Origin of the sequence: Flavobacterium celericrescens, assembly GCF_011392075.1 — a bacterium.
Lineage (GTDB): Bacteria > Bacteroidota > Bacteroidia > Flavobacteriales > Flavobacteriaceae > Flavobacterium > Flavobacterium celericrescens.
Genome location: NZ_JAAJBV010000002.1, coordinates 230,687 through 346,029 on the forward strand (window position 1 = coordinate 230,687; position 115,343 = coordinate 346,029).

General features: G+C 31.5%; 106 protein-coding genes and 2 tRNA genes (2 of these 108 running past the window's edge). 55 read left to right on the forward strand and 53 right to left on the reverse strand.

What is annotated here, in order from left to right:
* From G4L40_RS03795 to G4L40_RS03840, 10 genes are all read right to left on the reverse strand, one after another.
* Positions 1 to 4,402, reverse strand: the 5' portion of a protein-coding gene (locus G4L40_RS03795; RefSeq protein ID WP_166235829.1) for a T9SS type A sorting domain-containing protein. The gene continues 362 nt to the left of window position 1, outside the view; 4,402 of the gene's 4,764 nt are visible here — the first part of the coding sequence; the start codon lies at positions 4,400 to 4,402; its stop codon lies off the left edge, out of view.
* A gap of 146 nt (positions 4,403 to 4,548) precedes the next feature.
* On the reverse strand, positions 4,549 to 8,358 hold the full coding sequence (locus G4L40_RS03800; RefSeq protein ID WP_166235830.1) for a T9SS-dependent choice-of-anchor J family protein: 3,810 nt from the start codon (positions 8,356 to 8,358) through the stop codon (positions 4,549 to 4,551).
* Between the two features lie 160 nt (positions 8,359 to 8,518).
* Positions 8,519 to 9,709 (reverse strand): enoyl-ACP reductase FabV, encoded by a 1,191-nt coding sequence (gene fabV, locus G4L40_RS03805; protein WP_166235831.1) that lies wholly within the window; start codon positions 9,707 to 9,709, stop codon positions 8,519 to 8,521.
* Between the two features lie 64 nt (positions 9,710 to 9,773).
* A complete protein-coding gene (gene recN, locus G4L40_RS03810) occupies positions 9,774 to 11,426 on the reverse strand; it encodes a DNA repair protein RecN (protein WP_166235832.1) in 1,653 nt (550 codons plus the stop codon).
* 23 nt (positions 11,427 to 11,449) lie between these two features.
* Positions 11,450 to 12,340 (reverse strand): type IX secretion system protein PorD, encoded by an 891-nt coding sequence (gene porD, locus G4L40_RS03815; RefSeq protein WP_166235833.1) that lies wholly within the window; start codon positions 12,338 to 12,340, stop codon positions 11,450 to 11,452.
* A complete protein-coding gene (gene coaBC / locus G4L40_RS03820; protein ID WP_166235834.1) occupies positions 12,330 to 13,541 on the reverse strand; it encodes a bifunctional phosphopantothenoylcysteine decarboxylase/phosphopantothenate--cysteine ligase CoaBC in 1,212 nt (403 codons plus the stop codon). Before coaBC ends, porD begins: the two co-directional genes overlap by 11 nt.
* A gap of 6 nt (positions 13,542 to 13,547) precedes the next feature.
* The gene (locus G4L40_RS03825; protein WP_166235835.1) at positions 13,548 to 13,862 is read right to left on the reverse strand and encodes a DNA-directed RNA polymerase subunit omega; all 315 of its coding nucleotides are present in this window, start codon (positions 13,860 to 13,862) and stop codon (positions 13,548 to 13,550) included.
* Positions 13,863 to 13,868: 6 nt separating this feature from the next.
* A complete protein-coding gene (locus tag G4L40_RS03830) occupies positions 13,869 to 14,663 on the reverse strand; it encodes an outer membrane protein assembly factor BamD (RefSeq protein WP_166235836.1) in 795 nt (264 codons plus the stop codon).
* A 97-nt stretch (positions 14,664 to 14,760) separates the two neighbouring features.
* Positions 14,761 to 15,639 carry a 4-hydroxy-tetrahydrodipicolinate synthase gene (dapA, locus tag G4L40_RS03835; RefSeq protein ID WP_166235837.1) on the reverse strand — a complete coding sequence of 293 codons (879 nt, stop codon included), beginning with the start codon at positions 15,637 to 15,639 and terminating at the stop codon, positions 14,761 to 14,763.
* A gap of 2 nt (positions 15,640 to 15,641) precedes the next feature.
* Complete coding sequence (locus tag G4L40_RS03840; protein ID WP_166235838.1) at positions 15,642 to 16,160, reverse strand: DUF6913 domain-containing protein; 519 nt, start codon at positions 16,158 to 16,160, stop codon at positions 15,642 to 15,644.
* Between the two features lie 45 nt (positions 16,161 to 16,205).
* Here G4L40_RS03840 and G4L40_RS03845 point away from each other — a divergent pair, with 45 nt between their 5' ends.
* Positions 16,206 to 16,991 (forward strand): 5'-nucleotidase, encoded by a 786-nt coding sequence (locus tag G4L40_RS03845; RefSeq protein ID WP_317163931.1) that lies wholly within the window; start codon positions 16,206 to 16,208, stop codon positions 16,989 to 16,991.
* A 13-nt stretch (positions 16,992 to 17,004) separates the two neighbouring features.
* Positions 17,005 to 17,919: a bifunctional metallophosphatase/5'-nucleotidase gene (locus tag G4L40_RS03850; protein WP_166235839.1), complete on the forward strand. Its 915-nt coding sequence runs from the start codon at positions 17,005 to 17,007 to the stop codon at positions 17,917 to 17,919.
* On the opposite strand, the gene G4L40_RS03855 is transcribed toward G4L40_RS03850, so the two are convergent.
* The 11 genes from G4L40_RS03855 to G4L40_RS03905 form a co-directional block, all read right to left on the reverse strand.
* Complete coding sequence (locus G4L40_RS03855) at positions 17,909 to 18,634, reverse strand: hypothetical protein (RefSeq protein WP_166235840.1); 726 nt, start codon at positions 18,632 to 18,634, stop codon at positions 17,909 to 17,911. The two genes, G4L40_RS03850 and G4L40_RS03855, sit on opposite strands and share 11 nt — an antisense overlap.
* Positions 18,603 to 19,319 carry a hypothetical protein gene (locus G4L40_RS03860; protein ID WP_166235841.1) on the reverse strand — a complete coding sequence of 239 codons (717 nt, stop codon included), beginning with the start codon at positions 19,317 to 19,319 and terminating at the stop codon, positions 18,603 to 18,605. The genes G4L40_RS03855 and G4L40_RS03860 overlap by 32 nt, the downstream gene beginning before the upstream one ends.
* Positions 19,312 to 21,303 carry an NAD-dependent DNA ligase LigA gene (ligA, locus tag G4L40_RS03865; RefSeq protein ID WP_166235842.1) on the reverse strand — a complete coding sequence of 664 codons (1,992 nt, stop codon included), beginning with the start codon at positions 21,301 to 21,303 and terminating at the stop codon, positions 19,312 to 19,314. Before ligA ends, G4L40_RS03860 begins: the two co-directional genes overlap by 8 nt.
* 3 nt (positions 21,304 to 21,306) lie before the next feature.
* Entirely contained in the window at positions 21,307 to 21,780 is a 474-nt protein-coding gene (locus G4L40_RS03870; RefSeq protein WP_166235843.1) for a DUF6495 family protein, read from the reverse strand.
* A gap of 73 nt (positions 21,781 to 21,853) precedes the next feature.
* Entirely contained in the window at positions 21,854 to 22,297 is a 444-nt protein-coding gene (gene rplI, locus G4L40_RS03875; protein ID WP_166235844.1) for a 50S ribosomal protein L9, read from the reverse strand.
* 63 nt (positions 22,298 to 22,360) lie between these two features.
* A complete protein-coding gene (rpsR, locus tag G4L40_RS03880) occupies positions 22,361 to 22,657 on the reverse strand; it encodes a 30S ribosomal protein S18 (protein WP_008253655.1) in 297 nt (98 codons plus the stop codon).
* Between the two features lie 2 nt (positions 22,658 to 22,659).
* Positions 22,660 to 23,001 carry a 30S ribosomal protein S6 gene (rpsF, locus tag G4L40_RS03885; RefSeq protein ID WP_166235845.1) on the reverse strand — a complete coding sequence of 114 codons (342 nt, stop codon included), beginning with the start codon at positions 22,999 to 23,001 and terminating at the stop codon, positions 22,660 to 22,662.
* A gap of 114 nt (positions 23,002 to 23,115) precedes the next feature.
* Positions 23,116 to 24,384, reverse strand: coding sequence for an O-antigen translocase (locus G4L40_RS03890; protein ID WP_166235846.1), 1,269 nt, complete (start codon positions 24,382 to 24,384; stop codon positions 23,116 to 23,118).
* Position 24,385: 1 nt separating this feature from the next.
* Entirely contained in the window at positions 24,386 to 24,955 is a 570-nt protein-coding gene (locus tag G4L40_RS13005; RefSeq protein WP_166235847.1) for an acyltransferase, read from the reverse strand.
* Positions 24,956 to 26,074 (reverse strand): DegT/DnrJ/EryC1/StrS family aminotransferase, encoded by a 1,119-nt coding sequence (locus tag G4L40_RS03900; protein WP_166235848.1) that lies wholly within the window; start codon positions 26,072 to 26,074, stop codon positions 24,956 to 24,958.
* A complete protein-coding gene (locus G4L40_RS03905) occupies positions 26,071 to 27,048 on the reverse strand; it encodes a GNAT family N-acetyltransferase (RefSeq protein ID WP_166235849.1) in 978 nt (325 codons plus the stop codon). The genes G4L40_RS03900 and G4L40_RS03905 overlap by 4 nt, the downstream gene beginning before the upstream one ends.
* 112 nt (positions 27,049 to 27,160) lie before the next feature.
* Between G4L40_RS03905 and G4L40_RS03910 the strand changes: the two genes are divergently transcribed.
* On the forward strand, positions 27,161 to 28,975 hold the full coding sequence (locus G4L40_RS03910; RefSeq protein ID WP_235922581.1) for a T9SS type B sorting domain-containing protein: 1,815 nt from the start codon (positions 27,161 to 27,163) through the stop codon (positions 28,973 to 28,975).
* Here G4L40_RS03910 and G4L40_RS03915 read toward each other — a convergent pair whose 3' ends face one another.
* Positions 28,976 to 29,716, reverse strand: coding sequence for an RDD family protein (locus G4L40_RS03915; RefSeq protein WP_166235850.1), 741 nt, complete (start codon positions 29,714 to 29,716; stop codon positions 28,976 to 28,978).
* Between the two features lie 20 nt (positions 29,717 to 29,736).
* On the opposite strand from G4L40_RS03915, the gene G4L40_RS03920 reads away from it, so the two are divergent.
* The 20 genes from G4L40_RS03920 to G4L40_RS04015 all read left to right on the forward strand — a co-directional run bounded on the left by G4L40_RS03920 (position 29,737) and on the right by G4L40_RS04015 (position 55,026).
* Positions 29,737 to 30,714: a stage II sporulation protein M gene (locus G4L40_RS03920; RefSeq protein ID WP_166235851.1), complete on the forward strand. Its 978-nt coding sequence runs from the start codon at positions 29,737 to 29,739 to the stop codon at positions 30,712 to 30,714.
* Entirely contained in the window at positions 30,698 to 31,636 is a 939-nt protein-coding gene (locus G4L40_RS03925) for a hypothetical protein (protein ID WP_166235852.1), read from the forward strand. The genes G4L40_RS03920 and G4L40_RS03925 overlap by 17 nt, the downstream gene beginning before the upstream one ends.
* A complete protein-coding gene (locus tag G4L40_RS03930; RefSeq protein ID WP_166235853.1) occupies positions 31,626 to 32,330 on the forward strand; it encodes a DUF4129 domain-containing protein in 705 nt (234 codons plus the stop codon). The genes G4L40_RS03925 and G4L40_RS03930 overlap by 11 nt, the downstream gene beginning before the upstream one ends.
* 52 nt (positions 32,331 to 32,382) lie before the next feature.
* Positions 32,383 to 33,528 (forward strand): DUF4350 domain-containing protein, encoded by a 1,146-nt coding sequence (locus tag G4L40_RS03935; protein WP_317163932.1) that lies wholly within the window; start codon positions 32,383 to 32,385, stop codon positions 33,526 to 33,528.
* Positions 33,528 to 34,538, forward strand: a complete 1,011-nt coding sequence (locus G4L40_RS03940) for an AAA family ATPase (RefSeq protein ID WP_166235855.1) — start codon at positions 33,528 to 33,530, stop codon at positions 34,536 to 34,538. The genes G4L40_RS03935 and G4L40_RS03940 overlap by 1 nt, the downstream gene beginning before the upstream one ends.
* A 24-nt stretch (positions 34,539 to 34,562) precedes the next feature.
* Complete coding sequence (locus tag G4L40_RS03945; protein WP_166235856.1) at positions 34,563 to 35,897, forward strand: DUF58 domain-containing protein; 1,335 nt, start codon at positions 34,563 to 34,565, stop codon at positions 35,895 to 35,897.
* An 81-nt stretch (positions 35,898 to 35,978) separates the two neighbouring features.
* Positions 35,979 to 38,999, forward strand: a complete 3,021-nt coding sequence (locus tag G4L40_RS03950; RefSeq protein ID WP_166235857.1) for an amidohydrolase family protein — start codon at positions 35,979 to 35,981, stop codon at positions 38,997 to 38,999.
* A gap of 2 nt (positions 39,000 to 39,001) precedes the next feature.
* Positions 39,002 to 40,294, forward strand: coding sequence for an amidohydrolase family protein (locus G4L40_RS03955; protein WP_166235858.1), 1,293 nt, complete (start codon positions 39,002 to 39,004; stop codon positions 40,292 to 40,294).
* Positions 40,295 to 40,356: 62 nt separating this feature from the next.
* Positions 40,357 to 41,145, forward strand: coding sequence for a TrmH family RNA methyltransferase (locus G4L40_RS03960; protein ID WP_166235859.1), 789 nt, complete (start codon positions 40,357 to 40,359; stop codon positions 41,143 to 41,145).
* Positions 41,146 to 41,229: 84 nt separating this feature from the next.
* On the forward strand, positions 41,230 to 43,449 hold the full coding sequence (locus tag G4L40_RS03965; protein ID WP_166235860.1) for a RelA/SpoT family protein: 2,220 nt from the start codon (positions 41,230 to 41,232) through the stop codon (positions 43,447 to 43,449).
* Positions 43,450 to 43,543: 94 nt separating this feature from the next.
* The gene (locus G4L40_RS03970; RefSeq protein ID WP_166235861.1) at positions 43,544 to 43,981 is read left to right on the forward strand and encodes a Fur family transcriptional regulator; all 438 of its coding nucleotides are present in this window, start codon (positions 43,544 to 43,546) and stop codon (positions 43,979 to 43,981) included.
* Between the two features lie 31 nt (positions 43,982 to 44,012).
* Positions 44,013 to 45,284 (forward strand): adenylosuccinate synthase, encoded by a 1,272-nt coding sequence (locus tag G4L40_RS03975; protein WP_166235862.1) that lies wholly within the window; start codon positions 44,013 to 44,015, stop codon positions 45,282 to 45,284.
* A 115-nt stretch (positions 45,285 to 45,399) separates the two neighbouring features.
* Positions 45,400 to 47,082: an OstA-like protein gene (locus tag G4L40_RS03980; protein ID WP_166235863.1), complete on the forward strand. Its 1,683-nt coding sequence runs from the start codon at positions 45,400 to 45,402 to the stop codon at positions 47,080 to 47,082.
* Positions 47,082 to 48,281 carry an aspartate aminotransferase family protein gene (locus G4L40_RS03985; protein WP_166235864.1) on the forward strand — a complete coding sequence of 400 codons (1,200 nt, stop codon included), beginning with the start codon at positions 47,082 to 47,084 and terminating at the stop codon, positions 48,279 to 48,281. Before G4L40_RS03980 ends, G4L40_RS03985 begins: the two co-directional genes overlap by 1 nt.
* Before the next feature lie 160 nt (positions 48,282 to 48,441).
* Positions 48,442 to 49,836 (forward strand): tetratricopeptide repeat protein, encoded by a 1,395-nt coding sequence (locus tag G4L40_RS03990; RefSeq protein ID WP_166235865.1) that lies wholly within the window; start codon positions 48,442 to 48,444, stop codon positions 49,834 to 49,836.
* 14 nt (positions 49,837 to 49,850) lie between these two features.
* Positions 49,851 to 50,501, forward strand: coding sequence for a VTT domain-containing protein (locus G4L40_RS03995; RefSeq protein ID WP_166235866.1), 651 nt, complete (start codon positions 49,851 to 49,853; stop codon positions 50,499 to 50,501).
* 75 nt (positions 50,502 to 50,576) lie between these two features.
* Entirely contained in the window at positions 50,577 to 51,332 is a 756-nt protein-coding gene (locus tag G4L40_RS04000; protein WP_166235867.1) for a shikimate dehydrogenase family protein, read from the forward strand.
* 176 nt (positions 51,333 to 51,508) lie between these two features.
* The gene (locus G4L40_RS04005; protein ID WP_166235868.1) at positions 51,509 to 53,404 is read left to right on the forward strand and encodes a DUF349 domain-containing protein; all 1,896 of its coding nucleotides are present in this window, start codon (positions 51,509 to 51,511) and stop codon (positions 53,402 to 53,404) included.
* A gap of 143 nt (positions 53,405 to 53,547) precedes the next feature.
* Complete coding sequence (locus tag G4L40_RS04010; RefSeq protein ID WP_166235869.1) at positions 53,548 to 54,399, forward strand: tetratricopeptide repeat protein; 852 nt, start codon at positions 53,548 to 53,550, stop codon at positions 54,397 to 54,399.
* A gap of 123 nt (positions 54,400 to 54,522) precedes the next feature.
* Positions 54,523 to 55,026 carry a hypothetical protein gene (locus G4L40_RS04015; RefSeq protein WP_166235870.1) on the forward strand — a complete coding sequence of 168 codons (504 nt, stop codon included), beginning with the start codon at positions 54,523 to 54,525 and terminating at the stop codon, positions 55,024 to 55,026.
* 60 nt (positions 55,027 to 55,086) lie between these two features.
* Here G4L40_RS04015 and G4L40_RS04020 read toward each other — a convergent pair whose 3' ends face one another.
* The 5 genes from G4L40_RS04020 to ruvX all read right to left on the reverse strand — a co-directional run bounded on the left by G4L40_RS04020 (position 55,087) and on the right by ruvX (position 58,000).
* Entirely contained in the window at positions 55,087 to 55,374 is a 288-nt protein-coding gene (locus G4L40_RS04020; protein ID WP_166235871.1) for an antibiotic biosynthesis monooxygenase family protein, read from the reverse strand.
* Positions 55,375 to 55,482: 108 nt separating this feature from the next.
* Entirely contained in the window at positions 55,483 to 56,256 is a 774-nt protein-coding gene (mazG, locus tag G4L40_RS04025; RefSeq protein WP_166235872.1) for a nucleoside triphosphate pyrophosphohydrolase, read from the reverse strand.
* A gap of 130 nt (positions 56,257 to 56,386) precedes the next feature.
* Positions 56,387 to 56,818: a DUF5606 family protein gene (locus tag G4L40_RS04030; protein WP_166235873.1), complete on the reverse strand. Its 432-nt coding sequence runs from the start codon at positions 56,816 to 56,818 to the stop codon at positions 56,387 to 56,389.
* A 115-nt stretch (positions 56,819 to 56,933) separates the two neighbouring features.
* Positions 56,934 to 57,521, reverse strand: a complete 588-nt coding sequence (def, locus tag G4L40_RS04035; protein WP_166235874.1) for a peptide deformylase — start codon at positions 57,519 to 57,521, stop codon at positions 56,934 to 56,936.
* A gap of 65 nt (positions 57,522 to 57,586) precedes the next feature.
* Positions 57,587 to 58,000 carry a Holliday junction resolvase RuvX gene (ruvX, locus tag G4L40_RS04040; RefSeq protein WP_166235875.1) on the reverse strand — a complete coding sequence of 138 codons (414 nt, stop codon included), beginning with the start codon at positions 57,998 to 58,000 and terminating at the stop codon, positions 57,587 to 57,589.
* Positions 58,001 to 58,116: 116 nt separating this feature from the next.
* Between ruvX and G4L40_RS04045 the strand changes: the two genes are divergently transcribed.
* The 4 genes from G4L40_RS04045 to G4L40_RS04060 are packed head-to-tail and all read left to right on the forward strand — an operon-like array spanning position 58,117 to position 60,980.
* Complete coding sequence (locus G4L40_RS04045) at positions 58,117 to 58,932, forward strand: 2,3,4,5-tetrahydropyridine-2,6-dicarboxylate N-succinyltransferase (RefSeq protein ID WP_133609979.1); 816 nt, start codon at positions 58,117 to 58,119, stop codon at positions 58,930 to 58,932.
* A gap of 15 nt (positions 58,933 to 58,947) precedes the next feature.
* Positions 58,948 to 60,015 carry a glycosyltransferase family 9 protein gene (locus tag G4L40_RS04050; protein WP_235922583.1) on the forward strand — a complete coding sequence of 356 codons (1,068 nt, stop codon included), beginning with the start codon at positions 58,948 to 58,950 and terminating at the stop codon, positions 60,013 to 60,015.
* Positions 60,012 to 60,389: a hypothetical protein gene (locus G4L40_RS04055; RefSeq protein WP_166235876.1), complete on the forward strand. Its 378-nt coding sequence runs from the start codon at positions 60,012 to 60,014 to the stop codon at positions 60,387 to 60,389. Before G4L40_RS04050 ends, G4L40_RS04055 begins: the two co-directional genes overlap by 4 nt.
* Before the next feature lie 9 nt (positions 60,390 to 60,398).
* Positions 60,399 to 60,980, forward strand: a complete 582-nt coding sequence (locus tag G4L40_RS04060) for a LicD family protein (protein ID WP_166235877.1) — start codon at positions 60,399 to 60,401, stop codon at positions 60,978 to 60,980.
* Here the strand turns inward: G4L40_RS04060 and G4L40_RS12965 are convergent.
* Positions 60,977 to 61,606 carry an adenylyltransferase/cytidyltransferase family protein gene (locus tag G4L40_RS12965; protein WP_207785318.1) on the reverse strand — a complete coding sequence of 210 codons (630 nt, stop codon included), beginning with the start codon at positions 61,604 to 61,606 and terminating at the stop codon, positions 60,977 to 60,979. The genes G4L40_RS04060 and G4L40_RS12965 overlap by 4 nt on opposite strands.
* A 135-nt stretch (positions 61,607 to 61,741) precedes the next feature.
* Here G4L40_RS12965 and G4L40_RS04070 point away from each other — a divergent pair, with 135 nt between their 5' ends.
* Positions 61,742 to 62,422: a phosphocholine cytidylyltransferase family protein gene (locus tag G4L40_RS04070; protein ID WP_166235878.1), complete on the forward strand. Its 681-nt coding sequence runs from the start codon at positions 61,742 to 61,744 to the stop codon at positions 62,420 to 62,422.
* 2 nt (positions 62,423 to 62,424) lie between these two features.
* A complete protein-coding gene (locus G4L40_RS04075; protein WP_166235879.1) occupies positions 62,425 to 63,462 on the forward strand; it encodes a CDP-glycerol glycerophosphotransferase family protein in 1,038 nt (345 codons plus the stop codon).
* On the opposite strand, the gene G4L40_RS04080 is transcribed toward G4L40_RS04075, so the two are convergent.
* Together G4L40_RS04080 and G4L40_RS04085 are read right to left on the reverse strand one after the other, a co-directional pair.
* Positions 63,457 to 64,269 (reverse strand): glycosyltransferase family 2 protein, encoded by an 813-nt coding sequence (locus tag G4L40_RS04080; RefSeq protein ID WP_166235880.1) that lies wholly within the window; start codon positions 64,267 to 64,269, stop codon positions 63,457 to 63,459. The genes G4L40_RS04075 and G4L40_RS04080 overlap by 6 nt on opposite strands.
* 24 nt (positions 64,270 to 64,293) lie before the next feature.
* The gene (locus G4L40_RS04085) at positions 64,294 to 65,058 is read right to left on the reverse strand and encodes a lipopolysaccharide kinase InaA family protein (protein WP_166235881.1); all 765 of its coding nucleotides are present in this window, start codon (positions 65,056 to 65,058) and stop codon (positions 64,294 to 64,296) included.
* Positions 65,059 to 65,141: 83 nt separating this feature from the next.
* Here G4L40_RS04085 and G4L40_RS04090 point away from each other — a divergent pair, with 83 nt between their 5' ends.
* From G4L40_RS04090 to G4L40_RS04110, 5 genes are all read left to right on the forward strand, one after another.
* Positions 65,142 to 66,035, forward strand: coding sequence for a polysaccharide pyruvyl transferase family protein (locus G4L40_RS04090; RefSeq protein WP_166235882.1), 894 nt, complete (start codon positions 65,142 to 65,144; stop codon positions 66,033 to 66,035).
* Position 66,036: 1 nt separating this feature from the next.
* Complete coding sequence (locus G4L40_RS04095; RefSeq protein WP_166235883.1) at positions 66,037 to 66,603, forward strand: L-threonylcarbamoyladenylate synthase; 567 nt, start codon at positions 66,037 to 66,039, stop codon at positions 66,601 to 66,603.
* A 74-nt stretch (positions 66,604 to 66,677) separates the two neighbouring features.
* Complete coding sequence (locus tag G4L40_RS04100; protein WP_166235884.1) at positions 66,678 to 68,093, forward strand: CCA tRNA nucleotidyltransferase; 1,416 nt, start codon at positions 66,678 to 66,680, stop codon at positions 68,091 to 68,093.
* A 74-nt stretch (positions 68,094 to 68,167) separates the two neighbouring features.
* Positions 68,168 to 69,187, forward strand: coding sequence for a COX15/CtaA family protein (locus G4L40_RS04105; RefSeq protein WP_166235885.1), 1,020 nt, complete (start codon positions 68,168 to 68,170; stop codon positions 69,185 to 69,187).
* Positions 69,188 to 69,247: 60 nt separating this feature from the next.
* Positions 69,248 to 70,534: a carcinine hydrolase/isopenicillin-N N-acyltransferase family protein gene (locus G4L40_RS04110; RefSeq protein WP_166235886.1), complete on the forward strand. Its 1,287-nt coding sequence runs from the start codon at positions 69,248 to 69,250 to the stop codon at positions 70,532 to 70,534.
* Here the strand turns inward: G4L40_RS04110 and G4L40_RS04115 are convergent, their stop codons facing one another.
* From G4L40_RS04115 to G4L40_RS04145, 7 genes are all read right to left on the reverse strand, one after another.
* Positions 70,535 to 71,287: a LytR/AlgR family response regulator transcription factor gene (locus G4L40_RS04115; RefSeq protein WP_166235887.1), complete on the reverse strand. Its 753-nt coding sequence runs from the start codon at positions 71,285 to 71,287 to the stop codon at positions 70,535 to 70,537. It lies immediately after the preceding gene.
* Between the two features lie 72 nt (positions 71,288 to 71,359).
* Complete coding sequence (locus G4L40_RS04120) at positions 71,360 to 71,668, reverse strand: 2TM domain-containing protein (RefSeq protein ID WP_166235888.1); 309 nt, start codon at positions 71,666 to 71,668, stop codon at positions 71,360 to 71,362.
* A 25-nt stretch (positions 71,669 to 71,693) separates the two neighbouring features.
* A complete protein-coding gene (locus tag G4L40_RS04125; RefSeq protein ID WP_166235889.1) occupies positions 71,694 to 71,993 on the reverse strand; it encodes a 2TM domain-containing protein in 300 nt (99 codons plus the stop codon).
* A gap of 2 nt (positions 71,994 to 71,995) precedes the next feature.
* Positions 71,996 to 73,336 carry a 2TM domain-containing protein gene (locus G4L40_RS04130; RefSeq protein ID WP_166235890.1) on the reverse strand — a complete coding sequence of 447 codons (1,341 nt, stop codon included), beginning with the start codon at positions 73,334 to 73,336 and terminating at the stop codon, positions 71,996 to 71,998.
* Positions 73,337 to 73,351: 15 nt separating this feature from the next.
* Positions 73,352 to 73,972: a hypothetical protein gene (locus G4L40_RS04135; RefSeq protein ID WP_166235891.1), complete on the reverse strand. Its 621-nt coding sequence runs from the start codon at positions 73,970 to 73,972 to the stop codon at positions 73,352 to 73,354.
* Between the two features lie 19 nt (positions 73,973 to 73,991).
* A complete protein-coding gene (locus tag G4L40_RS04140) occupies positions 73,992 to 74,156 on the reverse strand; it encodes a hypothetical protein (RefSeq protein WP_166235892.1) in 165 nt (54 codons plus the stop codon).
* A gap of 9 nt (positions 74,157 to 74,165) precedes the next feature.
* On the reverse strand, positions 74,166 to 76,319 hold the full coding sequence (locus tag G4L40_RS04145; RefSeq protein WP_166235893.1) for a TonB-dependent receptor: 2,154 nt from the start codon (positions 76,317 to 76,319) through the stop codon (positions 74,166 to 74,168).
* A gap of 131 nt (positions 76,320 to 76,450) precedes the next feature.
* On the opposite strand from G4L40_RS04145, the gene G4L40_RS04150 reads away from it, so the two are divergent.
* From G4L40_RS04150 to G4L40_RS04210, 13 genes are all read left to right on the forward strand, one after another.
* Entirely contained in the window at positions 76,451 to 77,365 is a 915-nt protein-coding gene (locus G4L40_RS04150) for a glutaminase (RefSeq protein WP_166235894.1), read from the forward strand.
* 10 nt (positions 77,366 to 77,375) lie between these two features.
* Complete coding sequence (locus tag G4L40_RS04155) at positions 77,376 to 77,831, forward strand: YciI family protein (RefSeq protein ID WP_166235895.1); 456 nt, start codon at positions 77,376 to 77,378, stop codon at positions 77,829 to 77,831.
* A gap of 81 nt (positions 77,832 to 77,912) precedes the next feature.
* Positions 77,913 to 78,464 (forward strand): plasmid pRiA4b ORF-3 family protein, encoded by a 552-nt coding sequence (locus G4L40_RS04160; RefSeq protein WP_166235896.1) that lies wholly within the window; start codon positions 77,913 to 77,915, stop codon positions 78,462 to 78,464.
* 100 nt (positions 78,465 to 78,564) lie between these two features.
* On the forward strand, positions 78,565 to 79,623 hold the full coding sequence (locus G4L40_RS04165; protein ID WP_166235897.1) for a nucleoid-associated protein: 1,059 nt from the start codon (positions 78,565 to 78,567) through the stop codon (positions 79,621 to 79,623).
* Positions 79,624 to 79,766: 143 nt separating this feature from the next.
* A complete protein-coding gene (locus tag G4L40_RS04170) occupies positions 79,767 to 80,426 on the forward strand; it encodes a TetR family transcriptional regulator C-terminal domain-containing protein (protein ID WP_166235898.1) in 660 nt (219 codons plus the stop codon).
* Positions 80,427 to 80,430: 4 nt separating this feature from the next.
* Positions 80,431 to 81,741: an ABC1 kinase family protein gene (locus tag G4L40_RS04175; RefSeq protein ID WP_166235899.1), complete on the forward strand. Its 1,311-nt coding sequence runs from the start codon at positions 80,431 to 80,433 to the stop codon at positions 81,739 to 81,741.
* Between the two features lie 126 nt (positions 81,742 to 81,867).
* Complete coding sequence (locus G4L40_RS04180) at positions 81,868 to 82,764, forward strand: ABC transporter ATP-binding protein (RefSeq protein WP_166235900.1); 897 nt, start codon at positions 81,868 to 81,870, stop codon at positions 82,762 to 82,764.
* 7 nt (positions 82,765 to 82,771) lie between these two features.
* A complete protein-coding gene (locus G4L40_RS04185) occupies positions 82,772 to 83,623 on the forward strand; it encodes an ABC transporter permease (RefSeq protein ID WP_166235901.1) in 852 nt (283 codons plus the stop codon).
* A 16-nt stretch (positions 83,624 to 83,639) separates the two neighbouring features.
* Complete coding sequence (locus tag G4L40_RS04190; protein WP_166235902.1) at positions 83,640 to 85,643, forward strand: T9SS type B sorting domain-containing protein; 2,004 nt, start codon at positions 83,640 to 83,642, stop codon at positions 85,641 to 85,643.
* 44 nt (positions 85,644 to 85,687) lie between these two features.
* Positions 85,688 to 86,704, forward strand: a complete 1,017-nt coding sequence (locus G4L40_RS04195) for a DHH family phosphoesterase (RefSeq protein ID WP_207785320.1) — start codon at positions 85,688 to 85,690, stop codon at positions 86,702 to 86,704.
* Positions 86,704 to 87,264 carry a gliding motility-associated peptidyl-prolyl isomerase GldI gene (gldI, locus tag G4L40_RS04200; RefSeq protein ID WP_166235903.1) on the forward strand — a complete coding sequence of 187 codons (561 nt, stop codon included), beginning with the start codon at positions 86,704 to 86,706 and terminating at the stop codon, positions 87,262 to 87,264. The genes G4L40_RS04195 and gldI overlap by 1 nt, the downstream gene beginning before the upstream one ends.
* Before the next feature lie 9 nt (positions 87,265 to 87,273).
* Positions 87,274 to 88,359, forward strand: coding sequence for a peptidylprolyl isomerase (locus G4L40_RS04205; RefSeq protein WP_166236021.1), 1,086 nt, complete (start codon positions 87,274 to 87,276; stop codon positions 88,357 to 88,359).
* A 13-nt stretch (positions 88,360 to 88,372) separates the two neighbouring features.
* Positions 88,373 to 89,554, forward strand: a complete 1,182-nt coding sequence (locus tag G4L40_RS04210) for a peptidylprolyl isomerase (protein ID WP_166235904.1) — start codon at positions 88,373 to 88,375, stop codon at positions 89,552 to 89,554.
* Between the two features lie 58 nt (positions 89,555 to 89,612).
* On the opposite strand, the gene G4L40_RS04215 is transcribed toward G4L40_RS04210, so the two are convergent.
* The 6 genes from G4L40_RS04215 to proS form a co-directional block, all read right to left on the reverse strand.
* Positions 89,613 to 90,044 carry a hypothetical protein gene (locus G4L40_RS04215; protein ID WP_166235905.1) on the reverse strand — a complete coding sequence of 144 codons (432 nt, stop codon included), beginning with the start codon at positions 90,042 to 90,044 and terminating at the stop codon, positions 89,613 to 89,615.
* A gap of 45 nt (positions 90,045 to 90,089) precedes the next feature.
* Positions 90,090 to 91,889 carry a translational GTPase TypA gene (gene typA, locus G4L40_RS04220; protein WP_166235906.1) on the reverse strand — a complete coding sequence of 600 codons (1,800 nt, stop codon included), beginning with the start codon at positions 91,887 to 91,889 and terminating at the stop codon, positions 90,090 to 90,092.
* Positions 91,890 to 92,033: 144 nt separating this feature from the next.
* A complete protein-coding gene (rpsT, locus tag G4L40_RS04225; protein ID WP_073583040.1) occupies positions 92,034 to 92,285 on the reverse strand; it encodes a 30S ribosomal protein S20 in 252 nt (83 codons plus the stop codon).
* A gap of 150 nt (positions 92,286 to 92,435) precedes the next feature.
* Positions 92,436 to 92,507 (reverse strand) — tRNA-Glu (locus G4L40_RS04230).
* A 29-nt stretch (positions 92,508 to 92,536) separates the two neighbouring features.
* A tRNA-Glu gene (locus tag G4L40_RS04235) sits at positions 92,537 to 92,608 on the reverse strand.
* An 84-nt stretch (positions 92,609 to 92,692) separates the two neighbouring features.
* Positions 92,693 to 94,171, reverse strand: a complete 1,479-nt coding sequence (gene proS / locus G4L40_RS04240; RefSeq protein ID WP_166235907.1) for a proline--tRNA ligase — start codon at positions 94,169 to 94,171, stop codon at positions 92,693 to 92,695.
* 99 nt (positions 94,172 to 94,270) lie between these two features.
* On the opposite strand from proS, the gene G4L40_RS04245 reads away from it, so the two are divergent.
* The 4 genes from G4L40_RS04245 to G4L40_RS04260 all read left to right on the forward strand — a co-directional run bounded on the left by G4L40_RS04245 (position 94,271) and on the right by G4L40_RS04260 (position 98,733).
* The gene (locus tag G4L40_RS04245; RefSeq protein ID WP_166235908.1) at positions 94,271 to 95,293 is read left to right on the forward strand and encodes a hypothetical protein; all 1,023 of its coding nucleotides are present in this window, start codon (positions 94,271 to 94,273) and stop codon (positions 95,291 to 95,293) included.
* 46 nt (positions 95,294 to 95,339) lie between these two features.
* Positions 95,340 to 96,872, forward strand: a complete 1,533-nt coding sequence (locus G4L40_RS04250; RefSeq protein ID WP_166235909.1) for an OmpP1/FadL family transporter — start codon at positions 95,340 to 95,342, stop codon at positions 96,870 to 96,872.
* A gap of 191 nt (positions 96,873 to 97,063) precedes the next feature.
* On the forward strand, positions 97,064 to 98,365 hold the full coding sequence (rimO, locus tag G4L40_RS04255) for a 30S ribosomal protein S12 methylthiotransferase RimO (RefSeq protein ID WP_166235910.1): 1,302 nt from the start codon (positions 97,064 to 97,066) through the stop codon (positions 98,363 to 98,365).
* A 131-nt stretch (positions 98,366 to 98,496) separates the two neighbouring features.
* Positions 98,497 to 98,733: a YdcH family protein gene (locus G4L40_RS04260; RefSeq protein WP_166235911.1), complete on the forward strand. Its 237-nt coding sequence runs from the start codon at positions 98,497 to 98,499 to the stop codon at positions 98,731 to 98,733.
* A 68-nt stretch (positions 98,734 to 98,801) separates the two neighbouring features.
* Here G4L40_RS04260 and G4L40_RS04265 read toward each other — a convergent pair whose 3' ends face one another.
* From G4L40_RS04265 to G4L40_RS04295, 7 genes are all read right to left on the reverse strand, one after another.
* Complete coding sequence (locus G4L40_RS04265; RefSeq protein WP_166235912.1) at positions 98,802 to 100,220, reverse strand: MBL fold metallo-hydrolase; 1,419 nt, start codon at positions 100,218 to 100,220, stop codon at positions 98,802 to 98,804.
* Between the two features lie 68 nt (positions 100,221 to 100,288).
* Positions 100,289 to 101,413: a peptidoglycan endopeptidase gene (locus G4L40_RS04270; protein WP_166235913.1), complete on the reverse strand. Its 1,125-nt coding sequence runs from the start codon at positions 101,411 to 101,413 to the stop codon at positions 100,289 to 100,291.
* Positions 101,414 to 101,505: 92 nt separating this feature from the next.
* Entirely contained in the window at positions 101,506 to 103,047 is a 1,542-nt protein-coding gene (locus G4L40_RS04275; protein WP_166235914.1) for an acyl-CoA carboxylase subunit beta, read from the reverse strand.
* A gap of 80 nt (positions 103,048 to 103,127) precedes the next feature.
* On the reverse strand, positions 103,128 to 104,567 hold the full coding sequence (locus tag G4L40_RS04280; RefSeq protein WP_166236022.1) for an acetyl-CoA carboxylase biotin carboxylase subunit: 1,440 nt from the start codon (positions 104,565 to 104,567) through the stop codon (positions 103,128 to 103,130).
* A gap of 95 nt (positions 104,568 to 104,662) precedes the next feature.
* The gene (locus G4L40_RS04285) at positions 104,663 to 105,148 is read right to left on the reverse strand and encodes an acetyl-CoA carboxylase biotin carboxyl carrier protein subunit (protein ID WP_166235915.1); all 486 of its coding nucleotides are present in this window, start codon (positions 105,146 to 105,148) and stop codon (positions 104,663 to 104,665) included.
* A gap of 91 nt (positions 105,149 to 105,239) precedes the next feature.
* On the reverse strand, positions 105,240 to 107,345 hold the full coding sequence (locus G4L40_RS04290) for a response regulator (RefSeq protein ID WP_166235916.1): 2,106 nt from the start codon (positions 107,343 to 107,345) through the stop codon (positions 105,240 to 105,242).
* An 88-nt stretch (positions 107,346 to 107,433) separates the two neighbouring features.
* The gene (locus G4L40_RS04295) at positions 107,434 to 109,623 is read right to left on the reverse strand and encodes a B12-binding domain-containing radical SAM protein (RefSeq protein ID WP_166235917.1); all 2,190 of its coding nucleotides are present in this window, start codon (positions 109,621 to 109,623) and stop codon (positions 107,434 to 107,436) included.
* 108 nt (positions 109,624 to 109,731) lie between these two features.
* Between G4L40_RS04295 and bshC the strand changes: the two genes are divergently transcribed.
* From bshC to G4L40_RS04310, 3 genes are all read left to right on the forward strand, one after another.
* Positions 109,732 to 111,327: a bacillithiol biosynthesis cysteine-adding enzyme BshC gene (gene bshC / locus G4L40_RS04300; RefSeq protein WP_166235918.1), complete on the forward strand. Its 1,596-nt coding sequence runs from the start codon at positions 109,732 to 109,734 to the stop codon at positions 111,325 to 111,327.
* A 151-nt stretch (positions 111,328 to 111,478) separates the two neighbouring features.
* Entirely contained in the window at positions 111,479 to 112,306 is an 828-nt protein-coding gene (locus G4L40_RS04305) for a formylglycine-generating enzyme family protein (RefSeq protein ID WP_166235919.1), read from the forward strand.
* Between the two features lie 57 nt (positions 112,307 to 112,363).
* Entirely contained in the window at positions 112,364 to 112,783 is a 420-nt protein-coding gene (locus G4L40_RS04310) for a nucleoside-diphosphate kinase (RefSeq protein ID WP_026724611.1), read from the forward strand.
* Between the two features lie 79 nt (positions 112,784 to 112,862).
* On the opposite strand, the gene G4L40_RS04315 is transcribed toward G4L40_RS04310, so the two are convergent.
* Positions 112,863 to 113,159, reverse strand: coding sequence for a DUF721 domain-containing protein (locus tag G4L40_RS04315; RefSeq protein ID WP_166235920.1), 297 nt, complete (start codon positions 113,157 to 113,159; stop codon positions 112,863 to 112,865).
* Between the two features lie 2 nt (positions 113,160 to 113,161).
* Positions 113,162 to 113,578 (reverse strand): lipocalin-like domain-containing protein, encoded by a 417-nt coding sequence (locus G4L40_RS04320; RefSeq protein ID WP_166235921.1) that lies wholly within the window; start codon positions 113,576 to 113,578, stop codon positions 113,162 to 113,164.
* Between the two features lie 104 nt (positions 113,579 to 113,682).
* Here G4L40_RS04320 and G4L40_RS04325 point away from each other — a divergent pair, with 104 nt between their 5' ends.
* Positions 113,683 to 114,750: a serine hydrolase domain-containing protein gene (locus G4L40_RS04325; RefSeq protein ID WP_166235922.1), complete on the forward strand. Its 1,068-nt coding sequence runs from the start codon at positions 113,683 to 113,685 to the stop codon at positions 114,748 to 114,750.
* Positions 114,751 to 114,948: 198 nt separating this feature from the next.
* Here the strand turns inward: G4L40_RS04325 and ftsY are convergent, their stop codons facing one another.
* A protein-coding gene (gene ftsY / locus G4L40_RS04330; RefSeq protein ID WP_166235923.1) for a signal recognition particle-docking protein FtsY crosses the window boundary here: on the reverse strand, positions 114,949 to 115,343 show its end. It continues 559 nt past the right edge of the window; only the last 395 of its 954 coding nucleotides appear in the window; its start codon lies off the right edge, out of view — the gene reads right to left on this strand; the stop codon is at positions 114,949 to 114,951.

The window sequence follows — 115,343 nt, forward strand, 5'->3', positions numbered from 1 at the left end:
AGTTATAAATAATAGTTGTTCCACCATCTTGATCACAACCTAAAGCTGCTCCAAGTGTAGTTAAATCTGAACAAGTAACCCCTGTAGCGGCATAAACAGCAATTTCTGTATCTGTTAATGTAGCTCCTGCAATATCAGTTGTAATATTTACTTCTCCAGATGCTGGCGCAACAAAAGTAAACCATACAGAGCCGTTGATATTATCACTAAAACATCCAGGAACAGGCTCACTAGTTTGTGAAGTAGCTCCAACATTTCCATAAGCTGTTCCTGTAGAAGTTGCATTAACTGTTACTGGAATTGCATTACATAAATCATCATTTGCTGCAGGACAAGTATAAGTTGATGAACCTAATGGCACATCACATGTTCCATCTACTCCATGTAATAAAGTCAACGTTACTGAAGAACCACTTGTAAATGGACCAACATTTACTACTCCAAGAGCAGTAACTGGCCATGTAGTAGTACCATCTGTAATTGATGGTGTACCATTTCCTAATGCTGTAACTGTTACATCAACTGAGAATTGACCAGAACCACATGCTGGAACTACTGCTGTAGTAGCAGCTGGTGGTGTACACGATGCTGCAACTATATTAATAGTAAAGTCTAAAGTAACACCATAAGCACCTGAATAACATGGATTTGAAGCTGTTAAGAAAGATGCGTCTCCAGTATTTATTCTCATTCTATGTTGCCCTAATGGAGCTGTTCCTGGCATCATAAATGAAGCATTTAATGTAGTTGGATTTGCACTAGCTGAAACACCTGAGTACACAAGCTCTCCCGCATCATTAAAATCAAAATCATCATTAAAATCTATACTTACAAAAGTATTATAAGCATAACCTGTAGCAAATGTAACTTGTAAATTGGAATTTATTCCTTGTGATAAATCTACCACAGTTGCTGTATGGTCAAAATATGTTACATCAGTAGTTGGAAAATTAGTTGTTGCAATTTGAACATTTGTAATTCCACTAGCATCATTTGAAGTTGGAACTGAAGTACAGTAACATCCTGTTGCTACAGAAGAAAATGACTGCTCAGCACATCCTGTTGCAGGACCTACCCCATTGTATGGCACAACTGTATAAAAATAAGTTGTATTAATTGTACTTGGAAAAGTATAAGAAAGAACTGAACCTATATTCACATTGTTTAAAATATCTGTACCACCAGATGTAGTTCCAACTGTTAAATAATAACCATTAGCACCAGCCGAAGCATCCCATGAAATTAAGTTATCAAAGTTACCACAAGTTGCATTTGGTGTATTCACAAAATTAGTAGCACATAATGGTGCTGAAGCTGGAGTTAATCTAACTTCAAAATTATCTACATAGAAATTCAAGTCAGTTGTACCATTTGCAGTACCTTCGAAAACTCTATATGCGAAACGAACACTTTGACCTGCATAAGCATCCAAGTCAATAATATTTGTTGTACCTGTTGTTGCAGGAACGTTTGTATTATTATACGTATATAAAACTGTCCAGTTATTCATACCTGTGGTAGAAACTAAAACTTCTACATAATCATCTGCTTCCCATGGGTTAGTTGAAGCTGCTGTAGTATTCCATTGTGTTGCTGCAGCATCAAATTTTAATTCATAACCTGTAGCTGGAATATTTACAACTGGTGAAATAATCCAATCATTCGCAGCAGCTAACCAAATTTCATATCTAATAGCTCCGGTTGTTCCAACGTTTCCAAAACCATCAGCTACCCATCCAGATGTACCAAAAGTAGCTGGACCAGCAACTAAATCTCCATTATCAGCAGCTACCCAACAAGAAGGTAAAAACGTTGTAAATGGTTCTAAAATGTCTGGAGTCAATGCCCCACAAGTTGTAAATGAAATTTCAGTACAGCCTGTTGCGGTACCAAAAGCATTGTATGGATAAACAGTAACATAATATGTAGTCCCTGGAGCAGAACTTAAATTATAAGTTAAAACGTTTCCAACATCAAAACTATTTAATACTTCTGTACCACCCGGAGTAGTACCTACACTAATGTTATAACCTGTAGCGTCAACACTATTTCCCCATGTAATTGTAGAACTCATAACACCTGTAGCTCCATTAGCAGGAGAAGTTATTGCTACACATGTAGGTGCAACAGCAGGAATTGGTTCCCAGTTAACATCATCAATTAAAATACTATTTGCAGGCACTCCAATATGTCTAAATGCTGGGTAATTAGAATATGTTCCCGCAACTGGAGCAATAGTATATTGTTGATAAGTTAATGAAGCAGCAGTAGTAGTTCCTAAAGCAACAAAAGTAGAAGCATCAGCTGGATTAGTTAAATATCCAAATTCAATAACTCCACCTACAGTGAAATTAGCTCTCATACTAAATCTAATTCTATGCGTACCAGCACCTAAATTAGAAACTGGTTGCATTTTAACAACAGCCATATTTGTTCCTGAAGTACCATAAATGTACATTGTGTTAGGAGCTGAATTAGGAGAAGTTGTTTGTGTATTAACAGTACCTGTTGTACCAACTTTAGCCCAACAAGCAGGCATTGCAGTTGCAGTAACTCCGTCAAAATTTTGAACAAAATCAGTAACTGTTGCACATTGAGTAGTAAAATTAACTGGACCTACCCATGGACTTTGTTCAGAAACACTACAAAAAGATCTAACATATACTTCATAAGCAGTATTAGGTGACAATGTTGAATCTGTTTCATTAGAAGAAGTTACATCAACAATTCCAGATTCAGAACCTGTAGGAGTACCTGTACCTTGAGGTTGAATTAAATATTGCCAATCTAATTCCGTACCACCAGCAACCCAAGATAAATCAATACTAGTGTCAGAAACATTCGAAGCTGTTAAATTTGTAGGTTCTAAACATGCTGGAGTTTCTCTAATTTCAAAATTATCAATTGAGAAATCAATAGCAGCAGCACCATTTGCTGTTCCTTCAAATGCTCTAAAAGCAAATCTAACATCTAATCCAGCATAAGTATCTAAATCAATAATAATAGGCTCTCCAATATTTGAAGGTACATTTGTATCATTGAAAGTGTGAAGCACTATCCAGTTAGTCGTTCCTGTAGAAACCAACACTTCAACAAAATCATCAGCTTCCCAAGCAGTTGTTGGAACACCAGTTCCTCCAGACTGAGTTGCAGCAGCATCAAATTTCAATTCATATCCAGTTGCAGGAATTGTATATAAAGGAGAAAGTACCCAATCATTATCAACAGCACCATCAATCAAAATTCTTGCAGCACCTGTAGTTCCTGAATTAGCAAACCCATCAACTACCCAAGCACCAGTTAAAAAAGCAGCTGGTCCAGCAGTTAAATCACCATTATCTGCTTCTTGCCAACAAGTTGGTAAAAATGTAGCAAGAGGCTCTAAAGTTGGCACGGCATTAGCACCACACGGATTTAATACCGTTGCAGATGAAACTGCAGATGAAGCAGATGCTGTACAAGTTACATTAACTCTATACATAATTTGCGCTCCAGCAAAAACTGGAGGTGTGTAGCTAATTGTTGTAGCTCCTGTCCCACCAACAGCATTTCCCCATGTTGTTCCTCCATCTAATGATTCTTCCCATTGGAATGTAAGACCAGAAACTAATGAAAAACCTGTAAGAGTTAGCGCACCTGAAGCTTGTCCAGGCAATAAAGAAAATGTAGCCGGAGTAACACTACCAGCAACCGGTATTCCTGTACAAGGCGGCGGAGGTGTCCAAGCAAAAGTTAACCCAGAAGCAGGAATAATTGCAGTTGTTAAAGCGCAGTTTGCTGCATTATTTGTACCGGCAGTTGTTGCATTCCAATCTGTTGTTGTAGTTCTGTTATTGTAATCAGCATTTGATGCACCTCTTAATCCAACTTGACGCGTTCTAGCTGTCGCATTTTGTAAGAAAGATCCATAAACAACTTCGATTACATTAGATGTTTCATATAATTTAATTTGAAAATTAACATCATCACCTGCTACGTTATAGTGTCGGTAACTTTTCCATTGTATTGTTAATACTTGATTAGGAGCAGTACCTGACAAAATATAACTTAATTCCCCAGTAGTTGTATTTCCTTGCAAGTCACCATTTAATGCAGCTATTACATTATTTGATGTTCCTGAAGAAATTGCAGTGTAAGAACTAACAACTGTACCTCCTAAAGCAATAAAACCATTTGCGTTTACACTAAATTGCGTGTAATCTGTTCCATTATAATTAAACGTAAATCCAATACTATTTGCATTGAAAACGTTATCATCATTAGTAGCCGTACCTAAAACAGTTCCGCCAGTTATTGGGGTATAAGTTCCCGAACTCTGACTGAATGAATACGTACTTACTAATTGTGCGTTTACTTGCCAACACATAAAGAGTGCAAGTAACCAAAAAGTAATTTTTTTCATAAATATTAATTAATTGTTAATCAACCGCTAATTTAACATTTATTTTAAAATAACAAATATGCAAACATTTGTTTCCAAACCAATTGTGATTAAAAACACAAAATCCCGAACAAGTCGGGATTTTATAACAATTTTTAAAAATGTAATTATTGCTTAACAACTTTAATTGTTTTGATTGTATCTCCTACTGTTACATTAACAATGTATGCTCCAGTACTCAATTGAGACATATCTATTTGTGTTGAAGTTGCATTTACATCTCTAGAAAGAACTTCTTGACCAAGTAAATTCATTACTCTTACTGAAGATATCTCTGATGTATAAGAAACATTAAACACATCTTTTACTGGATTTGGATAAGCTACAAAACTATTGTTATCAAATGAATCTGAAGCTAACACTTCTGCTACTTCTAATCCAAAAGTTCCATTTGCAGTTCCAAAACCATAATCATCAACTTGAATATAATAAGTTGCACCTGGTGTTAAACCAGCTAAGTTTAAGAATGAGTTATAAATAATAGTTGTTCCACTATCTTGATCACAACCTAAAGCTGCTCCAAGTGTAGTTAAATCTGAACAAGTAACCCCTGTAGCGGCATAAACAGCAATTTCAGTATCTGTTAATGTAGCTCCTGAGATATCTGTTGTAATATTTACTTCTCCAGATGCTGGCGCAACAAAAGTAAACCATACAGAGCCGTTGATATTATCACTAAAACATCCAGGAACTGGCTCATTAGTTTGTGCAGTAGCTCCAACGTTTCCATAAGCTGTTCCTGTAGAAGTTGCGTTAACTGTTACTGGAATTGCATTACATAAATCATCATTTGCTGCAGGACAAGTATATGTTGATGAACCTAATGGCACATTACATGTTCCATCTACTCCATGTAATAACGTTAATGTTACTGAAGAACCACTTGCAAATGGACCAACATTTACTACTCCAAGAGCTGTAACTGGCCATGTAGTAGTACCATCTGTAATTGATGGTGTACCATTTCCTAATGCAGTAACTGTTACATCAACTGAGAATTGACCAGAACCACATGCAGGAACTACTGCTGTAGTAGCAGCTGGTGGTGTACACGATGCTGCAACGATATTAACTGTAAAGTCTAAAGTAACACCCCAAGAACCCGAATAACATGGTGCTGGAGGGACTTGACCTACATCTGCAGTACCAATTCTCATTCTGTGTTGTCCTAATGGAGCTGTTCCTGGCATTACAAATGATGCATTCAATGTTGTAGGATTAGCATTTGTAGAAGCAATACCAGTTTGAACCAACTCTCCTGCATCATCAAAATCAAAATCATTATTGAAGTCAATCCAAATATTTGTATCATAAGTATAACCTGTTGCAAAAGTAATTTGAACATTGTTACTTACTCCCTGTGACATATTAACAGGTGTAGCTGTGTGGTCAGTATATGAAGCTGGTGTATTTGCAAAATTTGTAGCAACTAACTGAACATTTGTAATTCCACTTCCATCAACAGAAGTAGGAACTGAAGTACAATAACATCCTGTCGCTGCTGTTGTAAAAGACAACTCAGCACATCCAGTTGCAGAACCATTAGCATTAAACGGAACTACTGTATAATAATATGTTGTTGCAATTGCCCCTGTAAAGCTATAAGTAGTTACATTACCTAAATTAATATTATTTGCAACATCTGTTCCAGCAGGAGTTGTTCCTACAGATATATAATAACCATCAGCACCTACTGTAGCATCCCAAGTGATTAAATTTGAAAAATTACCACAAGTTGCATTTGGTGTTGCAACAATATTAGAAGCGCATGAAGGTGGAGTAACAGGTATGTTTTCAATAATTACATTATCAATGTACAATCTCCATCCATCTAATCCACCAGCAGGTACATGCCATGCAATATTCACATTTCCAGAATATGCTGATAGATCAACTATTTGCTCAACATAAGTTGTATTTGAATAACTAGCAGTAGGCAACAATACTGTAGTAAAACTAGCTGGTACTGCACCTGTTGTAGATAATAATAATTCAAAATCATTAGGCTCAAAATTAGACTGAACTCTGTAATGATATTTCAATCTTTGTCCACCTGTTAAAGTAATTGTTGGTGAAATTAACCAATCATCATTTGCACCTGCATTAAAATCAGTATACATAACTGCTGATTGATTTCCTTCGTATGGATTTGTAGTATAGTTCATATCCCAAGCTTCAGTATCCGAGTTAACATTTAATACCGTCCAACAAGCTTCTGTAGATGATGTTGAATTGAATCCTTCAGAAAAAGGAACTGTAAGAGCTGTACATGCTGTTCTAAAATTCACTGGACCTACCCAAGGGCTTTGCTCTGAAACACTACAAAATGCTCTAACATATACTTCATAAGCAGTATTAGGAGATAATGTAGAATCTGTTTCATTAGAAGAAGTTACATCAACAATTCCTGGCTCAGAACCCGTAGGAGTACCAGTACCTTGTGGTTGAATTAAATATTGCCAATCTAATTCAGTACCACCAGCAATCCAAGACAAATCAACACTAGAATCAGTAATTCCAGCAACTGCTAAACCTGTTGGCTCTAAACATGCTGGAGTTGCTCTAATTTCAAAATTATCAATTGAAAAATCTATATCAGCAGCACCATTTGCAGTACCTTCAACAACTCTAAATGCAAATCTTACACTTAAACCTGCATAAGCATCTAAATCGATAATATTTGTAGTTCCTGTATTTGAAGGAATATTTGTATTTGCAGCATTATAGGTATATAAAACCACCCAGTTAGTTGTACCTGTTGAAATTAACACCTCAACAAAATCGTCAGCTTCCCAAGCTGGAGCAGGAACTCCTGTTCCTGCATATTGAGTTGCTGCTGCATCATATTTTAATTCATAACCAGTAGCTGGTATTGAATAATAAGGAGAGATTACCCAATCATTTGCGACAGCTTGATAAACATTATAGTTAATTGCACCTGTTGTACCAACATTAGCAAAACCATCAGCTGCCCAACCTGAAGCACCAAAAGTTGCTGGACCAGCAACAAGATCACCATTGTCAGCTTCTACCCAACAACCTGGTAAAAATGTAGCAAATGGTTCTAATACTGGAACTGCATTTGTTCCACAAGTTGTAAAAGAAGATTCTGTACATCCTATTGCATCTCCATTTGCATTGTATGGAACAACTTTAACATAATAAGTAGTTCCTGCATTTAGAACACCTAAATTATATGTCAATACATTTAGAACATCTAAAGCATTAAAGACATCTGTACCTCCTGGAGTAGTTCCAACAGTTAATTTATATCCTGTAGGCACTCCACTAGCAGCAGGCCAAGACACAATACTTGAATCTATATTCACAGCACCATTGGCTGGTGAAGACAAAGCAGTACAATTTGGAGGCAAAGCAGTAACCTGAGTTGCAGAAATGTTATCAAAATAAATATCATAATCACCCGCTACCCATGTTGATAAAAATCTAAATCTTACATCAGATCCAGCTGGTAAGCTAGCTCCTGGTATAACATTTGAAAATGTAGCACAAGTATTAGCTACAACGTGATTTGAATCATCAACCGTGAAAAAAGTTGACCATGTTGCTCCATTATCTGTAGAATATTGAACTACAAAGTTTCCCCATCCTGCTGGAGTTGCAGTAGTTGAGTTCCAATTTTCGATTTTATAATCAAAACTGAAAGTTAAATTTGTACCATTTGAAGCCGCAACTTGATTTGGTGAGATTAAAGTTCCAGATGTACTAAAAGAATATCTATTAGTTCTGTGAGAATTTCCTGCACAAGCATCTGTTGCAGTTGGAGTTGAAAAATCAGAAACAGACCATCCTGCTGGTAAAGCAGTGCTAGCATCAAAATTTTCTGTTAATCCAACTTGACTGTAAGTTTGCCAACAAGTCAGCAAAGCAAAAAGCCATAGAGTAATTTTTTTCATAAATAATTAGATTAATTGTTAAGCAAAGGCTAATTTATAATTTTTTTTAAAATACCAATCAAATTTTATGAATAATATCGATAAAATGCATCAATCAAAGCTTTAAAACAAAAAATCTCGAATTAATTCGAGATTTTTAAAAATTTACTTTAAATAGAATTTACTTTATACTAGGTACCAAAACCATCTCATTGGCATCAGCTTGATAATCAACACCATCAAACCCGAATCCAAATAAATTTAAGAAATCTTGTTTATAACCCGCTAAATCTCCTAATTGAACTAATGATTCAGTAGTAGATTCAACCCATAATTTTGCAATTTTTTCTTGTACATCGGCACGCATTTCCCAATCATCAATTCTAATTCTTCCTTTATCATCAGTTGGAATTGCACTTCCAGTGTACAATCTCTCTGCATATAATCTTTGAATTTGCTCTATGCATCCTTCGTGAATTCCCTCTGCTTTCATAATCTTATATAATAAAGATATATATAATGGAATAACCGGAATTGCTGAACTCGCTTGAGTAACCAATGCTTTATTTACAGAAACATAACCTTTTCCATTTATCCCTTTTAATTTTTCTGTAATTTCAAATGCTGTAGCTTCTAAATGATCTTTTGCTCTTCCAATTGTACCTTTTCTATAAACTGCCTCTGTTACTTCTGGACCTATGTATGAATAAGCTATTGTAGTTGCTCCATTAGCTAAAACTCCAGCCTCCTTTAACGCACCCATCCACATTGACCAATCTTCACCTCCCATTACCACGACAGTATTATCAATATCTTCTTGATTTGCAGGCTCTATTGAAACTTGAGTCACATTTCCTGTATGAAAATCAACTGTTTTATTTGTAAAAGTAGATCCGATAGGTTTTAATGTTGAGCGATGTAAAACTCCTGTAACTGGATGAAGACGAACTGGCGAAGCCAAACTATAAATTACTAAATCTACTTGACCTAAATCAGATTTAATCATTTCTATTGCTTGTTGTTTTACTTCATTAGAAAAAGCATCTCCATTGATACTTTTAGCATATAATCCTGCTTTAGTTGCTTCTACTTCAAAAGCTGCAGAATTATACCATCCTGGAGAAGCTGTTTTTCCTTCTGCTGGTTCTTTTTCAAAAAACACACCAATTGTAGCAGCATCAGACCCAAAAGCACTAGTAATTCTTGAAGCTAAACCAAAACCTGTAGAAGCTCCAATGACCAAAACTTTTTTTGCACCGTCAATTTTTCCTTTTGACTTTACATATTCTATTTGATTTTTTACATTTTGTTCACAACCTTTTGGATGGGCTGTTAAACAAATGAATCCACGCATTCTAGGTTCTATAATCATCTTCTATATTTTTATATTTGATTTTGTATTATTTGTAAATTGAAAACAAAAGTAATTCAAAAAATTAATTCAACAAAGCTTTTGCATGTTGCAATGCAGATTCGGAAACTTCTTTACCCGATAACATTTCTGCAATTTGTTGAATTCGCTCTTCGGTAGAAAGTAAGATTAATTCCGATATTGTCGTTTCACCATAACTTCGTTTAGATACTTTATAATGTGAATCACCTTTTGCAGCAATTTGAGGCAAGTGAGTAATTGCAAAAACTTGCATTGTTTTACTCATATCTTTCATAATCTCCCCCATTTTTATTGCAATTTCACCAGAAACACCTGTGTCAATTTCGTCAAAAATAATGGTTGGTAATTTTGAATAATTAGCTAAAATAGATTTTATAGCCAACATAATTCGAGACATTTCTCCTCCAGAAGCTACTTTTTTCAAGGCTCCAAAACTAGTTCCTTTATTAGCAGAGAACAAAACATTTAATTCATCTTTTCCTGTAGCAAAATAATCTTCAGATACCGTAATTTCAAACTGAAAATTGGCTTCTGCCATTCCTAATTGTGAAAGAATCTCTTTAATTTTTTTTGTCAAATGAGGCACCGCATTAATTCTGTTTTTAGAAATATTTGTAGCTATTCCATCAATTTCTTCCTTTAAAACAAGCAATTCTTTTTCGGCGTTTTTGATTCCTATTTCTAAATCATCGACCTTTACTACTTTATTATCTAATTCAGTTTGAATCAATAAAAGTTCATGAATGGAACCTACTTGGTGTTTTTTCAGAAGATTATAAATAGATTGTAATTTAGTATTTACCAATTCTAATCGTTCAGGATCTGCAATAATTTTGTCATTATTTTGCTCACATTCATTAACAATATCTTCAATTTCTATAAAAGAACTTTGCAATCTTTCTTGAAGTTGCGCATAAATTGGAGAAAAAGCCATCACTTTTTGAAGTCCCAATTTCATTTCTTTTAAATTGACAATTACACCGATTTGTTCTTCGTTTGCAACTGCTAATATTCGAGCAAAATTTTCTTTAATAAATTCCACATTACTTAATTGCTCTAATTCTTGTTCAAGCAATTCTTGCTCTCCATCCACTAAATTTGCTGACAATAACTCATTCAAAAGAAACGAATTATATTCATATTCTTTTTCCAAAGCTACTTTTTCAGCAATCATTTGCTTTAACTCTTTTTGTTTCGCTTTAAAAGAAGTTAATATGCTTTTATACTTTAGTATTGCAACTCCATTTTCGGCTACAGCATCTATAATTTCTAATTGATATGATTCTTCTGTAAGTTCACGCGTTTGATGTTGCGAATGAATATCCAATAAATAAGAACCTAATTCTTGTAATTCTTGAAGATTAACTGGACTATCATTTATAAATGCACGCGATTTTCCTGAAGGTAAAATTTCTCTTCTGATGATTGTTTTATCTTCATAATCCAAATCATTTTCTTGAAAAAAAGGTTGCAAATTATAATTTGAAAGCAAAAAAACAGCTTCAATAATACATTTTTGCTCTTTATTTTTTAATGAAGTTAAATCGGCTCTATTTCCTAAAACCAAACCTAATGCACCTAATAATATAGATTTTCCCGCTCCAGTTTCACCAGTAATAACAGAAAACTGATTGGAAAAATCAGTTTCAAGCGATTCAATTAACGCGTAATTTTTTATGGAAAGTGAAAGCAACATAGTTTATAACTTCAATGTGATGATTATCTTATTTTACCCCACTTTTGAGAATTTAAAGGCGATATTTTGTTTAAAGTTTCAACTACTTGCGTAACATTAATCTTTGGTCCTCCTGAAAAAACAGAAACAATTTCATCTACTTTAGCATCAAAAAATGTTCTGACTAATAATGAATTGGGTCTTACTTTTTGAATTTCCGCAAGTGTTTCAATTGATTTTGCAATACCTTCTTTTCCTTTAGCAACATTTTCACTCATTAAATCCAATCCCATTCTGTGGTATTGATATAAAGCAACTCGAAACGGTGAAAAAGTGTTTGATAATAAATCTGAAATTAAAAAATTTCTATTGTTGTTATTTCCTTCTGATTGACTCCACCCTTTATAACCACTAGTTTGCGCAACATTTACAATGTTTGAGGCTACTTCTAAGTATTTTGTTCCTCCATTTTCAGAAAATGAATCAAGATCTAATCCAATGATTATATTTGAATAATAGGCCAAAACTGAAACCAAATTTGAATTAAAACTATTTGGGTCATAAGTCATGGTTTCAAATTCAATAAATCTAAATGAGAAATTTTTATCGTTAATGTTTAAAATTGGAGATGATAAAGTTGAGTTAAAAACTGGTCTTGATGATTGAATTTGTAATGTTGCTTCAAAATTATTTGAGCCATAAGCTGTAATGTTGATAAAAAAATTACATTCTATCTTTTCTTCATCTTTTATTTCTCTATCGGTCCATTTTGTGGTATTCAGAAACTCTTTAACTTGTTTTTCTAAGTTTTTAAATAATTGTGGGTTACCATTATTTACTTGCTGGTAGTTTATAGAAACAGTTGCTTGAAGTTCCTGAGAAACTCCAATTTGGGTAAAAAATAAAACTATAATTAATAATAAACTACGCTTCATAATGTTGAATTATTTTATTTATAATATCAAAAGCCACGGCTTCTTTCGATTTTAAATCCATTGGTTCAATAGTAAAATTACTATCTATAAATGTAACTTTATTTGTAGGTTGACCAAAACCAGCACCTTTATCGTTTAATGAATTTAAAACTATCAAATCTAGGTTTTTTTTCTGAATTTTCAACTTTGCGTGCTCAATTTCATTTTCAGTTTCTAAAGCGAAACCAATTAAAAACTGATTTTTCTTTTGCTCACCTAATGATGCTAAAATATCTTCTGTCTTTTCTAACTCAATAGTAAACGTAGCTTCTGTCTTTTTTATTTTTTGATCCGCTACATTTTTTGGTCGATAATCTGCAACTGCTGCGGCTGCAATGGCCACATCCATATCTTTATAATACAAATGACAAGCTTCATACATTTCTTGTGCTGAAGTAACTCTAATTAAATTCACTTGAGAATTTTCAGTTTTTAGATGTGTTGGACCCGAAATTAGAATTACTTCCGCTCCATTTTTAGCAGCTTCATTGGCAATATCAAAACCCATTTTTCCTGAAGAATGATTTCCAATGAAACGTACTGGATCTATAGCTTCATAGGTTGGACCTGCCGTAACCAATATTTTTCTACCTTTTAAAGGCAATTTTTCTAAAATATCATTTTCTAAAAAAGCAACGATATTTTCTGGCTCTGCCATTCTACCTTCACCTGATAAACCACTAGCAAGTTCTCCGTTTTCGGCAGGAATCATAACATTTCCAAAGGATTTTAATTTATGAAAACTATCCAATGTTGACGGATGTTTATACATATCCAAATCCATAGCTGGAGCAAAATAGACAGGGCATTTTGCTGACAAATAAGTAGCCATAAGTAAATTATCGCAATTACCATTAGCCATTTTTGAGAGCGTATTTGCTGTTGCTGGTGCAATAAGCATAATATCTGCCCAAAGACCTAACGCTACATGATTATTCCATTCTCCATTCCCATCTTCTTCATTATAGAAAGTAGAATAAACTGGATTTTTAGAAAGAGTGGCTAAAGTGAGTGGCGTCACAAAATGCAAAGAAGCAGGCGACATTACAACTTGTACTTGTGCACCTGCTTTTATGAATAGTCTAACCAAATTGGCTGTTTTATAAGCAGCTATACCACCAGATATACCTAGCAAGATTTTTTTACCGCTTAAAACAGACATAACAATTTATTTAGAATCTCTGTAGTAGATTTTTCCTTCTTCCCACTCTTGTACTGCTAATGCATGTGGTTTAGGTAATTTTTCATAGAATTTTGAAACTTCGATTTGCTCTTTGTTTTCAAAAACTTCTTCTAAACTATCGTTATATGTTGCAAATTCTTCTAATTTTTCAATTAATTCCTTCTTGATTTCGGTATTAATTTGATTAGCTCTTTTTGCCATGATAGTTATCGCTTCATAAATGTTTCCAGTAGGCTCTTCCAATTTACTTTTATTATAAGTAATTGTGTTTACAGGAGCATTCGTTTTCTTTAAATCCATGATTTTTTATTTAGAAAATTGTTGTAATTCTTGTTCAATAACAGCTAACATTTTATCAGCTTTTTCTTTATATTCAGTATCTGATTTGAATTTCATCAAATTAGCATACGTAGTTTTTGCATAATCTAAACGTTCTTGTTTTTTAGATTCGATACTATTAATTGCTAATTGATAAGCAGAATCTAATCTATAATACAAAGCTTGTTCTTTATAAGGTGTTCCTGGAAAATCAGCAATAAAATTATCAAATGCTTTTAATGCTGCTTTAAAATCTGAAATACTATTATATTGTTTTGCAATTTCAAATGCTTTCTTTTCTTGTTTTTCTCTTAATTCTTTTACATATACATTCGCTTTAGGCAAATATTCAGAATTTGGATATACATCAATAAATTTTTGTACTTTCTCTAATGCTTTCTCAGTATCTGTTTGATCTAAACTATATACTGGAGATAATTTATAAAAACACTCCGCTGCTAAGAAAGATGCTTCCTCTCTTTTCTCACTTTTTGGGTAACTTGCAGCAAAATTTTCAAATTGATAACCTGCTAAATAATATTGTTTCGTGTTATACAACGATTTTGAATACATGTAAAACAAACGTTCCGCTTGAGGTTTTCCTTTATAAGCAGGAGCTACTTGCTCATATAAACGGATTGCTTTTGTATATTTTCCATCTTCATACATCTTATTTGCTGCTTCAGTTTTTACAGCCACATCATCAGACTTTAATGCTTTTTGATACTGACTGCATGAAGCAAGAAGTATAATGGTAAGAAAGAAACTAAAAATTTTATTCATTTGGTTTTTATTTTAACTTTAAAAATATCAATACTACTGATACCTAAAAAAGCAACTGCAAATTTAGATATTATTTACTTACTATGAAAATCTTTTTTTAACTTAACTTTTTTGTGAAATTTTGAAGTCTAGAAGCTAAATCTTCGTTTACATTTACTAATGGTAATCGCAAAGTGTTTTCTGACAATCCTAGTGTTTTAAAGACTTCTTTAATTCCTCCAGGGTTTCCTTGTTCAAAAATCATATCAATACTATCTGCTAATAGATAATGCAATTTATATGCTTCGTCTACTTTTCTTTGTAAACCTAAACGCACCATTTCGGAAAATTCTTTAGGAAAACCTTCTCCAATTACAGAAATCACTCCTGCTCCACCAGCTAAAACCATTGGTAGAGTAATCATATCATCTCCAGAAATCACCAAAAATCCTTCAGGTTTGTTTTGAATTAATTTCATTGCCTGAACTATATCTCCCGCAGCTTCTTTAATTCCAATGATATTTTTAAAATCATTTGCTAATCGAATTACTGTTGAGGGCAACATATTACTCGCTGTTCTACCAGGAACATTGTAAACAATTACAGGAATTGGTGAAGCTTCAGCAACTGCTTTAAAATGTTGGTAAATTCCTTCTTGAGTTGGTTTATTATAATAAGGCGATACCGATAAAATTGCCGAAAAATTAGAAAAATCTCTTGTTTTTAATTCTTCTACAACTTTCATAGTATTATTTCCGCCAACACCTAACACTAATGGCAATCTTTTTGCATTTGCCTTAACAATTGTATCAATTACTAATTCTTTTTCTTCTTGAGAAAGTGTTGCGGTTTCGGCTGTTGTACCTAGAACTACTAAATATTCTACACCACCTTCAATTACATAATTTACAATTCTTGTTAATGCATCTACATCAACCGAAAAATCTTTTTTAAATGGTGTAACAAGTGCAACACCAGTTCCTATAAATGATTGCATTTTTATATTTTGTTTAAAATTTTTAAATATTTGAATAATTCATCTGTAAATTCATTGTAGTTTTCTACTAAAGAATTAATTATAAAGTGATTAACTCTTTTATCAATAGTAGTAAAACCAACCTTGAACTTCGCTTTTGATTTTTGAGAAATTAAAAGTAAGGAAAACTTATTTACATCATAATAATTAATCAACAAATCAAAAGGTGTTTCAATAAAAGTTACGGCTTCTGGATTTGAAATTTCTCCAGAAATTGAGATATTTTTTAATGAAACTGACGGGTAATCAAACGCTTCTTTCTTTTTGATTTTATCTTTATAAATCAAGACAGAAATTGCTTCTTTTTTAAATCCTTTCGCTTCAATTGCAGCTATTAATGCTTCTTTTTCACCAAAATAAGTTTCATCAACTAACAACCCTATTGTATTTATCTTTTCGTTAGAAGAAAATGAATTTTCTTTTAATAACTTTTTAGTTACAATTTTTTTTAGAAAAAAGTTCTTTATAATCGTATAAAACATAGTATTTTTACCTCTCGGACAAAATTATAAATTAAGTCTTTTATTATGATGGTAAATGTAAAAAAGAATACAATATCTTTTCGCTATTTTGTTATATTATTAACATTTAGTTTCTTATTTTCTTGTAAAACTAAAGAATATTATAATTATAAGATAGAAGGAAAAAAAATTGGTATAACTAATGAAAAAGGAGAGAACACTCAAATTGAAAACTATGTTGCTCCATATAGAGAACATATAAAGAAAGATTTAGATAGTGTTTTAGCATTTTCACCTGAAACTTTAGACAAAAGCAAAGGTAAATGGCAAACTACAATTGGGAATTTATTAGCGCAAGTGGTTTTTGAACTTGGCAATCCTATTTTTGAAAAAAGAGAAAGCAAAACGATTGACATTTGCCTATTGAATCATGGCGGAATTCGTTCTATAATTCCAAAAGGAGATGTTACAACCCGAACAGCTTATGAAGTGATGCCGTTTGAAAATGCGTTAATTATTGTTGGTTTAAAAGGAAGTAAAATCAAAGAACTAGCTACATATATTTTAACAGAAAGAAAACCACATCCTTTGTATGGAATCAAAATTTTTGCTGATAAAAACGCATTAACTGTAAAAAACATTGAAATTAATGGAAAAGCAGTTGAAGACGATAAAATATATTATGTTGCAACTTCTGACTATTTAGCAAATGGCGGTGATAACATGACTTTTTTTAAAGAAAGCACACTAAAATTTGATATGGATTATAAGTTACGAAATATGCTTATCGATTATTTCAAAAAGATGGATACACTTCCTGTGATTACTGATGAAAAAATTATTTTAGAATAAAACTTAAACAATTATGAAAAGAAGAGATTTTATCCAAAAAACAGCAGCTAGTTCTGCTTTGTTAGGATTAGCAAATATAGGTTTAAGTAGTTTTTCTACAATTGAAACAAAAAAAATTACTATTCTACATACTAATGACGTACATAGTCATATTGACCCATTTCCGGCAGATCATCCTAAGAATGCCAACATGGGAGGAGCTGCAAGAAGGGCAGCTTTAATTGAAAGTATAAGAAAAGAAGAATCTAATGTATTATTATTAGATGCTGGAGATATTTTTCAAGGAACACCTTACTTTAATTATTATGGTGGAGAACTTGAATTCAAATTAATGAGCATGATGCAATATGATTTAGCTACAATGGGAAATCATGATTTTGATAATGGAATTGATGGATTTTATGCACAATTACCTCATGCAAAATTTGAATTTGTTTCCGCGAATTATGATTTTAAAAATACCATCTTAAAGGATATTGTGAAGCCTTACAAAATTTTTGAAAAAGACGGAATTAAAATCGGAATTTTTGGATTAGGTGTTGAACTTGATGGTTTAGTTGATAAGAAATTATATAAAGAAACCGTTTATAATAACCCTATTGAAGTGGCACAAGACATGTCTAGAATCTTAAAACATGACAAGAAGTGTGATTTAGTTATTTGTCTTTCACATTTAGGTTTTTCATACAAAAATGAGCCCTACAAAGTGTCAGATTTAGAGTTAGCAAAAAAAACAAAAGATATTGATTTAATAATTGGCGGTCACACACACACTTTTTTAGACAAACCAGTCGTTGAAAAAAACAGTGATAATAAAGATGTTGTTATTAATCAAGTAGGTTGTTATGGAATAAATTTAGGCAGAATCGATTTTTATTTATCAAACGATAAAGTGTATCACAATCAAACAAAAAACATTATAGTGTAATACTTTGTTCTCTATGCAAAAGATATCTTAACAAAAAATAATAAATAGGAACATCAACCAAACAACTAAGGAATATTAATGTGTTATTATGCAAATAATAGTTATTCAATACTTCAAAAGTGTCTGATAAGAAAAGACATAAAAGCATAAATAACAAAAATCTAGAAGCTTTTGATTTGGCTTTAATTGCATTGTAGATACTAACAATTAAAACTGTTAAAAACATAACTACATACAACAATACAACTACCGTTTCTTTAAAAGGAATGTCGTAAATAAAATTAACAATTTTATAAACAACAACACTTGATGAAATTACTAATAAAAAATATGGGTAATTTCGTTCAATTATCGGAATCCTTTTAAACAATCTAGAATCAGAAACAACGTAATAAAAAAGAATTGAAATAGCGATAAAATACAAGTATGTTGAAAAAACATATAAACTTCTGTCTTCAAGCAAGATTAAATTATCTGCAAAATAAATCACCAAGTATAGCAACATATTAAAAAAATAATTTTTCTTTTTTGTCAAAAAGAAATGAGCAAATGCAATGGACGGAACAATAAGTGGTTTAAAATACAATGCTAAATCAACATCATTAAATATTTTATATATAATTATATATATGATATTAACAACAAAATACAAACCAATTGCGGCGTTTGCTAGTTTTTTGGAACTACTCTCCGATAGATATACTTCCTTTTCCATACATTAAAAATTTTGTCCTGTAAATAAAATAGCCTACATAAAAAAAGTATGACAATTGCTGAGTAATAATATTAATCAACTTCAAAGCAATTTCATCTTTCATTCTTAGTGTAAATACAAAAAATAAATCAGAAACTATGAAGGTTGTTACTGCTAAAACCATGTATAAAACAGTTCTATTATTAAAGTTAAACTGAATTAAAAAAGTCAATATTCCCATCACAAATAATTGAATTCCATACATAATATATATACTAAACTCTAATTGTGATGATTCGTTTATAAATGATAAAACATTATATAAAAGATAGAATAATAATAAAAGTACAATATAAAACGAAACATTACTAATATTATATTTCTTTTTTTTAGAATAGAATAAAAAATCCTGTCCAATAAAATAAATAATTATAAAATAAGGTATTCCGAAAAAAATTAATCCTGAAATCAAAAAATCTTCTCGGCTAATTAAATGTAATATTTCACCAATAAAAAAAGACAAAATAGATATTGTAAACAAAAAGTTAGCCTTTCCTTTTACAGAAATATAATAAAAATAATAAATCGACGGAATAATTATAGGCTTACAAAAGAGCTCCAAATTATCACTACCTATCATTACCGCTATCACATAAAATATAACAGCAGCAAAGTATAAAAGTAACGCCGAATTTATTTTAACCATCTATCATATTTTTAAAATCTGTTTCTGAAATTATGGCAATTTTTAATTGATTTGCTTTTTCCAACTTTGATGGTCCCATATTATCTCCTGCAATTACAAAATCTGTTTTTGAAGAAATTGAACTTCCAACTTTACCACCATTATCTTCAATAGCTTTTTTAAGCTCATCTCTGGAATAAATTTCAAAAACACCAGAAACTACAAAGGTTTTTCCTTTCAATTTTTCAGAAAGCAAAGCCTCATCCGCTCCAGATTCTAATTGAACACCAAATTGCTTTAATCTGTCAATGATAGTTATATTTTCTTGATTTTCAAAAAATTGAACCACACTTTGCGCAATTTTATCTCCAATCTCATCAACTAAAATCAAATCCATAATACTTGCTTGTGCAATTGCATCTATTGATTTGTAATGTTTAGCTAGTTTTTTCGCAACTGTTTCACCCACATATCGAATTCCTAAGGCATACAAAACACGTTCAAAAGGAATGGTTTTCGATTTTTCAATTCCGTTAATTAAATTTTCAGCTGATTTTTCTGCCATTCTTTCTAACGGAATGATTTGCTCCTTTTTCAATTCGTACAAATCGGCATAATTGGTAACCAAACCTGCATTAAACAACAAAGCAACTGTTTCTCCACCTAAACCATCAATATCCATGGCTTTTCGGGTAATAAAATGCTGAATTCTTCCAATAATCTGAGGTGGACAACCATAGAAATTTGGGCAAAAATGATTGGCTTCGCCTTCGCTTCTGACTAATTCCGTTTGGCATTCTGGACAGTGCGTGATGTATTTTGTTGGTTCTTCTTGATTTCCTCTTTTGGCAACCGCAATAATTTTCGGAATAATTTCGCCACCTTTTTCTACAAAAACTTCATCACCAATTCGAATATCTAATTTTTCAATTTGGTCAGCATTGTGTAACGAAGCGCGTTTTACAATTGTTCCAGCTAATTGTACTGGTTCTAAATTCGCAACTGGCGTAATCGCACCTGTACGTCCAACTTGATACGAAATCGAGTTTAATTTCGTAGTTACTTGTTCGGCTTTAAACTTATACGCCATCGCCCAACGAGGTGACTTTGCTGTATAGCCTAATTCCTCTTGATGTTGTAAATTATTGACTTTAATTACTACTCCATCAGTCTCATAAGGCAAATCATGACGGTGTTTGTCCCAATAGTTGATGTATTCAAAAACTTCGTTTAGATTTTTAGCTAATTTGGATTGTATTGGCACTTTAAATCCCCAATCTCTGGCTTTTTGCAAGCCATCAAATTGGGTTGTAAATGGTAAATTATTTCCAATTACGAAGTACAACAAACAATCTAATGGTCTCTTAGCTACTTCGGCACTATCTTGTAATTTTAAGCTTCCTGAAGCAGTATTTCTTGGGTTCGAATAGGGAGTTTCACCTATTTCAATTAACTCTTGATTCATTTTTTCAAAACCAGCAAACGGAAGGATGATTTCGCCTCGAATGTCAAATTTTTCAGGAAAATCTCCTTTTAAATGAATTGGAACTGCTTTTATAGTTTTGATATTATTGGTTACATCATCGCCTTGAAAACCATCTCCACGAGTTACTGCACGCACTAAACGACCATTTTCATAACTAATACTAATTGATGCACCATCGTATTTTAATTCACACGTATATTCTAACGGAACATCACCCAAAACTTTCTGAATTCGGACTTCCCAATCTTGTAAATCTTCGATTGAATACGAATTATCTAAGGAATACATACGATATTCATGCTTCACCGTTTCGAAGTTCTTTGTAATCATTCCTCCTACTCTTTGTGTAGGTGAATTTTCATCGAAAAACTCAGGATGTTGTGCTTCTAAATCTTGTAATTGTTTTAGTTTTTGATCAAATTCAAAGTCAGAAATTGTAGGTTTATCCAATACATAATAGTTGTAATTATGCTGATTTAATTCGTCTCTTAAATTTTTAATAGTATCTAAAACGCTCATATTTTACTGATTGATTAAGCTGTCTAATTTGGTAAATAATTCTCCTTTACTGATGATTCCACCTTGTTTGATGATTTCAAACAACGATTCATTTCTGTTTTCTGACAAATCTTTCTTTCCTCTTGTGATTTCTACATCATCGGAAAACAAATTTTCAGATAACCAATGAATTCCATCGGCAGAAACAAAGTCAATTTGCGGATTATTAGTTTTTATTACGAAAGAAAAAACCGCATTTTGCACACATTTAAAAAGAAAAATGTAGTTTTTAGAAAAATGATCAATGTGCGTTACATTCGTCAGTGCTTTTTCCCAAATCATATCAGAGAAAATATCGATTTCTTGTTCAGCAATTTGTGGTTTATTTTGTTTGATTTCATCCCATTCTTTTTTATCTATCGATTGTGTCGCTAAAAAAGTAATAAATTCGGGATGCAATTCTTCTAATTGCTCTTTAGTTAATCTTGCGTACTTCATGTAGTAATTTTATAAAGTAAAGATAAAAAAAAAGCCCCGATAAAATCGGAGCTAATTTATATTTTAAGAAAAATTATGCTTTTTCACCTACGATTTCGTATGGTAATTCAACGATAACATCTCTGTGTAATCTTACGCTTGCAGTATATTTACCTACACGTTTTACTACTCCACTTGTGATGAATTTTCTATCAATTGAATGACCGTTAGCTTCTAATGCCTCAACAATGTTAGCGTTAGTAACTGAACCAAACAATTTATCACCACCTGCTTTAGCAGTAATTTTAATTTCTAAAGCTTTTAAAGCTTCAGCTAAAGATTTTGCATCTGCAACGATTTTAGCTTCTTTGTGCGCTTTTTGCTTTAAGTTTTCAGCTAAAACTTTTTTAGCAGAAGGTGTAGCTAAAATAGCAAAACCTTGAGGAATTAAAAAGTTACGACCGTATCCGTTTTTCACAGTTACTACATCATCTTTAAATCCTAAATTTTGAACGTCTTGTTTTAAGATAAGTTCCATGTTGTTGTCCTTTTAATTAGAAGTTAGCTCACCTACGGCGAAGCAACAACTATTTGTTAAATATTATTTTAATAAATCGGCCACGTATGGCATTAAAGCTAAGTGACGAGCTCTTTTAACAGCTACAGAAACTTTTCTTTGGTATTTTAATGAAGTACCTGTTAAACGTCTTGGTAAAATTTTACCTTGCTCATTAACAAATTTCAATAAAAAGTCTGCGTCTTTATAATCGATATATTTGATACCTGATTTTTTGAAACGACAGTATTTTTTAGTTTTGTTTGTATCTATGTTTAAAGGCGTAAGATATCTGATATCTCCGTCTTTTTTTCCTTTTGCAGATTGCTCTAATGTAGACATGATTAGTTTGTTTTAGATTTTAATTTTGCTCTTCTTCTTTCTGCCCAAGAAATTGCATGTTTGTCTAAAGACACAGTTAAGAAACGCATAACACGCTCGTCACGACGGAATTCAGTTTCAAATGCAATAATGATTTCAGCTGGCGCTTTGAATTCGAATAAGTGATAAAATCCACTTTTCTTGTGTTGAATTTCGTAAGCTAATTTTTTTAAGCCCCAATCTTCTTTTGATACCATCTCAGACCCTTTAGAAGTAAGAAAATCTTCAAACTTGCTTACTGTTTCCTTTACCTGTTGCTCAGATAAAACGGGATTCAAGATGAAAACAGTTTCATAATGATTCATAATCTTTATATTTATTGTTATAAAATTGGGTGCAAAAATAGTAATTTTATTCTAATTATCAAGTATCAATTGAATTTTTTATTTTGACCTAGCTTTAACATAAAAAATGTTTATCTAATCTTCAATTATTCTTGTATTCAAAAATAATTTTCTAAACATAAATAAAACCATAAAAAAAGTAATCGCATTAGCAATAACATACGCTTGCATAATTCCTTTCACATGAAGTGAATCAAATAGAAAAAAACTTACTATTAAAAATAATACATTATAGATTACCTCTACCAAAACATATTTTATAACCATTGCTTTTACTAAAATTTGAAAACCAAATGCTAATGTCATAATACGAAATAAATCGCCCAAAAGTTGCCAAATTAACAATTCGCTCACCGGTTTAAATTCTGAAGTTAATGCAATTGAAATCATGACATCCTTTAGTAAAAAAACCAATAAAAGAACACCCGCAAAAACAGGAACCAATATTTTAAAATAATATTTTAATTCTGCCTTGAATTCAATATCTGTCTGCAATGCAGATAATTTTGGCAAATAATACAATGATAATCCTGCGCTAAAAAACATCATATAAAAACCTGAAATTCTTGTAATTGCTTCCCAAATTCCGGCATTATATAAATTTGAATGATCTATAATATAATTACGAACCAGAATTGCTGTAACAGGAATTACAATTGCACTAACTAAAGCCATAGCAATAAATTTAGAAATGGTGTATAAATAGCTAGACTGGAATTTTAAAGAGAAAATAAAACGCTCTCGGACAAAAATAATGGTTACAACAAAACTTATAAAATCAGCAATGGCAATAGCAAAAAAAGCACCATTTAAATTTTGATTGTAGATTAAATAAAAAGAACTGACAAACAAAAAAATATTGGTTACGATTTGAATTCCGACTATTTTTTTGAATTCTTGATTAGCATTAAAAAGGGTAACAAGTAATGTTTGTAAAACAAAAAAAGGTAACAATACAGCAAAGTATCGCAAATAAGTCGCAAATAATGTTTCTTTAAAAAGATATAAACTAAAATCTTCTGCAAAAAATAAAATTAAAAAAGCTAAAAAAAAGGAAAGCAATAAAAAGAAAACTAAAAATGATGAAGTAACATTATTTTTTTCTTCCTTGCTCTCAGAATTTTCTAAAAATAATTTAATCAATCCTTCTTTTAAACCTAGAATACTTATCGATTTGAAAAGGCTAGTAAAATTTCTAAAATTCCCAGTCAATGCCATTCCATTAGGTCCTAAAAACTCAGAAATAATTCGCACAGAGAAAATCCCCAATACAAATTGAACCAACACACTAAATGCGTTTAGTGATAAAACTTTAAGTAGTTTATGTCGTTCGAAAAAACTCAAATTAAATTTCTTTAACAATTTTTGCAGGATTTCCAACAGCAATTACGTTAGCTGGAATGTTTTTAGTTACAATAGATCCACTACCAATAACTGAATTCTCTCCAATTGTAACTCCTTTCAAAATAGTAACATTGTCTCCAATAAAAACATTATTTTCTATTATAATTTCTCCTGATTTTGGAATTCCGAATTGTCGCATATCTATAGCTAAATCATGACCATCATTATCCAAAATTGCACAATTAATTCCTATTAAAACATTATCACAAATTGTAATCTTCGTAAGTGCTTCAATAGAACAATTATTATTTATTGTTACATTATTTCCGATTAAAATTTCGCTTTCTAAATTTCTTGCTTCAAAATAAGAATAATGAGAATAATATTTTGGTGAATTAACAACTCCTATCTGTACATTTTCACCAAAAGAAATTTTTCCCTTACCATTCAAAAGCAACGGATGGTATAATTTGGGTTGTCCCAAAACTTGTTGACAGCTTGACAAACCCTTGTATTTTAAAATACGAAGGTTTACAAAAGCAAATTGTTTCAGTTGATACAAAATTCCCATTTAATAATTATTTAAAATTGAAATAATATGTTTTATCTCTTCTTCACTCAAAGTTGAATTCAGTGGAATACTCAACACTTCATCATGAATTTTCTCGGTAATTGGAAATGATAAATGATTCCAATTATACAACGCTTTTTGTTTGTGTGGTGGAATTGGATAGTGTATCATGGTTTCAACACCATTCTCTTTTAAATAATTTTGCAATTCTGATCGGTTTGATGTGCGAATTATAAACAAATGAAACACATGATTTTCTAATCCGTCCCAAAAAGGCAAAACTATTTTATCATTTTTAATTTCCGAAAGATAGCGTTTTGCAATTTGCTTTCTTGTTTGATTTTCTTTATTTAGATAAGGTAATTTTACATTTAAAAAAGTGGCTTGTAATTCATCTAAACGCGAATTTACACCTAAAAAATCGTTTTGATATTTTACTTTAGAACCATAATTTCGAAGCGAATATAAAACCGTCGCTAGTTCATCATCATTAGTTGTTATAGCACCTGCATCACCCAAAGCTCCTAAATTTTTCCCCGGATAAAAGCTAAAAGCCGCAGCGTGACTTAAATTTCCTGCTCTTGCTTCTTCCAACTTCCAACTTCCAGCTTCCAACTTACTACCATGTGCTTGGGCGGCATCTTCAACTACCAGCAAATTATATCTTTGAGCAATTGCATTTATTTGATTCATTTCGCACAATTGACCATATAAATGTACAGGTAAAATGGCTTTTGTTTTTGATGTAATTTTTGCTTCAATTTCTTCAGAATTAATATTGTAAGTATCTAATTTTGGCTCTACTAAAACCGGAACTAAATCAGCCTGTAAAATGGCTAAAATACTAGCAATATATGTATTTGCAGGAACAATAACTTCATCTCCTTTTTGCATTTTTCCTAATTGGATATAAGCTTTAAAAATTAAAACTAAAGCATCTAAACCGTTTCCTACACCTATACAATATTTTGCTCCGCAATAACTTGCAAAATTAACTTCAAATGTTTTAACTTCATTTCCTAAAATATACCAACCTCCTTCAAGAAATTGTTTCATTTTCTCTTGAAGCATCATTTCGAATGGTTCGTTTATTTTTTTTAAATTGAGAAATGGAATCATATCAATACATTTTCTATAAGTGAATAATTCTTCGTTTCTATTTCATAAAAATTTTGTACCATTGTTCTTGAACCAAAGCTTTCTTTCCAAAATAAAATTCCCTCTTTTATTTTTCTTCCATTTTCTTCATTTGATGGCCCAAAATCAAAATAAGATTTATGTTTAAACTCATTAACCAAAAAATCATATAAAAAATCTAAACTTCCCAGTTCATTTTTATCTGAGTTTCCAGAAATATATTGCGGTTTAGCAACTTTATCATAAACAAAAATAGTAGTTCCTGCAACAATTTCATCTTCTTTATAGACATTAAATTGCCTAATATTTTTTGGAAACTTTGATTTTAAAAAAGTTATTTCTTCTAATGTATGTACAGGTTTAGCATTGTGTTTTTGTTCTAAATTAGGAATTAAAATTTCATTCCAAAATACTTTAAAATCTGTTTCTTCTTTAATCACCAAATTGTTTTTAATTCCCCTATTTATAGCTTGCTTTCTATCTTTTGAAAAACTATAATCTGTTTTCAAATCCAAAACAGATAAACTATCTCTTCTAACTAATTTCGCATTCAAAATAAAGCTCAAATATTCCATTTCTTCGGAAGGAAATTGGGCATAAATCGAAGGCAATTGTTTCAGATTTAGGGTTGAAACTTTATTCTCGTTTAAAAAACGCAATATATTATACGTTATTTCAAGCACATCTTGTAATTTTGATTTTTGATTTAGAATCAATCCTCCATAGGTTAATCCTTGATGTGAATAAATAGTATCTCCTACTTTATTTGCAGGCAAAATGGCTTTAAGATTTTCTTTTTCGTCAAAAATTAACAATGAAAAATCTTGAAATCTATCGCTATGATATTCAATAAAATCCCTGTGAAATAAAAAAGTAGCATTTTTAGCAGTTGCTACAAATTCATTCCAAAGTGAATAACTTGTTGATTGATATTTTTTAACGACGTAATTCTTCAAAACTTATTTTAATTGCGGAAAATTACTAATTTTTTAGTTGACAAAGTTTCAATATTCTATTTTTTAAAAAAAATATAGTAAATTGGAACCAAAATTTCTCAAAAACAATACGTTGAAAAGAATTATTGGCTTTATTTTTTTGTTTCAATTACTGCTTCCTTCATTTGTAAAAGGTCAGGATATCTCTTTATTTAACCAACTTAATGGCAGATATGATTTCACTTTTATAGGAAATACTTTAAATCCTGATGAAAATGTATTTCAATATCCCACTTTTTTATACACACAATCTTCTGCTACCCTAAATTTACAAAGTAATGACAATGTTATAGCTGCATATTTGTATTGGGCAGGAAGTGGTAGTGGAGACCTAGATGTAAAACTTAACGGAGTAGATATGACTCCTGATATTTTAAGTAATGTGGTTGGCACATCAAGTAATCTTACCTATTTTAGTGCTTTTAAAAACATTACAAATTTTGTTCAAACTACTGGAAATGGCACATACACGCTTTCTGATTTTGACTTAAATAGCTTAGTAACTACATATTACAATAATGCAACACAATTTGCAGGTTGGGCAATCTTGGTTGTTTATGAAAACCCAAGTTTGACACTGAACCAAATCAATATTTATCAAGGTTTAGAAGCACTTTCACCAAATTACCCAACTATTGACTCTAAAACTATCAGCTTAAATAATTTATATTTGATTAGTAATACTGGTGCTAAAATTGGTTTCATTGCATGGGAAGGAGATCGATTCATTCAACAAAGTGAGCAACTTAGTTTTACTTCAAATGGAAATACTAACATTCTAAGTAATAGCATAAATCCTAGCAACAATGCGTTTAATGGTACAAATACCGAAACAAACTCAATAGTTTTGTACAACATGGATTTAGACGTTTACTCTATAGAGAACTATATTGTACCAGGAACTACTGCTGCAACTGTATCTTTACAATCAGCTCAAGATTATGTGATGTTGAATACTATTGTAACAAAACTCAACAGTCAATTACCCGATGCTACTGTTGTAACTAGTAACCCAATAACCAATTGTAATTCGAGAGAAGTTACTATCGATTTTACGGTTTCAAATACCAATAGTACTGAAATTTTACAATCAAACACACCTATTACTTTTTATGCAGACGGACAAGCTGTTGGCACAACTTTTACACAAAACAGCATTCCAATTGGTGGTAGCGAAAATGGGGTTTTTACAGTAACTATCCCAAGTTCGGTTCCTTTAATTTTCAACTTATTAGCTGTCGTGGACGATGCTGGAAACGGCATTGGAATTGTAACCGAACTGAACGAAACCAATAATACTTTCCAACTACCTATTGAACTAATTGTATCTCCTGAAGTCAATTCTCTAGAAAATTTAATTTCATGCAATTTGGGTTTAACCCGAGGTCATTTTGATTTTTCAAGCTATGAAAACATTGTAAAAACCAACCCTACTCATGTAGTAACATTCCATGAAAATTATAGTGATGCCAATACTGGAATAAATCCAATTTTTAATTCAAATAATTATGAAGCACTTACAACTCCAAAAGAAATATTTATTCGAATAGAAAATGAATTTTGCTACACCATAACTTCTTTTCAACTGCTTACAGAAAACTGTCCTCCGACGATTTACAATGCCGTTTCTCCAAATAATGATTACTCAAACGACACTTTTTATATTGAAGGATTACGCGATATTTTTGTAAATTTTAAACTAGAAATTTACAATCGATGGGGAAAACATTTATGGACAGGAGACAACAGTAAACCCGATTGGAATGGCTATGTAGCAGATGGAATTGGTGAAAAAATAGCTCCTTCTGGAACATACTTTTATATCTTGTATCTTAATGATGTTAATTATCCAGAACCTTTAACTGGTTATTTATATATCAACAGATAATTACATGTTTTGTGTGTAATAATTATAATCCTTTAAAAGAGTTCTGATAAAATCACTATCTGTGCCCGATTGATTTTTTATTCCAGTTACGTTCACAATTTTTTCTCTCAATTTCACAATAGTTACATAATCTCTCTGTATTATTGCTGCTTCAAACGTTTCTTTTACAATCCGAACATCATTATCTGAAAGCTTTATCACTAAAGGATATGTAGGCACATAATCAGCATTAATATCTTGAATAATAGTGTGATTAATATTAATATTATTTTTCAATGTAATTATTGCCGTTCCAGCTGCCATATCTCCCAAGCGTTGGTTTTTCTTACTCGAAATTATGGCAATTAATGCAATTACTCCATATCCAATAGAAACCTCAACCAATCTAAACAACCATCTGATTAAATAATCGCCAAAACCAGCTTGATAGCCATCTAATTTAATCACTTTTAATTTCATGATTTTCTTTCCAATTGTTTGTCCTTCCCAAAGACTTTCTTGCACTATTGAATAAAACATAACTGGTAATCCAATAATAGAAATTATGGCAATGATTGACCATTGATCTAAATTTTGAAATAAATTCTCTAATCCAAAAATTTGTACTACAAAAAAAACAAACACACCATAAGCTATTTTAACCAGTAAATCAAGTAGTTGCGCCAAAATTCTATCCCCAACCGAAGCCGCAATAAAATTAATATTTACATTTTGTGTCGTATTTATTGATAATTGTGTCATATTTTATATTTTAGCAATTCATGAGAGAAGTTGCATTCATTAAACAAAATAAAGAAAAATGGCTTGAATTTGAACAAGCTATTTTTGGTAAAGCTAAAAAAAATCCAGATGACTTGGCGCATCTGTATATACATTTGGTTAATGATTTGTCATACGCACAAACGTATTATCCAAAAAGTAAAACCGTTATTTATCTAAATCATTTAGCTGCACAAACCTATCAAAAAATTTATAAAACTAAAAGGACTGAGACAAATAGATTGTTTTATTTTTTCAGAACTGAAGTGCCTCTTTTAGTTTATGAATATCGCAGGTATATTTTATACGCATTCATTCTTTTTGGATTATTAACGGCAATCGGTGTTGTTTCCGCCCATAATGATGAAAACTTTGTTCGACTCATACTTGGCGACCAGTATGTAAACATGACACTAGAAAATATTGAGGATGGAAATCCTGTTGCGGTATATAAATCAGGGAGTAATTGGGGTAGTTTTATTGGCATTACCTTAAATAATTTGCGTGTTGGAGCGCTCTCTTATTTCTTTGGCATCTTTTTAGGAATTGGAACTTTTTATATTTTGATGCAAAATTCTATAATGCTTGGTTCATTTCAATATTTCTTTTACCAACGTGGTGTTTTTTGGGAAAGTGTTCGTGGCATTTGGATTCATGGATCAATGGAAATTTTTGCAATTGTAATTGAAGCCGGTGCAGGATTTATTCTAGGAGCCAGTATTTTATTCCCAAAAACATTCTCTAGAATGAACTCTTTTAAAATTGGATTCAAAAATAGTTTTAAAATATTTTTAAGCACTATGCCATTCACATTTGCGGCTGGTTTTTTAGAAGGATATATAACTCGATACTCAATGGAAATGCCTACTTTTTTAAGTATTGGAATAATCTTAGTTACACTATCGCTAATAAGTTTTTATTACTTAGTTTACCCATTTATTGTTCATAATAAAATTAAAAATAATGTTCCAACTATATAAAAAAAGAGACTTTAGTGCACTTGTTGGTGATACTTTTAATTTGTTTAAGTTAGAAGGAAAAAATTATTTCAAAAATTACTTCATCATCAATGGTGGTCTTCTGTTATTGCTTGTAGTAATTCTTTATTTTTTCATGAAAATTTTCCTTGATGGAGCATTTACAGCAGCAAGAACAAATAATGACGAAGCTTTTCTAAATACAATTTTATCAGATTTACCGCTATTTATTGGATTTGGTTTTGGAATGATTTTATTAATTATTTTAGCTTCACTTATTAATTACATTTATCCTGTTGCTTATCTGAAATTAATAGAAGAAAATCAAGACCGAAACACACAAAATCTTATACAATACATCAAAAGTAAAATTGGGAAAACCATACTTTTCTACATTTTATCAATTTTTGTAGCCATACCGATTCTTTTCATAATAATGGCATTGACTTTTTTATTAGTTTTTGTTATCATTGGTATTCCGTTATTGTTTATACTTATTCCTGCATATACAAGTTGGATTTCATTATCCTACTACCATTATATTTCTACAGATGCTGGCTATTTTGAAGCCTTAATTAAAGGATATGAATTATTAAGAAGTAAATTTTGGCCAGTAATAGGATCAAACTTTGTAATGCAAACCATTGTACAAATTACATTAGGAATTCTAATCATGGTTCCTTATTTTATTGGAATAGCTTCCATTTTGGTTAACCCTGAAGGTATGGAACAAAACCCAGAAAAAGCTTTTTCTTTTGTAACTATTATGTTAACCGTAATCATGATTATTTCAATTCTATTCAATTATACATTGCAAAATATAATCTTAATCAATCAAGGTATAATTTATTATAGTATTAGAGAAGAACAAGAAAATATTAGTGTAATTAGTAGTATCGATTCAATAGGAACAAATGAAGAATAAATTATTTTTTTATTCCATCCTTTTCTTGGGAAGCTGTTTTGCTTTTGCCCAAAGTACGCTTGATTCAATACCTTATCAATCAAGAAAATTTAGTAATTTAAAAGAAAAATACAACGATGAAGAATTTAATTATGAAGAAAAAATAACTTCAGTTGATTCTTCGGCTTGGGAACGTTTCTGGCGAGCTGTTGGCAACTTTTTTGAGCGTTTATTTAGTTTTGGTAGCTCAGAAAAAACACTGAGCGGACTTGAAATTTTAATGAAAATTTTGGCTATTTTAGTGATTCTTTTTGTGGTATATATGATTGTAAAAATCATTATAAACAAAGAAGGTGGATGGATTTTTAGTAAATCTGCAAAGAAAATCACTGTTTCTGAACACGAAGAAGAGAACATTCATACTTTAGATTTTAAAACCATAATTACAAATTCAATATCTTCTAAAAATTATCGATTAGCTGTTCGCTATTATTATTTATGGCTATTAAAATCGCTTACAGATAAAGGAAAAATTGAATGGGATATTGAAAAAACCAACGGAGATTATCTTAACGAAATTAAAGATGAAACTTTAAAAAAAGAGTTTCAATTTCTATCCTATGTATATGAATACAGCTGGTATGGAGAATTTGAAATAGACAATATTGATTTTTCAAAAATTGAAGCATCTTTTTTAAAACTAATAGCCAAATAATACAATGCCAAGAAGCTTAAAAATATATATTTTCCTTTTAGTTCTCATTTTGGTGGGAATCATCTTTGCTGATGCCAACAAAAAGAAGCCTATCGATTGGCGACCAAGTTATTCATTAAGAGAAAAAATTCCCTTTGGACTTTATGTTTTTGATAATGAAAGTAAAAACATTTTTAATCCACAAAAAATTACCAAATTTGGAGAAACACCTTATGAGTTTTTTGATAAAAATTATAACATTGAAGACTCCATTTATGATATTTCGGGGACATTTTTACACATTGACAATACGTTTAGCATAGATGATATTTCTGTAGATGAACTATTATATTTTGTAAGCCATGGCAATAATGCCTTTTTAAGCAATACCCAATTTCCGGAAAAATTAGCAGATTCATTACATTTCGAAATAATGCAAAGTGCTACTTTTATGGATTCTGTTCAGTTTAAAATAGCACACAATCCAAAAGCAGATGACTTTTATTTTAATAAAGAAGTAAATGATGTTTATTTTTCAAAAATTGATTCAACTCACACAACTGTTTTGGGAACTCAAATAGATGCACAAGGAAAAAGTCATGCAAATTTCATTAGAATCCCTTATAGAAATGGTGCTTTTTATTTGCATTTACAGCCTGTTGCGTTTACTAATTATTATTTATTAAAAGATAATGCAAAATACACTCAAGATGTTTTGGGCTACATTTCACCTAAAGATAAAATTTATTGGTATGTAAATCAATATGAAAATCAAAACTTAGCTGATTCGCCTTTGAGCTACATCTTAAGCCAACCTGCTTTACGATGGGCTTGGTATTTAGGATTAATCAGTATAATAATCTTCATGATTTTTAATGCTAAAAGAAGACAACGCGTTATTCCAATTAAAGAACCATTGAAAAATACTACCATAGATTTTACAAAAACCATAGGAAACTTATACTATCAAGAAAAAGATCATCAAAATATTGCCGAAAAGAAAATCGTTTTCTTACTCGAAAAAATTAGAAATGAATATTATATTGATACTTTTAATTTGGATGAAACATTTATCAATAGACTGCATCAAAAAACAGGAAAAGATAAAATAGCTATTGAAAATGTGGTAAGGATGATTAAAAAAATCAGAAATCAATCACAAACAACTGAAAAAGAATTAATTACTTTTAACGAACTACTAGAAAAAATCAATTTATAATGGAAAATAATTTTGAAACTAATAATGAACAAAACGAAAATGTAAATTTTGAAGCACGTATCAATTTACAACCGTTACAAGAAAATGTTCAAAAAGTAAAAGCAGAAATTGCTAAAGTAATTGTGGGTCAAAATAAAATGATTGATCAACTTTTGGTAGCAGTTTTATCAAACGGTCACGTTTTATTAGAAGGAGTTCCTGGTGTGGCAAAAACCATCAGTGCGAAACTTTTAGCAAAAACTTTGTCTTTAGATTTTAGTCGCATTCAATTCACTCCTGATTTAATGCCTTCAGACATTATTGGTACATCTGTTTTTGATTTATCAAAATCTACATTTGAGTTTAAAAAAGGTCCAATATTTTCCAATTTTGTATTAATTGACGAAATCAATCGTGCTCCGGCAAAAACGCAAGCTGCTCTTTTTGAAGTTATGGAAGAACGCCAAATTACTGCTGATGGTACAACTTATGTTTTGGACCGACCATTTTTAGTAATCGCAACTCAAAATCCAATCGAACAAGAAGGAACTTATCGTTTACCTGAAGCGCAATTAGACCGTTTTTTGTTTAAAATCAACATCGATTATCCAAACTTAGCTGAAGAAATTCATATCATTCAAAAAGAAAATGAATTACAAAGTCGTGATAAAATGAGCGCTATTGCAACCATTATCTCGCAAAGTCATATCCTTGATTTTCAAGAATTGGTAAAACAAATTCTAATTGAGCAAAATTTAATTGAATACATCGCAAAAATTGTTTTAAACACACGTGAAAATGCCTTTTTATATCTAGGAGCATCTCCAAGAGCCTCAATTGCAATTTTAAATGCAGCCAAAGGTTTTGCAGCCTTGAGAGGAAGAGATTTTGTAACACCTGATGACATTAAAGACGCGGCAATTCCTGTTTTACAACACAGAGTTGTAGTCACTCCAGAACGCGAAATGGAAGGAATTACAAGTACCGAAATCATCAAACAAATTGTAGATTCAGTAGAAATTCCAAGATAATTAATTACAATATAATTTCAACCAATGGTTCAATTTTTTAAGCAACTTTATCTCAATAACTTCCTTTTTTATTGTCTGATAGGAATCATTTTGCTATTTACTATAGCTTACTTTTTCCCTATGTTTTACAATGCAGCTTGGTATTTATTGTACATATTAATTGCTTTTTCTGTTATTGACATTTTATTACTTTTTGCATCCAACAAAAAAGTAATTGGTATAAGAAACATGGCAGAAAAACTGTCCAATGGAGATGAAAACGAAATTAGAATAGCATTAAACAATCAATACACATTTCCAGTTTATTTAAAAATTATTGACGAAATTCCTTTTCAATTTCAAAAACGAAATTTTGAAGTAAAAAGAAGAATAAAAGCACAGGAAAAAGACGATTACAAATACTTTTTAAGGCCTACTGAACGAGGCGAATATTCTTTTGGAAACCTGAATATTTATGTAGCTTCTCCCCTACGTTTAATCAGTCGTAGATTTACCTTTGATAATAATCAGATGGTACCAACATATCCATCCTACATGCAATTAAGAAAGTATGATTTGATGGCATTTTCTAATAATTTATTTCAATATGGATTAAAAAAGATTAGAAGAATTGGGCACACCATGGAATTTGAACAAATCAAAGAATATGTACAAGGAGACGACTTGAGAACTATCAATTGGAAAGCAACTGCAAAGAAAAACCAATTAATGGTAAATCAATTCCAAGATGAAAAATCGCAAAATGTATATATGATTATTGATAAAGGGCGTGTAATGAAAATGCCTTTTAATGGATTAAGTTTATTAGATTATGCCATAAACGCTACTTTAGTATTGTCAAACGTAATTCTTAAAAAACAAGACAAAGCAGGAATGTTTGCTTTCTCTAAAAAAGTAGAAAATCGTGTGGTTGCAGAAAAACGACAAAGTCAAATGCAACAAATCATGGAAAACTTATACAATATAAAAACAGATTTCTTTGAAAGTGATTTTAGCCGTTTGTATGTAGATGTAAAAAAGCATATTAATCAACGTAGCTTAATAATGCTTTACACAAATTTTGAAACTTTAGACGGATTATACAGACAATTACCCTATTTGAAAGGAATTGCAAAAAATCATTTACTTGTAGTAGTCTTTTTTAACAATACAGAACTAGATGAGCTTATACACCAAAAAGCAAGCAACGTTCAAGAAATTTATGATAAAGTAATTGCTGAAAAATTTGCTTTCGAAAAACGATTAATTGTTAACGAACTAAGAAAATATGGCATCTATTCGGTTTTAACACAACCTGAACATTTGACTTTAGATACCATAAATAAATATCTTGAAATTAAAGCAAGAGGAATTCTATAATTACAACAATTGTTAAATTCCAATTCTATTTATTTTATACTGAGATAATTTTTATCTTTAGCCTTTACTAAACAAAAAAACATGAGATACTTATCTTTACTGTTAGTATTCTTGCTTTCCTTTTCAGTGAATGCCCAAGAGTATTTTCCTAAAAATGATGGTGTAAAACAAAGTTTCAAAAACTATTTTGCACTAACCAATGCAACTATTTATGTTTCGGCTACTCAAAAAATAGAGAAAGCTACATTACTCATCAAAGAAAACAAAATTGTTGATGTAGGAACTATAATAGTTATACCAAAAGAAGCTACTATTATTGATGCAACCGGAAAAACAATTTATCCATCATTCATTGAATTGTATAGCGAATTTGGCATCAATAAACCTACAGCTAGGCCAAATGGTAACTTTACACCACAATACGACACTAATCGTGAAGGCTATTATTGGAACGATCACATCAAACCTGAATATAATGCTTATGAAAACTTAAGTTACGACGAAAAAGCTGCCGAAAATTTAAGAGAAGTTGGTTTTGGTTCAATATTAAGTCATCATAATGATGGTGTAATCGCTGGAACTGGCCTTTTTTGGACCTTAAATGATAAAGCTACAAATGCTGATAGAATTATAAAAGAGAAAGTTTCTCAGCATTTTACGTTTAGTAGAAGTAAATTCACAAAACAAAGCTATCCATCTTCAATGATGGGAAGTATGGCTTTAATTCGTCAAGTTTTTCATGATGCAAAATGGTATGCACAAGGAAATACTGCTAATAAAGATTTATCATTAGAAGCATTTAACGCGAATAAATCTTTATTACAAATCTTCAACGCTGGGGATAAATTAAATGCATTAAGAGCAGATAAATTAGGCGATGAATTCGGAGTAAAATACGTAATCAAAGGAAGCGGGAACGAATTTGAACGCATCGACGAAATCAAAAAAACAGGTGCAACTTATATAATTCCTTTGAATTTTCCTGATGCTTATGATGTTTCTGACCCCTATTTAGCACAACAAGTAAGCTTGAGTGATTTGAAATTTTGGAATCAAGCGCCTTTTAATTTGAAAATATTAGCAGAAAACAATGTTTCTTTCATCATAACGTCTGCTGATTTAAAAGATACAAAATCATTTCTTTCTAATTTAAGAAAAGCTGTTTTGTATGGTCTACCAAAAGACAAAGCATTACAAGCTTTAACCGAAAATCCAGCGAAATTGGTCAATCAATTTGATAAAGTAGGATCTATTTCTAAGGGAAAATTAGCTAATTTTATTATTGTTTCAGGAGATTTATTTGACGAAAAAAATACTATTCTTGAAAACTGGGTTCAAGGTAACAGAAATATCATTGATAAAATAAATCCAACAGATATCAAAGGAACTTATGATTTAAGTTTTGAAAATCAGAAATTTGAATTAAAAATTGAAGGTGAAAATTCAAAATTTGAAGCTAAAATTAGTAGAGATAGTATCAATTATGGAACAAAAATTCAGTTTAATGATCCTTGGGTTAATTTAGTTATCAAAAACCAAGATACTACAAAGGCAAATTTTGTGAGACTTTCTGGGACTTTTATAAAAGGTCAAATACAAGGAAAAGCAGTTTTAGAAAATGGAAACGAAACCACTTGGACTGCCATTAAAAAAGAAATTGTAAATACTGAAGAGAAAAAAGAAGCCAAAAAAGAAGAACTAAAAGTTCCTTCAATGTATGCAGTTACTTATCCAAATATTGCCTTTGGAACTAAGGAAAAACCAAAACAAGAAACAATTTTATTCAAAAACACAACCGTTTGGACTGGAGAAAAAGAAGGAATCTTAAAAGAAACAGATGTTTTAATTCAAAATGGAAAAATTGCCAAAATTGGTAAAAACTTACCTGCTTCAGGAGCAAAAGTAGTCGATGGAACTGGAAAGCATTTAACTGCTGGAATCATTGATGAACATTCACACATTGCTATTTCAAATGGTGTAAACGAAGGAGGACAAAATTCTTCGGCAGAAGTAACTATAGAAGATGTTGTTAATTCAGATGATATTAATATTTATAGAAATTTAGCAGGTGGTGTTACTTCGGCTAACTTGTTACATGGTTCTGCTAATCCCATAGGAGGCCGTGCAGCATTCATTAAACTAAAATGGGGCTATTCACCAGATGAAATGTTAGTAAAAGATGCACCAAAGTATATCAAATTCGCTTTAGGTGAAAATGTAAAACAATCGAATTGGGGTGATAATGCTCGTAATCGTTTTCCTCAATCGCGTATGGGTGTGGAACAAGTTTATGAAGATTATTTCACTAGAGCAATCGAATATAAAAATGAATGGGATGCTTACAAATCAGGTAAAAATAAAAAAATGCCAAGATTTGATATCGAAATGGAAATTTTAGGCGAAATTTTAGCTAAAAAACGTTTTATCACTTGTCACTCATATGTGCAATCGGAAATCAATATGTTGATGAAATTAGCAGAACGTTATGGATTCAAAATTCAAACCTTTACACACATTTTAGAAGGTTATAAAGTAGCTGATAAAATGAGTGCACATGGTGTAGCGGGTTCTACATTTGCTGATTGGTGGGCATATAAATTTGAAGTAAATGATGCTATTCCATATAATGCAGCCATTATGCAAAGCCAAGGCGTTAGCGTTTCAATTAATTCTGATGATGCAGAAATGTCACGTCGCTTGAATCAAGAAGCTGCAAAAACTGTAAAATATGGAAATGTAACTGAAGAACAAGCTTGGAATTTTGTAACCTTAAATCCTGCAAAAATTCTTCAAATAGATAACAAAGTAGGAAGTATTAAAATTGGTAAAGATGCTGATGTTGTACTTTGGTCTGAAAGTCCACTTTCAATCTATACAAAAGCTGAAAAAACAATAATAGACGGAATTATTTTCTATGATTTAGAAAAAGAAAATCAAACTTTAAGTCAAATTCAAAAAGAAAGAGCCGACTTAATTAATGCAATGCTTGACGCAAAAAACAAAGGAATGAAAACACAAGCTCCAAAGAAAAAAGAAACAGGTCATTACCATTGTGATACATTAGGCGAATATTGTAAAGAGTCTCACTACAAATACAACTAGTTATGAAAAAATATATAGTTCTTTTATTTATTTCTTTGTTAGGATTTGCCCAACAAACGCCTGCTCCAAAGCAAAATAAATCGATTTTAATCATTGGAGCCAAAGCACATTTAGGTAATGGAGAAGTTATTGAAAATAGTTTAATTTCTATTATCGATGGAAAAATAGCAACTATCGGAGATGCAACTTTAATGAAACCTGCCAAACATGATATTATCATTGAAGCTGCTGGAAAACATGTGTATCCTGGCTTTATTGCACCAAACTCAACGTTAGGATTGGTTGAAATTGATGCAGTAAGAGCTTCCGATGATGAAAGTGAAATCGGTGAATTCAATCCTCATGTAAGAAGTATTATTGCCTATAATACCGAATCTGTAGTTACTGAAACCACAAGACCAAATGGCGTTTTATTAGCTCAAATTACACCAAGAGGAGGAAGAATTTCTGGTACTTCATCAATTGTTCAGTTGGATGCTTGGAATTGGGAAGATGCCATCATCAAAGAAAATGATGGAATTCATCTAAACTGGCCAAGAAGCTATTCAAGAACTGGCTGGTGGGCAGAACCAGGAGGAATTGAAGCTAATAAAAATTATGAGCCACAAATAAAAACAATACAAGACTATTTTGATAATGCTTTTGCTTATTTAAATACAAAAAACAGCAAAAAAGATATCCCTTTTGAAGCAATGAAAGGTATACAAAATGGAGAAAAAAAATTATACATTCACGTAAATGGGGAAAAAGAAATCATTGATGCGGTATTGTTTAAAAAGAAAAACAATATAAAAAACATGGTCATTGTAGGCGGATATTATGCTTTTAAAGTTGCAACTTTATTAAAAGAAAACAATGTTGCTGTTTTATTAAAACGAGTACACGATTTGCCATTGTTAGAAGATGAAGATGTAAATTTACCATATAAAAATGCAAAATTATTAGTTGATGCAGGTGTTTTAGTAGGATTAGAAAACGCTGGCGATATGGAACGTATGCAAACCAGAAATCTTCCATTTTATGCTGGAACTTGTGCCGCTTGGGGACTTTCAAAAGAACAAGCTTTACAATTAATAACAGAAAATACGGCTAAAATTTTAGGGATTGACAACCAATACGGAACTTTGGAATCAGGTAAAAGTGCCACTTTATTCATTTCTGAAGGAGATCCTTTGGAAATGAAAACAAATGTCATTTCATTCGCTTTTATTGATGGAAGACAAATTAGCCTACAAAGTCACCACACTGAATTGTATGAACGTTACAAAGGAAAATTCGAACAACAAAAAAAATAAGACCAAAAGCCTTTCATTTACTGAAAGGCTTTTTTGTATTTTTGCACTATAATTTCTATTTCATGAAACAAATCACCTCGGTTCAAAATCCTTTTATTAAATCGTTAGTTCAATTGCAAGAAAAAGCAAAAGTTCGTAAACAAACGGGCACTTTTTTAATTGAAGGAAAACGCGAAATTGAATTAGCACTAAAAGGTGGTTATGAATTAGAAACGATTTTATTTTTACCAGAAATCATTTCGGAAAAACAATTAAACGATTTAACAACGAAACCGTTAAACATAATTGAAATTTCTAAGGAAGTCTATCAAAAGTTAGCCTATCGTGATACAACCGAAGGCGTTTTGGCCATTGCTAGAACAAAATCATTAGCCCTATCCGATTTAAAACTTTCAAAAAATCCATTAATTCTAATTGGAGAATCTTTGGAAAAACCCGGAAACGTTGGCGCTATTTTAAGAACCGCTGATGCCGCTAATATTGATGCTGTGATTATCGCCAATCCAAAAAGCGATTTATACAATCCCAACATCGTTCGCTCAAGCGTTGGATGCTTGTTTACCCGACAAATTGCCGTTGGAACTACGGAAGAAGTTATTGCGTATTTAAAAGCGAATAATATCAATATTTACTCAGCTACTTTACAAGATTCTACGGAATACCATACGCAAAATTACACTACACCTACTGCTTTAGTTGTTGGAACAGAAGCTACCGGTTTGTCTGAAAAATGGCGAACAGAAAGCACAAAAAATATTATCATTCCAATGCAAGGCGAAATCGATTCAATGAATGTTTCTGTTGCAGCAGCTATTTTGTTATTCGAAGCCAAAAGACAACGCGGATTTTAGTCTTTTTTCTTTTCTCTTTTTTCTATTTTCTAGATTTGCACAATTAGAAAAATTAGCTTACTTTTAGTTGGTTAAAGAAAATGTATGACAGCGATAGAATTAGAAGCCGAAAACAAAGCCATTGCGCAAGAATATAAAGAATTACTTCGCATCAGTTATCAAACCCTTACTGATGAAGACAAAAAAATCATCCGTAAAGCATTTGATGTAGCTGTTGACGCTCATAAAGACCAACGCAGAAAATCGGGTGAAGCTTATATTTTCCATCCCATTGCTGTAGCAAAAATTGTTGCGCGTGATATTGGTTTAGGAGCCACTTCCATTGCTGCTGCATTAATGCACGATGTAGTAGAAGATACGGACATTACGGTTCAGGATATTGAAAAAATGTTCAACCCAAAAATTGCTCAATTGGTTGAAGGTTTAACTAAAATTGCCAAAGTTAAAACCGATCAAGAAATTTCAATGCAAGCGGAAAATTTCCGTAAAATGTTATTGACTTTAAATGATGATGTTCGGGTAATCATTATCAAAATTGCCGATAGATTACACAATATGCAAACAATGGGAAGTATGGCTGATTATAAACAAGCCAAAATTGCTTCCGAAACCTTATACATTTATGCACCACTCGCCCATCGCTTAGGATTATACAACATCAAAACACAATTAGAAGATTTAGGCTTAAAATATACTGAACCAGATGTTTACAACGATATTGTAAGTAAAATAAAGGAAACCAAAGAAGAACAAGATGCGTATATCAAAACAATTTCTGATATATTAAGTAAGTCATTAAATGAAGAAGGTATAGAATTTACAATTAAAGGTCGTCCTAAATCAATATATTCTATCCGTAGAAAAATGAAGGCGCAAGGTGTTACTTTTGATGAAGTATACGACAAATTTGCACTTCGAATCATCTATAAATCAAATCCACATGATGAAAAATTCATCGCTTGGAAAATATATTCAGTAGTTACCGATCATTATCGTCCATCACCAAGTAGATTACGCGATTGGATTTCTTCACCAAAATCAACAGGCTACGAAGCTTTGCACATTACAGTAATGGGGCCAAAAGGACGCTGGGTAGAAATTCAAGTCCGAAGTGAGCGTATGGATGAAATCGCTGAAAAAGGTTACGCAGCACACTACAAATACAAAAATGGTGCAACTGAAGAACATGGTTTAGAAATTTGGTTAAACCAATTAAAAGAAGCATTAGAAAATTCAGCAAGCAATGCCGTAGATTTTGTAGAAGATTTTAAACTGAATTTATATGCCAAAGAAATCTATGTGTTTACTCCAAAAGGTGAAATTAAATCGTTACCAAAAGGAGCAACTTCATTAGATTTTGCTTTTAGTATTCACTCAGAAATTGGTGTAAAAACTAGAGGAACAAAAGTAAACGGAAAATTAGTTCCCTTAAATCATGTTTTAAACAGCGGTGATCAGGTAGAAATCATTACATCAGCAAATCAAAAACCAACTTCACAATGGTTGGATTATGTAACAACTTCCAGAGCAAAAAACAAAATAAAAAATGTTTTAAACGAAAATACTAAAAAAATTGCCGAGGACGGAAAAGAACTTTTAGAACGAAAACTTCGTCATTTAAAAATTACACTAAACGAAAATACAGTTAATGAGCTTGTTAACTTTTTTAAATTACAAACTAGTTTAGATTTATTTTACAGAGCAGGAATTGGAACAATTGAAAACCAACAACTAAAAGATTATGCTGCTCAAAAAAGCAACACATTGGTTAATTTCTTTAAGAAAACCATTAAACGTTCACCAACATCTCAGCCTGAGCAAATCCATAAAAATGAAATCAGCAAGAAATTTGACATGTTGGTTTTTGGAGCCGAACAAGATAAATTAGACTATAAACTATCAAGCTGCTGTAATCCGATTCCTGGTGATGATGTGTTTGGTTTTGTAACCATTAACGAAGGAATTAAAGTCCATAAAAAAGATTGTCCAAATGCAATTAGTATGCAATCTAACTATGCCTATCGAATTATTCAAGCCAAATGGATTGATTCTTCTCAAGAAGAATTTAAAGCGGTTCTAAAAATTACTGGAATGGATATTTTAGGTTTGACAAATGATCTAACCAAAGTAATTTCAAGTCAAATGAACGTGAATATTCAAAGTATTTCATTGAGTAGCGAAGCAGGAATTTTTAACGGACAAGTTACGGTTGTTGTTCAAAACAATACCATCTTGAAAAAACTGATTGATAATATCAAAAAAGTAGATGGAATTGATAAAGTTACACGTGTTTATAATAATTAACAAAAGTTAATAACTAAAACACTATCAATCAAATTAGGGTTTTATTCAATGCAAAAATAACACTATCTTTGCCAATATTTCATTTAACAGAGCAATGGAAAACAAAAATCAGGAAATTGTAAAAAATGTTTTTACAAAATATTTAGAAGAAAAAGCACATCGTAAAACTCCAGAACGCTATGCTATTCTTCAAGAAATTTACAATGCAACCGAGCATTTTGATATCGAGTCTTTGTACATCAAAATGAAAAATAAAAACTATCGTGTAAGTAGAGCTACTCTTTACAACACCATCGAACTTTTATTGGAATGTGGTTTGGTACGTCGTCATCAGTTTGGACAAAACCAAGCGCATTATGAAAAATCATATTTCGACAAACAACATGATCACATTATTTTGACTGATTCTGGTGAAGTTATCGAATTTTGTGACCCGAGAATTCAGCAAATAAAACAAACCATGGAAGAAATGTTTGGGATTGACATTCAAACACATTCGCTTTACTTCTATGGAACAAAAAAACAACAATAACAACTAACTACAAATAATAAATAACAACACAATGACTGTAGATTTACTACTTGGATTACAATGGGGCGATGAAGGAAAAGGAAAAATTGTTGATGTTCTTACATCAAAATATGATATTATTGCACGTTTTCAAGGTGGACCAAATGCGGGACACACTTTAGAATTTGACGGAATCAAACACGTTTTAAGAACAATTCCTTCTGGAATTTTCCACAAAAACGCAATTAATATAATTGGAAATGGAGTGGTAATCGACCCTGTAGTTTTCCAAAAAGAAATTGAAGGTTTAGCAAAATTCGACATGGACATTACGGCTAAATTATTCATTTCTAGAAAAGCACACTTAATTTTACCAACTCACCGTTTATTAGATGCCGCTTCTGAAGCATCAAAAGGAAAAGCAAAAATTGGTTCTACTTTAAAAGGAATTGGTCCAACATATATGGACAAAACTGGAAGAAATGGACTTCGTGTAGGTGATTTAGAATTAGAAGATTTTAAACAACGTTATAGAGCTTTAGCTGATAAACACGAAGCAATGATTGCTTTTTATGATGTTGATTTACAATATGACTTAAAAGAAATGGAAGAAGAGTTTTTTGAAGCAGTAAAAGACTTAAAAAAATTAACTTTCATCGATAGTGAAGAATACTTAAACAAAGCCTTAAAAGAAGGAAAATCAATTTTAGCTGAAGGAGCACAAGGTTCTTTATTAGATGTTGATTTTGGAACATATCCTTTTGTAACTTCTTCAAATACAACAGCTGCTGGTGCTTGTACAGGTTTAGGAATTGCGCCTAACAAAGTAAAAGACGTTTTCGGAATTTTCAAAGCATACACAACTCGTGTAGGTAGCGGACCATTTCCAACAGAAGATTTCAATGAAGCTGGGCAAACTATGGCAAAAGTAGGTAACGAATTTGGTTCAGTTACAGGACGTGCGCGTCGTTGTGGTTGGTTAGATTTAGTTGCTTTAAAATATGCAGTCCAAGTAAATGGTGTCACACAATTATACATGATGAAAGGCGATGTTCTTTCTGGATTTGACACCTTACAAGTTTGTACAGGTTACAACTACAAAGGACAAAAAATTCAGCATTTACCATATAATATCGAACCTGAAAATGTAACACCAATTTTCACCGAAATGAAAGGTTGGAAAGCAGATTTAACAGGAATGACAGCGTATGATGAATTACCACAAGAATTAAAAGCATACATTGAATTCATTGAAAAAGAAGTAGAGGTGCCAATCAAAGTAATTTCGGTTGGACCAGATAGAAAACAAACTATTACCAAATAATTTTAAAACGCTTTCTTTTAGAGAGCGTTTTTTTTATCTTATAATGATAAAAAAATCTTAATAGACAACCGCATTTCTACTTTTTACTTAAATTTGGCTCAAAATAAAACACGTCTTGAAAAAAACATTTTTTTATATCACATTTTTGCTTTTATCAATTGCTAGTACATTAGCACAAGAAAAGAAAAAAATCATCATTGAAAATTCAGATTTCATTGATATGAATCAAACTGAAATTCCTGGTGCAATTGTGTTCACAGGAAACGTGAGAGTACTTCATAATGGTGTCAAAATAAATTGCAATAAAGCTTATCATTTTAAAGACGAAGAATATATCAAAGCCTTCGGAAATGTACAAATTAATCAAGGTGATTCTATTTTTTTGAATAGTAGATATGCAGAATATGACGGAAAAATTGAATTTGCATTTGCAACAGGTGATGTTTCGATGCGCTCACCAGAGTCAACCCTAGTAACAGATACGGTTTATTTTGACAAGAAAAACCAACAAGCTTTTTACAATTCTTTTGGAACAATTCGCAACAAAGAAAACACTTTAAAAAGTAAAGCAGGTCGCTATTATGTTGATCAAAAGAAATATCAATTTACAACCGCGGTAACCGTTACCAACCCACAATCAACCATAAAGACCAATCATCTTGACTTTTATGAAAATTCTGGTCATGCATATGTTTTTGGTCCATCAACCATTACTAGTAAAGAAAATGTAATTTACACCGAGAATGGTTTTTATGATACTACAAATGATGTTGGAAAATTATCCAAAAACTCCAAAATCACCTACGACAACAAAATTATTGAAGGTGATGATTTGTTTTATGATCGAAAGAAAAATTATTCCAGAGGAATTAACAATGTAAAAATTACCGACACCATAAATAACGTTATTGCTACTGGACATTTTGCAGAATTATACAGAAACATTGAAACCAAAAAAGATTCAATGGTGCTTACTAAAAAAGCATTGATAAGAACATTAGTAGAAAATGATACTATGTTCATGCATGGAAAAAAAATCATTGTTTCAGGACCAAAAGATGACCGAATCATTAGAGCTTTTAACAACGTTCGTTTTTATAAAACCGACATGAGTGGAAAATGTGATTCGTTACATTCAAGTACTAAAAATGAATTAACCCAACTCATCGGAAAACCAATTCTTTGGAACAACAACAATCAAATGACTGGCGATGTGATGCACTTAATTGGTAATAATAAAACGGAGCAATTGGATTCCTTAAAAGTACTAAATAATGCTTTTATCATTCAAAAAGATTCATTAAGCACTAATGGTTATAACCAAATTAAAGGGCAAAACTTATATGGTAGATTTGTGGATCAAAAACTAAAGGAAGTTGATATCATTAAAAATGCTGAAGTAATTTATTATATGTACAATGACGCAAACGAGTTCATTGGAATCAATAAAACCGTTTGTAGTAAAATAAATTTGATACTAAACGAGAATAAAATTGAAACCATAACGTTTTTCACAAAAGCAGATAGCTTCATTTATCCTGAAAAAGATTTTCCCGAAAATGCTCGAAAACTTAGAGGTTTTGTATGGCGTGGCGATGAACGCATAATATCCAAAGATGATATCTTCCCCGCAGAAGAATTAGCTATTGATGAAAAAGCACAAATCGAAGCTAAAAAGAATGCTATCAAAGCAGAAAAACCTATGGAAATTCAAAAAGAAACGTTGGAATACGACGAGAAAAATCCAAAACCAAAAGATAAAACCGTGAAACCTGCTAAATCAGAAAAGGCAAAATAATGATTGACGATTTTTTTAAATACCAAGCACAAACTTCACCTTATCCATTAGCACTAGAAGTTGCTCTTGCAAAAGGATCCTATATATTTGATACAGATGGAAATGCCTATTTAGACTTCGTAGCTGGCGTTTCAGCTTGTACATTAGGACATCAGCCAAAACGTGTTAACGATGCTATCAAAAAACAGCTAGACACTTATTCTCACGTAATGGTATATGGTGAATATGCCCAACATCCAGCAACAGAGTTATGTAAATTATTAGCCGAAAATCTTCCCTATCCTCTCACGAAAACGTATTTGGTAAATTCAGGAACGGAAGCTATTGAAGGTGCATTAAAATTAGCGCGAAGAGTTACAGGAAGAAGTCAACTGATTTCTTGTCATAATGCGTATCATGGTAATACTATGGGAAGCATGAGTGTGATGGGATTTGAAGAACGCAAACAAATTTTTCGTCCGTTAATTCCAGATGTAGATTTCATCACGTTCAATAACGAAGCTGATTTAGAAAAAATTACTACAAAAACCGCAGGAATTTTATTAGAAACTATCCAAGGTGGCGCTGGTTTTATTGAACCTCAAAACGATTTTCTTAAAAAAGTGCGCCAACGTTGTGACGAGGTGGGTGCTATTATGATTTTAGACGAAATTCAGCCTGGATTTGGTCGTACTGGAAAACTTTTCGGATTTCAAAACTACGATGTCATTCCTGATGTGGTTGTAATGGGAAAAGGAATGGGTGGCGGAATGCCTGTTGGTGCTTTTACAGCTTCCGAAAAAATGATGGATTTATTAAGTCATGATCCAAAACTCGGACACATAACTACTTTTGGCGGACATCCTGTCATTGCGGCAGCTTGTTTGGCAACATTACAAGAAGTTACTGAAACCAATTTAATGCAAGAAGCTTTAGAAAAAGAACAGTTGTTCAGAAGTCTATTAGTTCATCCATTAATAAAAGAAATACGTGGTCGTGGTCTAATGTTAGCCGCTATGACAGAAACTGCAGAAATCACTAATGAAGTTGTACTTCGCTGTCATAAAAGAGGTCTTATTTTATTCTGGTTATTATTCGAAGGTTGCGCGGTTCGGATTACACCACCACTTACACTTACTAATGAGGAAATTAGAAAAGGTTGTGGCATTATTATTGAGGTACTTAATGAGATTGCGAACGAAATTAAGTCAGGAAATTAATAGTTTTTCCAATTACTAATTTTTGTTTGAACTTGTAATTGAAATTGTTCTTAAACTTGAAAAATTGTTAATTAAATTGTTTAAAACAATTCCATTTCAAATTGATGCCTGCATCAAATATAAGTACCTTTATTAAGGATAAATCAAAAAAGAAAGCGCTATGAATTTGAGTCACGAAGAAGAAGAAAACAGCTTATCCTTATCTAAATTCGAATCAATGTTAAAAACCAACAAAGTTTTTTTCTTTGATTCAGAAGAATTTGAAGACATTATTCTTCATTACATGGATACTGGCCGATTAAATTTGGCCAAAAAAGCGCTAAAATTAGGTTTAGAACAACACCCAAAATCTACTGGATTAAAATTGGTTCAAGTAGAAATGTTAGTCTATGAAGATAAACTCGATATAGCTGAAAAGTTATTAAATGAGCTGTATGCTATTGAACCTACTAACGAAGAAATCTATATCCAAAAAGCCAATATACATTCTAAAAGAGATGAACACGAAAAAGCTATTGAGTTTTTAAAAATCGCGCTTAAATACACTGATGATTATGCTGATGTGTACTCGATGATTGGCATGGAATATCTTTTCATGGATAATTTAGAATTAGCCAAAGAAAATTTTATCAAATGTTTAGACGAAGATACAGAAGATTATTCGGCATTATATAACGTAGTATATTGCTTTGATTTCTTAGACCAAAACGAAGAAGCTATCGTATATTTAAACAAATTCATAGATAAAAATCCTTACAGCGAAGTTGCTTGGCATCAATTAGGAAGACAATATTACGCTTTAAAAAACTACGAAAAAGCAGTTTGGGCATTCGAATATGCAACTTTAATTGACGAAAGTTTTTTAGGTGCGATAATGGAAAAAGCAAAATCGTATGAAAAGCTAAAAAAATTCCAAGAAGCTATTGATTGTTACAAAATTGCAATTGAATTAGATGATCCTTCTTCTTTTGTTTTATTGCGTATGGCAAAATGTTACGAGCGACTTGGTAATGCTGAGTTTGCACTTAACTTCTATTTAAAAACAGTTCACGAAGATCCATTATTAGATAAAGGTTGGATTGCCATCACAGATTTTTATATTCGTCAAAAAAACTACCAAAAAGCCCTATATTATGTCAACAAAGCCATTGGAATTGATGGTGATAATCCGCTATACTGGAAACGCTTTGCAGCAGTAAATAGTGCTTTACACTTTTTTGAAGAAGCTGAATATGGTTATAGAAAAGCATTTGAATCGGGTGATGTAAATCTAGACACTTTTACACTTTGGACAGATGTATTACAATTTTTAGGTGAATTTGAAACCGCTATCGAAATATTGTTAGAAGCCACTAACCTATTCCCAGAAGAATATGAAATCGAATACCGCTTAGCAGGATTATACTTTTTGAGCAATGAAAACATCAAAGGTAATTTCCACTTAAACAATGGATTGCGATTAAATTACAAAAATAAAACCGTATTAAAAGATTATTTTCCAGTTGTTTGGGAAAGAACAGAAGTACAAAACCAAATTGCAAAATTTAAAAAATAGTCCCCAAAAAACACATGGAATTAATTGAATTTTTATTAGAATTTCTAAAAGACCCATTAACCGTAATTCAAGAATTAATTAAACAATACGATAATTTAATTTACTTCATACTTTTCTTAGTTGTTTTTGTTGAAACAGGATTTGTCGTAATGCCTTTATTGCCAGGTGATTCAATGCTTTTTGCTATTGGAGTAATTGCAGCAACTACTGGACAATTAAGTATGACAATTATAATTCCTTTGCTAATAATTGCAGCACTTTTAGGTGATAATGTCAATTATTTTGTTGGAAAAAAATTTGGTGGTCTTATCAAGAAAAAACAAAAAATACTTTTTCTAAAAAAAGAATACATCACACAAACCGAACAGTTTTTTGAAAAAAATGGAGGAAAAGCAGTTATTATGGCACGTTTTGTTCCAATTGTAAGAACTATTGCGCCTTTTGTTGCAGGTGCTGGTAGTATGCAATATTACAAATACATCATGTATTGCATTACTGGAGCCGTGATTTGGGTTACGAGTATTACCTTTTTAGGTTATTTTTTAGGTCAAGTGCCTTGGGTTAAAGAAAACTTTGAAAAGGTAGTTTTATCCATAATTATTATCTCTGTATTGCCAATTGTTATTAAATTGTTCAAAAAGAAAAATCAGGAAAAAACTGCTTAAAAAATAACATTCTCCTAACATTAAATAGTGAAATACTAACTAATTTTGATTAGTATCATTCATAAAACTCACACAATGAAAAAGAAAAATAAAAAACAGCTAAAATTTGGTCTGATTGGTCAAAACATTAGTTATTCTTTTTCTCAAAAATATTTTACCGAAAAATTTGAAATTGGTCATTTTGACAATTGTGAATACAAAAATTACGATATAGCTTCCATCAAAGAATTTCCTAAAATTGTTAATGAAACAAAAGGTTTGATGGGGTTTAATGTTACTATTCCATACAAAGAAGAAATCATTCCGCTTTTAGATAAACTTTCTAAAACTGCTAAAATAATTGGTGCCGTAAACTGCGTTACTGTTTCTAAAAAGAAAAAATTAAAAGGCTACAATACCGATTATTATGGTTTCAAAAAAACACTTTCGCCACTATTAAAAGATCATCACAAAAAGGCATTGATACTTGGAACTGGAGGAGCAAGTAAAGCAGTTGCATATGCGCTGCGAAAACTAAAAATTGAATATGATTTTGTTTCTAGAACTCCAGACGAATTTCAATTTGGTTATAGCGATTTAAATGCTGAAGTTTTTGATGAATATCACATTATCATCAATACAACTCCTGTTGGAACACATCCAAATGTTGAAAATTGTCCAGATTTAGACTACAGTTTGTTTACCAAAAAACACATCGCCTATGATTTGGTTTACAATCCAGAAGAAACTACTTTTTTGAAAAAAGCCAAAGAACAGGGAGCAAAAACTAAAAACGGCTATGATATGCTAGTATTTCAAGCGGAAAAAGCTTGGAAAATATGGAATGAGTAGTTGTTTTTAAGCTTTAAATTTACTTAACAAACATCAAATCGTATCGAAGTTAAGCCCTAATTTCTATCTAAAAATATCGTTTCAAAGAAAATAACAGATAATTAGTCGATTTTTTTTGAATTTTCGTAGTGCTTTACTATCTTCACACCTTAATAGTAACCTTAAGCATTTATACAATGTCAGAAGCACAACACGATAACCTGCAAAACGCAGACGGACAAGACCCAATTGAACAACAAATCGAACAACAAGATGATGTTACAATTATTAGTCAATCAGTTTTAGAAGAAATTGATAATTCGAATGCAGAAGAAAATGAAGATGATTCGATAAAAGAAAAGCACGAAATCCCAATGCTGGATTACGATGCCTTGTCGATGGAAGAATTAACAGATGAACTAGAAAAACTAGTTGAAAATGAAAAAGTAATGGCTATTAAAGATCATGCTGAAGGAATCAGAAAAGCTTTTTCAGACAAATACCATCATTTTATAGATGAAAAAAGAGAGGAATTCAATGCGCAAAACAACGAAGAAGGTGTTGATTTTGAGTACCATTTCCCTTTAAAAAATAAATTTGATAAAATTTTTAACGACTATAAAGCAAATAAAGCCAAACATTTTAAACAATTACAAAATAATTTAGAACACAACTTTGCGGTTCGTGAAGCGTTGATTGAAGAGTTAAAACAACTCATCGATTCAGGTGATTCTAACATTGGCGACATGTTTAAAAAAGCGAATGACATTCGTGAACGTTGGAAAAATGCTGGAGCGATTCCAAGAGATAAATACAACATCTTGTGGAACAATTATCATTTTCACACTGAGCGTTTTTACGATGTAATGCATTTAGACAAGGAAGCGCGCGATTTAGATTTAAAAAACAATCTAGAACAAAAGCAACACATTATTGCTAAAGCGAAGGAATTACTAAACGAAGAAGACGTTATGAAAGCTTTCCGCGAGTTGCAATTGTTACACCGTGTATGGAAAGAAGAAATTGGTCCAGTTGACAGAGAACACAGAGAAGCAATTTGGAACGAATTCAGTGAAATTACCAAACAAATGCACGATAAACGTGAAGCATTATATGCCGTTGCCAGAGGTAAAGAAACTGAAAACTTAGCCGTTAAAAACGAAATTATTGCTCAAATTGAAGCTTTGGGAACCGAAAAAATCGATTCGCACAGTGGATGGCAAGCACAAATTAAAAAGTTAGAAGCTTTGCGCGAAGCCTTTTTCAAAGCAGGAAAAGTACCAGCGGAAGTTACTGAAGATACTTGGGCAAAATTCAAAAATGCGGTTAGAGCATTCAATGTGCACAAAAACGTGTTTTACAAAGATATTAAGCACGAGCAACACGAAAACTTGACTAAAAAATTAGCTTTAGTTGAACAAGCAAAATCATTACAAGAAAGTACCGATTTCAATACTGCAACGCCAATTATGAAGAAAATTCAAGACGATTGGAAAAAGATTGGTCACGTACCTCGTAAATATTCAGACAGCATTTGGAAAGATTTTAAAGATGCATGTAATGCTTATTTTGATAGAATGCACGAAGCAAGAAACGCTGAAAGTAGCGAAGAAGTAGAAGCATTTGAAAAGAAAAAAGCCTTTTTAGAAGAATTAAAAGATTTTACACTTTCTGGAGAGCATAAAGCCGATTTAGATGCGATAAAAGCACACATTGCTACTTGGAAAACATTTGGCAAAGTGCCGTTTAACCGCAGACACATCGAAGGAAAATTCAATAAAATTTTAGATGCCTTGTTTGAAAAACTAAGTATGTCTAAAAAAGATACTGAAATGATGCGTTTTAGCAACCGTTTAGAGCAATTATCAGAAGGAGACGACAAACGCGCTTTAGAACAAGAGCAATTCTTTATTAGAAAAAAAATCGACGAAATACAAAGCGAAATTTTCCAATTAGAAAACAATATTCAGTTTATTAGCAGTAGTTCGAAAGGTGAAAATCCTTTTATTAAAGAAGTTCAAAAAAGCATTGAACGCCACAAAGACGATTTGAAATTGTGGAAAGAAAAACTACAGCAGATTAAAAATATGTAAGATAGAATCCCGAGTGAGAGCTTGGGATTTTTTTTGTTTAAAAATTAACAAAATGTACAGATTTTCTGTAATTGGATTTGTGGGGATTTGGGTATATTTGAAAAAATAATTTATACACTTACCAAAAACAAAACAGATTTTTCATGAAATATCTTATAATTTTTTTTACTCTTTTCTCATTTTCAATCAATGCTCAAAATGTTTTAAAATTTGACAAAAGAAATGTCCAATGTGAAGACAAATGGGTGGCTTATCAAATGGACAAAGATAGCACGTATATGTTCGGTTTCATTTATATTGATGCTCAAGCCGGTTTAACCTTAAACTACGAAGGTAAATTTAAAATTGACAACAAAGGCAAATTCAATAGAGTAGAAAACGATGTTAATAGTAAAACTGGTTTTATTATAGCTAGATTACAACCAAATCGTGTTGCGATTGCTGAAATTCCAGAGTCAAAATTCAAAGAATTAAATATTCAAAAGACACCAGAATGGCTAAAAAATTATAAAAGCGATGAAAATTCAGTAGAAAGACTTTATAATTGGGGTTATATGTACAATGGCTGGAATGAATGTGAAAAAGCTTTAACTTTTTTAGAAAAAGCAGATAAAATTGATCCAAACTACAAAGGTTTACAAACTGAGCTAGCTTTTTCATATAATGCGTTAGGAAAATATGATAAGGCAGAAATTTCATTAAAAAAAGCAATTGCACAAAATCCTAAAGATTGCTATACATACAAAGAATTGGCTTTTACATACACAAATACTGCTAATTTTGAAAAAGTTGCTGAAACATATAAAACAATGTCTAAAATTTGTTCTGAAAAAGTTTTCATACAAGAAACAGCTTATAATCTAGCATATGAATATTACAAAATAAAAGATAAAGTAAATTTTAAAAAATGGAAAGCTGAAGTTGAAAAATGGGCTAATTCGGATAGTCAATACATAAAAAATCTAATCCAAATGGAAATAGAACTGAGCAAATAAATACATAGAATCACCATCTAGCACAAGTGTCACCCTCGTGAATACAAAAAAAACACTAAAAAATCCCTTAAGAGATACTTTTAGCATTAAAAAATAGACAAAAAAAAATTTAAAATATATTACATGATACATTTACTTTGGACATTACTTAATGCTTCATTAATAATTTTCTTTTTTTATTTAATTGTTGGATTCATCATTAAAGGAAAGAAAATTTTTAATCCTCAAATTAAAGTGTTTTCAATTCTAATAATGACATTAGGAATCATTCAGATTATTTCAGCAACAAAAACGTCGAAAAAAATTAACCGAATTACAATAACCACTGATTATAAAAAAACGAACAGCTCAAAAATTAAAAAAATAGTACTTGAAGATAATTTAGTTTTTGATATTAACCTTCGCGTCAAATATTCAATTGAGAATAACGATTATATTCCTATAGAAAGCTATAGTTTTCTGACGGGTCTAATTAGTGGTTATAATTGGGAATTCAAATCTTTTGAAACTCAAGTTTACAAAACAAATGAAAAAGCAACTTTTACAGCTGATGGAGTTTTGAAATGGAATCTTTTCGGTATAAATATATATAGCGAATACAAAACATTTAGTGGAATAATCGAATAAAGAATACTTCGTTACCTCAGCATGACAAACGAGATAAAAACTTTGCGTTTAAATTACCTTTTAAAACTCATATTCCCTTTCCACTTTAGCAATTCTTACTTTGTAATTTTTGTACCAAGTGGTTTTGCCTTTTTCTTGTGCTTCTACATGTTCCATATTAGCTTTCCAGTTTTTTATGGCTTCTAAGCTTTCCCAATACGAAACAGTGATTCCAATTTCGCTTCGTGCGCTTTCCATGCCTATATATCCAGGTTGGGCTTTGGCTAATTCCACCATTTTAATTGCCATTTCGACATAACCTGCTTCAACTTCGGTTCTAGTAGAGGTAAAAATTACTGCGTAGTACATGAAAATTATAAATTAAAAATTATGAATTACGAATAGTTCTCAATACGATTTCTACTAAATCACTCGAACTGACAACTATTACTGAACACTGCGACTGACCACTGAATACTAAAGTTTCTTCGCTTCTTCCCAAAAAACATCCATTTCGGCTAGCGTCATGTCCATTAAAGGTTTGCCTAATTCGGTGGCTTTGCTTTCTAAATATTGGAAACGTTTGATGAATTTTTTGTTGGTACGTTCTAAAGCATCTTCAGGGTTTACTTTTAAGAATCGGGCGTAGTTTATCATAGAGAACAAAACGTCGCCAAATTCGGCTTCTATTTTGTCTTGATTGCCGGCTTGTACCTCAACTTGGAGTTCGCTTAGCTCTTCTTGTACTTTGTCCCAAACTTGGTGCGGTTCTTCCCAATCAAATCCAACACCTTTTACTTTGTCTTGAATGCGACTTGCTTTTACTAATGCTGGTAAACTTTTAGGCACACCTTCCAAAACTGATTTTTTGCCTTCTTTCAGTTTTAGTTTCTCCCAATTTTGCTTTACTTCCTCTTCGTCAGCCACTACCACATCGCCATAAATATGAGGATGACGATCGATTAATTTGTCACAAATCGAATTTGCTACATCACCAATATCAAACGCATTGGTTTCACTACCAATTTTCGCATAAAACACAATGTGCAACAACACGTCGCCCAACTCTTTCTTAATTTCCTGTAAATCGTTATCTAAAATAGCATCGCCTAATTCGTAGGTTTCTTCAATCGTCAAATGACGTAGACTTTCGAGCGTTTGCTTTTTATCCCACGGACATTTTTCGCGCAAATCGTCCATAATATCTAAAAGTCGATTGAAAGCTTGCAGTTGTTGTTGGCGTGTGTTCATTATTGGTGATGTTTATTTGACGTTGAGACAAGTCATTGACTTGTCTGTACTATATTGATGGAAATAATATCGTAAAAATAAAAAATCCCACGTGGAAAACGCAGGATTTTAAAATATAGTTTTCAACTACTTATTCAGCAGCTGGAGTTTCTTCTTCTTTTACTTCTTTAGATAAAGCTTCAACAGAAACAAAACCTTTAGGCTGTAATAAATTGTACCAATTTAAGATTTTTTTGATGTCAGAAGCATATACTCTGTCTTCATCAAATTCTGGTAAAATTTCTCTAAAATATGCTTTTAATTTAGCATCATCCTCTTTGTGAGACATTGCTAAACCGTCGTTTTCTTTAGTTGCAATTGCTTTTAGAACTTCTGCTAAACGCACTTCTTCTGAATACGTGTACACTGCAATTTCTGATAACAAACTTACGTTGGCTCTCATTCCTACTGTTATTTTCTTTCCGTCTAATAAAGATTCGGCTACAAATCCTGTACGAGTTTGAATTTTTAATTCATATAAACCTGGTTTCCCAGAAACTGCTAATATTTTTTGAATGCTCATTTTTCTTACTTATTAAGGTTGGCAAATATATTATTTAAAGTGAAATGTGAAAAGTGAAATGTGAAAAAGTTTAGTTAAAATAGTTATTTACTTTTCACTATTAACGAATCACTAATTAACGTCCTTTTTTGTTTACGTATTTCATTTTATAATCGGGTCTTGCTTTACCATCCATAATGTTTTGCAATTTCTTCCCAATTAACTTCTTTTTCAACATTGATAAGTGATCGGTAAATAAAATTCCTTCAATGTGGTCATACTCATGTTGGATAACGCGTGCGATTAAACCATCATATACTTCTGTTTTCTTATTGAAATCTTCATCAAAATATTCAATTGTAATCGTATCATGACGAAAAACATCTTCACGCACATCTGGAATACTCAAACAACCTTCATTAAATCCCCAAATATCACCTTCTTCTTTGATGATTTTGGCATTGATGAACGTTTTCTTGAAATCTTTCATTAAAGCCGCTTCTTCTTTAGAAATATCATCGCTATCACTAAAAGGTTCCGTATCTATTACAAACAAACGAATGGCTAATCCAACTTGTGGAGCAGCTAATCCAACGCCGTGTGCATGATACATCGTGTCATACATATTAGCAATCGTTTCTTTTAGGTTAGGATATTCTGGCGTAATTTCTTCACAAACTTTGCGCAGTACTGGTTCTCCATATCCGTATATAGGTAAAATCATTTTGTAAATTTTATTATTTGTAAACTTAAAATCGGATTTGTTACATCAAATTTCGTGCAAAAGTACTATTTTTTATAATGTAAATAATCTTGAAGCATAATTGTTGCGGCAATTTCGTCAACCAAAGCTTTATTTTGACGTTGTTTCTTTTTTAAACCGCTGTCAATCATGGTTTGAAATGCCATTTTTGATGTAAAACGCTCATCTACTCTATCAACAGGCATTTCGGGAAAAGCGGTTTGAAATTTAACCACAAAAGCATTAATAATTTCGGCACTTTGCGAAGGTGTTCCATCCATTTGTTTTGGTTCACCAACGATGACACGTTCAACTTTCTCTTTCGAAAAATAGTCTTTTAAAAAAGCAATTGCGGTGTCTGATTGAATTGTGGTTAGCCCAAAAGCTATCATCTGCATTTCATCAGTAACAGCAATTCCTGTTCGTTTGATTCCGTAATCTATGGCTAAAATTCGTGGCATTTGATTTTTTTTACAAAAATAAGGCATTTGTTTCACAAAATAGACTTCAAACTTTAAACTATTGATTTTTGCTTTCAAACAAATGATTTATCTTTGCATCACAAATTTTTACTATCATGACCAATTTACAAGCAACAATAGAACAAGCATGGGAAAATCGTGCTTTATTACAAGAAGAAACTACGCAAAAAGCCATTAGAGAAGTTATCGAATTATTAGATAGCGGAAAACTTCGTGTAGCCGAACCAGTTGAAAATGGCTGGCAAGTAAACGAATGGGTTAAAAAAGCAGTAGTGATGTACTTCCCTATTCAAAAAATGGAAACTTGGGAATCGGGTATTTTTGAATATCATGATAAAATGTTGTTGAAACGTAATTATGCTGAAAAAGGAATTCGTGTAGTTCCTAATGCTGTGGCTAGATATGGAGCTTATATTTCTTCTGGCGTAATTTTAATGCCAAGTTATGTAAACATTGGTGCTTATGTTGATGAAGGTACGATGGTAGATACTTGGGCAACTGTAGGAAGTTGTGCGCAAATTGGAAAACATGTTCACCTTTCTGGTGGTGTTGGAATTGGCGGTGTATTAGAACCTTTACAAGCCGCTCCAGTAATTATTGAAGATGGCGCTTTCATCGGTTCAAGATGTATTGTGGTAGAAGGTGTTCACGTAGGAAAAGAAGCCGTTTTAGGTGCAAATGTATGTTTGACAGGTTCTACTAAAATTATTGACGTAACAGGTGATGAACCAATTGAATATAAAGGAGTTGTTCCAGCTCGTTCGGTTGTAATTCCTGGAAGTTATACGAAGAAATTCCCAGCGGGAGATTACCAAGTGCCTTGTGCAATTATCATTGGACAAAGAAAACCTTCAACGGATTTGAAGACTTCGTTGAATGATGCATTGAGAGAATATAACGTAGCGGTGTAATTAATTTAAGCGTAGATGAAAATACTTGTAGTCCAACAAAAAATGATTGGCGATGTGTTGATTAGTTCTATGATTTGCGAAAATCTAAAGAAAGAATACCCTGATGCCCAAGTGGATTACTTAGTAAATTCATTTACAACTCCGGTTATAGAAAACAATCCGTATATCGATAATGTAATTCTCTTTGAAGATAAATTCAGAGCGAATTACATTTCTTTTTTTAAGTTTTTACTTCAAATTAGACGTAAAAAATACGATATCGTAATCGACCCTTATGCTAAATTAGAAAGCAGCTTGATTACTCTTTTTTCAGGTGCTTCTAAAAGAATTGGTTATCTCAATAAAGGCTTAGGAATTGCCTACAATCAAAAAGAGAAACACCATAGCAAACCTAAATCATATTATGGTTTGGCTATTGAAAGAAGAATTAATTTGTTTGAAAAATTAATCCAAAAGAATACAATTGATCCTTTTCCAAAATTGCATTTATTGGATTCTGAAAAAGCTGAAATGATTCCCGTTTTCAAACAACACGGAATTGATTTAGCTTCTGAAAAAGTAATCATGATAAGTATTTTAGGAAGTGAAATAAGCAAAACGTATCCTGAAGATTACATGGTGAAATTGATTGATTTTGTGGCAGAGAATGATGCCGTAAAAATTCTTTTTAATTACACCCCAAAGCAACAAAAAGAGGCGCATTCTATCTATAATAAATGTAATGAAAAAACAAAACAGCATATTGTGCTAGATTTAATTGGTAGCGATTTGCGTTCGTTTATCAAGATTATGCACCATTGCTATTTGATTATTGGAAATGATGGTGGAGCTGTTAATATTGCAAAAGCCTTGAAGAAACCGTCTTTTACTATTTTTTCACCTTGGATTAAAAAAGAAAGTTGGAGTATTTTTGATGACGGAATCATTAACAAAGCGGTTCATTTAAACGATTACCAACCCGAACTTTTTAAAGAGAAGAAAAGAAAAGAATTTCATGAAAATTATGCTTTTTATTACAAAGCTTTTCAACCCGAATTTTTCATGCAGGAATTGGACGTATTCTTAAAAAACAATCTTAAATGAAAACCATTTTAGTCGATGCTTGGAACACTTTTGTTACTGAGGAAGGAATTAATTTCGATTTAAAAAAATTACTTGATTCTTATCCAAATAACAAAATCATTTTAACCAATGCTAATGAAGAAGAATTGGTTACATTTGGTATTGTAAATATGCCTTATCCTGTTTTTTCTTTGGCTCATAATCCTAATAAAACCGATTCGGATTACTTTGTAAAAATGTTGCAACATTTCAATCTAAAAACAGAAGAAGTTGTTTATTTTGAGCATAATCCAGATGCCGTTGCTTCAGCGAAATCAATAGGAATTACAACTTTTCATTACAATAAACTAGAAAATTTAGATAATCTGACTATCTTTCTAAATTCAAACTTATAAAACCTAATTATGTACGATATTACGCTTGAAGGAAAAAACATGCTTGTTGCAGAGCGAATGCTTGAAAACATAGCGAAGATATTTAATTCTTGCAATATTGAATATTGGATTGAAGGCGGAACACTTTTAGGAATAAGAAGAGAAAATCGTTTATTGCCTTGGGATAACGATATTGATTTTTCGGTGAAATCTACTCAAAATGATAAATTAGAAAGTTTTATTGTTGCACTTAAAAAAGCAGGTTATCGTGTAAAAACTAGACATTTTGAAGTGTCTAATGATTTTTTTAAAGCGGGAACTTTACGCATGATAAAAATTCGCGAAAAACGTTTTTTTGGTTTATTAAAAGGTAAGGTTTGTGCTGATATTTTTATCAAATATCCTATCGAGGACAAGCACTATTGGGAAATTGCAAATAAAACAAAGTTTGTTCCAACTAAATTTTACGAAAACTTTGGAACTCTTTCTTTCAAAGGATTTGATTACAGCACACCTGAATTAACAGACGAATACTTAACGTATCGTTACGGCAATTGGCAAACACCGGTAAAAGATTGGAATACAGCTACAGATGACAAGGCTTTAGCTTAGGATTTATTATCTAATCTTAGGGTTTGCTTTAAAATAGTACTACTTACGTTTTCGGTGTAAGCAAAATATTCTACAAGACAAGAAGTTGCTGGAAATCTTCCTTTCCAATCATCACCTACAGAAATAGCGTCAATTTGGTATTCATCAACCACTTTTTGCTTGTTTTTGTCTACTTGCGGAATTACTTCATCAACATATTTAATGGCTTTAACTACATTGATTCGTTCATGAAATGGAATAACGGGTAATCTTCCTTTTTCTTTTTCGATTAATTCATCTGTAGAAACACCAACAATAAGATAATCGCATAGTTCTTTCGTCTTTTTCAAAATATTCAAATGCCCATAATGAAAAATATCAAAACAACCTGAAGTATACATTCTTCGGTATTTTTTAGGAGTTTGAACTTCTTTAACTTTGATTTCGTAGGTTTTGAAATTACTAATTTCAATGGTATAGTTCGCGTTTTTAAATGCTTCGTTTAATTCTGATAGAATTGCAATTAGTTCATCATCATTACCAGTAACTTTACTAATTAACAAAAAATCAAAAGTTACTGTAGAATCTGATTTTACAGACCAATTAGGATATTTTGAGATAAACTTTTCTACAAATGCTGCTTCCATAAATGAATTAAAATTTCACATTTTTTAACATCACAAATTTAGACAAAGATTTGAGTTATAAAATCAAAAAAAATACTTTTCGTAAATAAAAAATAAAGTTACCTTTGAAATTCGTTTTTTAAACCCGAAAAAAATATGAAAATAGTAATTCTCGCGGCTGGAATTGGCTCAAGATTAGGAAATCCATTTCCAAAACCATTAACGCCATTGAAAAATGGAAAGAGCATTATGGAAACTCAAATTGACAACATTTCGTCAAAATATGATATTGATGATATCAACGTTGTTATTGGTTTTAAAAAAGACTTAATCATGGAACGTTTTCCAGAATTAACATATATCTATAATCCGTTTTTTGATCAAACTAATACTTCAAAAAGTTTAGTTAGAGCGCTAAAAAAATATAGAAGAAATAGTGTTTTATGGTTCAATGGCGATGTGGTTTTTGATGGCAAATTATTAGACATTTTAAATCCGCATATCGAATCAAACACTTCATTTGTTGCTGTAAATACTAGCAAAGTTGCTGATGAAGAAGTGAAATACACTTTAAAAGATGGCTTTATTGACGAACTTTCTAAAACTGTAAAAAATGGTTTAGGAGAAGCGGTTGGAATCAACTTTATTTCTTCTAATGACATCCAGGCATTTATTAATCGTTTAGAAGAATGTGATGTTAATGATTATTTTGAAAGAGGATTAGAATTAGCCATTGAAAAAGATAACATTAAAATTCAAGCAGTTGATATTTCTAAATACAATTGTATGGAAATTGACTTTGTGGAAGATTTAGAAAACGTAAACAAATTGTTCTAATCATGAAGTGTGTCTTGTTTTGTCAAAATAATTATGCTTTTGGGATTTTAGAACCCATAAAAACGTATTTAGTTGATAACGGACACGAGTATATTTGGTATGTAAATCCAAAAATCATTCAAGATTATCCTTATAAAAACGAACCTTACACCACTTCAATTGGTGAATTAATCACGTATCAAAGTGATGCTATTTTTGTTCCCGGAAACGAAGTGCCACATTATTTACGTGGTGTAAAAGTTCAGGTATTTCATGGCTTAGCAGGCGAGAAAAAAGGGCATTTTAGAATTCGTCATTATTTCGATTTGTATTTAACACAAGGTCCGTTTTTTACCAAGAGATTTATTGAATTCAAAAACAAATACAAAGATTTTGAAGTCATTGAAACCGGCTGGCCAAAACTAGATATTTACGGGACTGAAAAAGCTAAATATGAAGCTGAAAAACAGACACTTTTACAGCAAAATAACGCTTCAAAAATATTGCTTTATGCGCCAACATTCTCTCCAAAATTGACTTCAGCTCCACATTTGGTAGAACAAATTAAGTCATTAGCTAAAAATCATCCTGATTACCTTATTCTACTAAAATTTCATCCTTTGATGGCTGAAAACTGGTTAGAAGTATATCGAAAATTAGCACAAGAAACTCCAAATATTATTTTTGAAACCGAAAAAAATATTATCAAGTTTCTTTTAATGGCAGACATCATGATTAGTGATACTTCTTCCGTTATTTATGAGTTTTTATTACTAGATAAACCAGTTATTACGTTTAAAAATATTTCAGAAAATATTGTTTGGGAAAACAGTTTTGATTACAATAAGTTAGAAAGTTTAGTAGCTTCAAATTTAACCGAAGATCCTTTTTCAAAAACAAGAAAAGAAATCTACAATAATTACCATCCATATAGCGATGGGAAATCGGCAGAACGTATGGTTAAAGCGGTTGAAGATTATATTAAAAGAAATGGTGTTCCTAAGAGACGAAAACTATCTTTATTCAGAAGATACAAAATCAATAAAATGTTTAAACTATAATTTTTCGATTCCGTTTTTAATTTTGATGATATTGTGTTTGATGTTGTAATTTCTAATTTCAAGATTTTTATTCCATTCATCCTGACTAAAATAGCCTCTTTCGTGGTCTAAATGGATGCAAATCGCACTATATCGAATCTGTTTTGATAAAATTCCTAAATTAAACAAACGCTCACCTAATTCTCTGTCTAATCCACCGTATTTCATATCTTCATTAAAACCATTTACGGCTAACAAATCCTTTTTAAAACAAGAAGTATTATGTCCATTGAATGTTTTTTTAGTAGGCGTAATCCAATTCATAAATTGAGCAAAAAGACTGATTTTTGTCAGTTTTGAGAGTTTAAAACTATACTTTAATCCGTTTTTGGTTAACCAACGAATTGAGAAACAATCTTGCTTTATAATATTTTCTAATGAAATTAACTTAGAAATAGACAATGGCAATTTAAAATAGCCACCCGAAAGAAAATAACCTTCTTCTTTATACTTTAAATGTTGTGCTACAAAATCTCTTCTTGGAATACAATCACCATCGGTAAAAAGTAGATAATCAGTGTTTGCTTTTAGAACGGCTTTGTTTAGAATTTTACACTTTTGAAACCCTTCATCGGGTTGCCAAACATGTATAATGGAATATTTAAGTTTGGATGAAAAGGAAGTAATAACTTCTTTAGTTTTTTCAGTGGAACCATCGTCTGCAATTACTACTTCAAAATCTTTCTCGGTTTGGTTGCAATAACCCTCGAGAACTTTTGCAAGCCATTCTTCCGAATTGTAAGTAGTAATAATAACAGATAATTTCATCTAATGAATTAAAAAGTGAAAATACTACTTTTTCCAGAACTTTAATTTCTTTTTCAGTCTTTTTTTTCTATAAAACTGATGTTGAAATTCTTGTGTAGCTTTCCACATGGCATTGAAAACCATTTCTTTATTTTCTCCTGACAATTTCGCATACTCATCACTCATAATTGCAATGATAGCTTCGCTTGAAGTTAATTTGGAGAAATTTTTCATGCGTTCTTCAAAAGTCAATTTTTTATCAAAATTGGTTCTATTTAAATCTACTAGATAAAAAGCATATTGTCCATTTCCTAAATCTTTAATTAAAGTATTTCCTGTAGAATGGTCTATAAATTCAATATTAGCTTGGTGTAACTTATAGGTAAAAGCAACAAATTGTCTTAAAACAGTTTCTTTTTTTACCTCATCTTCCATTTTCAATAATTCTCGGTATCTGAAATCGCTCTTTAAAAACTCACTAACATAATAACTATCGTTTAATCCTAAACCATCAAAATTTTCATAATAAGCAATTGGTTTTGGTGTTCCAATTCCCTTTTCCAGCAACAATTTTGCATATTCAAAAGAACGCTTTGCTTTACTCTTTCTAAAATAAGTATACATTATTTTATTGAAAAGATGTGGTTTTTTGAATGCTTTTATACAAATTATACAGTCTTCCAAATCAAAAATCTTGATACTATTTCTATTTCCTTCATAAATAAAAGTGCCTAAATTGTAATAATTGGTTACACAATTTTGGATAACTTCTTTTTTATCTAAAAATTCGGGATTAAAAGTACTTTTCATAATGCGAAAATAAAACAATGTTGGCGATTTACCTTCAAATATAAAATAATTTATAGTTTTGTGGTATCAAAAAAAGATCCTTCATGAATATCTTCAAATCCATAAAACGAAATTTAATTAAAAGAAGTGTTATCCAATCTATTTTAGAAAAGGAACAACACAACAATGATGTGATTAATATTCATAGAATCGATAAAAAAAATATTGGAGATTTTTATTGTGCTCCACATCATTATTTTGATGTTTTAAAAGGCAAAAGCCTTGATATTTTTGATTACAAAAGTGAAGATAAAGAAGTCAGAAATCATTTTATTAATGAAATTTCTGAACGTTCTTTAATTATAGGTGGTGGCGGTTTATTGAATCGTGATGGTTTTGTGATGCAAATGAAAATGTTTGAAAAGTTAACTACTAAAGGAAAGAAAATAGTTCTTTGGGGAGTTGGTCACAACGAAAAATCGCCAAAAACTTATGGAAAAGTTTCAAAATACAATATTGACATCAATAAATTTGGATTAGTTGGAACCAGAGATTACAATATGCCTGGCGAATATGTACCTTGCGTAAGTTGCATGCATCCTATTTTTGACCAAAAATTTGAAGTTAAAAATGAAGTTGGAGTTGTTTTTCACAAAGACACATTAAAAAAAGAAAGCATTACAAAAAAATATCAAAATTTTGCAACTTCTTCAAACACCACTAATTTAGAAGATTTAATTGCATTCATTGGAAGTTCAGATAATATTATTACTGATAGTTATCACACCATGTATTGGGCTATGTTAATGGAAAAGAAAGTTATTGCAATACCAAATTCTTCAAAATTTTACGATTTTAAACATCAACCAATCATTTCAACTTTTGATGAGGCTTTACATCATTTGAATGAGGGAACAACTTATGATGGGCTTTTGGCAGAATGTAGAGAAAGTAATCTTAAATTTGCAGAAAAAGCATTCAATTATTTAAATCTATAAGATGGATATCAACACCGAAGTTCACAACGCATTCGAAGTCATTAAAAATGGAGGCATCATCTTATATCCAACCGATACCGTTTGGGGAATTGGTTGCGACGCCACAAATGAAGAAGCTGTAAAAAAAATCTACGCTTTAAAACAACGTGAAGAAACAAAAAGCATGATTGTTTTAATGAACGGCGAGCGCATGATGTACAACGTTTTCAAAGAAATTCCTGATGTGGCTTGGCAAATTCTAGATTTATCGGAAAAACCAACCACTTTAATTTTAGATAATCCTCGAAATGTTGCCAAAAATATCGTTGCGGAAGATAGCACTTTGGGCGTTCGAATAGTGACTGAACCATTCTGTTTTAAGTTGATGGAACGCATGAAAAAACCATTGGTTTCAACCTCAGCAAATATTTCGGGCGAACCTACTCCAAAAACTTTCAAAGAAATTAGTCCCGAAATTATAAAAGGTGTGGACTATGTAGTAAATTTGCACCACGATAAAGTTTGCAAAAATCCTTCTACGATTATCAAATTAGGTTTAGATAGTCAAGTAAAAGTGATTAGAAAATAATAATTTGAAGATTTGAAGATTTGAAAATAAAGCAATTTTCAAATTAACTAATTTTCAAATTTTCAAATTAAAGCATGAATTATAAACAACATTTAGAACATAACATCTTCAAAATCATTTCGCAAGCAGCACAAGAACTTAACTTGGAATGCTATGTGATTGGTGGTTTTGTTCGCGATATAGTACTAAACAGAGACCATAAAAAAGACATCGACATCGTGGCCGTTGGTAGCGGAATTGAACTAGCTTTAAAAGTTTCCGAATTAATTCCATTTCATCCAAAAGTACAAGTTTTCAAAAACTATGGAACTGCAATGTTGCGCTATGATGACATTGATGTAGAATTTGTGGGTGCTAGAAAAGAATCGTATACGCACGACAGCCGAAATCCTTTAGTAGAAAACGGCACATTAAAAGATGATCAAGAACGAAGAGATTTTACGATAAACGCTTTGGCTTTTTCATTAAATTCTGAAAACTTTGGTGATTTAGTTGATCCTTTTAATGGTGTAGAAGATTTGAAAAACAAAATCATCAAAACACCTTTAAATCCAGATATTACGTATTCTGATGATCCATTGCGAATGATGCGTGCGATTCGTTTTGCTACGCAACTAAATTTCGAAATCGAATCGGAATCTTTAGAGGCGATTTCAAAAAACAAAGATAGAATCAACATTATTTCAGGAGAACGAATTGTTGATGAATTGCATAAAATTTTAGCTTCAGATAAACCTTCCATCGGATTTTTACATTTGTACCAAACTGGTTTGTTAAACATTATTTTACCTGAATTAACAGCGTTAAATAATGTCGAAGAAGTTGAAGGTCACACACACAAAAATAATTTTTATCACACGTTAGAAGTAGTCGATAATATTTGTCCAAATACAGATGACGTTTGGTTACGTTGGTCGGCATTGTTACACGATATTGGAAAAGCCCCAACCAAAAGATTCAACAAAAAACAAGGTTGGACGTTTCACGGACATGAATTTTTAGGTGGTAAAATGGTCAAAAAAATATTTGAACGTTTGCACATGCCGTTGAATCATAAGATGAAATTCGTGCAAAAAATGGTTACGATGAGTTCGCGACCAATTGTAATTGCGGAAGATATTGTTACCGATAGTGCAGTTCGTCGTTTGGTTTTTGATGCAGGGGAAGATATTGATAGTTTGATGACCTTATGCAAAGCAGATATCACGACTAAAAATCCAAAAAAATTTCAGAAATACCACAAGAATTTCGACATTGTAAAAGAAAAGATTGTGGAAGTAGAAGAAAAAGATAGAGTTCGTGTTTTTCAACCACCTATTTCGGGTGAAGAAATAATGGAACTATTCGGATTAAAACCTTGTAGAGAAATTGGAGTTCTAAAAGAAGCGGTAAAAGAAGCGATTTTAGAAGGCGAAATTCCAAATGAATATGAACCTGCGAAAGAATTTATTTTAAAAAGAGCAGAAAAATTAGGGTTGAAAAAAGTATAAAAATTATAATCTGTTAAAGCGCTTTTCAAATGCACATTATGTAAATTTGGGGTGCTTTTTGAATATCAAGAAAAATGAAAACAAATAAATCAGTCATTTATTGGCTACTTTCTGGTTGTATTTTATTATTTATCATGGTTACGGTAGGTGGAATTACACGTTTAACCAACTCCGGTTTATCTATGACCGATTGGCATTTAATCAACGACACCTTCCCTCCTATGTCAGAAGAAAAATGGGTGGAAGCTTTTGAAGAATACAAGAAATATCCAGAATATCAAAAAGTAAATCAATACAAAGATTTTCAATTAGACGATTATAAATTTATTTTCTTTTGGGAATGGTTTCACCGTTTTATTGGTCGTATTATTGGTGTGGTTTTCATTATTCCATTCGTTTATTTCTTAATCAAAAAACAGTTAGATCACGAAACCATCAAAAAATGTTTCATACTATTAGGAATGGGCGCTTTTCAAGGATTTTTAGGTTGGTTCATGGTAGCTAGTGGTTTAAAAGACATGCCGGACGTGAGTCATTTCAGATTAGCAATTCATTTAACGTTTGCTTTCATTACGTTTGCATACACGCTTTGGGTAGCTTTAGATTTAATTTATCCCGAAAGAAAATTACCTGTTTTAGAATTACGAAAAATTGCCCGAATTGCTTTGGTAATTTTAATCATTCAAATTATTTATGGTGGATTTGTTGCTGGTTTAAATGCCGGTTTAATTCACAATCATTGGCCTTTAATGAGCGATGGTCAATTCTTTCATGAAAGTATTCGATTAGAAAAATCGAATTTACTTTTAGCCTTTACAGAAGGTAAAAGTGGTGTACAATTCATACACCGAACATTCGCTTATGTTGTAGTTGGAATGATTATTTTCTTATTCATAAAGAGTAGAAAATTTGTATTGGACAAAACACAAGATAACGGAGTTAAAACGTTATTGGTCTTTGTTTTTATTCAATTTTTACTAGGAATTTTTACCTTGTTATTCCATGTGCCGCTTTGGTTAGGATTAGCACATCAAATTATGGCGTTCTTTTTATTGACAGCAATGACGTTTACGTTGCATAGATTTTCTAAATAATTCATTAATGTAACATTTTGATTGTTCAATCGTTTTATTATTGAACCAAATGTCATTTTTATGAAAAACGCCAAAATTCTTCTTACCTTACTATTTCTTTTTTCAGTGAATTTTGGTAAGCCTTGTAGCATGTACAAAGTGACCAAAAATGGCAAAACTATGGTGGGTTGTAATGAAGATGCATGGAGAACAACACCCAATATTTGGTTTGAAATTGGCAACAATAAAGCTCCTTTTGGAGCTGCTTTTACGGGTTCGCGATTTGATGGCACAAATGGTTATGCACCACAATCTGGAATGAATGAGCATGGTTTGGTATTTTCAAGATTAGCATCATATCATCCAGAAAATAATAATTCCTATTTCAAAAACCGTCTAAAAATAACCAATCCAACCCAATATCTAAAAGACATTCTTCACACATGCAAAACAGTTGAAGATGTAAAAAAATATATTGAAAAATATGATCATAGTTATTTTATCGAAGACGTTTTCATTTATGTTGATAAATCCGGAAATTACATTGTTGTAGAACCATATAAAATTATTTCGGGTAATGAGGCAAGTTATGTTTTGTCTAATTTTTGTCCGTCTATAACTTCAAAAGAAGAAGCTTTAAAATTAGAACGCTATCAAAATGGTGTTTTGTTTTTGAATAACAAATTAGAAACCGATTTAGAATTTTGCCGAAAATTATCCGATACCATGCATGTTTGCAGAGAAAAAATTGGTGATGGAACACTATTAACTTCTATTTGGGATAACACTAACGGAACGGTGAATTTATACTTCTATCACAAATATGATAAAACTATTAAATTCAATATCAAAGAAGAACTGGTAAAAGGAAATCACCTCATAAAAGTAGACTCTTTATTTCCAAAAAATGATGAATTTGAAAAATTAGCTTCATACCAAATACCTCATAACAATGATATTTTACGTCTATTTTTAGTATTTTGCGGATTATTCTTTTTTATGAGTTCGGTTTACTTTTTAGTGAATTATGTAAAAAATAGAAAAACCAATAGCTTCAATACAATCAAATTACTTTTAATTCCGTTTGGACTAATTTTATTCTACTATATGTATGTTTTAAGTACAAATATGACTATTTTCTATTTTGCTTCTCCGTATAAAAGTTCCTTTAGTACTTTAACAAGCTTGACTTCTTATTTACCTTATGTGCTTTTAGTAGCCATAATTCCGTTAATTCGATTCAATTTAAAACTGATTAAAGAAAAACTTTGGAATACATTTGCTTTAATCGCCTTAAGTTTAAATAGTTTGTTGTACCTAATTTTAATTGGATTTTTTGTGTATTGGAGGTTTTATTTTAATTTTTAACTAACCAATCCACTCTTTAAAATCACCAACACGTTCTCGAGCTACAATAACTTCGTCGTCTTTATATGTAGGAAGAATTATTTTTAATCTTGAATTCGAATAAACTTGAATTTCCTTTACCGCTTTCAGTGGAACAATGAATTTTCGGCTTACACGATAGAAGTCTTTTGGATTGATTTCTGCTTCTACAACTTCTAAAGTCGAGTCAATTAAATAATCACGATTGTCTAAAGTGTGAATATACGTTCCTTTATTTTCGCTGTAAAAACATTCTACTTCATCAATTGAAATCACTTTTAATTGTTGCCCAATTTTTACTGAAAAACGCTTTTTATATTCCTTTTCCACTGGATTAACCAACATGCGCTTTATCGCTTCAAAATCTAATGAAATATTTTGTGCTTGGTTTCTAGCTTTGAATTTATTGACTGCGATTTCTAAATCTTCTTCATCGATAGGCTTCAATAAATAATCAATGCTATTCAGTTTGAAAGCACGCAACGCATACTCATCATAAGCGGTTGTAAAAATTACAGCACTTTTAATATCAATTTGCTCAAATATCTCAAACGACAATCCATCAGACAATTGAATGTCCAAAAAAATCAAATCAGGATGCGCATTGTTTTGAAACCATGAAATAGCTTCTTCCACAGAATGCAACATGGTATTTACTTGCAAACCTAATTTTTCTACTTTGCGTTGCAACAATCGTGCTGCTGGTTTTTCGTCTTCAATAATTAATATATTCATTGTTTTTTGTTTCAAGTTTCAAGTTTCAAGTTTTTGTGTTGTCTGTCAACTGCGACTGAAAACTGCGACTAATTATTCCCACTTATTAGCCTTCTCTTTCTCCATAAATTCCTTAATCTTGCGTTCTTCCCAGTTTTGCCCCATAATCCAATTAGGCACAAAAACCGTAAGACCGTGTGCTGCTAAACCAATTCCCCAAAAGAAAGCAGTCATAAAATTTTTAAACTGAAAATACGTTTCGCCTGGAGCTAAGTTTTTTAAATTAAGAAAAACTATCATAATATTTACAAAAATATATACTATTGCGTGCTTGTAAAAGCCTTTAATTTTTTTAACTCGTTTTAAAGCTTCTTGATATTTGATTTCGTCTTGTGTGTTCATGATTTCTGTTTTTAATTGGTAATAACTATTCCCATTTTGTATTTTTTTCCTTTTCCATTATTTCCTTAATCTTCTTATCGTCCCAATCTTTTCCAAAAAACGGAATGATATTAAAAACGCCAACAGCATGAAATAATAAACCTATTCCCCAGCCCAACATTGGCCAGTAAAACCAAATATGTTTTGGTGAAAAATAAAGATTAATGAAAATTAAAACCGGAATTACAACCACATAACTTGCTAAATGTCCGTAAAAACCTTTTAATTCTTTTACTCGCTCTTTTGCTTTGTTGTATTTTTCTATGTCAAATTGATTCGCTTCCATGATTATTTCCAATTTTTAGAGTTATCTTCTTTATTCATTAACTCTTTAATTTTACTTTCTTCCCACGATTTTCCGTAGCCAAAAGTTTCTAACGCATGGAAAGTTAATCCCATTCCCCAACCTATCATTGGGAACCAAAACCATTGAAAACTATGTGGTGATTGCAAATTAATTAGTATCAAAACTGGAATTACGATGCAATACGAAATTAAATTGCCATAAAATCCTTTTAATTGTTCGACTTTGTCTTTTGCTCTTTGATAAGCAAAGTTTTCGTTATATATATTTTGTGTTTCCATGATGGTTACTTGTTTGGTTAAAATAGGTAGAAAAATTTTGAATTCTTGTTCGTTCTCTTCTACCAAAACATTTCTTTTAGTTAATATGGCGTATCGATTTACAATATTTTGCAAGCCAACGCCTTTTCTATCTGACAAAACTTCTTTCTTTTGAAGATTATTCGTTACAACCAGCTGATTATTTTCGATACTAATTTTTACATGAAGTGGTTTTGCTTCGCTCACTACATTATGTTTGATACAGTTTTCTAGCAATAATTGTAACGATAACGGAACTACTTTTGCGTCTTCATTATCAAAACCTTCTGGAATTTCAAATGTGATACTGTTTTCAAATCTCATTTTTAGTAAATTCATGTACGTTTTGGCAAACTTTAATTCTTCAGCTACAGAAACCAATTCTTTATCTTTTTGTTCCAAAACATAACGATACACTTTTGATAGCGAGGTCGTAAATTTTTGAGCACTTTCAGGATTTTCCTCAATTAACGAACTCAATACATTCAAACTATTAAACAGAAAATGCGGATCGATTTGATTTTTTAAACTTTCAAACTGTGCCGAAGCTGTTCCTGCAATAATTTTTTGTTCTTTAACTTTATTTTCTTGGTACGCTTTGTAAAAATAAAAAGCATGAAAAGCTAAGGTTACAAAAAAGGTTATAATAATGGTTACCAAATAATTTGCCGAAGATTCATTCTGAATAAATACTTCAAAACTTTCACCTTCGATTAGAACGTCTTCAACTATTCGGAGTAAAAAAATAACAAAAACAGAAAGAATAAAAGAACCGATAAAGCCAATAAAAACCCTTCTTTTTGTAAATCGGTCAACTTCAAAAACACTATCTAAATACATGAATAAAGAAGCATTTGCAAAATACAACGTGAGTCCATAAAGTAAGGTGTAACCAAAATTGATTACTAAATTTCTATTCAATTCTATAGTAACCCCAGTAATTAATCTTATTAATAACAATACAATAAATATTGCAATCGAGATTATAATTGCCCTAGGAATTTCTTTTATTAGTTTGTTTATCATTTCTTTAATGAACTATTATTTACAATTTTCAGCTTCTTGTTTTGCTCTTTCTATTCCCCAATTTGGATGAAATGGAGTTTCTGGTTTAAAATTAGCAAATAATTCGATTGAAGCTTTTATTTTTTCACACATCGGTTGCGTGTCTTGTCCGAAATATTCGGCTCCACCTTTTTCAAAACTAGCTTTATTAAAAACTACTCTTGGATTGTTTGGAGCGATTTTTTCTGCTTTTTCATATAAAAACATCACATCTCCATATAATTTTTGACCGTTCGTCATAGGGTCATAAACAATCCATGCTGTATGAATCATAGCTTGCATTACTATTACTTCTGGATTATCAATTGCTAAATCGTTACAAGCATCTTGTGCTTTTTGAGCCGCTTCTAATAATGCAACAACTTTAATTTTATCCTGTTCTTGAAACGCCTGTGTTGTATTTATTAGCGCAATGTAATAATTTGGTAACCAATTTGTTTTTTCAACTAAAGCTATGCGTTCAAATTGAGCAATAGCTTCCGTATTTTTACCTTCGCTCCATAATTTTAAAGCGCTACCCATTCCTTTTTCAAATTGTGTTTGTGCACTTACTATTGAAGCTACAAACAATGCGATGATAGTGATAATTTTTGTCATGATATTTAAAATTTTTTAGTTAATTGTTTGATTTTATTTCTGATTTTGAAATTGCACTTGCACTTGTTCTTGACATTGTTTCATTTTGATGATTCAAATTTCCGTCAGATTTTATGTTTTTAAAACTTATACTTACCGAACTGTTGATTTTTGATGATGAATTGTAGGTTAAGCTATAAATCATTTTTACTTTTTACAAATTATCCAAATTATTTGTCTTTTTATTATCACTAATAGTCCAAAAGAAACCTACAAAAAAGAATCTATCCGCTGTTTGCGTAATGGCTTGTCGTTGAAATTGACCAGCTAAATCAGGTGAATTTGCATATTGATAACCAAAGACATTGGAACTTCCAGTAATATTTGAAACCGAAAAATAAAGTATTTTTTGTTGTGATAATAAATAAGCCCAACTCAAACTTATATTATTGTATGATTTCGTTTTTTCATTCATAAATTCAACTGCATTTGGGTTATCATAAGGCCTTCCAGAATTGAAAGAATACGTTACACCAATTTGCGATTTCAATTTATCTAACCAATATTTTGTCACAATTGAAAAATTATGAGTAGCAATAAACGATGGAGTAACTTGCGATTCATAATTTTTATAATCTCGTTCCGAATCAATAAACGAATATGAAATCCAGTAATCTAAGTTTTTAATCGTTTTACTATCTCTCCAAAACAAGTCCAATCCTTTTGAATACCCAAAACCTTTGTTGTTATAATTGCTCGTATAGTCAGGCTGTGTGCCATCATATTTAACTAAATTATCATAGTCTTTAAAATAAGCTTCAGCACGAAACATTTTTCCAGATTTATTGTACATATAATTTAAAATATAATGCGACGTTGACTCATAATTCAAATGATTTGCAAACTTCAAATAATCAGGTTTTGCTGTTTGATTAAAATTTCCATAAGCCATAGAAAATTGACTATTTTCAGACACTTTGTAAGCAAACGAAAGTCTTGACTCAATAGTGAATTCATCAACAATTGAAGCATTTGACGACCGTAATCCTAAATTAAAAGCTACGTTTTTAGAAAGAAAAATTTCGGCTTCACTAAAAAATGCAACCACATTATTTTGATAGCCATAATCAAATGTATTTGTACCAAAATCGGTAAATTTTTCATCAAAATTAGTGTGAAACATTTCTGCTCCAATGTTTAATTTAAAACGATTAGAAAACGATTGACGCAATTTAATTTTATAATGCAAAGCACGTTCATTATTTGCAACTTTATCATCAGAAATTCCTATATTGTTTTTACTATATCCAAAGCTGAATCCAGTTTGAATTTGCATATAATCGGTCAAATTTCCTTTGTAAGAAGTATTCAAATAGAAGTTACTATTTTGTAAATCAAATCGAACTTTTTCATCAAAATTGATGTCTTTTTGATTCAAGTCAAAAGTTGAATAATCAAACGCACCATATATTTTTAATAAACCCGACTTGAATTTATATCTAAAAACACTTTCTCCTGAAATGGCTTGCACAGGCTTATTCCAATCAATATGCTGCGGAACAATTAGTTGGTAAGGTGCCAGATTAATATAACTTGTGTTGACGGAAAAGGAACTTTTTTCCCATTTTTTAGTTTTTCCAAGCCCTACTCCTACTGTCATAATTGAAACATCTGTTTGGTTTTGTTCAGGCTCATCAATGGTATTCAATAGCAAGACACTTGACAAAGCATCGCCATATTCCGCACTGTAACCTCCTGTTGAAAAAGTAATTCCTTTAAATAAAAATGGAGAAAATCTACCTCGAGTTGGAATATTATTTGCCGTTGCTCCATAAGGTTGCGCTACACGAATTCCATCCACATAAGTTTGCGTTTCATCAGATTCGCCTCCTCTAACAAATAATCTACCGCTTTCGCCAACGGTTTGTGTTCCTGGTAATGTTTCTAATGCTGCAATTATATTTCCAGCGGAACCAGCAGTTGTAACAATATCTAACGGTTTTAAAGCAGTAACTTTACTATTATCTCCAGCTTTAAAAGTTCCCGCAGAAATAACAACCGCATCTAAATTTCCAATATTTTCTTTCAATTTAAAAGTAATCGGTTGGTAATTTGAAATTTCAAAATCATAATTAATTGTTTCATAAGCTAAAAAACTAATTTGCAATTTTTGTGTTCCTACAGCAGTAGTAATAAAACTAAAGTTTCCTGTTTCATCTGAAATTGCTCCATCATAAGTTCCTACAATAAAAACGTTAGCTGCTGCTATTGGACGGCCTTTTTCGTCTTCAACTTTTCCATTAATTGTGGTTTGCCCAAAAGTTGAATAACATAAAATGAAAATAAAAATTCGAAGTATTGATTTCATGTGTTTTAATTTTGATGAAACAAATTTGCAACAGAAAATCCACTTTTGAAATTGAAACTAACCCAACTGTTGTTTTTTGAGGATGAATTGTAACTCGAATGATTTTAATTACTTTTACCAAAATTAATACAATGGCATACCAAGATATTTTAGACGGAATTTATAGCGAAGTTACCCAAATTGAAAACACGGGAAAAGTAGCTGATTACATTCCTGAATTAGCAAAAGTAGACGAAAAAAAATACGGAATTGCTTTAGTTGACAAACATCAAAATGTATTTACAAAAGGTGATGCAGTAGAAAATTTTTCGATTCAAAGTATTTCAAAAGTAATTACAACTTCATTGATTTTTTCTAAAATTGGGAATAATTTATGGGAACGAGTTGGTTATGAACCTTCTGGAAATTCGTTCAATTCCTTGGTACAATTAGAAAATGAAAATGGTATTCCAAGAAATCCGTTTATAAATGCTGGCGCTTTGGTAGTTGCAGATTTAATGTTGGAACATTTTGAAAATCCAAAAGAACTTTTACTAACCTTTGTTAGAGAATTAACAGAAAATCCAAACATAAATTTCAATGAAAATGTAGCACAATCTGAAAAAGCATTTGGATACAGAAATGCTGCTTTGGTGAACTTTATTAAATCATTTGGTAACATCAAAAACGAACCCGAAGCTGTTTTAGATTTCTATTATCATCAATGTGCTATTGAAATGAATTGTGTTGATTTAGCCAAATGTTTTCAAGTATTTGCCAACAATGGAATTATTCCAAAAAGTAATAAAAAGTTCCTGTCATCTAGCCAATGCAAACGCATGAACGCTTTAATGCAAATGTGTGGATTTTATGATCAAGCGGGTGAATTTACTTTTAAAGTTGGGCTTCCAGGGAAAAGTGGTGTTGGCGGTGGTGTAGTTGCAGTTTTCCCAAATCATTATACTGTGGCAGTTTGGAGTCCAAAATTAAATAAAAAAGGGAATTCGTTTTATGGCTTGGAGACTTTAGAACGTTTAACAACAGAAACCTCATTATCCATATTTTAAACTATTAAAAATGAAAAAAATATTTTTATTCGGATTAATTGTAATTTCATTCTCAACCTCTTTTTCTCAAGAAAATAAAGATTTTGATGCTAAACTTGCAAAAGATGTTGGAGCAGATGATTATGGAATGAAAACATATGTCTTTTGTATTCTTAAAACTGGTACAAATTCAACAGCAACAGCAGAAGAAAGGCAAAAGTATTTTGAAGGACACATGGCAAACATTAACAAGTTAGCAGATGAAAAAAAATTGGTTGTAGCTGGTCCTTTCATGAAAAATGATAAAAATTATAGAGGTATTTTCATTTTTAATTGTACAACTATTGAAGAAGCAAAAGCATTAGTAGATTCTGATCCTGCGGTTGCAGCCAATATATTTGAGGCCGAACTTACTTTATGGTATAGCAGTGCAGCATTAATGATGGTAAATGAAAATCACAATAAAATTGCAAAAACCAAAATTTAAAATCTTATTAACAATTCGTAAAAGCAAAAAAGTTTCTCATAAATAATAATTACTTTTGCGTTTCTTAAAATTTCAAAGATTATGATTTATAAATTCCGAGTGATTCTCGATGCTGAAGAAGATATTTTTAGAGATATTGCCATTGAAAGCGACAACTCATTAGAAGATTTACACAATGCAATTGTAAACGCTTTTGGCTTTGATGGAACAGAAACAGGTTCGTTCTTTACTTGTGAAGAAGACTGGACTTGGAACGAAGAAGATGAAATTCCATTATTTGATACTGGCGAAGTTCCTGGCGAAATGAAAACTATGGTGGATTTCAAAATTGATGATTTTATGCACCAAGACAACACTAAAATGGTGTATGTATATGATTTCTTTAGCATGTGGACATTCTTCGTAGAATTAGCAGCTATTGAAGAAGAAAAAGAAGCAGGTGAAACCTATCCAGCGTTATTATTTTCTCATGGCGAATTACCAGCAGAAGCAGGTCAAAGCGGATTAAGAGGTGATATGTCTAATGACGATATTTACGGTGACTTTGAAGACGATTTCGACGACGATGACTACGATATGTTTGATGGCGACGACAGCTTCGAAGACATGGGATTTGAAGAAAACTGGAATTAGCCCCCTAACCCCCTAAGGGGGAATTTAGGAGGAATTAAATACAACGTTTCTAACTCCTCCCCTTTGGGGAGGTTGGGAGGGGCTAACTTAAACTGTAAAAATGATTAACTTATTTAACGCACATATTGAAAACCTATCTATCCATAGAGTAGGAAACAAAAGTAGAAACGAAGCTATTTTCTTATCTGAAAACCCATACGGATTGAATGATGAAATCATGCCTTTGTTAAAAGAATATTTCTTCAAACCTTTCAGAGAAAAAGAAGAAAACTACTTTCAATTTGCTCATGAAGTAGATTTGGAATATAATGATATGTTTAACTTAGCTACAGAGGTTTTCAATAACCCAAGCGAAATTCATAATGTATCAAAAAAAATCACAAAACATCTTTTTGAACAATCAAATCATCCACACATTAAAAACGGAGAAGTGTATGTGGCTTATTTTACGCACGTATCTATCGACAATAATGTGGTTGATGCTATCGGAGTTTTTAAAAGTGAAGTACAAACCGATTTCTTACAATTTGAAGAAAACGGAAGTAATCTAGAAATGATTTTACAACATGGAATTAACTTGAACAAGTTGGATAAAGGCTGTATCATTTTTAACTATAAAAAAGAAGAAGGTTACAAAATTTTAACCGTAGATAGCAACCGTTACGATGCGCGCTATTGGTTAGAGCATTTCTTATCAGTTGATGCGTTTCAAGATGAAAACTTCATGACGAAGAAATACTTAAAATTCTGTCAAGAATTTGCCAAAGAAGTAGTTTTACCAGCCGAAGATAAGCAACAAGAAGTATTGTTTATGAATCGTGCGATTAATCACTTTGCAAAAAATGATGAGTTTGAAGAAACAGCTTTCTTAAACGAAGTAATGCAAAATCCTGAGTTCATTCCAGAATTCAAAAATTATAAAGTAGATAAAGGTGCAAAATATAGCATCGAAGACGTTTCAAGTTTTCCAATTGCAAATGCTGCCGTTACTGATGTTCGTCGTACGTTAAAAAACACGATTCAATTAGACACGAATATCCAAATCAAATTGGATTTTATCAACCCAGAAAGTGCAGAGAAATTCGTTGAAAAAGGTTGGGACGAAGAAAAACAAATGTATTATTACTTGGTTTATTTTAATAAAGAGCAGAAATCATAAGACATTTATAAATAAAATTATTAAACCTCAATTACAGCAATGTACTTGAGGTTTTTTTTGAAAGAACTTTAACAAAATATTTTGTTTAACATTTTTAATTTTAAATTAAACATTCTTTATCTTTGATAAAAATTTGATAAGTCATGGCAAAGAAAAAAGAGATTACTAATCAAGATATTTTAGGATTCTACGTTGATTATTTTTTAGAAAATAACAAAGCGCCACACTCGGTATATAAATTCGCGAAGCAATACAACTTTGATGAAGCTGTGTTTTATGCAAATTTTTCATCTTTTGAACAAATTGAAAAAAACTTTTTCACTTCCTTATTTCAGCAAACAATTACTTTATTAGAAAAAAGCGAAGATTTTGAATCGTATGATGCACGAACTAAATTATTAAGTTTCTACTTTACCTATTTTGAAATGTTAACTGCAAATAGAAGTTTTTCGGTAGCACTTTTAAAAGAAGATAAAAATAAATTGAAAAGTCTTTCCAAATTGACTGAACTAAGAAAACATTTCAAACAATTCATTGATACTTTAGATATTGAAAAAATTGATTTAAAGCAAGAAAAATTAATCGAATTTCAAGAGAAAACGATGAGTGAAATGGCTTGGTTACAATTTCTATTCACGTTAAAATTCTGGATTGAAGACACTTCACTTTCTTTTGAAAAAACTGATATTTTCATTGAAAAATCAGTCAATACTAGTTTTGATTTAATGGATATTGCACCATTAAAAAGTTTAATTGACTTTGGAAAATTTGTTTGGCAAGAAAAAGCTTCATTCAAAATGTAATCACATGAAAACAATCGATAGTATACCAACGTCTAAAATTCAGAGAGCATCCAAACTAATTCAAACTGGTGCAAAAGTTGGTGTAAATTACATTAAATATTATGGTGATAAAATCACTAAAACTGAAGAGGAAGCCAAAGAAAATCTGAATTTAAACAACGCTTCAGACATTTACGACGGGTTAAAACAAATGAAAGGTAGCGCTTTGAAAGTAGCACAAATGCTAAGCATGGACAAAAGCATTTTGCCTCGTGCCTATGTAGAGAAATTTTCATTAGCCCAATTTTCAGTGCCACCATTATCGCCACCTTTGGTGAATAAAACTTTTAAAAAATATTTTGGCAAACAGCCAATCGAAATATACGATACCTTCAATGCCACTTCAATAAATGCGGCTAGCATTGGTCAAGTGCACCAAGCTACCAAGGATGGGAAAAATCTTGCTGTGAAAATTCAATATCCTGGAGTGGCTGAAAGTATTAGTTCAGATTTGGCAATGGTAAAGCCAATTGCTATAAAAATGTTTAATATCAAAGGAAAAGATTCGGATAAATATTTCAAAGAAGTTGAAGATAAATTGATTGAAGAAACCAATTACATCAACGAAGTCAAACAAAGTATTGAAATGGCTGAAGCTTGTCAAAATATTCCAAATTTGATTTTTCCAAAGTATTATCCCGAATTATCATCAGAGAGAATTATAACAATGGATTGGATGACTGGCGAACATTTGTCTGAATTCACTGCTCATAATACTGATACAGAGAAATCGAATATTTTAGGTCAAACGCTTTGGGATTTTTATATGTTTCAAATGCATAATTTACGAAAAGTTCATGCCGACCCACATCCAGGAAATTTCTTAATTACTAAAGACACCAAACTAATTGCTTTGGATTTTGGTTGTATCAAAGAAGTTCCAAATGATTTTTATGTGCCGTATTTCGAATTAGCGAAAAAAGATAATTTGAATAATCCTGATTTTTTTCAATCGAAATTATACGAATTAGAAATATTAAGAACCGATGATTCTAAAGAAGAAATCGAGTTTTTCACAGCGATGTTTCACGAATTATTAAGTTTATTTGCAAGACCATTTCATGTGGAAGAATTTGATTTTTCAGACGATGAATTCTTTGGACAAATTGCCGATTTGGGCGAACGTTATTCCAAAAGCACCGAATTAAGAAATATGAATGGGAATCGCGGTTCAAAACATTTCATATACATCAATAGAACTTTCTTTGGTTTATACAATTTAATGCACGATTTAAAAGCGAAAAATGTAAAAATTAACAACTTTATAAAACATTAACTTTTTGTCCTGAATAATTATAAAATTCCTAACAATTTCATGTGTTAGGAATTTTTTATTTTAATTACAATCGGTAACAAAATACAATATCATTCGTCTTATTCATAAATCAAAAAACGAACAAATTTGGAAACTATTTTAAAAATCACCAATCTTAATAAGATTTTTAACAGAAAATTACACGCCGTTAAAAACGTGTCTTTTGAAATCAAAAAAGGGAATGTATATGGAATTCTTGGGCCAAATGGATCAGGAAAATCAACCACTTTAGGAATAGTATTAAATGTAGTGAATAAAACTTCAGGTGAATTTGAATGGTTTGAAGGAAAAACCAGCACACATGATGCTTTAAAAAAAGTAGGAGCCATCATTGAAAGACCTAATTTTTATCCATACATGTCTGCTAAAGAGAACTTAGAATTGGTTTGCAAAATCAAAGGAACTTCTTTTGCAAAAGTGGACGAAAAACTAGAATTAGTTGGCCTTTTAGAACGAAAAAACGACAAATTCAAAACTTTTTCTTTAGGTATGAAACAACGTTTAGCAATTGCTTCTGCATTACTAAACGACCCTGAAATTTTAATCTTAGACGAACCTACAAATGGTTTAGATCCTCAAGGAATTCGTCAAATTAGAGATATAATTAGAATCATTGCTTCACAAGGAACAACTATATTATTGGCTTCGCATTTATTAGACGAAGTTGAAAAAGTGTGTAGCCATGTAGTGGTTTTGCAAAAAGGTGTAATGCTATATCAAGGTTCGGTTCATAACATGATTGAAAATAACAGCTTTTTTGAATTAAAATCTGCTAATATTCAACAATTAAAAGAAGTACTTCAAAATCACGCTTCTGTAGAAAAATTGATTGAAGAAGAAGGAAGGTTATTGGTTTATATGAAACAAGAAATTGCAGCTCAAGAGATTAATTCTTATCTATTTGAGCGCAATATTGTATTAGAACATCTTGTGAAAAGAAAAAATAGCTTAGAAGAACAATTTTTAGAATTAACCAAAAACTAACAACGGTATGTACAGATTACTTTCTATCGAATTTCAAAAAATATGGAAAAACAAAGCGAGCAAAGTTTTATTGATTGCTTATTTTGTATTACTAAGTTTTATTGCATTAATAGCTTCTATCAAATTTAGCATTGGTTCTTTTGAAATTAGAATTGCTGACCAAGGAATTTTTAACTTCCCTTACATCTGGCATTTTAATACATATGTAGCAGCTTTATTCAAAATTTTCTTAGCAATTGTAATTGTTTCTATGATGGCAAACGAATACACTTACGGAACTTTAAAGCAAAATCTAATTGATGGATTGAGTAAAAAAGAATTTATTCTTTCAAAATTCATTGTAGTAGGAACTTTTGCATTAGCTTCAACTGTTTTTATATTTATTTTGTCTTTAATTTTAGGCTACTCTTTTTCTTCTTATAACGAAATTGGAATAGTTTTTTCAGACATGGAATATCTTTTAGCCTTTTTTATTAAACTCGTTGCCTTTTTCTCTTTCTGTTTATTCATCGGAATATTAGTAAAACGAAGTGCTTTTGCGTTAGGTTTTATATTTATTTGGTTCATTGCAGAAAACATTTTTTATTGGATTGTAAAATTTGTTATTCTTGGAGGAGATGATAAACATAAAAACTTTGGTGACACAATCATTCAATATTTTCCAATTGAGTCGATGAGTAATTTAATAAAAGAACCAATTACCCGACTGAATGCCATTAAAACAATAGAAGCTACAATTGGTGGCGCAAAAGTTGCAAAAGATTATAGCATACATTTCTCACAAGTTTCTATAGTATTAGTTTGGACTTTAATTTTCATTTTTGCATCCTATTACATCGTAAAAAAGAGAGATTTGTAGTATCTTTGCTGATGCTATGATTACAAAAATAAATACCCTTATAATTGTGCTTTTCGGATTGATTTTTCAGTCTGGAAAAGCGCAATATATTTCTGTTGACGAAGGTTATTCCGCACAATACTTAGTTGAAAATGTTTTGATAGACAGTCCGTGTGCAAACGTATTTAATTTTAGTGTTTCTGGCGGAAACTTTGCTACTGGAGAAAAAAGTTATGGCTATTTTGACGCAACTGGAACTGGATTTCCTTTTGAAAATGGAATAATTTTATCAACTGGGAAAATAAATAATGCACCTGGTCCAAATTCATTTGTTTCTGATGATGGTAATGGAATGAGTTGGAATGGTGATGCTGATTTGAACCAAGCACTAAACATTAGCAATTCAATCAATGCTACAGTTTTAGAATTTGATTTTATACCATTAGGAAGTACAATTAGCTTCGACTATATTTTTTCTTCTGAAGAATATCACGGCACAGCAACCTGTCAATATTCAGATGGTTTTGCGTTTTTATTAAAAGAAGCAAGTGCCACAACCTATCAAAACTTAGCAGTTTTACCAGGCACAACTATTCCTGTAAAAGTCACTTCTGTTCATCCTGCTATTTCTGGAGGTTGTCCTGCACAAAACGAACAATATTTTGATGCTTTCAATAGCACAAATCATCCCACCAATTTTAACGGACAAACTAAAGTATTAACTGCACAAGCCGATGTAATCCCTGGAACAACATATCATATCAAATTAGTAATCGCTGATGAAGGAAATTATAGATATGATTCGGCAATATTTTTAGGTGGAGGAAGTTTCAATTTTGGCATTGATTTAGGCATTGACCGATTAATTGCAACTGGAAACCCACTTTGTCAAAGTGAAACATTACTTTTAAATGCAACACAAACAGGCGCAACAGGCTATCAATGGTTTCAAAACAATATTGCATTAGTTGGTGAAACAAACCCAACTTATCTAGTGAGTTCAGAAGGTGAATATTCAGTTGACATTAATTATGGAACATCGTGTCAAACAACTGGTGAAATTACAATTGAATATGCTACAAATCTTATAGTAAACCAAGATACATTTACGTTATGTGATGCAGATAGTAATCAGGATGGAAAAACAGTTTTTGATTTGAATACAATTATACTTAATCTATTTACAAATTTACCTGCAAATTATACTGTTTCATTTTTTGAAAATTCAAGTAGTACAACTGTTTTACCTAGTTTTTTTACTAATACTAATCCATTTAATCAAACTATATATGCGCGAATAATGAATATTCAAGGTTGTTATACTGATTATCCTGTGCATTTAGTAGTGAATACCTTTTCAACCTCAATTGTTGATGAAGAAGTTGGTTTGTGTGAAAATAATCCAATTACTCTAACGGCAGATTCAGGATTCACATATTCATGGAATACATCTCCCGTTGAAACTTCTCAATCTATTACAGTTAATGCTGCAGGAACTTATACTGTTACGTTAACCAATGCTAACAATTGTTCTAAAACAAAAACATTTACCGTTACTGCATCAGGAATTGCAACTATTAACGAAATTATAATTAATGATTTCTCAGATAATAATACTATAACTGTTGATTATTCTGGATTGGGTGTTTATGAATTTTCATTAAATGGTACTAATTTCCAAAATTCTCCAATTTTCTCAAATCTTAATGAAGGAGAATATACTGTTTTTGTCAATGACACTAAAGGCTGTGGCGTTGTTGCTGAATCATTTTACATTTTAAACTATCCAAAATACTTCACTCCAAATGGCGATGGAATTAACGATACTTGGTATGTTAAAAACCTACAGAAGCGCAATTTAGAAAATAGTACTATTTCAATATTTGACCGTTATGGTAAATTATTAAAACAAATAAACAGTATTTATGAAGGCTGGGATGGAACTTTTAATGGAAACAAACTACCAAGCTCAGATTATTGGTTTGTAATTGAATTAACCAATGGAAAAATAGTAAAAGGTCATTTTACACTAAAACGTTAGGCATAATTATTGCACAATAGCACACAAAATAATATATTCGCAGTATGATGCAAGCACACGAAATTGAAGCTATAAAAACACTATTAGCTACTCCAAAAAAAATTACCATAATCCCACATAGAAATCCTGATGGTGATGCTATGGGCTCAACATTAGGTTTATATCATATTCTAAAACAATTGCAACACGATGTTGTTGTTATAGCTCCAAATGAATTTCCAGATTTTTTAGCTTGGCTACCTGAAAGTGAAAAAGTATTAATTTTTGAACGTAGTTTTGATAAATGCAAAGCAATTATAGAAAAATCGGAAGTAATTTTTACTTTAGATTTTAATGCCTTGCACCGAATGGGTGACCAAATGGAAAACCTTTTAAAAACAATCGCTACTACCAGTATTATGATAGACCATCATCAATCGCCAGATGGTTATGCAACTTACACTTTTTCAGATACTTCTTATGGCTCTACTTGCCAAATGGTATATGATTTTATTTATCAATTAGGTTATGAAAACTTATTAAATAAAACGGCAGCCACTTGTTTATACACAGGAATTGTAACCGATTCTGGGAGCTTTCGCTTTCCAAAAACCACTAGTGCAACTCACAAATGTGTAGCGGATTTAATAGAAAAAGGAATTAACAATAGTGAAATTCACAATTTATTATTCGACAATTCTAGTTATAATCGATTATTATTACTTGGAAAAGCATTACAAAATTTAAAAATATTAGACCAATACAAAACTTCTTACATTACTTTAAGCCAAGATGAATTAAACGAATTTGGACATCAAAAAGGCGATACAGAAGGCATTGTAAATTATGGTTTAAGTATAAAAGGAATTGATTTTACAGCCATTTTTATAGAACATAAAGAAGAAGGAATTATCAAAATTTCATTCCGTTCACAAGGTGATTTTGATGTAAATCAATTTGCTAGAAATCACTTCAATGGAGGTGGTCACATCAACGCTGCTGGAGGAAAATCTTTTTTATCACTTGAGGAAACGGTACAACAATTTATTGCTATTTTAGCATCAGAAAAAAACAATAATTAATGAAACTTTATTTATACATACTAATTGCTTCAATTGGAATAACTTTTACAGGTTGTTCAAAACAGCAACAAGCTCGCAAACCAATTACACATTCTTCTGGAACTTTTATCAAAGAATCTATCGAAAGAAATAAAAAGTTAGTTGCCAATGAGGAAAAACTAATTGATTCTATTATTAAAAACGATACGTTAAAACAATACATAGCTTCAAACAAAGGATATTGGTATAAATATGAAACCAAACTTGAAGAAAGTACCGCATTTCCAAAAAGAGGCGATATTGCTTATTTTGATTATGAAATAAAGGATTTATTGAGTCGCGTAATTTATACAAAAGCGGAAACCAAACCTCAAATATATTATGTGGATAAGGAAAACATTATGATGGGATTGCGAGATGGCATCAAATTAATGAAAAAAGGAGAAACTATTACTTTCCTTTTCCCTTCTCATATGGCATATGGATATCATGGTGACGATAAAAAAATTGGAACAAACGAGCCACTTATTTGTACTGTAACATTAAACGATATTAAATTAGATACACAAGCAAAAAACTAAATGAAAACGATGAAACCCATTTCAATTTTATTTTTAAGTTTAATTACATTTCTTTCTTCTTGCTCAAAATCGCATGACCAATTAGCTGAAGGATTATATGCCGAAATTGAAACTTCAAAAGGCACATTAATTGCAAAATTGGAGTATAAAAAAGTTCCAAATACTGTAGCAAACTTTGTAACATTAACAGAAGGTAAAAACCCTTTTGTAAGCGAAGAATTTAAAGGAAAAGCATTTTATGACGGATTAAAATTTCACCGCGTAATTCCAGATTTTATGGCTCAATGTGGCGACCCGAATGGTGATGGTTCTGGTGGACCAGGTTATAAATTTAAAGATGAATTTCATCCCGATTTAAAACATTCAAAAGCAGGCATATTATCTATGGCTAATGCTGGACCTGGCACTAATGGAAGCCAATTTTTTATCACGCATAAGGAAACACCTTGGTTAGATAATATGCATAGTGTATTTGGAGAAGTAATAGAAGGATTAGATATTCTTAATACTATTGAAAATGAAGATCAAATTGAAAAAATTACGATTATCAGAATTGGAAACGAAGCTAAAAAATTTGATGCCGTAAAAACTTTCAAAAACTACTATGCAAAAGAAGCTAAAGCTCAAAAAGAAGCTGAAGAAAAAACAAGATCAATCAGAGAAGCAAAAGCGAAAGAGTTTGAATCAATAAAAGCAACAGGCACAAAAACACAATCTGGATTAATATATAAAGTTATTAAAAAAGGCACTGGAGTAAAACCGACAGTTGGAACAAATGCTTTTGTGCATTATGCAGGTTTTTTAGAAAATGGTCAACTTTTTGATACAAATTATGAAGATGTTGCCAAACTTTACGGAAAATTTGACCAAAACAGAGCTAACCAAAATGGTTATACAGGTTATCCAGTAACAATGGGTAATTTGCCTTTTATTCCAGGATTCAATGAAGGTGTTGAAATGATGAGTTTTGGAGACAAAATGGTTTTATATATACCCGCTAATTTAGCATACGGAGAACAAGGTGGTGGCGATGTTATTCCTCCAAATGCAAATATTATATTTGAAGTAGAACTTTTAGAAAAAATTACCAAATAAATAATATCTCAAAATGAAACAATTATTAAAAATTACACTAGCAATCCTTGGATTTGCAACCCTTGGATATGCACAAGATAAAAACCAAGATGGAATTTTTGCAGAAATCAATACCACGAAAGGGAAAATTGTTGTTGCGTTAGAATTCAAAAAAACTCCTATAACAGTAGCTAACTTTATTTCTCTTGCTGAAGGAACTAACACACAAGTAAAAGAAGCAAAAAAAGGAAAACCCTATTATAATGGTTTAAATTTTCATAGAGTTATTGCAAATTTCATGATTCAAGGTGGTTGCCCAGACGGAAATGGTTCTGGTGACCCAGGATATAAATTTACTGATGAAATTACTGATTTAACTCATGAAGGCCCAGGTGTTTTATCAATGGCAAATGCGGGTGCTGGAACAAATGGAAGTCAATTTTTTATTACTCATAAAGAAACTGGCTGGTTAAATGGCAAACACACTGTTTTTGGACACGTAATCTCTGGACAAGAAGTTGTAGACAAAATTGCTCAAGGCGATGTAATTAATTCAGTTGTAATTATTAGAAACGGAAAAGAAGCTAAGAAATTCAAAGCTGAAAAAGTTTTTGCCGAATATTTTAGCAAAAAAGAAGAAAACGATAAAATTCAAGCTACTAAAAATGATGCTGCCAGAAAATTACTAGCTGAAATTGCGGCTGAAAAACAAAAAAAACAAGCAGAACTTGAAGCACAAAAAAGAAAAGAAATTGAAGGAAAACTAGTTACAGTAAAAGCTGAAAAAGTTGCTTCTTTTAATGCTATGAAAGCTACTGCGACAAAATCACCATCAGGTTTACAATATGTTATAACTAAAAAAGGAGATGGCAAAAAGCCTGTTGAAGGTACTGATATTTACATCCATTATGCAGGATATTTTGAAGATGGTTCATTATTTGATAGTAGTTATGAAGATGTTTCTAAACTATACGGAAAATTTGATCAAAATAGAGCAGCTCAAAATGGATACGCTCCTTTTCCTTTTAAATTTGGCAACAAAGGCGGATTAATTCCAGGATTTTTAGAAGGAGTAAACATGATGTCATATGGTGATAAATTAACGCTTTTTATCCCTTCAAATTTAGGTTATGGAGAAAAAGGAGCTGGAGGAGTAATTCCACCAAATGCAAATTTAATTTTTGAAGTAGAAATTTTAGAATCTCAAACTAAATAGTTTCAAACATAAAAAAAAGCCGCTAAATTAATTAGCGGCTTTTTTATACTTACTTGAATTAAAATCTCCAATCAAATTCGTCTTTATCACTAAAAACGGCACCAACTTCAATCTTAATGATTTCGTTATAATCTACGTGAAAAAACAACCAGTTTTCTTCGTTAAAATAACTTATCATTCCTTCTACAGTATCGGTTTCAAATGGCTTAATTTTATTTTTTTCTAAAAGTGAATACACATCACTCCAATTCTTACCAATTACAGTCGTATTAAACAACTTTACAATTGGATTTGTGGTTGTCATATAACCTAATCTGAAATTTTCTTCTTTATAAAAAATCAAGCGAAGTTTTCTGGTGTTATACATAAAAACAACGTTTTCTTCTTCGTCTTTATATTGCGTATCAGGTTTACCCAAAATTTTAGTAACATCTTGCTCTTTCATTCCGAAAAGCAAATTGTCAATTCCATATTTTAATTTAATTTCCATTCTTGTTTATGCTAAAAAATCCCGACTTTCATCGGGATTTAAAAATTATGCTATTTTGAAACGTTTTCTATCGTTTTCATTCAAATAGATTTTACGTAAACGTAACGATTTTGGTGTTACCTCAACATATTCATCTTTTTGAATGTACTCTAATGCTTCTTCTAATGAGAATTTGATAGCAGGGATAATTCTTGCTTTATCATCATTTCCAGAAGAACGTACGTTTGTTAATTTTTTAGTTTTAGTTACATTCACCACCATATCATCACCACGTGAATTTTCACCAATTACCTGACCTTCGTAGATATCTTCATTCGGGTCAACGAAGAATTTACCTCTATCTTGTAATTTATCAATAGAATAAGGAATTGCTTTTCCGTTTTCCATAGAAATTAATGAACCACCTAAACGTCCTGGAATTTCACCTTTGAATGGTTGGTAATCAATGAAACGGTGCGACATAATAGCTTCACCAGCTGTAGCCGTTAATAATTGATTTCTCAATCCGATAATTCCACGAGATGGAATGTTGAATTTGATAATCATACGCTCTCCTTTAGGCTCCATAGATAACATTTCACCTTTACGGATAGTTACGAATTCTACGGCTCTACCTGAAAGATTTTCTGGTAAATCAACTGTTAATTCTTCAATTGGCTCACATTTTACACCATCGATTTCTTTGATGATAACTTGTGGTTGCCCAATTTGTAACTCATATCCTTCTCTTCTCATAGTTTCAATTAAAACCGATAAGTGAAGTACACCACGACCAAATACTAAGAATTTATCAGCAGAATCCGTTTCGTTAACTCTTAATGCTAAGTTTTTCTCTAATTCTTTTGATAAACGATCTTTAATGTGACGAGAAGTTACAAATTTACCTTCTTTACCAAAGAAAGGAGAATCGTTAATTGTAAACAACATACTCATTGTTGGTTCGTCAATTGCAATAGAAGTTAACGCTTCTGGATTTTCGAAATCAGCGACAGTATCACCAATTTCAAAACCTTCTAAACCTACAATCGCACAGATATCACCTGCAACAACTTCTTCTACTTTTTTACGACCTAAACCTTCAAAAGTATGTAATTCTTTAATTTTTGATTTGCTTATTTTACCATCTCTTTTCACTAAAGAAACATTCATTCCTTCACGTAAAACACCTCTTTGTAAACGACCAATCGCGATACGACCTGTAAACGAAGAGAAATCTAAAGATGTAATTAACATTTGAGGCGTTCCTTCAGAAACTTTAGGAGCTGGAACATGTTCCAAAACCATATCTAATAAAGGCTCAATATTTTCAGTTTGATTTCTAAAGTCATCAGACATCCAGTTGTTTTTAGCCGAACCGTAAACTGTTGGGAAATCTAACTGCTCTTCTGTAGCACCTAATTCAAACATTAAGTCGAAAACTTTTTCATGCACTTCTTCTGGAGTACAGTTTTCTTTATCTACTTTGTTAATAACCACACAAGGTTTTAAACCTAAATCAATCGCTTTTTGTAATACGAAACGTGTTTGTGGCATCGGTCCTTCAAAAGCATCTACTAAAAGACAAACACCATCTGCCATATTAAGTACACGCTCTACTTCACCACCAAAATCGGCGTGACCTGGAGTATCGATAATGTTGATTTTTGTTCCTTTGTAAGTTACAGAAACGTTTTTAGAAGTAATAGTAATACCTCTTTCACGCTCTAAGTCATTATTATCTAAGATTAAATCTCCTGTGTTTTCGTTTTCACGAAACAACTGACAGTGGTACATAATTTTATCAACCAAAGTAGTTTTACCGTGGTCAACGTGTGCAATAATTGCGATGTTTCTAATAGAAGTCATTTATTAATTTTTTGAAGGTGCAAAGGTAATGTTTATTTTGAGAAAAACACTATAGTAATCAATACTTTAGTTGAAATAACACAATAATAATGTATAAAAAAAGCTCTCGAAATGAGAGCTTTAGTATATTTTACTAATAGTAGATTACAAAGAAGCTACGTGTTTAGTTAATTTAGATTTTAAATTAGAAGCTTTATTATCATGGATAATATTTTTCTTAGCTAATTTATCAATCATAGAAATTACAGTTGATAATTTTGCAGAAGCTTCAGCTTTATCAGTAGCTAAACGAATAGCTTTGATTGCATTACGAGTAGTTTTGTGTTGGTATCTGTTTAATACTCTTTTTTTCTCGTTACTTCTAATTCTTTTTAAAGCAGATTTATGATTTGCCATTTTGTTTTAAATTTTAATTGTTATAAACTCTTAGTTAAAAAAGAAAAACCTCCCACATTCGCCTAGGCAAACACTTTGGTTTTAACTAATAAAGAAATCATCCGAGACACTGAACAATTACTTTATAAAACTAATTCACAACTAATTTTGTAGCCCGTAGGGGAATCGAACCCCTCTTACCAGGATGAAAACCTGGCGTCCTAACCGATAGACGAACGGGCCATTAACCAATTCTTTTTATTCTAAATATGTAGCCCGTAGGGGAATCGAACCCCTCTTACCAGGATGAAAACCTGGCGTCCTAACCGATAGACGAACGGGCCATTACATTATTTTTGTAATGCGAGTGCAAAAATACAACTAATTTTGATTCCTGCAAGACCTGAAATAAAAATTTTTATTTTTTTTTAATATGCTTTAGCAAAAAGCACGCGCCCTTTTGATGGAGCACCTGTAAATATACAGCTTCCAGCTTCTTCAACTCTATCCAAAGCGACACAACGAATGGTTGCTTTTGTAAGCTCTTTTATCTTTTCTTCAGTTTCTGCTGTACCATCCCAATGTGCTGCTAAAAAACCTCCTTTAGTTTCTAACAATTCTTTAAATTCCTCAAAAGAATTCACTTCTGTTATATGTGAATTTCTGTAATCCAATGCTTTAGCAAACATATCGTTTTGAATTGTTTCTAATAAATTTTGAATATATGAAGCTACACCTTCTTTAGAAACCACTTCTTTAGACAAATTATCTCTGCGAGCAATTTCGTAAGTTCCGTTTTCTAAATCGTTTGGTCCAAGAGCAACACGAACTGGCACACCTTTTAATTCCCATTCCGCAAATTTGAATCCTGGTTTTTGTGTATCTCTGTTGTCATATTTTACCGAAATACCCAGTTTTCTTAATTCAGCTGTTAAAACATTAACTTGTTCAGAAATTGCATCAAATTGCTCATCTGTTTTATAAATAGGAACAATAACCACTTGAATTGGCGCTAAGTTTGGAGGCAATACCAAACCTTTATCATCAGAATGTGTCATCACTAAAGCACCCATCAAACGTGTTGAAACACCCCAAGAAGTTCCCCAAACATGTTCTTGCTTTCCTTCTTTATTAGCAAATTTCACATCAAAAGCTTTAGCAAAATTTTGACCTAAAAAGTGTGACGTTCCAGCTTGCAAAGCCTTTCCATCTTGCATTAATGCTTCAATACAGTACGTTTCATCTGCACCAGCAAAGCGTTCAGTTTCTGTTTTCAAACCTTTTACAACTGGAATTGCCATAAAATTCTCCACAAAATCTGCATATACATTCATCATTTTTTCCGATTCTTCAATCGCTTCCTGACGAGTTGCATGAGCTGTATGTCCTTCTTGCCATAAAAATTCGGCTGTTCTTAAAAACAAACGCGTTCTCATTTCCCAACGAACAACATTTGCCCATTGATTTATTAGTAAAGGCAAATCTCTGTACGATTGCACCCAACCTTTGTAAGTTGACCAAATAATTGCCTCACTAGTTGGACGAACAATTAGTTCTTCTTCTAGTTTAGCATTTGGATCAACCATTAATTTTCCTGGACGAGTTTCGTCATTTTTTAAACGATAATGTGTCACAATAGCACATTCTTTTGCAAAGCCTTCCGCATTTTTTTCTTCGGCTTCAAACATACTTTTAGGTACAAAAAGCGGAAAATAAGCATTACTATGCCCTGTTTCTTTAAACATTTTATCTAATTGGGCTTGCATTTTTTCCCAAATTGCATAGCCATATGGCTTGATAACCATACATCCTCTTACTCCTGAATTCTCCGCTAAATCAGCCTTTACGACTAATTCATTATACCATTTGGAATAATCTTCCGCTCTTGTTGTTAAGTTCTTGCTCATTATGAATATTTTGGCACAAAAATTGTTTGTATAAATTTTAACTAAAATGTTTGGCAAAAATAGTTAAATTTGAAGTGTCCAACAATAAAAAAAAGAGTTATGAAAACTTATTACCCTATTAATCCAAAAAATATTGCATTTTCCTTGTTGGGATTAGTTGCAATTTTCGCTACTTCATGTGGTTCCTATCAAAATTCATCTTATTATGATAATGATGGTGTTTATGGTTCTTCAGAACAACCAAATGACCAAGTTGAAAACAAATATAGCGAACAAAACATAGAAAAATCTAATGAATATGCTCAACAATTCAGAGCTATGCAAGATGATTATACTTATTTTACTGATGTTGACAATTATCAGTCACAAGAACCTCAAGACACAGTAGTTACAGTTTATAGAAACGATTATAACGATCAAAATTACGCAGGATGGGGCAATAATGCATCCGAAGTAACCATAAACTATTACAACACAAACTGGGGATATAACAATTGGTATTCTCCTTATTGGGGATATTCTAACTGGGGATGGAACTCATGGTATGGTGCAAATTGGGGATGGGGATGGAATTCTTGGTATGGACCTAACTGGGGATGGGGATGGAATTCTTGGTATGGAAGTGGATGGTATGGATATTATGGCCCAGGATGGGGTGGTTACTACAACAATGGCTGGGGTTGGAACGGCTATAGAGGAAGAAATGTAGCCTACAATAGCGGACCAAGAGGTGGAAGTGGATATTATAACTATGGTGGAGGAAGAAATAGCTCAAATTATAATGGAGGAAGAAGAGCTACAAGTCCAAATTTCAATAGTACCCCTAGAACTTCAAACCCAAGAGGTACATTCCAAAATCCAAGGTCTTCACAAAATAATGGCACACCTAGAACAAATACTAGTCCTAGAACAAATACTCCAAGAGAAAACAGCACTGGCACGCCTAGAACTAACAATTATTCAGAACCAAGAAGCAACACAAATACTTCAACACCAAGAAGCAATAACTACTCGTCTCCAAGAAGTAGCTCTTCATCTTCAGGCGGAAGCTTTGGAGGAAGTTCTTCTGGAGGTGGAGGAGGTCGTTCTTCTGGCGGCGGAGGAAGAGGTGGCCGAGGTTAATTTATTATACTAAAAAGATATGTTTTCTTAAAAATAAAAAATTGCAATGAAAAAAATATTTCTATCACTACTAATAGGCAGCTCAATAGTTTCTATAGCACAAGAAACTACAACTCAAGACGCCTTACGTTATGCTGTAAACAATTTAACTGGAACCGCTCGTTTTAGAGGAATGAGTGGCGCTTTTGGAGCTGTAGGTGGAGACTTATCATCTATCAACATCAATCCTGCTGGATCATTGTTTTTTGCTAACAATTATGCCAGTATTTCTGGAAGTCTTTATAACATTCATAATCGTTCAGATTATTTTGGAACAAGAACAAAAGAAGATTATAGTACGCTTGATTTGAATCAAATAGGTGCTGTAATGGTTTTTGATAATAAATCTGGAAAAAGCAATTGGTCAAAAATCGCAATTGCATTAAATTATGAAAATACCGCAGATTTTGATAATGAATTATTCTCAGCAGGTATAAACCCAACAAATTCTATTGATAAATATTTCTTAGACAAAGCGCAAGGTTTACCAAACGAATATGTAGAATTACAACCAGGCGAATCAATTACTGATTTATATGCTTATTTAGGAGAAACTAATGGATTAGGTTTCCCTGCACAACAAGCAATGATGGCATATCAAGCTTATTTATTAGAATCTGACGGACCAGGTTCCTATTACACAAATGTACCACCTGGAGGAAATTATTACCAAGAAAATTATGTTTCTGCAACGGGATACAATGGAAAACTTTCTGCAAATGTGGCAACTTCATACAAAAACAGATTATTCTTAGGAATGAACCTAAATGCTCACTTTACAGATTATGTAAGAACAACATCAGTTTATGAAGGAAACAACAATCCACTATACTCAACTGGATACACTGCTACTGATATTCAATTTGACAACGAATTATACACATATGGAACTGGATTTTCGTTAAATTTAGGTGCAATTGTAAAAGTTACAGAAGAATTTAGAGCTGGTATTGCTTATGAATCGCCAACATGGTATAGATTAAACGACGAATTATCGCAACGTTTAATAGTGAATACAACTGATGGAACAGATAATTTTCAAGAAGTAATTGCTCCAGATGTTATTAATGTCTATCCTACTTATAAAGTGCAAACACCGAGTAAAATCACATATAGTGGTGCTTATATTTTTGGTAAAAAAGGACTAATCAGTATTGATTATGCTACTAAAGATTACAGCAATACTAAATTCAAACCTACAAATGATAGTTTTTATAGTGATTTGAATAGCCAAATGAAAGGTGAATTAAAAAATGCTTATGAATTAAGAGTTGGTGGTGAATACAAAATTAAACAATGGAGCGTTCGAGGTGGTTATCGTTTTGAAGAAAGTCCATACAAAGTAGATTATGCCATGGGTGATTTAACGGGTTATTCAGCTGGTTTAGGTTATAATTTTGGTGAAAGCAGATTAGATTTAGCCTACGCAAACGACCATAGAAATTATAACTTATCGTTCATATCTTCAGGAATGAATGATACTGCTAGAATAAGAACTACAAATAACAATGTAACACTTACCTACTCTATCAATTTCTAAAATATTAAAAACAATATATTAAACCACTTCTTCAACCGAAGTGGTTTTTTTTATGACTAAAAGATTGTCTTTAGCCCCGATGGGAGCGACACCTTGTATAGCGGACAGCGGGACCAAATCATTAAAAAATTCCCAAACGCTGGTGCTTCTACTAATTATTTTATGTAATTTTGCACCTCAAAATTAAAAGCATGAGAACCAAATCGTTAAAGAAAAATAAAATCAATGTAATTACTCTTGGATGTTCTAAAAACACTTACGATAGTGAGGTTTTAATGGGACAACTAAAAGCCAACGGAAAAGATGTAGCACACGAAGAAGAAGGCAATATCGTAGTAATTAACACTTGTGGTTTTATTGATAATGCAAAAGAAGAATCGGTAAATACAATTTTGGAATATGTAGATAAAAAAGATCAAGGCTTAGTAGATAAAGTATTCGTTACCGGATGTTTATCAGAAAGATACCGACCTGATTTAGAGAAGGAAATCCCAGATGTTGACCAATATTTTGGAACTACCGAATTACCACTTTTATTGAAAGCTTTAGGAGCTGATTACAAACACGAATTACTTGGAGAACGTTTAACTACAACTCCAAAAAACTATGCGTATTTAAAAATTGCCGAAGGTTGTGATAGACCATGTAGTTTTTGTGCGATTCCGTTAATGCGTGGAAAACACGTTTCACAACCTATTGAAAAATTGGTTAAAGAAGCAGAAGGTTTGGCTAAAAAAGGAGTAAAAGAATTAATTTTAATTGCTCAAGATTTAACTTATTACGGATTAGATTTATACAAAAAACGTAATCTTGCCGAACTATTAGAAAACCTAGCTAAAGTAGAAGGTATCGAATGGATTCGTTTGCATTATGCTTTTCCTAGTGGTTTCCCAATGGATGTTTTAGATTTAATGAAACGCGAACCAAAAATTTGTAATTATATTGATATTCCGTTGCAACATATTTCAGATGATATTTTGAAATCGATGAAACGCGGTACAACTAAAGAAAAAACGACTAAATTATTACAAGAATTTAGAGAGCGTGTTCCTGGAATGGCAATTAGAACGACTTTGATTGTTGGATATCCAGGAGAAACACAAGAAGATTTCGAAATTCTACGCGATTGGGTACAAGAAATGAAGTTTGAGCGCTTAGGTTGTTTTACTTATTCACACGAAGAAAACACAGGTGCTTTTGTCTTAGAAGATGATGTTCCACAGGAAGTAAAACAAGCACGTGCAGCCGAAATTATGGATTTACAATCGCAAATTTCATGGGATTTGAATCAGGAAAAAATTGGACAAACTTTCAAATGTGTGATCGACAGAAAAGAAGGTCAATATTTCATCGGAAGAACCGAATTTGACAGCCCTGATGTGGACAATGAAGTATTAGTAGATGCTTCAAAATTCTATTTAAAAACGGGAGATTTTGTAAATTTAAAAATAACAGATGCAACCGAATTCGATTTATACGCTGAACCCGTTTAATCAGATTCAAAACTATATAAAAATCCTTGCAATATTTTGTTGTGAGGATTTTTTATTTAAAATGACATTTGTCATATCAAATTTGATTTTTTGATAGTAACTTTGAGTATACTAATAAAAAAACCAATATTATGATAACGAAACATCCTATTTATCAAGACTTTCCAGAATATGCAGAAAAGATTAAAGACTTGTATCATCACAATGATGAATTTCAGGTTCTGTTACATTCATATACTGAATTAGACACTAAAATCTACAAAATCGAGACAGATGAGGAATTAGCAATGGATGACGAATTAAGTCATTTGAGAAAAGATAGAGTTTTTCTAAAAGATGAAATTTACAACTTTTTGAAAAACAACTAGAAACAAAAACCTAAACCAACTAAAAAGCCGCTTTTATTAGCGGCTTTTTTATTCATACATCTCAAATATTATAGCATTGTTGACGGACAAACGTAAGCCGTTTTTGGTAACTTAGTAACTTTTGCAATTTCACTAAAACCTCCAGAAACATCTACAAAATTTTCATATCCATTTTGTTTTAAAATTGATGCTGCAATCATACTTCTATATCCACCAGCACAATAAATAACAAACAATTTATCTTTAGGAAATACGTCTAAATTATAATTAAGCTGATTCAACGGAATATTTTTTGAACTAACAAGATGCTCAGAATCAAACTCACTTTGCTTACGAACATCAAATAAAGACAATTCTTCTGTTGCCAGCATTTGTTCTAGTTGCTCACCTGAAATTCTTCTTAGCGAATCTATTTGTTTTCCTGCTTTTTTCCAATTCTCAAATCCTCCTTCCAAGTAACCAATCGTATGATCATAACCTACTCTAGACAAGCGAATCATACATTCTTCTTCTCTACCCGATTCAGTAACTAATACTATTTTTTGATTAATATCTGAAACTATTTCACCTACCCAACTAGCAAAACTACCATCAATTCCTATATTAATACTATTAGGAATAAATGCCGCTGCAAAATCTGTTGCATTTCTAGTGTCTAAGATTATTACATCTTTCCTTTCAGAAATCACCTCAAATTGATCGGCAGTTAAAGGATGTTTTGCTTTTTCCAAAACTTTGTCTAACGATTCGTATCCTTTCAAATTCATTAATACATTCTTTGGAAAATAACCAGGAGGAGTTGTTAAACCAGTCAATAATTCTTCAACAAATTCATCTTCAGTCATATCAGGACGTAAAGCATAATTTGTACGTTTTTGATTTCCTAATGTATCTGTTGTTTCTTTACTCATGTTTTTACCACAAGCACTTCCAGCTCCATGATTTGGGTATACAATTAAATCATCGCTTAAGAGCATAATTTTTTCACGAAGTGAATGATATAAATGTCGAGCTAATTTGTCTTGTGTTAATTCTGCAATTACATGTTGCGCTAAATCTGGTCTTCCTACATCTCCAATAAACAATGTATCTCCAGAAATAATACCATGTTCTTTACCATTCTCATCAATTAACAAATAAGTTGAGCTTTCCATTGTATGACCCGGAGTATGAATTACTTTAATTTTATAATTCCCTAAATCAAAAACCTGTCCGTCAGTGGCCACAGTTGCTTCATAACCTGGTTTTGCAGTAGGGCCAAAAACAATTTCTGCACCCGTTTTAGCTTTTAAATCTAAATGACCACTCACAAAATCTGCATGAAAATGTGTTTCAAAAACATATTTAATTTTTGCATTGTCTTTATTAGCTCTGTCAATGTAGGGTTGTACTTCTCGTAAAGGATCAAAAATGGCAGCTTCACCATTATTTTCAATGTAATAGGCAGCATGTGCAATGCAACCTGTATAAATCTGTTCTACTTTCATGACGTAATTATTTTAAGGTACTAATTTACCCACATCGATTCTAGTACAAAATGATAAATATCATGAATCTATTCTGCCAAAACTCTATTAATTTGAACAAATCTTCTTGAATAGTAAGGTTCTTTTGTAGAAGAAATAATTACACCTGACTGAACAGATGAATGAATAAATTTGATTTCATCATCTAAAACTTCAGTAATCATTCCAACGTGATTAATGCTACCTCTTCCATTTGTAGTAAAAAAAATCAAATCACCTTTTTGAGCTTGAGCTCTATCAATTCTTACACCAGCACCAACTGCCATTGAACCAGATGAACGTGGCAAAGTCATGTCTATATGCTTAAAAGTAGCAAACATTAAACCCGAACAATCAAAACCTGCACTTGTTGTTCCTCCACCTCGATAGCGAGTTCCAATATGTTCCGAAGCTTTTGCAATTAAGAACTCAGCTTTTGACATGTTTTCTAAAGAAAGTGGTTTTACATCTACTAATTCTTTGTTATCCTTAGGTTGATTTGCTAATTCAACAGTTCCAAGTTTAATAATTAACTGATATCCTTCTGGAAGATTTTCAACTACTTCTTCATTCAACTCTTTTAAATCGTTGAGTTTAATTTTATATTTTTTTGCAATTTTATACAAAGTCTCTCCTTTTTGAACCGTATGAATTTTATTCCCTAATTCATCCTCACAATCAATTGGTATTATTTCTACAGTAGTCGTAGCTACAATTGGTGTTTCTTCTTTTTTGGGAGTTATGGTTGCTATTTCTTTTTTTGAAGCTAAAACTGTTATCTTATCACCAATTTGAATAGCTTCAGGTTTGATATCTGGATTTAATTCTTTTAATTTATCTAACGAAATTCCGTGCTGTTTTGCAATTTTATATAACGACTCACCAGCTTCAACTATATGAAATTCGGTAGCTTCTACATTTTTTGATGTTACTTTTTTCTTTTTATTCTCAGCTTTATAATTCTTGTTTGGAATTAATAAAACGGTTTTTAATTGTAATAAAGTTCCTTTAGCTTTTGGATTTAATTCATAAATATCTGATTCCGTTACTTTATATTTTTTGGCAATTGAATAAAAAGATTCACCTTCAACTACGGTATGCTTAATCGTTTTTTGCGAAAAAGCTATACTAGTAAAGCACAGAAATATAAAAGTAAAAATAGTTATGAATCTCATAGAAAATTATTTTAGATGGATTGGAGTAAAATTTTGAGTTTGCAAGATAAAAAAAACTCCCATTTTATAGGGAGTTTTAACATTATTTTATCTTATAATGGAATATTTCCGTGTTTGCGTTTTGGTGTATCAACAACTTTATTCTCTAACATACTGAAGGCTTTTAATAATTTTCTTCGGGTATCTTTTGGTAAAATGACCTCATCAATAAAACCTCTTTGAGCAGCTGTATAAGGATTTGCAAACAATTCGGCATATTCTGCTTCTTTTTCTAATAATTTTGCTGCTGGATCTGCCGCTTCACTAATTTCTTTTTTGAAAATAATTTCCGAAGCTCCTTTTGCTCCCATAACTGCAATTTCAGCACTTGGCCAAGCAAAATTCATATCAGCGCCGATGTGTTTTGAATTCATTACATCATATGCTCCTCCATAAGCTTTACGAGTAATTACTGTTACTCTCGGAACGGTTGCTTCGCTAAATGCGTATAACAATTTTGCTCCATGAACGATAATTCCATTCCATTCTTGATCGGTTCCAGGTAAAAATCCAGGTACATCTTCTAAAACTAATAATGGAATATTGAAGCAATCGCAAAAACGAACAAATCTAGCTCCTTTAATAGACGATTTCACATCCAAACAGCCCGCTAAATATTTAGGGTTATTAGCCACAATTCCGATACTTCTACCTCCTAATCTTGCAAAACCTACAATAATATTTTCTGCAAAATCTTTATGAATTTCAAAAAATGAATCTTCATCAATGATGTTAGTAATTACATCGTGCATATCATAAGGCTTGTTTGCATTATCAGGCACAATAGTATCTAATTTTTCTCGCACTTCATCACCTAAAACATATGGCACTTTTGGTGTTGTTTCTCTGTTATTTTGTGGAACATAGCTCAATAATTTTTTAATATCTTCCAAACATTCAATTCCGTTTGGAGACGTAATGTGAGCCACACCTGATTTTGTTGAATGTGTGCTTGCACCTCCTAATTCTTCTGAAGTAACTTCCTCGTTTGTAACTGTTTTTACCACATTTGGACCCGTAACAAACATATAACTATTCCCTTCTACCATCATGGTAAAATCGGTCATTGCTGGTGAATAGACGGCTCCACCTGCACAAGGTCCAAGTATTGCAGAAATTTGTGGAATAACTCCCGAAGATTGAACATTTCTGTAGAAAATATCTGCATAACCACCTAATGATCGAACACCTTCTTGAATACGCGCACCTCCAGAATCATTTAATCCAATCATTGGTGCACCGCTTTTCAGAGCCATATCCATTACTTTACAAATTTTTTCGGCGTGTGTTTCTGATAATGAACCTCCAAAAACCGTAAAATCTTGTGCAAAAACATAGACAACTCTTCCGTTAATAGTTCCATAGCCAGTTACTACTCCATCACCATAATAAATTTCTTTCTCCATTCCGAAGTCGGTAGTTCTATGAGTAACTAACATTCCAATTTCTTCAAACGAACCTTCATCCAAAAGATATTCCACTCTTTCACGAGCAGTTAATTTCTTTTTAGCATGATGTGAAGCAATTCGTTTTTCACCTCCACCTAATTTGGCTAAGGCAATTTTATCGCTTAATATTTTTATTTTATCTTCCATTTTACTTTTTGTTTCAAGTTTAAGATTTCAAGTTTCAAGTTAAGTTTTGTCTTATTACTTAATTCTTAAATCTTACTACTTTAGTTTGGTAATCGTAATACTTTTTGATCTTCAAGATATTTTTGCAATGCAACCATAGCCGCGATTTCTGCTTCTGTATCTAATTTTGATTTAAGTTTTTCAGCATCATAATAGGCTTTTACAAAACCAGTATCAAAATCCCCAGAACGAAATGCTTCATGCTCCATTACAAACTTTCCGAAAGGTAAAGTAGTTGCAACACCTTCAACATGATAATTATCGATGGCTTTAATCATTAATTCAATAGATTCTTCTCGTGTTTTTCCGTAAGTTACTAATTTGGAAAGCATTGGATCGTAATAAATTGGCACATCCATTCCTTCTTCAATTCCGTTATCCACGCGAATTCCTTCGCCTTCGGGTAATTTATATGTACTTAAAAATCCGACATTTGGTAAGAAATCATTCATAGAATCTTCAGCATACACACGAAGTTCCATTGCATGACCATGAATTTTTAAATCTTCCTGTTTAATATCCAATGCTTCTCCACGAGCCACACGGATTTGCAATTCAACTAAATCCAAGCCCGAAATCATTTCAGTAACTGGATGTTCTACTTGCAAACGGGTATTCATTTCTAAAAAGTAGAAATTATGATCTGCATCCATTAAAAACTCCACTGTTCCAGCGCCAAGATAATCACAAGCGCGAGCGACTTTAACAGCAGCTTCGCCCATTTCTTTACGTTTTTCTGGTGTTAAAATACACGAAGGTGCTTCTTCAACTACTTTTTGATGACGTCGTTGAATACTACACTCTCTTTCAAAAATATATAAAACATTCCCGTGACTATCTGCCATAATTTGGATTTCGATATGTCGTGGTTTGGTTACATATTTTTCAATAAAAACCGAACCATCACCAAAAGCAGAAGTTGCTTCACTGATTGCACGATTCATTTGCGATTCAAAATCTTCTTCTTTTTCAACCACACGCATTCCTTTTCCACCACCACCAGCAGATGCTTTTATCAGAATTGGAAAACCAACCGCTTTTGCAGTTTTCTTAGCTTCTTCCACATCAATAATTGCGTGATCCACTCCAGGAACCATTGGAATGTCATATTTCATGACCGCTTCTTTAGCCGCTAATTTACTTCCCATCATTTCGATAGCTTTCGATTTTGGTCCTATGAAAATGATGTTATTTTTTTCGCAAGCTTCAGCGAAAGATGAATTTTCACTTAAAAATCCATAACCTGGATGTACAGCATCAACACCTAAATCTTTACAAACTTCGATGATTTTATCACCACGCAAATAGGATTGACTTGAAGCAGCTTCACCAATACAAACCGCTTCATCTGCATATTTTACATGGAGTGCATTTCTATCGGCAGTTGAAAAAACTGCTACAGTTTTAATGCCCATTTTTTTTGCGGTTTTCATTACTCTAATGGCAATTTCACCGCGATTTGCTACTAATATTTTTTTAATTTCTTTCATAATATTAAGATGAAAGAAGAAAGACCGCTTTACTGAAAAAAGAAAGATAAATTCTAACTTCTTTTTTCTTGCATCTTGCCTCTTTTTTATTCAAATTCAACTAATAATTGTCCTTTGTCTACAGCATTCCCTTTTTCTACAGCAATAGACTTAATAACGCCATCACGTGGTGAAAGAAAACTATTTTCCATTTTCATGGCTTCAAGAATTAACAAAGGGTCGTTTTCCTTTACAGTTTGACCAACTTCAACACTAATCTCAAGAATTAAACCCGGCATTGGCGCTTTGATTGCATTAACAACTTTAGTTCTACCACGCTCAATTCCCATACTCTTGATTAATTCATCTAAAGCGTCTGAAATTGCCACTTCATAAGTATTATTATTAACTTTGATAGTGTATTTTTTTGCTATGAAATCTGCGGAAACAATTTCTGCTTTATAAGGCTTATTATCTTTTAATATATGAAATTTTGATTGCTCAATGCAGACAGCATCAAGATTTTTTAAACTACTTTCAGTCAATTCAAAACTACCAGAATTGTTGACTAAAAGCTTATAAGAAGTATCCATATGAGATTATTTTTAGTTGTCGTAAACTTACAAAAAGAAATCGTTTGCGTAAATGATAAATCTCATAAAATTTGTAAAAATACTATAGTTTTTATCGGTTCATATAAACCTTTATTAATTCAAATAATTTTTGTTTTTGGATTGGTTTAGAAATAAAATCATTAAAACCTAACTTTTTAATTTTTTCTAATTCCTCCTCAAAAGAATAGGAAGTTTGTGCTATAATAGGAATTGTTGGATTGAATTTTCGAATTTCGATGAAAGCCTCATAACCATCAAGGTTAGGCATTTTTATATCCATCAAAACTAAATCAATTTCTTGATTCTTTTTACAAAATTCTATCGCTTCTAATCCATCTTTTGCACGGATAATTCTAAAATTATAACTTTTCAAAATATTCTCAATAAGCAAAAAATTGATATTGTCGTCTTCAGCTACTAGAATAACTTCCTCTTTGCCTAAACTAATAGCAGTTTTTATCTTCGAAACAATTTCTTTTTTATTATTTTCTTCAGGAGCATAACTAAGTGGAATAGATACAAAAAAAGTAGAACCAATACCTTCTTGAGAAGTAAAATTAATTTGCCCCCCAATCATATCAACATAGGCTTTTGAAATTGCCAAACCTAGGCCAAGCCCTTCATTAGCTGAAATTCCTTTGGCGTTAATTTTACTAAATCGTTTAAAAATATTCTCTTGAAAAGCTTTTGGAATTCCTATTCCAGAATCTTTGACACTGAAATTAATCTTGCTACTTTTTTCATCAACTTCATAATCCAAAATAACAAAGCCTTCTTCTGTAAATTTATAAGAATTGTTTAATAAATTAGTAATGACTTCACCTAATTTAACTTTATCAGAAATGATTTGCTTTTGAATTGTTTTTTTAGGTTTTGTTAATTTAAATTCTACTTTTTCATTGCTGTATAACTTTTCATACGACAGAAAAATTTGTTGAATAAATTCATCTAAATCAAATGGTTGCAAGTTTGGTTTAATTAATTGAGAATCTATTTTAGACATTTCAACTAAATCATCAATAATCTCCAAAAGATTTTTTCCGCTTTGCTGAATTACATTGATATATTCGTTTCTATCTTTTTCAGATAGTTTAGGATTAGAAAGTAATTCTGAAAATCCTAAAACGGCATTCATTGGAGTTCTGATTTCGTGTGACAAATTCATCAAAAAAGCAGATTTTAATTTATCACTTTCTTCTGCTTTATTTTTGGCAATTTCAAGTTCTTTTGTTTTGGTTTGATTTTCTTCAAATAATTTTCCAATATATCTAAATTCACCTCTAATATTTTTTAATGACTGAATTGCATTTTTATCTCCATTTTTCAATATTTTTTTAATAAAACTCAATGGAAGTTTAGACCAGCGGTTAGCATAGTAATAATAAACAATCCATGATAAAATCAAGGCGATTGTAATAACAATTAATATGAATTTAGTAATCCAAAAATCAATATTATAAGCTCTTTTATAAATGAGCTGCTGAATCGTTTGATTTTTATAATCCTTTAGTGGTTTAACAAAATAAACCGCTTTTGAATTTTCTTCTGGATATTTAAAAAAATCAATATTTGAAGTGCTTATTTTTTCAAAATTCGCAAAATATTCATTATCCAAAAGTCTAGCCATAAAAAAACAACCCGAAGGTTTTGTCTTGTTTTTATATGGGTCATCTGAAGGATGAATGGTTGCTCCATATACTTCAACAACACCTTCAGGAATTTTGATATAAAATTTATCTACTTTTTTAGCTAATAATTTAGTTATAGCTTCATGTGGAATAAATTGAACCGTTTTAATCTTTGGGGTTGAAACCTTTGTTAAAAATGTTCCTTTTGTATCATAAACACAAACATATTCAACTTTATAATTATCTAAGATATTGGCAACCGAAGTATTAAACCATTTAACATCTTTAGTTTTTACAAAATCAACAAATTCATCCCAATAAGTAATTTCAACAGCTAAGGAAGTATAATTTTCAGAATTTAGTTTTATTAAAGAATTGATTTCGTTCTTGTAAATTTTATTACTAGAATCATAAATATCTCTTTCTTGTACTTTCATGTAATAGTACAACGAACCTACTAAAACCAATAGTCCAAAAGACATTAGTGAAAGTAAACTAATTACTTTTGTATAGGTAGAATCTGCATTTTTAGGGAAAATAAATTTCACACCATATCGTATTAGATGTTAAATTTATACTTTTTTTTCAATAATTATAAAATATTTAATGAAAAATAAAGCCTATTTAGTAAAAATTCTACAAAACCAACAAAGAATTGTTTTTTAGAATTTGCATCGATTTACTATACCAAAACAATTCAAAATCATCAAATTGTTGTTCAAAATCAGCTTTCAATTGAGCAAAAGTGATTTTATTTTCATTATAAACCGAAATTCTCTCTAAAACTTCAATCAACCATTTCCCTTCTTCAGCATTTAGCGAAATATCATACGTTTGAGTTTTTTGATAAAATGTTAATTTCATCATTTTCCATGAATTTCCTTTTTTGGATTTGGTGAAGATTTCGGTTTGAGGTTTTCCTCCTATCCAAACAATTTTAGCATTGGGTTTTGTTGTAAAATTTTGTTCTTTTTCCAAACAATTATAAATAAAATCAGAAGGGATTTTTGTTTTCGGAATTTTAAAATCAAACCAATCTTGCAAATCGTAATCGAAACAGATTCCGTGCATGTAATTGAACAATGATTTTTTTAATCCGAAGCTGAATTTATCGTGATTGATTCCGGTTTTGTCTTTGAAATTGATGTCGTTATTAGCAAACATAATTTCATTTTGTTCCGGAATTACTCCGAATTCTTCAGGAAACATTCCCACAGGAGAATGTGCTGTCATGGCAAATTGATGCCAAAAACCACTTTGCAAAACGCCCAATTCAAACAATTGACGCACCATTTCTAAACTATCAATAGTTTCTTGAATCGTTTGTGTTGGATAACCATACATCAAATAGGCATGCACCATAATTCCAGATTCCGTGAAATTTCGAGTTACTTGCGCTACCTGTTCGACGGTTACTCCTTTCTTGATTAGTTCTAAAAGTCGGTCCGAAGCCACTTCTAATCCACCAGAAACTGCAATACAACCTGATTCTTTTAATAACAAACACAAATCGGCAGTAAAACTTTTTTCAAAACGAATATTTGTCCACCAAGTAACGACTAGTTTTCGCTTGATAATTTCCAAAGCTACTTCACGCATTAATGCTGGTGGCGCAGCTTCGTCTACAAAATGGAATCCATTTTCGCCCGTTTGAGCGACCAATTCTTCCATTCGATCAACCAAAATCTTGGCAGCAATCGGTTCATACAACTTTATGTAATCTAAAGAAATATCACAAAACGTACATTTTCCCCAATAACAACCGTGTGCCATAGTAAGCTTATTCCAACGACCATCGCTCCACAAACTATGCATTGGATTGGCTACTTCAATTACCGAAATATATTTATCTAATAATAAATCAGAATAATCTGGAGTTCCTACTTCGCTTTGTTTGTAATCGTTGCGTGGGGAATTGTTTTTATATACTACTTGGTTGTTTTCTAAAAGAAAAGTTCGCTTTAAAGACATCTCGGCTTCGCTCGATGTGACAAAATCGTACAACAATTCAACAGGTAATTCGCCATCATCTAACGTAATAAAATCGAAGAATTCAAAAACTCTTTTATCTTTTAATTCACGTAATTCCGTATTTGGAAAACCGCCACCCATAGCAATTTTTACAGATGGAAAATTAGTCTTTAAAAACTGAGCACAACGAAAAGCACTGTATAAATTACCAGGAAAAGGAACAGAAAAACAAACTAGTTTAGGTTGCACTTTTTCAATTCTTTCTTTCAGAATTTTAATTGTGATTTCGTCAATAAACGTTAATTCATCTTGCAAATGATTGTAAAGTTCATCAAACGAATTTGCACTTCGTCCTAAACGTTCTGCATAGCGACTAAATCCGAAATTTTCATCGACACATTCCACAATGAAATCCGATAAATCTTCTAAATATAAAGTAGCTAGATGTTTAGCTTTGTCTTGCATTCCCATCGAACCAAATGCAAATTCCATATCGTCTAATTGATCAAAACGAGAAGCTTCTGGCAAAAAATTTCCAGAACAAATTTGTCGTGCTAATGATGGATTTTTTCCTTGGAGAAAAGCGATTACAGAATCGATTGTTTTGATGTAATCGTCTTTTAGGGAATAAATTCGCTGTGAATTCGGCTCAAATTCTTCAAAATTGAAACTTGAAACTTGAAACAAACGTTCTAAACCTTGTTTGGAAAACATTTCTAAAATCACTTCAATACCTAAATCCATTTGGAACGCGGAAATATTTTTGGTATTCAAAAAACCTTTCAAATAAGCCGTTGCTGGATACGGTGTATTCAGTTGGGTAAAAGGTGGTGTGATTAAGAGAATGTTTTTCAAGGCAAATAATTTCAACAAAAATAAGGTTTTTATTAATTCCTAACTACTTGTTAAAGGCGTTTTAGTAACAAAGATTTTTAGTATTTTAGCAGAAAAATAATTGCTAAAATGCCAAACGACTGTATTACGTATCAAAATTCGGGATATTTTTCAAAACTAATCGTAGATTATTTAGACCAAAAGGCTGAATTAAAAGCGTTATACAATCGATTTCCAACAGTAGAAAACTTTAAACTCCAGATTGAGGATAAAAGTAAAAATTTTCCAATTGAAAATCGTGAAATTTTAGCAAAAGCATTAGTAAATCAATACCAAAAGTTTGAAATTTCAGAAGCTACTTTAGCTAATATTGAACTTTTAAAAGATTCAAAAACCTTTACCATTACAACTGGACATCAGCTAAATCTATTTACTGGTCCTTTGTATTTTTTATATAAAATTGTTTCGGTAATTAATTTAACGAAAGAATTAAAAACGGCTTATCCTGAAAATAATTTTATTCCTGTGTATTGGATGGCGACTGAGGATCATGATTTTGATGAAATTAATTTCTTTTCATTCAAAGAAAAAAAAATCCAATGGAATAGAGAGAGCAATGGACCTGTTGGCAGACTTAATACTGCTGGTTTAAATGAAGTTTTTGAGCAATTTTCAAGTGAATTAGGTATAGGAAATAACGCCAATTACCTTCGCGAACTCTTTAAAAAATCGTATTTAGAACACGATAGTTTAGCCGATGCAACTCGTTTTCTAGCAAATGAACTTTTCAAAAAAGAAGGTTTAGTAATTATCGATGGTGATGATTTGGAACTAAAAAAATTATTTATTCCTTATGCAAAAAATGAATTATTACAGCAAACATCATTTAAAAAAGTTAACGAAACCCTTCCGTTATTAAAAGAGTACAACGTTCAGGTAAATCCAAGAGAAATTAACTTATTTTATATTCAAGATAATTTACGTGAACGTATTATTTTAGAAAATGGTAATTATAAAATTAATAATACACAATTATCATTTTCAGAGAGCGAAATCTTAACCGAATTAGAAAATAATCCAAAAAACTTTAGTCCAAATGTTATTTTAAGACCATTATATCAAGAAATAATTCTACCAAATTTATGCTATATTGGCGGCGGAGGTGAATTAGCTTATTGGTTGGAATTGAAGTCTAATTTTGAGGCAAATAATATTACGTTTCCTATTTTATTACTTCGTAATTCTGTTTTAATCGCTACAAAAAAGCAAGTTGAAAAGTTAGATAAATTAGGATTGAATTGGAATGATATTTTTATGTCTCAAAAACAACTTTCGGACAAAAAAACCAAAGAATTTTCGGCATTCACAATCGACTTTTCTGAACAAAAAACAGTTTTACAAAAACAATTTGATTCGTTACTAGAAATTGCAAACCGAACTGACAAATCATTTATAGGCGCAGTAAAAGCTCAAGAAGCAAAACAACTCAAAGGCTTAGAAAATTTAGAAAAACGATTATTAAAGGCTGAACGAAAAAATCATACTTCAAAATTGGAGCGTATTTTTGAAATTCAAAATGAATTATTCCCTAACAAAAGCTTACAGGAAAGAAATCAAAATTTAGCCTCTTTTGTGTCCGATGTAGATGATTTTGAAAGCTTTGTAAGAAAAATAACCGCTGAATTATTGCCTTTAGAACAAAAATTTTCAATTGTTATTTTATAATTTATCGATAAAATACTTTTTTATTCGATAAAAAGTAGTATTTTTCATTTTTTTAACAATTATTTTACTTAATATGTGCTTTTGTAACAATATTAATTTACAATGTTAAATTATTATTATATTTGCACACCTAAATTAATTTTAAACCCCTATGAAAAAAATTACTTTTTATTCAGCATTATTAATGACACTTTTAGCTTTTTTCGCTTTTAAAAATATACTTATCGAAAATAGCCTAGTACAAGTAAAAGGAGGAACATTTAAAATGGGTTCAAAAGATTCTGATGGAAATGCAGAAGTAGATGAACAAAAAGAACATAGTGTAACTTTAAATACATTTGAAATTAGTAAATTCGAAGTAACCGTTTGGGAATGGAAGCAGTTTATTAAAGCAAATAAAATGAAAATGCCTGCAAAACCAACTTGGGGCTGGCAAGACAATTACCCTATCAATGGAGTTACATGGAATGAAGCAATTGCATATTGTAATTGGTTAAGTATTAAAGAAAAACTACAGCCGTGTTATACTAAAAAAGGACCAAATTTTATTTGCAACTTTAAAGCTAATGGTTATAGATTGCCAACAGAGGCTGAATGGGAATTTACTGCCAAAGGAGGATCACTTACAAAAATGTTTAAATTTAGTGGTAGCGATAAACTTGACGAAGTAGCTTGGCATAAAGCAAATAGCGATGGTCAACCACACACAATAGGAACAAAATTACCAAACGAATTAGGTGTCTATGACATGAGTGGAAATGTATGGGAATGGTGTTGGGATTGGTACAACAAAGATTTCTATAAACAAGAAAAAGGAGACAATCCAAAAGGACCAGAAATGGGAGAAAGAAGAACTGTCAGAGGAGGTTCTTGGGATAGTCAACCAAGCTACATTAGACCAGCAAACCGAATTTCTACAATTCCATCTAAAACACATGAATTTTATGGTTTTAGAGTAGCTCGAACAGTTACAAAATAATAAAAAACAATATTGCAAAACCTAATTAAAATAGTACCTTTGCAAAAAATTTAAAAAATGGCAACAAACAGAACTTTTACAATGATTAAACCAGATGCTGTAGAAAACGGACATATTGGTGGAATCTTAAACATGATTACTGAAGGTGGTTTCAAAATTGTTTCTTTGAAATTAACTCAATTAACTATTGCTGATGCACAAGCTTTTTATGCTGTTCACGCTGCAAGACCATTTTTTGGTGAATTAGTTGAATTTATGACAAGAGGCCCTATTGTAGCAGCTATCTTAGAAAAAGAAAATGCTGTGGAAGACTTCAGAACTTTAATTGGAGCTACTAATCCAGCAGATGCAGCTGAAGGAACAATCCGTAAAAAATATGCTACTTCAATTGGAGAAAATGCAGTTCACGGATCTGATTCTGATGAAAATGCAGCTATTGAAAGTGCTTTCCATTTTTCAGGAAGAGAACAGTTTTAATTGATGATTGCAGATTTCTGAATTTTGAATTCAGAATAAAATATAAAATCTCGTTTCTTAATTGAAACGAGATTTTTTTTTATCGTAAAACCAAAGTTGTAATCAAATCTTTTCGAAGTTCTTCGTTTATCATTTTTATGATTTTATCTTTTCCATAACTTAATTCTTCTCGTAAAACCGCTGAAGACAAAGCTACATAAAGCGTTGAACCTTTGAGCTGAATTTCTGTTGTGTAATTATTTACCCCATTTCCCATTAAATTTTTCCATGCGTCACGAACATTAACCACATCGATACCAGCCTCTAACTTATTTTGAGTAATAAATTGCTTCAACACATCTCCTATCTGAATTTCTTCATTGAATCGTTTTGCCATGCCTATTTAATCGAAAATTTAGCGGGTCTTTTATAATGATACTCCAAATCTTGTTGGTTTTTAACCACTAATTTATCTTTAGATAATTCAATAATTTCTTCGTTCCAATTAGCATAATTTGTTTTATACTGAATTGTGGCATCACCATCTTTAAGCACAATAACAACATCTTCCTTCAAATCATTTGTCAAATATGTACCATCTATTTGTGGCATCACTTTACTACGAAAACCTTTTTTATCACTAATTTTAAAGAAATCTATTGTTTCATTTACTTTGTATTCTTTCTTATCACCATCTGGAAGTTCAACTTTTTCAATTTCCCAATAGCCATTCAAATTTTGTAAATCAGTCTCAGAAATAGATTGTTTACATGATAAAAACAACCCGAAAACAAGAAATAATATTATTTTTTTCATTGTACACACATTAATATGGTATAAAATTACAATTATTTATCTTTCAAATTAAACTATTCCTTACTTTTATTGTCTAATGAATATGTAACCGTTTTTTAAATACTATGAAAAAAATATTATCCCTATTTGTGCTTTCAACTCTATTTAGTTGTGGTTCTGATGATTCACCAACTCCTTCAACTCCAGAAGAACAAATGTACTTTCCTCCAATTGGTTCTGATGTTTGGGAAACAAAAACTATTGCTAGCTTAGGGTGGAACCAATCTCAGGTACAACCTTTATTAGACTATTTAGAATTAAAGCACACTAAAGGATTCATAGTACTCCATAACGGAAGAATAGTTATGGAAAATTACTTCAATGGCCATTCTGCTACACAGCCATGGTATTGGGCAAGTGCTGGTAAAACACTAACTGCAACTGTCACCGGAATTGCTGAGCAAGAAGGATATTTGAACATTAGCAATAAAGTTTCTGATTATTTAGGAACAGGGTGGACAAGCATTCCATTAGCAAAAGAAAATTTAATAACCAATAAACATCTTTTAACCATGACATCTGGTCTAAACGATGCTTTAGGCGATGATGTTTCTCCAGCCAATTTGCAATACGTTGCCGATGCCGGCACACGATGGGCATACCACAATGTATATGTAAAATTACAAGATGTAGTAGCAGCATCTACAGGACAAACTTGGTCAAACTATTTCAATACAAAATTAAGAGACAAAATAGGAATGACTAATGGGTTATGGGTTGAAATGGATGGTTTAAGTGTATATTGGAGTACTACTAGAAATATGGCACGTTTTGGTTTACTAGCTTTAAACAAAGGAAAATGGGAAGGCAATCAGATTGTTCCTCAAAATTATATGGATAACGCAACAAGCACATCACAAAATATTAATTTAGCTTATGGCTATCTGTGGTGGTTAAATGGAAAAACAAGCTATCATTTACCTCAAACACAACTACAATTCAACGGCACATTAATTCCATCTGCTCCTGCAGATATGTATTGTGCTTTAGGTAAAAATGATCAAAAAATATATGTAGTACCTAGTAAAAAATTAGTTATCATCCGAATGGGAGATGTTGCTGATGGTGTCAATTTTGCTTTATCAGATTTTGATGAAACATTATGGGAAAAAATAAGTGCTGTTATCAACTAACAGCACTTATTTTTATTTTTTTACTTTCTTTTTTGCACTTGTAAGTTTTATAAAAACATACATTAATATTGCGAACGAAATCAACCTTAATGTTAAATAGACTGCGTCTATTTCATCAAAAGGAATTGCTATTAGAGCCAGTACTAAAGCTGCAATTAGCAACTTAACCATTTTATATTTTAAAAATTCCATCAGCTATTATTTAAAAAATGAATCTACAAATTCATACTTATTGAATACTTGCAAATCTTCTATTCCTTCACCAACACCAATATATTTAACCGGAATTTGAAATTGGTCTGAAATTCCTATCACCACTCCACCTTTTGCAGTTCCGTCTAATTTTGTTACTGCTAAACAAGATACTTCCGTTGCAGCAGTAAACTGTTTTGCTTGTTCAAAAGCATTTTGTCCTGTTGAACCATCTAATACTAGAAGTACATCATTTGGAGTATCTTCTACTACTTTTTGCATTACTTTTTTCACTTTAGAAAGTTCGTTCATTAGACCAACTTTGTTGTGCAAACGACCAGCAGTATCAATAATTACAACATCTGCATTTTGAGCCACGGCACTTTGTAAGGTATCAAATG

What these genes read in the sequence shown, in the direction of transcription:
- G4L40_RS03800 (WP_166235830.1), bottom strand. Translation starts at nt 8,358, where the DNA reads ATGAAAAAAATTACTCTATGGCTTTTTGCTTTGCTGACTTGTTGGCAA.
- fabV (WP_166235831.1), bottom strand. Translation starts at nt 9,709, where the DNA reads ATGATTATAGAACCTAGAATGCGTGGATTCATTTGTTTAACAGCCCAT.
- recN (WP_166235832.1), bottom strand. Translation starts at nt 11,426, where the DNA reads ATGTTGCTTTCACTTTCCATAAAAAATTACGCGTTAATTGAATCGCTT.
- porD (WP_166235833.1), bottom strand. Translation starts at nt 12,340, where the DNA reads ATGAAGCGTAGTTTATTATTAATTATAGTTTTATTTTTTACCCAAATT.
- coaBC (WP_166235834.1), bottom strand. Translation starts at nt 13,541, where the DNA reads ATGTCTGTTTTAAGCGGTAAAAAAATCTTGCTAGGTATATCTGGTGGT.
- G4L40_RS03825 (WP_166235835.1), bottom strand. Translation starts at nt 13,862, where the DNA reads ATGGATTTAAAGAAAACGAATGCTCCTGTAAACACAATTACTTATAAT.
- G4L40_RS03830 (WP_166235836.1), bottom strand. Translation starts at nt 14,663, where the DNA reads ATGAATAAAATTTTTAGTTTCTTTCTTACCATTATACTTCTTGCTTCA.
- dapA (WP_166235837.1), bottom strand. Translation starts at nt 15,639, where the DNA reads ATGCAATCATTTATAGGAACTGGTGTTGCACTTGTTACACCATTTAAA.
- G4L40_RS03840 (WP_166235838.1), bottom strand. Translation starts at nt 16,160, where the DNA reads ATGTTTTATACGATTATAAAGAACTTTTTTCTAAAAAAAATTGTAACT.
- G4L40_RS03845 (WP_317163931.1), top strand. Translation starts at nt 16,206, where the DNA reads ATGATGGTAAATGTAAAAAAGAATACAATATCTTTTCGCTATTTTGTT.
- G4L40_RS03850 (WP_166235839.1), top strand. Translation starts at nt 17,005, where the DNA reads ATGAAAAGAAGAGATTTTATCCAAAAAACAGCAGCTAGTTCTGCTTTG.
- G4L40_RS03855 (WP_166235840.1), bottom strand. Translation starts at nt 18,634, where the DNA reads ATGGAAAAGGAAGTATATCTATCGGAGAGTAGTTCCAAAAAACTAGCA.
- G4L40_RS03860 (WP_166235841.1), bottom strand. Translation starts at nt 19,319, where the DNA reads ATGGTTAAAATAAATTCGGCGTTACTTTTATACTTTGCTGCTGTTATA.
- ligA (WP_166235842.1), bottom strand. Translation starts at nt 21,303, where the DNA reads ATGAGCGTTTTAGATACTATTAAAAATTTAAGAGACGAATTAAATCAG.
- G4L40_RS03870 (WP_166235843.1), bottom strand. Translation starts at nt 21,780, where the DNA reads ATGAAGTACGCAAGATTAACTAAAGAGCAATTAGAAGAATTGCATCCC.
- rplI (WP_166235844.1), bottom strand. Translation starts at nt 22,297, where the DNA reads ATGGAACTTATCTTAAAACAAGACGTTCAAAATTTAGGATTTAAAGAT.
- rpsR (WP_008253655.1), bottom strand. Translation starts at nt 22,657, where the DNA reads ATGTCTACATTAGAGCAATCTGCAAAAGGAAAAAAAGACGGAGATATC.
- rpsF (WP_166235845.1), bottom strand. Translation starts at nt 23,001, where the DNA reads ATGAATCATTATGAAACTGTTTTCATCTTGAATCCCGTTTTATCTGAG.
- G4L40_RS13005 (WP_166235847.1), bottom strand. Translation starts at nt 24,955, where the DNA reads ATGGGAATTTTGTATCAACTGAAACAATTTGCTTTTGTAAACCTTCGT.
- G4L40_RS03900 (WP_166235848.1), bottom strand. Translation starts at nt 26,074, where the DNA reads ATGATTCCATTTCTCAATTTAAAAAAAATAAACGAACCATTCGAAATG.
- G4L40_RS03915 (WP_166235850.1), bottom strand. Translation starts at nt 29,716, where the DNA reads ATGACACAATTATCAATAAATACGACACAAAATGTAAATATTAATTTT.
- G4L40_RS03920 (WP_166235851.1), top strand. Translation starts at nt 29,737, where the DNA reads ATGAGAGAAGTTGCATTCATTAAACAAAATAAAGAAAAATGGCTTGAA.
- G4L40_RS03925 (WP_166235852.1), top strand. Translation starts at nt 30,698, where the DNA reads ATGTTCCAACTATATAAAAAAAGAGACTTTAGTGCACTTGTTGGTGAT.
- G4L40_RS03930 (WP_166235853.1), top strand. Translation starts at nt 31,626, where the DNA reads ATGAAGAATAAATTATTTTTTTATTCCATCCTTTTCTTGGGAAGCTGT.
- G4L40_RS03940 (WP_166235855.1), top strand. Translation starts at nt 33,528, where the DNA reads ATGGAAAATAATTTTGAAACTAATAATGAACAAAACGAAAATGTAAAT.
- G4L40_RS03945 (WP_166235856.1), top strand. Translation starts at nt 34,563, where the DNA reads ATGGTTCAATTTTTTAAGCAACTTTATCTCAATAACTTCCTTTTTTAT.
- G4L40_RS03950 (WP_166235857.1), top strand. Translation starts at nt 35,979, where the DNA reads ATGAGATACTTATCTTTACTGTTAGTATTCTTGCTTTCCTTTTCAGTG.
- G4L40_RS03955 (WP_166235858.1), top strand. Translation starts at nt 39,002, where the DNA reads ATGAAAAAATATATAGTTCTTTTATTTATTTCTTTGTTAGGATTTGCC.
- G4L40_RS03960 (WP_166235859.1), top strand. Translation starts at nt 40,357, where the DNA reads ATGAAACAAATCACCTCGGTTCAAAATCCTTTTATTAAATCGTTAGTT.
- G4L40_RS03965 (WP_166235860.1), top strand. Translation starts at nt 41,230, where the DNA reads ATGACAGCGATAGAATTAGAAGCCGAAAACAAAGCCATTGCGCAAGAA.
- G4L40_RS03970 (WP_166235861.1), top strand. Translation starts at nt 43,544, where the DNA reads ATGGAAAACAAAAATCAGGAAATTGTAAAAAATGTTTTTACAAAATAT.
- G4L40_RS03975 (WP_166235862.1), top strand. Translation starts at nt 44,013, where the DNA reads ATGACTGTAGATTTACTACTTGGATTACAATGGGGCGATGAAGGAAAA.
- G4L40_RS03985 (WP_166235864.1), top strand. Translation starts at nt 47,082, where the DNA reads ATGATTGACGATTTTTTTAAATACCAAGCACAAACTTCACCTTATCCA.
- G4L40_RS03990 (WP_166235865.1), top strand. Translation starts at nt 48,442, where the DNA reads ATGAATTTGAGTCACGAAGAAGAAGAAAACAGCTTATCCTTATCTAAA.
- G4L40_RS03995 (WP_166235866.1), top strand. Translation starts at nt 49,851, where the DNA reads ATGGAATTAATTGAATTTTTATTAGAATTTCTAAAAGACCCATTAACC.
- G4L40_RS04000 (WP_166235867.1), top strand. Translation starts at nt 50,577, where the DNA reads ATGAAAAAGAAAAATAAAAAACAGCTAAAATTTGGTCTGATTGGTCAA.
- G4L40_RS04005 (WP_166235868.1), top strand. Translation starts at nt 51,509, where the DNA reads ATGTCAGAAGCACAACACGATAACCTGCAAAACGCAGACGGACAAGAC.
- G4L40_RS04010 (WP_166235869.1), top strand. Translation starts at nt 53,548, where the DNA reads ATGAAATATCTTATAATTTTTTTTACTCTTTTCTCATTTTCAATCAAT.
- G4L40_RS04015 (WP_166235870.1), top strand. Translation starts at nt 54,523, where the DNA reads ATGATACATTTACTTTGGACATTACTTAATGCTTCATTAATAATTTTC.
- G4L40_RS04020 (WP_166235871.1), bottom strand. Translation starts at nt 55,374, where the DNA reads ATGTACTACGCAGTAATTTTTACCTCTACTAGAACCGAAGTTGAAGCA.
- mazG (WP_166235872.1), bottom strand. Translation starts at nt 56,256, where the DNA reads ATGAACACACGCCAACAACAACTGCAAGCTTTCAATCGACTTTTAGAT.
- G4L40_RS04030 (WP_166235873.1), bottom strand. Translation starts at nt 56,818, where the DNA reads ATGAGCATTCAAAAAATATTAGCAGTTTCTGGGAAACCAGGTTTATAT.
- def (WP_166235874.1), bottom strand. Translation starts at nt 57,521, where the DNA reads ATGATTTTACCTATATACGGATATGGAGAACCAGTACTGCGCAAAGTT.
- ruvX (WP_166235875.1), bottom strand. Translation starts at nt 58,000, where the DNA reads ATGCCACGAATTTTAGCCATAGATTACGGAATCAAACGAACAGGAATT.
- G4L40_RS04045 (WP_133609979.1), top strand. Translation starts at nt 58,117, where the DNA reads ATGACCAATTTACAAGCAACAATAGAACAAGCATGGGAAAATCGTGCT.
- G4L40_RS04050 (WP_235922583.1), top strand. Translation starts at nt 58,948, where the DNA reads ATGAAAATACTTGTAGTCCAACAAAAAATGATTGGCGATGTGTTGATT.
- G4L40_RS04055 (WP_166235876.1), top strand. Translation starts at nt 60,012, where the DNA reads ATGAAAACCATTTTAGTCGATGCTTGGAACACTTTTGTTACTGAGGAA.
- G4L40_RS04060 (WP_166235877.1), top strand. Translation starts at nt 60,399, where the DNA reads ATGTACGATATTACGCTTGAAGGAAAAAACATGCTTGTTGCAGAGCGA.
- G4L40_RS12965 (WP_207785318.1), bottom strand. Translation starts at nt 61,606, where the DNA reads ATGGAAGCAGCATTTGTAGAAAAGTTTATCTCAAAATATCCTAATTGG.
- G4L40_RS04070 (WP_166235878.1), top strand. Translation starts at nt 61,742, where the DNA reads ATGAAAATAGTAATTCTCGCGGCTGGAATTGGCTCAAGATTAGGAAAT.
- G4L40_RS04075 (WP_166235879.1), top strand. Translation starts at nt 62,425, where the DNA reads ATGAAGTGTGTCTTGTTTTGTCAAAATAATTATGCTTTTGGGATTTTA.
- G4L40_RS04080 (WP_166235880.1), bottom strand. Translation starts at nt 64,269, where the DNA reads ATGAAATTATCTGTTATTATTACTACTTACAATTCGGAAGAATGGCTT.
- G4L40_RS04085 (WP_166235881.1), bottom strand. Translation starts at nt 65,058, where the DNA reads ATGAAAAGTACTTTTAATCCCGAATTTTTAGATAAAAAAGAAGTTATC.
- G4L40_RS04090 (WP_166235882.1), top strand. Translation starts at nt 65,142, where the DNA reads ATGAATATCTTCAAATCCATAAAACGAAATTTAATTAAAAGAAGTGTT.
- G4L40_RS04095 (WP_166235883.1), top strand. Translation starts at nt 66,037, where the DNA reads ATGGATATCAACACCGAAGTTCACAACGCATTCGAAGTCATTAAAAAT.
- G4L40_RS04100 (WP_166235884.1), top strand. Translation starts at nt 66,678, where the DNA reads ATGAATTATAAACAACATTTAGAACATAACATCTTCAAAATCATTTCG.
- G4L40_RS04105 (WP_166235885.1), top strand. Translation starts at nt 68,168, where the DNA reads ATGAAAACAAATAAATCAGTCATTTATTGGCTACTTTCTGGTTGTATT.
- G4L40_RS04110 (WP_166235886.1), top strand. Translation starts at nt 69,248, where the DNA reads ATGAAAAACGCCAAAATTCTTCTTACCTTACTATTTCTTTTTTCAGTG.
- G4L40_RS04115 (WP_166235887.1), bottom strand. Translation starts at nt 71,287, where the DNA reads ATGAATATATTAATTATTGAAGACGAAAAACCAGCAGCACGATTGTTG.
- G4L40_RS04120 (WP_166235888.1), bottom strand. Translation starts at nt 71,668, where the DNA reads ATGAACACACAAGACGAAATCAAATATCAAGAAGCTTTAAAACGAGTT.
- G4L40_RS04125 (WP_166235889.1), bottom strand. Translation starts at nt 71,993, where the DNA reads ATGGAAGCGAATCAATTTGACATAGAAAAATACAACAAAGCAAAAGAG.
- G4L40_RS04130 (WP_166235890.1), bottom strand. Translation starts at nt 73,336, where the DNA reads ATGATAAACAAACTAATAAAAGAAATTCCTAGGGCAATTATAATCTCG.
- G4L40_RS04135 (WP_166235891.1), bottom strand. Translation starts at nt 73,972, where the DNA reads ATGACAAAAATTATCACTATCATCGCATTGTTTGTAGCTTCAATAGTA.
- G4L40_RS04140 (WP_166235892.1), bottom strand. Translation starts at nt 74,156, where the DNA reads ATGATTTATAGCTTAACCTACAATTCATCATCAAAAATCAACAGTTCG.
- G4L40_RS04145 (WP_166235893.1), bottom strand. Translation starts at nt 76,319, where the DNA reads ATGAAATCAATACTTCGAATTTTTATTTTCATTTTATGTTATTCAACT.
- G4L40_RS04150 (WP_166235894.1), top strand. Translation starts at nt 76,451, where the DNA reads ATGGCATACCAAGATATTTTAGACGGAATTTATAGCGAAGTTACCCAA.
- G4L40_RS04155 (WP_166235895.1), top strand. Translation starts at nt 77,376, where the DNA reads ATGAAAAAAATATTTTTATTCGGATTAATTGTAATTTCATTCTCAACC.
- G4L40_RS04160 (WP_166235896.1), top strand. Translation starts at nt 77,913, where the DNA reads ATGATTTATAAATTCCGAGTGATTCTCGATGCTGAAGAAGATATTTTT.
- G4L40_RS04165 (WP_166235897.1), top strand. Translation starts at nt 78,565, where the DNA reads ATGATTAACTTATTTAACGCACATATTGAAAACCTATCTATCCATAGA.
- G4L40_RS04170 (WP_166235898.1), top strand. Translation starts at nt 79,767, where the DNA reads ATGGCAAAGAAAAAAGAGATTACTAATCAAGATATTTTAGGATTCTAC.
- G4L40_RS04175 (WP_166235899.1), top strand. Translation starts at nt 80,431, where the DNA reads ATGAAAACAATCGATAGTATACCAACGTCTAAAATTCAGAGAGCATCC.
- G4L40_RS04185 (WP_166235901.1), top strand. Translation starts at nt 82,772, where the DNA reads ATGTACAGATTACTTTCTATCGAATTTCAAAAAATATGGAAAAACAAA.
- G4L40_RS04190 (WP_166235902.1), top strand. Translation starts at nt 83,640, where the DNA reads ATGATTACAAAAATAAATACCCTTATAATTGTGCTTTTCGGATTGATT.
- G4L40_RS04195 (WP_207785320.1), top strand. Translation starts at nt 85,688, where the DNA reads ATGATGCAAGCACACGAAATTGAAGCTATAAAAACACTATTAGCTACT.
- gldI (WP_166235903.1), top strand. Translation starts at nt 86,704, where the DNA reads ATGAAACTTTATTTATACATACTAATTGCTTCAATTGGAATAACTTTT.
- G4L40_RS04205 (WP_166236021.1), top strand. Translation starts at nt 87,274, where the DNA reads ATGAAACCCATTTCAATTTTATTTTTAAGTTTAATTACATTTCTTTCT.
- G4L40_RS04210 (WP_166235904.1), top strand. Translation starts at nt 88,373, where the DNA reads ATGAAACAATTATTAAAAATTACACTAGCAATCCTTGGATTTGCAACC.
- G4L40_RS04215 (WP_166235905.1), bottom strand. Translation starts at nt 90,044, where the DNA reads ATGGAAATTAAATTAAAATATGGAATTGACAATTTGCTTTTCGGAATG.
- typA (WP_166235906.1), bottom strand. Translation starts at nt 91,889, where the DNA reads ATGACTTCTATTAGAAACATCGCAATTATTGCACACGTTGACCACGGT.
- rpsT (WP_073583040.1), bottom strand. Translation starts at nt 92,285, where the DNA reads ATGGCAAATCATAAATCTGCTTTAAAAAGAATTAGAAGTAACGAGAAA.
- proS (WP_166235907.1), bottom strand. Translation starts at nt 94,171, where the DNA reads ATGAGCAAGAACTTAACAACAAGAGCGGAAGATTATTCCAAATGGTAT.
- G4L40_RS04245 (WP_166235908.1), top strand. Translation starts at nt 94,271, where the DNA reads ATGAAAACTTATTACCCTATTAATCCAAAAAATATTGCATTTTCCTTG.
- G4L40_RS04250 (WP_166235909.1), top strand. Translation starts at nt 95,340, where the DNA reads ATGAAAAAAATATTTCTATCACTACTAATAGGCAGCTCAATAGTTTCT.
- rimO (WP_166235910.1), top strand. Translation starts at nt 97,064, where the DNA reads ATGAGAACCAAATCGTTAAAGAAAAATAAAATCAATGTAATTACTCTT.
- G4L40_RS04260 (WP_166235911.1), top strand. Translation starts at nt 98,497, where the DNA reads ATGATAACGAAACATCCTATTTATCAAGACTTTCCAGAATATGCAGAA.
- G4L40_RS04265 (WP_166235912.1), bottom strand. Translation starts at nt 100,220, where the DNA reads ATGAAAGTAGAACAGATTTATACAGGTTGCATTGCACATGCTGCCTAT.
- G4L40_RS04270 (WP_166235913.1), bottom strand. Translation starts at nt 101,413, where the DNA reads ATGAGATTCATAACTATTTTTACTTTTATATTTCTGTGCTTTACTAGT.
- G4L40_RS04275 (WP_166235914.1), bottom strand. Translation starts at nt 103,047, where the DNA reads ATGGAAGATAAAATAAAAATATTAAGCGATAAAATTGCCTTAGCCAAA.
- G4L40_RS04285 (WP_166235915.1), bottom strand. Translation starts at nt 105,148, where the DNA reads ATGGATACTTCTTATAAGCTTTTAGTCAACAATTCTGGTAGTTTTGAA.
- bshC (WP_166235918.1), top strand. Translation starts at nt 109,732, where the DNA reads ATGCCAAACGACTGTATTACGTATCAAAATTCGGGATATTTTTCAAAA.
- G4L40_RS04305 (WP_166235919.1), top strand. Translation starts at nt 111,479, where the DNA reads ATGAAAAAAATTACTTTTTATTCAGCATTATTAATGACACTTTTAGCT.
- G4L40_RS04310 (WP_026724611.1), top strand. Translation starts at nt 112,364, where the DNA reads ATGGCAACAAACAGAACTTTTACAATGATTAAACCAGATGCTGTAGAA.
- G4L40_RS04315 (WP_166235920.1), bottom strand. Translation starts at nt 113,159, where the DNA reads ATGGCAAAACGATTCAATGAAGAAATTCAGATAGGAGATGTGTTGAAG.
- G4L40_RS04320 (WP_166235921.1), bottom strand. Translation starts at nt 113,578, where the DNA reads ATGAAAAAAATAATATTATTTCTTGTTTTCGGGTTGTTTTTATCATGT.
- G4L40_RS04325 (WP_166235922.1), top strand. Translation starts at nt 113,683, where the DNA reads ATGAAAAAAATATTATCCCTATTTGTGCTTTCAACTCTATTTAGTTGT.